At 59.7% G+C, this 114,213-nt stretch carries 107 protein-coding genes and 5 pseudogenes (1 of these 112 only partly in view); 50 read left to right on the forward strand and 62 right to left on the reverse strand.

Annotation, left to right across the window (positions count from 1 at the left end):
- From A6U98_RS10850 to A6U98_RS37590, 4 genes and pseudogenes are all read left to right on the forward strand, one after another.
- Window positions 1–241 (forward strand): tyrosine-type recombinase/integrase (locus A6U98_RS10850; protein ID WP_156667831.1); only part of this gene is annotated, 241 nt, incomplete at its 5' end.
- A 247-nt stretch (window positions 242–488) separates the two neighbouring features.
- Complete coding sequence (locus tag A6U98_RS10855; RefSeq protein ID WP_064649785.1) at window positions 489–1,655, forward strand: ATP-binding protein; 1,167 nt, start codon at window positions 489–491, stop codon at window positions 1,653–1,655.
- Between the two features lie 89 nt (window positions 1,656–1,744).
- Window positions 1,745–2,129, forward strand: a pseudogene (locus A6U98_RS35700) (transposase); the annotation flags it as partial.
- A 296-nt stretch (window positions 2,130–2,425) separates the two neighbouring features.
- A pseudogene (locus A6U98_RS37590) lies at window positions 2,426–2,506 on the forward strand (Fic family protein); the annotation flags it as partial.
- 1,054 nt (window positions 2,507–3,560) lie between these two features.
- Here the strand turns inward: A6U98_RS37590 and repC are convergent.
- The 3 genes from repC to repA form a co-directional block, all read right to left on the reverse strand.
- The gene (repC, locus tag A6U98_RS10860; protein ID WP_064649786.1) at window positions 3,561–4,826 is read right to left on the reverse strand and encodes a plasmid replication protein RepC; all 1,266 of its coding nucleotides are present in this window, start codon (window positions 4,824–4,826) and stop codon (window positions 3,561–3,563) included.
- A gap of 238 nt (window positions 4,827–5,064) precedes the next feature.
- Complete coding sequence (repB, locus tag A6U98_RS10865; RefSeq protein ID WP_064649787.1) at window positions 5,065–6,105, reverse strand: plasmid partitioning protein RepB; 1,041 nt, start codon at window positions 6,103–6,105, stop codon at window positions 5,065–5,067.
- Entirely contained in the window at window positions 6,090–7,307 is a 1,218-nt protein-coding gene (gene repA / locus A6U98_RS10870) for a plasmid partitioning protein RepA (RefSeq protein ID WP_064649788.1), read from the reverse strand. The genes repB and repA overlap by 16 nt, the downstream gene beginning before the upstream one ends.
- Window positions 7,308–7,671: 364 nt before the next feature.
- Between repA and traI the strand changes: the two genes are divergently transcribed.
- The 12 genes from traI to trbI all read left to right on the forward strand — a co-directional run bounded on the left by traI (window position 7,672) and on the right by trbI (window position 17,773).
- Window positions 7,672–8,295: an acyl-homoserine-lactone synthase TraI gene (gene traI, locus A6U98_RS10875; protein WP_064649789.1), complete on the forward strand. Its 624-nt coding sequence runs from the start codon at window positions 7,672–7,674 to the stop codon at window positions 8,293–8,295.
- 13 nt (window positions 8,296–8,308) lie between these two features.
- The gene (gene trbB, locus A6U98_RS10880) at window positions 8,309–9,274 is read left to right on the forward strand and encodes a P-type conjugative transfer ATPase TrbB (RefSeq protein WP_064650051.1); all 966 of its coding nucleotides are present in this window, start codon (window positions 8,309–8,311) and stop codon (window positions 9,272–9,274) included.
- On the forward strand, window positions 9,264–9,644 hold the full coding sequence (locus A6U98_RS10885; RefSeq protein WP_064649790.1) for a TrbC/VirB2 family protein: 381 nt from the start codon (window positions 9,264–9,266) through the stop codon (window positions 9,642–9,644). The genes trbB and A6U98_RS10885 overlap by 11 nt, the downstream gene beginning before the upstream one ends.
- Window positions 9,634–9,933 (forward strand): conjugal transfer protein TrbD, encoded by a 300-nt coding sequence (locus A6U98_RS10890; RefSeq protein WP_064649791.1) that lies wholly within the window; start codon window positions 9,634–9,636, stop codon window positions 9,931–9,933. The genes A6U98_RS10885 and A6U98_RS10890 overlap by 11 nt, the downstream gene beginning before the upstream one ends.
- A 9-nt stretch (window positions 9,934–9,942) precedes the next feature.
- Complete coding sequence (locus tag A6U98_RS10895; RefSeq protein ID WP_064649792.1) at window positions 9,943–12,390, forward strand: conjugal transfer protein TrbE; 2,448 nt, start codon at window positions 9,943–9,945, stop codon at window positions 12,388–12,390.
- The gene (gene trbJ / locus A6U98_RS10900) at window positions 12,362–13,162 is read left to right on the forward strand and encodes a P-type conjugative transfer protein TrbJ (protein WP_064649793.1); all 801 of its coding nucleotides are present in this window, start codon (window positions 12,362–12,364) and stop codon (window positions 13,160–13,162) included. The genes A6U98_RS10895 and trbJ overlap by 29 nt, the downstream gene beginning before the upstream one ends.
- Before the next feature lie 63 nt (window positions 13,163–13,225).
- Window positions 13,226–13,354: a hypothetical protein gene (locus A6U98_RS35705; protein WP_245304502.1), complete on the forward strand. Its 129-nt coding sequence runs from the start codon at window positions 13,226–13,228 to the stop codon at window positions 13,352–13,354.
- Window positions 13,355–13,374: 20 nt separating this feature from the next.
- Complete coding sequence (gene trbL, locus A6U98_RS10905; protein WP_082933873.1) at window positions 13,375–14,529, forward strand: P-type conjugative transfer protein TrbL; 1,155 nt, start codon at window positions 13,375–13,377, stop codon at window positions 14,527–14,529.
- A 19-nt stretch (window positions 14,530–14,548) separates the two neighbouring features.
- A complete protein-coding gene (locus A6U98_RS10910) occupies window positions 14,549–15,211 on the forward strand; it encodes a conjugal transfer protein TrbF (protein WP_012760245.1) in 663 nt (220 codons plus the stop codon).
- 15 nt (window positions 15,212–15,226) lie between these two features.
- The gene (gene trbG / locus A6U98_RS10915; RefSeq protein WP_064649795.1) at window positions 15,227–16,048 is read left to right on the forward strand and encodes a P-type conjugative transfer protein TrbG; all 822 of its coding nucleotides are present in this window, start codon (window positions 15,227–15,229) and stop codon (window positions 16,046–16,048) included.
- Window positions 16,049–16,050: 2 nt separating this feature from the next.
- Entirely contained in the window at window positions 16,051–16,479 is a 429-nt protein-coding gene (gene trbH, locus A6U98_RS10920) for a conjugal transfer protein TrbH (protein ID WP_064649796.1), read from the forward strand.
- Window positions 16,480–16,492: 13 nt separating this feature from the next.
- Complete coding sequence (trbI, locus tag A6U98_RS10925; protein WP_064649797.1) at window positions 16,493–17,773, forward strand: IncP-type conjugal transfer protein TrbI; 1,281 nt, start codon at window positions 16,493–16,495, stop codon at window positions 17,771–17,773.
- A gap of 22 nt (window positions 17,774–17,795) precedes the next feature.
- Here the strand turns inward: trbI and A6U98_RS10930 are convergent, their stop codons facing one another.
- Entirely contained in the window at window positions 17,796–18,479 is a 684-nt protein-coding gene (locus A6U98_RS10930; RefSeq protein WP_245304503.1) for an autoinducer binding domain-containing protein, read from the reverse strand.
- Window positions 18,480–19,402: 923 nt separating this feature from the next.
- Here A6U98_RS10930 and A6U98_RS10940 point away from each other — a divergent pair.
- On the forward strand, window positions 19,403–19,774 hold the full coding sequence (locus tag A6U98_RS10940; RefSeq protein ID WP_245304504.1) for an AAA family ATPase: 372 nt from the start codon (window positions 19,403–19,405) through the stop codon (window positions 19,772–19,774).
- A 49-nt stretch (window positions 19,775–19,823) separates the two neighbouring features.
- On the opposite strand, the gene A6U98_RS10945 is transcribed toward A6U98_RS10940, so the two are convergent.
- The gene (locus A6U98_RS10945; RefSeq protein WP_210320541.1) at window positions 19,824–20,519 is read right to left on the reverse strand and encodes a response regulator transcription factor; all 696 of its coding nucleotides are present in this window, start codon (window positions 20,517–20,519) and stop codon (window positions 19,824–19,826) included.
- 395 nt (window positions 20,520–20,914) lie between these two features.
- Window positions 20,915–21,112, reverse strand: a complete 198-nt coding sequence (locus tag A6U98_RS36735; RefSeq protein WP_156667832.1) for a hypothetical protein — start codon at window positions 21,110–21,112, stop codon at window positions 20,915–20,917.
- A gap of 67 nt (window positions 21,113–21,179) precedes the next feature.
- On the opposite strand from A6U98_RS36735, the gene A6U98_RS10950 reads away from it, so the two are divergent.
- Entirely contained in the window at window positions 21,180–21,890 is a 711-nt protein-coding gene (locus A6U98_RS10950) for a response regulator transcription factor (RefSeq protein ID WP_064649801.1), read from the forward strand.
- Window positions 21,880–23,274, forward strand: coding sequence for an amidohydrolase family protein (locus tag A6U98_RS10955; protein ID WP_064649802.1), 1,395 nt, complete (start codon window positions 21,880–21,882; stop codon window positions 23,272–23,274). The genes A6U98_RS10950 and A6U98_RS10955 overlap by 11 nt, the downstream gene beginning before the upstream one ends.
- A gap of 137 nt (window positions 23,275–23,411) precedes the next feature.
- Here A6U98_RS10955 and A6U98_RS10960 read toward each other — a convergent pair whose 3' ends face one another.
- Window positions 23,412–24,773 (reverse strand): MmgE/PrpD family protein, encoded by a 1,362-nt coding sequence (locus A6U98_RS10960; protein WP_003554527.1) that lies wholly within the window; start codon window positions 24,771–24,773, stop codon window positions 23,412–23,414.
- Window positions 24,774–24,788: 15 nt separating this feature from the next.
- A complete protein-coding gene (locus A6U98_RS10965; protein ID WP_003554529.1) occupies window positions 24,789–25,853 on the reverse strand; it encodes an ornithine cyclodeaminase in 1,065 nt (354 codons plus the stop codon).
- Window positions 25,854–26,035: 182 nt separating this feature from the next.
- Between A6U98_RS10965 and A6U98_RS36740 the strand changes: the two genes are divergently transcribed.
- On the forward strand, window positions 26,036–26,155 hold the full coding sequence (locus tag A6U98_RS36740) for a hypothetical protein (protein ID WP_245304505.1): 120 nt from the start codon (window positions 26,036–26,038) through the stop codon (window positions 26,153–26,155).
- 4 nt (window positions 26,156–26,159) lie between these two features.
- On the opposite strand, the gene A6U98_RS10970 is transcribed toward A6U98_RS36740, so the two are convergent.
- The 7 genes from A6U98_RS10970 to A6U98_RS11000 all read right to left on the reverse strand — a co-directional run bounded on the left by A6U98_RS10970 (window position 26,160) and on the right by A6U98_RS11000 (window position 32,539).
- The gene (locus tag A6U98_RS10970; RefSeq protein ID WP_082933874.1) at window positions 26,160–27,023 is read right to left on the reverse strand and encodes a carbon-nitrogen hydrolase family protein; all 864 of its coding nucleotides are present in this window, start codon (window positions 27,021–27,023) and stop codon (window positions 26,160–26,162) included.
- Window positions 27,020–27,673: a demethylmenaquinone methyltransferase gene (locus A6U98_RS10975; protein WP_003554534.1), complete on the reverse strand. Its 654-nt coding sequence runs from the start codon at window positions 27,671–27,673 to the stop codon at window positions 27,020–27,022. Before A6U98_RS10975 ends, A6U98_RS10970 begins: the two co-directional genes overlap by 4 nt.
- 41 nt (window positions 27,674–27,714) lie before the next feature.
- Window positions 27,715–28,581, reverse strand: a complete 867-nt coding sequence (locus A6U98_RS10980) for a TauD/TfdA family dioxygenase (protein WP_003554536.1) — start codon at window positions 28,579–28,581, stop codon at window positions 27,715–27,717.
- 120 nt (window positions 28,582–28,701) lie between these two features.
- Window positions 28,702–29,790, reverse strand: a complete 1,089-nt coding sequence (locus tag A6U98_RS10985; protein WP_064649804.1) for an ABC transporter ATP-binding protein — start codon at window positions 29,788–29,790, stop codon at window positions 28,702–28,704.
- Window positions 29,787–30,590, reverse strand: a complete 804-nt coding sequence (locus tag A6U98_RS10990) for an ABC transporter permease subunit (RefSeq protein WP_003554540.1) — start codon at window positions 30,588–30,590, stop codon at window positions 29,787–29,789. Before A6U98_RS10990 ends, A6U98_RS10985 begins: the two co-directional genes overlap by 4 nt.
- Window positions 30,587–31,486: an ABC transporter permease gene (locus A6U98_RS10995; RefSeq protein WP_003554542.1), complete on the reverse strand. Its 900-nt coding sequence runs from the start codon at window positions 31,484–31,486 to the stop codon at window positions 30,587–30,589. The genes A6U98_RS10990 and A6U98_RS10995 overlap by 4 nt, the downstream gene beginning before the upstream one ends.
- Before the next feature lie 9 nt (window positions 31,487–31,495).
- Entirely contained in the window at window positions 31,496–32,539 is a 1,044-nt protein-coding gene (locus tag A6U98_RS11000) for an ABC transporter substrate-binding protein (RefSeq protein ID WP_003554544.1), read from the reverse strand.
- 484 nt (window positions 32,540–33,023) lie between these two features.
- Between A6U98_RS11000 and A6U98_RS11005 the strand changes: the two genes are divergently transcribed.
- A complete protein-coding gene (locus A6U98_RS11005) occupies window positions 33,024–33,647 on the forward strand; it encodes a DUF433 domain-containing protein (protein WP_003554546.1) in 624 nt (207 codons plus the stop codon).
- 5 nt (window positions 33,648–33,652) lie between these two features.
- Window positions 33,653–34,030: a DUF5615 family PIN-like protein gene (locus A6U98_RS11010; protein ID WP_003554548.1), complete on the forward strand. Its 378-nt coding sequence runs from the start codon at window positions 33,653–33,655 to the stop codon at window positions 34,028–34,030.
- Window positions 34,031–34,044: 14 nt separating this feature from the next.
- Here the strand turns inward: A6U98_RS11010 and A6U98_RS11015 are convergent, their stop codons facing one another.
- From A6U98_RS11015 to traA, 4 genes are read right to left on the reverse strand one after another with little or no spacing between them, the layout of a single operon-like run.
- The gene (locus A6U98_RS11015; RefSeq protein ID WP_003554549.1) at window positions 34,045–34,656 is read right to left on the reverse strand and encodes a TraH family protein; all 612 of its coding nucleotides are present in this window, start codon (window positions 34,654–34,656) and stop codon (window positions 34,045–34,047) included.
- A gap of 15 nt (window positions 34,657–34,671) precedes the next feature.
- Window positions 34,672–35,826, reverse strand: coding sequence for a conjugal transfer protein TraB (locus A6U98_RS11020; RefSeq protein WP_064649805.1), 1,155 nt, complete (start codon window positions 35,824–35,826; stop codon window positions 34,672–34,674).
- Window positions 35,816–36,382, reverse strand: a complete 567-nt coding sequence (gene traF / locus A6U98_RS11025; protein WP_003554553.1) for a conjugative transfer signal peptidase TraF — start codon at window positions 36,380–36,382, stop codon at window positions 35,816–35,818. Before traF ends, A6U98_RS11020 begins: the two co-directional genes overlap by 11 nt.
- Window positions 36,379–39,702, reverse strand: a complete 3,324-nt coding sequence (gene traA, locus A6U98_RS11030) for a Ti-type conjugative transfer relaxase TraA (RefSeq protein WP_064649806.1) — start codon at window positions 39,700–39,702, stop codon at window positions 36,379–36,381. The genes traF and traA overlap by 4 nt, the downstream gene beginning before the upstream one ends.
- A 255-nt stretch (window positions 39,703–39,957) precedes the next feature.
- On the opposite strand from traA, the gene traC reads away from it, so the two are divergent.
- Genes traC through traG form a run of 3 tightly spaced genes read left to right on the forward strand, consistent with a single transcriptional unit; the run spans window position 39,958 to window position 42,428 of the window.
- Window positions 39,958–40,254 carry a conjugal transfer protein TraC gene (traC, locus tag A6U98_RS11035; RefSeq protein ID WP_064649807.1) on the forward strand — a complete coding sequence of 99 codons (297 nt, stop codon included), beginning with the start codon at window positions 39,958–39,960 and terminating at the stop codon, window positions 40,252–40,254.
- Window positions 40,255–40,258: 4 nt separating this feature from the next.
- On the forward strand, window positions 40,259–40,474 hold the full coding sequence (locus A6U98_RS11040) for a type IV conjugative transfer system coupling protein TraD (protein WP_003554560.1): 216 nt from the start codon (window positions 40,259–40,261) through the stop codon (window positions 40,472–40,474).
- Window positions 40,461–42,428: a Ti-type conjugative transfer system protein TraG gene (gene traG, locus A6U98_RS11045; protein WP_064649808.1), complete on the forward strand. Its 1,968-nt coding sequence runs from the start codon at window positions 40,461–40,463 to the stop codon at window positions 42,426–42,428. The genes A6U98_RS11040 and traG overlap by 14 nt, the downstream gene beginning before the upstream one ends.
- A gap of 372 nt (window positions 42,429–42,800) precedes the next feature.
- Here traG and A6U98_RS11050 read toward each other — a convergent pair whose 3' ends face one another.
- Window positions 42,801–43,118, reverse strand: coding sequence for a hypothetical protein (locus A6U98_RS11050; RefSeq protein ID WP_064649809.1), 318 nt, complete (start codon window positions 43,116–43,118; stop codon window positions 42,801–42,803).
- A 480-nt stretch (window positions 43,119–43,598) separates the two neighbouring features.
- Between A6U98_RS11050 and A6U98_RS11055 the strand changes: the two genes are divergently transcribed.
- On the forward strand, window positions 43,599–43,865 hold the full coding sequence (locus A6U98_RS11055; RefSeq protein WP_179867192.1) for a WGR domain-containing protein: 267 nt from the start codon (window positions 43,599–43,601) through the stop codon (window positions 43,863–43,865).
- Between the two features lie 288 nt (window positions 43,866–44,153).
- Here A6U98_RS11055 and A6U98_RS11060 read toward each other — a convergent pair whose 3' ends face one another.
- From A6U98_RS11060 to A6U98_RS11105, 10 genes and pseudogenes are all read right to left on the reverse strand, one after another.
- Window positions 44,154–44,465: a DUF736 domain-containing protein gene (locus A6U98_RS11060; protein ID WP_003554568.1), complete on the reverse strand. Its 312-nt coding sequence runs from the start codon at window positions 44,463–44,465 to the stop codon at window positions 44,154–44,156.
- Between the two features lie 953 nt (window positions 44,466–45,418).
- Window positions 45,419–46,303: an intradiol ring-cleavage dioxygenase gene (locus A6U98_RS11065; protein ID WP_197496381.1), complete on the reverse strand. Its 885-nt coding sequence runs from the start codon at window positions 46,301–46,303 to the stop codon at window positions 45,419–45,421.
- Window positions 46,299–48,065, reverse strand: a complete 1,767-nt coding sequence (locus tag A6U98_RS11070; protein WP_064649811.1) for an FAD-dependent monooxygenase — start codon at window positions 48,063–48,065, stop codon at window positions 46,299–46,301. Before A6U98_RS11070 ends, A6U98_RS11065 begins: the two co-directional genes overlap by 5 nt.
- On the reverse strand, window positions 48,058–49,143 hold the full coding sequence (locus tag A6U98_RS11075; protein ID WP_064649812.1) for a branched-chain amino acid ABC transporter permease: 1,086 nt from the start codon (window positions 49,141–49,143) through the stop codon (window positions 48,058–48,060). Before A6U98_RS11075 ends, A6U98_RS11070 begins: the two co-directional genes overlap by 8 nt.
- Window positions 49,144–49,152: 9 nt before the next feature.
- A complete protein-coding gene (locus tag A6U98_RS11080; protein WP_064649813.1) occupies window positions 49,153–50,016 on the reverse strand; it encodes a branched-chain amino acid ABC transporter permease in 864 nt (287 codons plus the stop codon).
- The gene (locus A6U98_RS11085) at window positions 50,003–50,722 is read right to left on the reverse strand and encodes an ABC transporter ATP-binding protein (RefSeq protein ID WP_064649814.1); all 720 of its coding nucleotides are present in this window, start codon (window positions 50,720–50,722) and stop codon (window positions 50,003–50,005) included. Before A6U98_RS11085 ends, A6U98_RS11080 begins: the two co-directional genes overlap by 14 nt.
- Window positions 50,722–51,441 carry an ABC transporter ATP-binding protein gene (locus A6U98_RS11090; protein ID WP_064650055.1) on the reverse strand — a complete coding sequence of 240 codons (720 nt, stop codon included), beginning with the start codon at window positions 51,439–51,441 and terminating at the stop codon, window positions 50,722–50,724. The genes A6U98_RS11085 and A6U98_RS11090 overlap by 1 nt, the downstream gene beginning before the upstream one ends.
- Window positions 51,442–51,493: 52 nt before the next feature.
- Window positions 51,494–52,773 (reverse strand): annotated as a pseudogene (locus tag A6U98_RS11095) (ABC transporter substrate-binding protein).
- Between the two features lie 53 nt (window positions 52,774–52,826).
- On the reverse strand, window positions 52,827–53,885 hold the full coding sequence (locus A6U98_RS11100; protein WP_064649815.1) for a maleylacetate reductase: 1,059 nt from the start codon (window positions 53,883–53,885) through the stop codon (window positions 52,827–52,829).
- Complete coding sequence (locus A6U98_RS11105) at window positions 53,882–54,745, reverse strand: dioxygenase (protein WP_064649816.1); 864 nt, start codon at window positions 54,743–54,745, stop codon at window positions 53,882–53,884. The genes A6U98_RS11100 and A6U98_RS11105 overlap by 4 nt, the downstream gene beginning before the upstream one ends.
- A 94-nt stretch (window positions 54,746–54,839) precedes the next feature.
- Here A6U98_RS11105 and A6U98_RS11110 point away from each other — a divergent pair, with 94 nt between their 5' ends.
- Window positions 54,840–55,790 (forward strand): LysR family transcriptional regulator, encoded by a 951-nt coding sequence (locus A6U98_RS11110; RefSeq protein ID WP_064649817.1) that lies wholly within the window; start codon window positions 54,840–54,842, stop codon window positions 55,788–55,790.
- Between the two features lie 181 nt (window positions 55,791–55,971).
- On the opposite strand, the pseudogene A6U98_RS37595 reads toward A6U98_RS11110, so the two are convergent.
- The 4 genes and pseudogenes from A6U98_RS37595 to A6U98_RS11130 form a co-directional block, all read right to left on the reverse strand.
- Window positions 55,972–56,890 (reverse strand): annotated as a pseudogene (locus tag A6U98_RS37595) (zincin-like metallopeptidase domain-containing protein).
- A gap of 697 nt (window positions 56,891–57,587) precedes the next feature.
- Complete coding sequence (locus A6U98_RS11120) at window positions 57,588–58,148, reverse strand: hypothetical protein (protein ID WP_064649818.1); 561 nt, start codon at window positions 58,146–58,148, stop codon at window positions 57,588–57,590.
- Window positions 58,149–58,277: 129 nt separating this feature from the next.
- The gene (locus tag A6U98_RS11125) at window positions 58,278–58,937 is read right to left on the reverse strand and encodes a hypothetical protein (protein ID WP_064649819.1); all 660 of its coding nucleotides are present in this window, start codon (window positions 58,935–58,937) and stop codon (window positions 58,278–58,280) included.
- Window positions 58,938–59,085: 148 nt separating this feature from the next.
- Window positions 59,086–59,850 carry a response regulator gene (locus tag A6U98_RS11130; protein WP_064649820.1) on the reverse strand — a complete coding sequence of 255 codons (765 nt, stop codon included), beginning with the start codon at window positions 59,848–59,850 and terminating at the stop codon, window positions 59,086–59,088.
- Window positions 59,851–60,055: 205 nt separating this feature from the next.
- Between A6U98_RS11130 and A6U98_RS11135 the strand changes: the two genes are divergently transcribed.
- The gene (locus A6U98_RS11135) at window positions 60,056–60,664 is read left to right on the forward strand and encodes an invasion associated locus B family protein (protein WP_197496373.1); all 609 of its coding nucleotides are present in this window, start codon (window positions 60,056–60,058) and stop codon (window positions 60,662–60,664) included.
- 1,057 nt (window positions 60,665–61,721) lie between these two features.
- On the opposite strand, the gene A6U98_RS11145 is transcribed toward A6U98_RS11135, so the two are convergent.
- From A6U98_RS11145 to A6U98_RS35720, 5 genes are all read right to left on the reverse strand, one after another.
- Window positions 61,722–61,949 (reverse strand): hypothetical protein, encoded by a 228-nt coding sequence (locus A6U98_RS11145; RefSeq protein WP_064649822.1) that lies wholly within the window; start codon window positions 61,947–61,949, stop codon window positions 61,722–61,724.
- A gap of 469 nt (window positions 61,950–62,418) precedes the next feature.
- Window positions 62,419–63,303, reverse strand: a complete 885-nt coding sequence (locus tag A6U98_RS11150) for a DUF72 domain-containing protein (protein WP_064649823.1) — start codon at window positions 63,301–63,303, stop codon at window positions 62,419–62,421.
- Window positions 63,304–63,361: 58 nt separating this feature from the next.
- Entirely contained in the window at window positions 63,362–63,490 is a 129-nt protein-coding gene (locus A6U98_RS37995; protein ID WP_280950223.1) for a hypothetical protein, read from the reverse strand.
- A 133-nt stretch (window positions 63,491–63,623) separates the two neighbouring features.
- Window positions 63,624–63,830 carry a hypothetical protein gene (locus tag A6U98_RS11155; RefSeq protein WP_064649824.1) on the reverse strand — a complete coding sequence of 69 codons (207 nt, stop codon included), beginning with the start codon at window positions 63,828–63,830 and terminating at the stop codon, window positions 63,624–63,626.
- A gap of 37 nt (window positions 63,831–63,867) precedes the next feature.
- Window positions 63,868–64,188, reverse strand: a complete 321-nt coding sequence (locus A6U98_RS35720) for a hypothetical protein (RefSeq protein ID WP_245304506.1) — start codon at window positions 64,186–64,188, stop codon at window positions 63,868–63,870.
- Between the two features lie 253 nt (window positions 64,189–64,441).
- On the opposite strand from A6U98_RS35720, the gene A6U98_RS11165 reads away from it, so the two are divergent.
- The gene (locus A6U98_RS11165) at window positions 64,442–64,879 is read left to right on the forward strand and encodes a VOC family protein (RefSeq protein ID WP_064650059.1); all 438 of its coding nucleotides are present in this window, start codon (window positions 64,442–64,444) and stop codon (window positions 64,877–64,879) included.
- Window positions 64,880–65,192: 313 nt separating this feature from the next.
- Here the strand turns inward: A6U98_RS11165 and A6U98_RS11170 are convergent, their stop codons facing one another.
- The 6 genes from A6U98_RS11170 to A6U98_RS11195 all read right to left on the reverse strand — a co-directional run bounded on the left by A6U98_RS11170 (window position 65,193) and on the right by A6U98_RS11195 (window position 70,160).
- Window positions 65,193–66,224, reverse strand: a complete 1,032-nt coding sequence (locus tag A6U98_RS11170) for a PHB depolymerase family esterase (protein ID WP_064649826.1) — start codon at window positions 66,222–66,224, stop codon at window positions 65,193–65,195.
- The gene (locus A6U98_RS11175) at window positions 66,221–66,409 is read right to left on the reverse strand and encodes a hypothetical protein (protein ID WP_064649827.1); all 189 of its coding nucleotides are present in this window, start codon (window positions 66,407–66,409) and stop codon (window positions 66,221–66,223) included. The genes A6U98_RS11170 and A6U98_RS11175 overlap by 4 nt, the downstream gene beginning before the upstream one ends.
- Window positions 66,410–66,486: 77 nt before the next feature.
- The gene (locus A6U98_RS11180; RefSeq protein ID WP_064649828.1) at window positions 66,487–67,287 is read right to left on the reverse strand and encodes an SDR family NAD(P)-dependent oxidoreductase; all 801 of its coding nucleotides are present in this window, start codon (window positions 67,285–67,287) and stop codon (window positions 66,487–66,489) included.
- Window positions 67,288–67,299: 12 nt separating this feature from the next.
- Complete coding sequence (locus tag A6U98_RS11185; RefSeq protein ID WP_064649829.1) at window positions 67,300–68,469, reverse strand: zinc-dependent alcohol dehydrogenase; 1,170 nt, start codon at window positions 68,467–68,469, stop codon at window positions 67,300–67,302.
- A gap of 210 nt (window positions 68,470–68,679) precedes the next feature.
- Window positions 68,680–68,988 carry a DUF982 domain-containing protein gene (locus tag A6U98_RS11190; RefSeq protein WP_064649830.1) on the reverse strand — a complete coding sequence of 103 codons (309 nt, stop codon included), beginning with the start codon at window positions 68,986–68,988 and terminating at the stop codon, window positions 68,680–68,682.
- A gap of 134 nt (window positions 68,989–69,122) precedes the next feature.
- Window positions 69,123–70,160, reverse strand: a complete 1,038-nt coding sequence (locus A6U98_RS11195; RefSeq protein WP_064649831.1) for a PAS domain-containing protein — start codon at window positions 70,158–70,160, stop codon at window positions 69,123–69,125.
- A 178-nt stretch (window positions 70,161–70,338) separates the two neighbouring features.
- On the opposite strand from A6U98_RS11195, the gene A6U98_RS11200 reads away from it, so the two are divergent.
- A complete protein-coding gene (locus A6U98_RS11200) occupies window positions 70,339–71,364 on the forward strand; it encodes an HWE histidine kinase domain-containing protein (protein ID WP_064649832.1) in 1,026 nt (341 codons plus the stop codon).
- A 247-nt stretch (window positions 71,365–71,611) separates the two neighbouring features.
- Here the strand turns inward: A6U98_RS11200 and A6U98_RS11205 are convergent, their stop codons facing one another.
- From A6U98_RS11205 to A6U98_RS11225, 5 genes are all read right to left on the reverse strand, one after another.
- On the reverse strand, window positions 71,612–72,385 hold the full coding sequence (locus A6U98_RS11205) for an SOS response-associated peptidase (protein ID WP_064649833.1): 774 nt from the start codon (window positions 72,383–72,385) through the stop codon (window positions 71,612–71,614).
- 57 nt (window positions 72,386–72,442) lie between these two features.
- Window positions 72,443–72,910: a hypothetical protein gene (locus A6U98_RS11210; protein ID WP_064649834.1), complete on the reverse strand. Its 468-nt coding sequence runs from the start codon at window positions 72,908–72,910 to the stop codon at window positions 72,443–72,445.
- Window positions 72,911–73,121: 211 nt separating this feature from the next.
- A complete protein-coding gene (locus tag A6U98_RS11215) occupies window positions 73,122–76,385 on the reverse strand; it encodes an error-prone DNA polymerase (RefSeq protein WP_064649835.1) in 3,264 nt (1,087 codons plus the stop codon).
- Window positions 76,382–77,893 carry a DNA polymerase Y family protein gene (locus A6U98_RS11220; protein ID WP_064649836.1) on the reverse strand — a complete coding sequence of 504 codons (1,512 nt, stop codon included), beginning with the start codon at window positions 77,891–77,893 and terminating at the stop codon, window positions 76,382–76,384. Before A6U98_RS11220 ends, A6U98_RS11215 begins: the two co-directional genes overlap by 4 nt.
- On the reverse strand, window positions 77,814–78,572 hold the full coding sequence (locus tag A6U98_RS11225; protein WP_064649837.1) for an ImuA family protein: 759 nt from the start codon (window positions 78,570–78,572) through the stop codon (window positions 77,814–77,816). Before A6U98_RS11225 ends, A6U98_RS11220 begins: the two co-directional genes overlap by 80 nt.
- A gap of 173 nt (window positions 78,573–78,745) precedes the next feature.
- On the opposite strand from A6U98_RS11225, the gene A6U98_RS37600 reads away from it, so the two are divergent.
- The 9 genes from A6U98_RS37600 to A6U98_RS11270 all read left to right on the forward strand — a co-directional run bounded on the left by A6U98_RS37600 (window position 78,746) and on the right by A6U98_RS11270 (window position 92,615).
- Window positions 78,746–79,006, forward strand: a complete 261-nt coding sequence (locus tag A6U98_RS37600) for a hypothetical protein (RefSeq protein WP_064649838.1) — start codon at window positions 78,746–78,748, stop codon at window positions 79,004–79,006.
- Window positions 79,007–79,009: 3 nt separating this feature from the next.
- A complete protein-coding gene (dinB, locus tag A6U98_RS11235; protein ID WP_064649839.1) occupies window positions 79,010–80,101 on the forward strand; it encodes a DNA polymerase IV in 1,092 nt (363 codons plus the stop codon).
- Window positions 80,102–80,270: 169 nt separating this feature from the next.
- On the forward strand, window positions 80,271–80,708 hold the full coding sequence (locus tag A6U98_RS11240; RefSeq protein WP_064649840.1) for a DUF2231 domain-containing protein: 438 nt from the start codon (window positions 80,271–80,273) through the stop codon (window positions 80,706–80,708).
- Window positions 80,708–82,288 (forward strand): sorbosone dehydrogenase family protein, encoded by a 1,581-nt coding sequence (locus A6U98_RS11245; RefSeq protein ID WP_064649841.1) that lies wholly within the window; start codon window positions 80,708–80,710, stop codon window positions 82,286–82,288. Before A6U98_RS11240 ends, A6U98_RS11245 begins: the two co-directional genes overlap by 1 nt.
- 238 nt (window positions 82,289–82,526) lie before the next feature.
- Window positions 82,527–83,702 (forward strand): glycosyltransferase, encoded by a 1,176-nt coding sequence (locus A6U98_RS11250; protein WP_064650061.1) that lies wholly within the window; start codon window positions 82,527–82,529, stop codon window positions 83,700–83,702.
- Window positions 83,703–83,759: 57 nt separating this feature from the next.
- Window positions 83,760–86,111, forward strand: coding sequence for a UDP-galactopyranose mutase (gene glf, locus A6U98_RS11255; protein WP_064649842.1), 2,352 nt, complete (start codon window positions 83,760–83,762; stop codon window positions 86,109–86,111).
- The gene (locus A6U98_RS11260) at window positions 86,104–89,343 is read left to right on the forward strand and encodes a glycosyltransferase (RefSeq protein ID WP_064650063.1); all 3,240 of its coding nucleotides are present in this window, start codon (window positions 86,104–86,106) and stop codon (window positions 89,341–89,343) included. The genes glf and A6U98_RS11260 overlap by 8 nt, the downstream gene beginning before the upstream one ends.
- Window positions 89,340–91,631 (forward strand): glycosyltransferase family 4 protein, encoded by a 2,292-nt coding sequence (locus A6U98_RS11265; protein ID WP_064649843.1) that lies wholly within the window; start codon window positions 89,340–89,342, stop codon window positions 91,629–91,631. The genes A6U98_RS11260 and A6U98_RS11265 overlap by 4 nt, the downstream gene beginning before the upstream one ends.
- A 117-nt stretch (window positions 91,632–91,748) precedes the next feature.
- On the forward strand, window positions 91,749–92,615 hold the full coding sequence (locus tag A6U98_RS11270; protein WP_165418603.1) for an SDR family oxidoreductase: 867 nt from the start codon (window positions 91,749–91,751) through the stop codon (window positions 92,613–92,615).
- Between the two features lie 68 nt (window positions 92,616–92,683).
- Here the strand turns inward: A6U98_RS11270 and A6U98_RS11275 are convergent, their stop codons facing one another.
- Window positions 92,684–93,190, reverse strand: a complete 507-nt coding sequence (locus tag A6U98_RS11275) for a ferritin-like domain-containing protein (RefSeq protein ID WP_064649844.1) — start codon at window positions 93,188–93,190, stop codon at window positions 92,684–92,686.
- Window positions 93,191–93,635: 445 nt separating this feature from the next.
- On the opposite strand from A6U98_RS11275, the gene A6U98_RS11280 reads away from it, so the two are divergent.
- Window positions 93,636–94,613 carry a PAS domain-containing protein gene (locus A6U98_RS11280; protein ID WP_064649845.1) on the forward strand — a complete coding sequence of 326 codons (978 nt, stop codon included), beginning with the start codon at window positions 93,636–93,638 and terminating at the stop codon, window positions 94,611–94,613.
- Window positions 94,614–94,846: 233 nt separating this feature from the next.
- Here the strand turns inward: A6U98_RS11280 and A6U98_RS11285 are convergent, their stop codons facing one another.
- The gene (locus tag A6U98_RS11285; protein ID WP_197496374.1) at window positions 94,847–95,218 is read right to left on the reverse strand and encodes a hypothetical protein; all 372 of its coding nucleotides are present in this window, start codon (window positions 95,216–95,218) and stop codon (window positions 94,847–94,849) included.
- A gap of 159 nt (window positions 95,219–95,377) precedes the next feature.
- Between A6U98_RS11285 and A6U98_RS11290 the strand changes: the two are divergent.
- The 3 genes and pseudogenes from A6U98_RS11290 to A6U98_RS11305 all read left to right on the forward strand — a co-directional run bounded on the left by A6U98_RS11290 (window position 95,378) and on the right by A6U98_RS11305 (window position 96,956).
- Window positions 95,378–95,874 (forward strand): annotated as a pseudogene (locus A6U98_RS11290) (DUF4142 domain-containing protein).
- A gap of 161 nt (window positions 95,875–96,035) precedes the next feature.
- Window positions 96,036–96,251, forward strand: coding sequence for a hypothetical protein (locus A6U98_RS36745; RefSeq protein WP_156667833.1), 216 nt, complete (start codon window positions 96,036–96,038; stop codon window positions 96,249–96,251).
- A 297-nt stretch (window positions 96,252–96,548) separates the two neighbouring features.
- Window positions 96,549–96,956, forward strand: a complete 408-nt coding sequence (locus A6U98_RS11305) for a response regulator (RefSeq protein WP_156667844.1) — start codon at window positions 96,549–96,551, stop codon at window positions 96,954–96,956.
- 1 nt (window position 96,957) lies between these two features.
- Here the strand turns inward: A6U98_RS11305 and A6U98_RS11310 are convergent, their stop codons facing one another.
- Both A6U98_RS11310 and A6U98_RS11315 read right to left on the reverse strand, forming a co-directional pair.
- Complete coding sequence (locus A6U98_RS11310; protein ID WP_064649849.1) at window positions 96,958–97,455, reverse strand: sigma-70 family RNA polymerase sigma factor; 498 nt, start codon at window positions 97,453–97,455, stop codon at window positions 96,958–96,960.
- Between the two features lie 203 nt (window positions 97,456–97,658).
- Entirely contained in the window at window positions 97,659–98,276 is a 618-nt protein-coding gene (locus A6U98_RS11315) for an ABATE domain-containing protein (RefSeq protein WP_064649850.1), read from the reverse strand.
- Window positions 98,277–98,366: 90 nt separating this feature from the next.
- Here A6U98_RS11315 and A6U98_RS11320 point away from each other — a divergent pair, with 90 nt between their 5' ends.
- The 4 genes from A6U98_RS11320 to A6U98_RS11335 all read left to right on the forward strand — a co-directional run bounded on the left by A6U98_RS11320 (window position 98,367) and on the right by A6U98_RS11335 (window position 101,495).
- Complete coding sequence (locus A6U98_RS11320; protein WP_064650069.1) at window positions 98,367–99,413, forward strand: EamA family transporter; 1,047 nt, start codon at window positions 98,367–98,369, stop codon at window positions 99,411–99,413.
- Between the two features lie 156 nt (window positions 99,414–99,569).
- A complete protein-coding gene (locus tag A6U98_RS11325) occupies window positions 99,570–100,082 on the forward strand; it encodes a nutrient deprivation-induced protein (RefSeq protein WP_245304517.1) in 513 nt (170 codons plus the stop codon).
- Complete coding sequence (locus tag A6U98_RS11330) at window positions 100,075–100,491, forward strand: phage holin family protein (RefSeq protein WP_064649852.1); 417 nt, start codon at window positions 100,075–100,077, stop codon at window positions 100,489–100,491. Before A6U98_RS11325 ends, A6U98_RS11330 begins: the two co-directional genes overlap by 8 nt.
- A complete protein-coding gene (locus A6U98_RS11335) occupies window positions 100,491–101,495 on the forward strand; it encodes a DUF3618 domain-containing protein (protein ID WP_064649853.1) in 1,005 nt (334 codons plus the stop codon). Before A6U98_RS11330 ends, A6U98_RS11335 begins: the two co-directional genes overlap by 1 nt.
- A 208-nt stretch (window positions 101,496–101,703) precedes the next feature.
- On the opposite strand, the gene A6U98_RS11340 is transcribed toward A6U98_RS11335, so the two are convergent.
- Window positions 101,704–102,279, reverse strand: coding sequence for a TetR/AcrR family transcriptional regulator (locus A6U98_RS11340; RefSeq protein ID WP_064649854.1), 576 nt, complete (start codon window positions 102,277–102,279; stop codon window positions 101,704–101,706).
- Window positions 102,280–102,382: 103 nt separating this feature from the next.
- Between A6U98_RS11340 and A6U98_RS11345 the strand changes: the two genes are divergently transcribed.
- Complete coding sequence (locus A6U98_RS11345) at window positions 102,383–103,069, forward strand: glutathione S-transferase (protein WP_064649855.1); 687 nt, start codon at window positions 102,383–102,385, stop codon at window positions 103,067–103,069.
- Between the two features lie 178 nt (window positions 103,070–103,247).
- Window positions 103,248–103,418, forward strand: a complete 171-nt coding sequence (locus A6U98_RS35725; protein WP_245304507.1) for a hypothetical protein — start codon at window positions 103,248–103,250, stop codon at window positions 103,416–103,418.
- A gap of 52 nt (window positions 103,419–103,470) precedes the next feature.
- Here A6U98_RS35725 and A6U98_RS11350 read toward each other — a convergent pair whose 3' ends face one another.
- Complete coding sequence (locus A6U98_RS11350) at window positions 103,471–105,333, reverse strand: glycoside hydrolase family 15 protein (RefSeq protein ID WP_064649856.1); 1,863 nt, start codon at window positions 105,331–105,333, stop codon at window positions 103,471–103,473.
- Between the two features lie 422 nt (window positions 105,334–105,755).
- On the reverse strand, window positions 105,756–105,944 hold the full coding sequence (locus A6U98_RS38115) for a hypothetical protein (RefSeq protein ID WP_064649857.1): 189 nt from the start codon (window positions 105,942–105,944) through the stop codon (window positions 105,756–105,758).
- Between the two features lie 979 nt (window positions 105,945–106,923).
- Here A6U98_RS38115 and A6U98_RS11360 point away from each other — a divergent pair.
- Window positions 106,924–107,445, forward strand: a complete 522-nt coding sequence (locus tag A6U98_RS11360; RefSeq protein ID WP_064649858.1) for a hypothetical protein — start codon at window positions 106,924–106,926, stop codon at window positions 107,443–107,445.
- 450 nt (window positions 107,446–107,895) lie between these two features.
- On the opposite strand, the gene A6U98_RS11365 is transcribed toward A6U98_RS11360, so the two are convergent.
- From A6U98_RS11365 to A6U98_RS11385, 5 genes are all read right to left on the reverse strand, one after another.
- On the reverse strand, window positions 107,896–110,103 hold the full coding sequence (locus A6U98_RS11365; protein ID WP_064649859.1) for a methyl-accepting chemotaxis protein: 2,208 nt from the start codon (window positions 110,101–110,103) through the stop codon (window positions 107,896–107,898).
- A gap of 266 nt (window positions 110,104–110,369) precedes the next feature.
- The gene (locus A6U98_RS11370; protein ID WP_245304508.1) at window positions 110,370–111,200 is read right to left on the reverse strand and encodes an N-acyl homoserine lactonase family protein; all 831 of its coding nucleotides are present in this window, start codon (window positions 111,198–111,200) and stop codon (window positions 110,370–110,372) included.
- 9 nt (window positions 111,201–111,209) lie between these two features.
- Window positions 111,210–112,205 carry an ABC transporter permease gene (locus A6U98_RS11375; protein ID WP_064649861.1) on the reverse strand — a complete coding sequence of 332 codons (996 nt, stop codon included), beginning with the start codon at window positions 112,203–112,205 and terminating at the stop codon, window positions 111,210–111,212.
- A 1-nt stretch (window position 112,206) separates the two neighbouring features.
- Window positions 112,207–113,754, reverse strand: coding sequence for a sugar ABC transporter ATP-binding protein (locus A6U98_RS11380; RefSeq protein WP_064649862.1), 1,548 nt, complete (start codon window positions 113,752–113,754; stop codon window positions 112,207–112,209).
- A gap of 33 nt (window positions 113,755–113,787) precedes the next feature.
- Window positions 113,788–114,213: the end of a sugar ABC transporter substrate-binding protein gene (locus tag A6U98_RS11385; protein WP_245304509.1), read on the reverse strand. 708 nt of this gene lie beyond the right edge of the window; only the last 426 of its 1,134 coding nucleotides appear in the window; its start codon lies beyond the right edge, outside the window; the stop codon is at window positions 113,788–113,790.

Consider the following 114,213-nt stretch of genomic DNA (forward strand, 5'->3'; position numbering starts at 1 on the left):
ACGGGCGATCGATCCGCAGTCGGTCAACGCGATCATCAAGCAGCGGGTGGAACTGGCTGGATTAGACCGTGGGGAGTTTTCCGCCCACGGGCTACGATCTGGATATCTGACCGAGGCGGCAAACCGTGGCATCCCTCTGCCGGAGGCGATGGAGCAGTCCCGCCACCGCTCGATTCAACAAGCGTCAAGTTACTACAACAGCGCGACACGTCGAAGCGGGCGGGCGGCTCAAATGGTGTGATATATGATGTTCGTATGCGACGCGCGGATGCAGCGCTCTTCTGTCACGGAGGAGAGGCCACTGATCGCCGAGCATCCCATGCCGAGGCGGGGAATTTCGCGGCCGTCCCAGACAGTCGCCAGCGCGACCGGCGCGGCGAGCCGTTAGGCACACACCAATGTGAACGCCGCGCGACGCGCCAACTGACACAGCCCAAACTCAACATATTATCCTTGCAATTACGGAATTACCCACCATAAATGCAAGGATGATTGAACGTCGAATATCTACAAAACTGATTGAGTTGATCGATTCGAGCCCCGCCGTTGCGCTCATTGGCCCGCGTCAGGTCGGCAAGACGACGCTGGCGCTTGCCATAGCCGAACAGCGCCCATCAATCTATCTCGACCTGGAATCGGATGCCGACCGCGCCAAACTCACCGAGCCGGAACTATATCTCAGCCAGCACAGCGACAAGCTCGTTATCCTGGATGAGGTTCACCGGCTACCAAATCTTTTTCAGAACTTGCGTGGGCTTATCGACCGGGGCCGGCGAAATGGAAGAAAGGCTGGCCATTTCCTGCTGCTCGGGTCCGCATCAATCGATCTATTGAAACAGTCAGGTGAGACGCTGGCCGGTCGCATCGCCTACCTTGAAATGAGTCCGATCGACGGCCTGGAAGTGCCAGTTGACGATCTGAATACGCTATGGGTGCGGGGCGGCTTCCCAGATAGTTTCCTAGCAGCGAGTGATCGTGAAAGCCAGCGCTGGCGGCAAGACTTTATACGAACCTATCTGGAACGAGACATTTCCTTGCTTGGTCCTCGCATTCCAGCCGAGACATTGCGGCGCTTCTGGACCATGCTTGCGCATCACCAATCAGGACTGCTAAATGCCGCGGAATTTGCGCGTTCGCTCGGCGTCGATGGCAAGACGGTCGCCTCCTATCTCGATCTCCTGGTTGATCTACTCCTCGTACGACGCCTAGAGCCCTGGCACGCAAACATTGGCAAACGCCTGGTCAAATCACCGCGGGTCTATGTTCGCGATAGCGGCATCACCCACACCCTTTTGGGACTGACCACTCAGGAGGACCTGCTCGGGCACCCGGTCGCCGGAGCAAGCTGGGAAGGGTTCGTGATCGAGACCTTGATTGCAGCAGCGCCGCCCGGAACTCAGTGCAATTTTTATCGGACGTCGGCTGGTGCCGAGATCGACGTTCTTCTAACGCCCCCGGGCGAACGACCTTGGGCTATCGAAATCAAGCGGAGCCTGACACCGAAACTCGAGAAAGGCTTCTATCTTGCATGTGAAGATCTCGACCCGGCACGACGCATCGTCGTTTACCCTGGGCAGGAAACTTTCCCCCTAAAGCACGATGTGGAAGCAATGCCGCTAGCCTCGATAGGCAAAGCTCTGATTAGTCTTACTTAGGGCGTATCCGGATTTAGTTGAATCGGCAGGGATTCCGTTTTGGGTGTTTTGTGATTCAAGATGCTGGCTGGAGTGGAGGCCAGCATCGAATGACGCGACCTCTTTCCAATGATCTTCGTGAGCGTGTTGTTGCTGCAATCGAAGCCCGTGAGAGCTGCCGGTCGGTTGCGGCGCGGTTCGGTATTGCCGTGTCTTCAGCGGTAAAGTGGTGGCAGCGTTATCGTTCGAGCGGTTCTGTCGAGCCTGGGAAGATGGGCGGCCACCGCGCTGCGATCGGCTCACCGCACCCTGTGTCTTCGATGGACCGATCAACGGTGAGTGCTTCGCGCCTATGTCGAGCAGCAACTCGTACCGGTGCTCAAACCCGGCGACATCGTCGTGATGGATAATCTCGGCTCCCACAAGTCGGTCGCCATCCGTCAGATGATCCGCAACGCTGGTGCTCGGCTCTGGTACTTGCGGCCACACTCACCCTCCGAAAAACGTCCACATCCGATCCTTTGCTGACGCATGCTCATATGCTTATTTGTGCTGGTTGTAACGCAGCCGAACGAGGCGCGTTTGATTGCCGACACATGGGTTTGCTGCCCTTTGGATGACGTCGATTCGAACCTTTCAAGGTGCTCTCTGGGTCTCCCCGACCACCTTTGATCCATTACATGAGCGATAGAATTCATTTCTATCACTCATCGCAATACATTATCGTGAGTTATAGAGGGCGCCTATAACTCATGAAGTGGAACTGGACGTAGGAAGGTTGGCCGCATTTCATCTATGTTCATGCGCCGCTTGAACCACTCGAAAGCCGATTCCTTCTGTCCTCGGGGGAAGTGATCGGCGCAATCCGTCACACTTTGAACGTCAGACCGCTCGGCACCTACCGGTAACGTCCGAAGTTCCCCGAAGCCGGGTCGCTTTTGGTGAGTAAGCTTTTTGAGGTAAGAGAAGGGTCGCATCCTTGTATGCACTCAAAAGGTAACAGCTGTTACCTTTTGAGTGCCTCTTATTGAGATCGCGTAGTTCGCCCAACGCGACCAATAAAAAAATTCAGTTGATGTCCCGGCCAAACGGGTGTGTCGACCGGACCCTGCCCGGCCCTCTCCGTCCGTGGATAAGCAGCTTATGTCGGATAGAGGAGGGAAAACGAGGCGACGATCGGCACCCTCACCCGTCCATCTCTCCCGGCCGAGACGGCCCGCAGAACCCACACCCGCAAGCGCCATTGCCGTCCTACCTGGGACCTCTTCTGCTTGGCGGGTGCCGCACACCCCGACTAGAAGTTCGGGACCTCTAGGCATCAATGCACAATTATCTCTAGCGGGGCACAAGCGCGACGAAACAGGTGGCATAGCTTCCTTAATGAACATTCGAAGACCTCCTTCGCCTATGCCCTCCAACACCCATGTTCTTCTGCGAGCCGAGTAACTCCAAGGACGCGCAAAGCTTTTCACCGCCGAAAAGCATGAAGCACGCAGGCAGGGAGCGAGATCGCAACCGCCAGAACCGTCGACGCTGACTCCGTGATCGATACTGAACAATCAACGGCAACACATTCACATCGGAGGGTGTTCAAGATCGGCAGCCAGGCAGGGTCTTTCAGTGGACACGAGGAATGACGCTAATCGGCCACGGCTTTGAGGGAAGATACTTCAGTGCAGTTGCCAGCCCTCGCCGTCTTGCTGCGAAATCCAGATGCAATATGGCTGCATTGACGTTCGGCGCAAACGGATACCCGACGAAGCGACCACTCTTTCTGTATGCACCGCTCCATTGCCGCCCATCCGAGCCAGATGCCAAGGCCACCCCCTGAACTCGATCTCTTCCCGTAGCGGCTATAACGCAAACTCGGCGCGATGGAGCCGTTCCTCAAGCCCAAGGGCGGGGTAACAGCTGTTACTTTTTCGCCTATCTATTCCGCTTGTTCATCTCGCTATCGGCAAGACCGTGAAGGCTTTTTGAGAGGTGAAGACTTCCATCGACCGCCCGGTCGACCATTGCACGGAAATAGCCCCCGGGCTTTGCAATCAGCTCCGGATCACGCAAGGATTTTTCGAGCACGGTCGCTAAGATGGCGGAGGCTGCATAACGGCCGACCCGCCCTACGCCGTCTACCCATGCAGCCTCCGACAGGCCGATCATGCGCCGCATCATTTCGGCCGCCCCGACAACATCGGACCATCCGTCAAACTCCACGCTGACACATTCCTGCGCCGCCCGGCACCCGACCTGCAGCAAGCCAACCGGCACCGTAGCTAGAACGGCACCTTGGATATCACCAACTGTCTTTTCCGCCTCCGGCAACCGGGATTGCATGTCACCCGCCGCCGCTTGAGGCTTATTTTCATAAGCCATTTCGACGGCGGAGCCGTCGTTAGTCGAAATTATGTCTCGCTCGTTAGAGCGGGTCCGTTCATTACTATCAGAAAGGTTTTTAGGGGTTGTATTAATAATAGAGGTGACGCCGATGTCACCCGCGCATGACATATTATGCTCCTGGAAACGTTGTTCAGCGTACTCAAGAACCCCTGCGTGGATTGATTCGAGACCGCTTGCCTGTTCGGCCCTGCCGGCAACGCCGTCGATGATCGCTTGCGCAGCGCTCCTCCAGATATCTGCCTTTTCCGGGAACGCCTCGCAGGCATCGATGATTGCCCTGGAAACCCTCGTGACCGCGCGACGTGCATCCTGGCTGGCCTTGAGTTCCCTTTGATAGTTCTCGACGCTCTCCCTGATCTCGGCGAGCCGTACGCGCGCCGGCGTGAAATCAAGCCCGAAGCCGCTGGCAACCATCCCGTCACTGTCGCGGTACACGAAACGCCGGCCAGTCGGACTGTCACGGTAGGCGGCGATCCCAGCCTCAACGATCCTGCGCAGGCAACGTGTCACTGTGCGCTCGGAGCGCAGCGTATATTCGGCAAGCTTGGCATTCGAGATGGCAACGATCGGTCGCCCGCCGCCTTTCCAGTCTTCAGCGCGCGAGAGGCCAAGGAGAATGTCCAAAACATGATAGGTCGTGCCGTCGATCCCAAGGATCGGCGCTGCCTTTTTCAGCAGGAGAGAGATCTCCGACTTCGAGGTGTCCGGTATGTCGTTGGCCATCGCCATACGCGCGCTTGCGAGAATGGCCGGACTGACGCGCCTGAACGATGCGATTGCCGTTGCTTCTGTCATGGGCTAGCTGCCCGCAACGCCTTGGCGTGCGGCTCCATCGAGATTCTTGTTGATGAAAGCCGGCAGACGGGCACAGTTTTTCATTCCCGGCTGTTACGCAGGGGTTGATTGTGCAAGCGGTCCGTCATAGAATCAGTTTGTAAGAGCTGATGTCGATGGGACGTTTTCGTACTGTCGGCTAGGATTCCAAGGGTTCGCCGATTGCCGTCGGTGAGCCCTTTCCTATTTCTGAATTAGCCTACCCCATCGGCGCCTCTCCCGTTTGTTTTCGGTACTCCTCCACCAGCGCCGGAAGCCTTTCGACGAGCCAAGCCGACAGGCCAGGCACCTTGCTTTCCGGAATCGTGATAAGCGTTGAAGAACGCGAGGATTTCGCAGTGATTACGGCGCCGCCACCGACGTCGACCACTTCGCCCTGAGTTCCTCGGGCCGCCTTGTGTTCGAGCGCGCTCATCAGCGCGGCGAAGCGGTGATCGCTCGTGGCAGCGGCCCATACAGCCGTCGAGGTCACCTTATCAATGATCGCCTGGGCCGCGGCCGGAGCCTTGCCATCCTTGAAATGGGCGGCGAGCTTTTCCCACTTGGGGCGGCCGATCGAAGGAGCCGGACCAATTCTGCCGATCAGTTCGGCGGGGACCTGTTCTGCGATTCCAATCAGCATCGAAACGTAGGTCAGCTTGCCATCCGCCCTGCCGAGCGCGGCGGCGATCGTCTCCCGCCGGAAGCCGCGCGCCTTGAGAGTCGCGGCAAAGAACGCCTGCTCGATGAAGGAGAGATTGGCGCGTTCGGTATTCTCGATACCTTGAGCGACCACCAGTTCATCGTCGGAGAGATCGCGGACGATCGCTTTCACGGGCCGTTCAAGGATCTGACAGGCGCGCAAACGCCTGTGCCCGTACGCGACCTGAAAATAGCCTTGCCTGTCGGGGGAGGGGCGAACGAGGATGGGAAGTCTCTGGCCGTTTTCCCGAATGCCCTCGACGAAACCCTGGAACTGCGGATCTCCCTCAATATCGAGGCGATCCCTGACAAAGGAAGGAACGACAAGGGCGGAGTCAATTTCGACGATGGCCTCAGAACCGCTCAATTGCAGGCGGAGGCGTTCATTCTCCTCTTCGACGGCAACGAAGGCCCGGTCCATCGACTTGACGGCTCCAGATCCGACTTTGACCGCGGGCCCAGCTGAAATTTGCTTGGCAAGCTCCGCGGAATCGACATTCGCAAAAAGACTTTTCATCCGACTGGAGCGTTCTTTGGCATTCGTCATGACCGTCCCCATACCGATTTGAGGTGGTTGAAGATCTCGAGATTGACCGCGTCGACGGAATCCAGGGCACGCGTAAGCGTATCCCGACCAACCGAACCACGCGCCATTTCGTAAAGGCTCTTCTTTTCGAGGCCGGCGCTGGCGATTGCGGTCGTGTCCACCACCGCTGGCGCCAGCACGTCCTCGCCGAACAGAGAGCGCAGGAGCGCGACGACGTTCACCTGCGGGACGTCGTTCGGATTGTGCCTGGTGATGACATATCGAATGAAATCGTGTTCCAGAACACCGCCACGCTCCTCGATGACGTGCATGACATCGCTCATCATCGCCAGGAACTGGTTCATGCTGGCAACGTCGATCATCGCCGGATGAACGGTGATCAGCAGTGAGGTCGCAGCACAAAGCGCGCCCAGGGTCAGATAGCCCAGTTGCGGCGGCGCATCGATTACGACGACATCATAGTCTTCCTCGACGCTGTTTATGACGGCGCCGAGACGTCGAAAGAAGATCCCGTCGCCGCGCCCGCCGCCGCTTGCGATCGCCTGCGGCGTCTCATGCTCGTACTCCATGAGCTCCAGGTTGCCTGGTATGAGATCAATTCCGTCAAAATAGGTATTGCGAATGACGTCGCGCAGCGGCCGGCGGTTGTCGTCGTCATAGCGAATGGCCGCATATATCGTCTCATTGTCGCTGACATCGAACTCCGGCTGGTAGCCGAACATGGCCGACAAGGATGCCTGCGGATCAAGATCGATCGCGAGCACCCGCAAACCCGTCAGAGCGAGATAATGGGCGAGATGAACGGTCGTCGTCGTTTTGGCCGATCCGCCCTTGAAGTTCGCAACCGCGATAACCTGCAGCTTCTCACCGGCACGCCGGCGCGGCAAGAAATCCAAAGCTTCCATGGGCCGCTTCACCGCCAGGTATCGACGGATCTCATTGACCTGGGCGAGCGTGTAGCTCCTGCGGCCATTCTCCAGCCGCTCGGGCATTGCACCTTCACCGTCCAACGACATCTGTCGGAGGGTCGATTCGGCGATCCCAAGCATGGTGGCCACGTCACGCGAGGTAAACGTGCGCAACGATTTCATCGCCTCCGGCGGATACATATGGGTGCGAAGAGACTGCAACTGCGCTGACAACATCTGCGATTGGCGTGTAATCTTCACAGCGGAGGATTCGCTCGTTGGCTTGCGTGTCGTCATCTGATCCATTTTCACCTCGCGACGGTTTTTCACCGATCATCGCGCATTTTCCGTCGCAAAGGTTGCAGTTATCGCGTGAGTCGTCAAACGTTCTTTGGTTAACGAAAACTTAACGAATGACCTGCTGCCTGCAATGTGTTGCAGGCCTTCACCATACTTTTCATATGCTTAAGATGATCAAGCGGCCTTCAGCCCCTGTCGCTATACCCGCAGTTTTGCGAGTGGGACCCAATGTCGGCCGGTCGCCCCGGCGCGCAACGCGGCGTCGCCATCGGCCCTGAACCATGCGCGACTCACAGATTTGCGACTGGAACCAACCCGCCGCTTTCCGCAAACCAGGATCCGCAGACCAGCCTAATTGCGGAGCGGGATCATGAAGCTGATAGCACTCAAGACGACGAAATCGCGCAAGGACGCGGCCCTTCTCGATCAAATGTACAGGCTGCGGTCGCGGGTTTTCGCTGACCGGCTCGCCTGGAACGTTTCCAGGTCCAACGGGCGGGAGCGCGATCAGTTCGACGAATTCGAACCGACCTATGTTCTAGCCTTATCGGATGGCGTGGTGATCGGCTGCGCACGGCTGCTGCCAGCCATCGGTCCGACCATGCTGCAGCAAGTCTTCCCGCAGCTTCTTTCGGCAGGACGGCTCGACGCCGATCCGTCCATGATCGAAAGCTCTCGTTTCTGCGTCGATACCGCGCGGTCCCGTGGGGCCGGGGAAGGGGGCCTGAGCGACGTCACGTTCGGCATGTTCGCAGGCATCCTCGAATGGTGCCTAAATCAGGGTTACCGCGAAATCGCAACAGCCACGGATGTTCGCTTCGAGCGAATCCTGCGGCGCGCCGGCTGGCCGATGCTGCGCCTTGGTCAGCCGATCATGATCAATGAGACGCTGAGCGTGGCCGGCATCCTGCCGGTCAGCTGGGAGAACTTCGAACGGGTCCGACCGCACGCCTATCGTTCCGCATTCGGTGCGCGGCGCCAGCATGCGGCATAAGCAGGCAGCCGCGATGTCGATACCGACCCTGGCGCTGCCGCGCCTCATCCGCAAACTCGAGGACGCTCTTGGCGAGGAGCTTTGCCTTGCCCTCAACGATCCGAGCGTCGTCGAAATCATGCTGAACCCCGACGGAAATCTGTTTGTGGAGCGTCTTGGACGCGGGATCGCCCATGCCGGCCAGATGGAAAAGCGCGCAGCCGAGGTCGCCATCGGCTGCGTTGCCCACGTGTTGAATACCGAGGTGGGCGACCGAAAGCCGATCGTCTCTGGTGAATTGCCCCTTGGCGGCCATCGTTTCGAGGGCCTGCTGCCCCCGATCGTCCCCGCGCCGTGTTTTTCGATCCGCCGGCGAGCGTCGCAGCGCATCCGGCTCGAAGACTATCTGACAAGCAGCGTTATGACGGCCGGCCAAGCCCTCATAATCCGCCAGGCGATAGATAGGAGGTGGAACATGGTCATCTGCGGGGGGACAGGATCGGGCAAGACGACCCTGACCAATGCGGTTGTCGCTGCGATCGCCGAGCAGACTCCGAACGACCGATTGGTCATTCTCGAGGACACGGTCGAGATCCAATGCGTCGCCAGCAACGCGGTCGCATTGCGCACGAGCGATCGTGTCGACATGGCGCAGTTGCTGAAGAGCACCATGAGGTTGCGGCCGGACAGAATCATCGTCGGCGAGGTTCGCGACGGCGCGGCGCTCACACTCCTTAAGGCCTGGAACACGGGCCACCCGGGCGGAGTGGCGACCATTCACTCAAACACCGCGCAATCGGCGCTTCGACGGCTGGAACAACTAACCGCAGAGGTCAGCAGACAACCGATTCAAGCAGTCATAGGCGAGGCAGTTGACCTGATCATCTCGATCGATCGAACCCCAAAAGGCCGCCGCGTCAGCGATATCCTGCGCGTTCACGGATTTATAGGTGGCGAGTATCAGCTCGAGACTTATGGAGACATGCAGCATGCGGCTTGAACGCTCGATAGACCTCGCCGCCGTCGCGCTTGCGTTGGCCTTCATCCTAATTGATCCGGCTTGGGCAAGTTCGGGCGGCGGCCTGCCTTGGGAAGATCCTCTTCAACAAATCCAAGAGTCGATCACCGGTCCGGTTGCCGGGTTCATCGCACTTGCTGCTGTCGCAATCGCAGGCGGCATGTTGATCTTCGGCGGAGAACTCAACGACTTCGCCCGCCGGCTTATGTATGTGGTGCTCGTTGCCGGCATTCTGCTCGGCGCAACCCAGATCGTCGGCCTGTTCGGCGCGACGGGCGCCTCTATCGGCATTGCCGATCACAACCTGAAGACCCGTAATGGCGAAGAGGGGAAGGCAGGTCATGGCGGTTGAGGCGACCACCTTGCAGCGCAATTCCATACATCGCGCGCTTTCTCGCCCCAACCTCCTGATGGGCGCGGACCGGGAACTGGTACTGATCACGGGACTTGCGGCGATCATCCTGATCTTTGTCGTCCTGACGATCTATTCCGCGCTGTTCGGAGCGACGCTGTGGATCGTCATCGTCGCGGCGTTGAGGATGATGGCAAAAGCCGATCCACTGATGAGACGCGTGTATATCCGTCACATGGCCTACAGACCCTCGTACCGGGCCACGTCATCCCCTTGGCGACGCTACTGAGAGGCAAAGATGGTATCCCTTCGCGCTTTCCGTCACACGGCGCCGTCCTTCGCGGATCTCGTCCCCTACGCAGGTCTTGTCGACAACGGCGTCCTTCTGCTCAAGGATGGCTCACTGATGGCCGGCTGGTATTTTGCCGGACCTGACTCCGAAAGCTCCACCGATTTCGAGCGGAACGAGGTGTCGCGCCAGATCAATGCCATATTGTCCCGTCTCGGTTCCGGTTGGATGATCCAGGTAGAGGCGGTCCGGCTCGCGACGGTCGACTATGCCTCGGCTGGAAAATCACATTTCCCCGATCCGGTGACTCTGGCGATCGACGAGGAACGACGAGCCCACTTCGAACGCGAGCAGGGGCATTTCGAAAGCCGCCACGCCATCATTGCGACCTATCGGCCGACCGAGCAGCGTCGATCGAGGCTCAGCAAGTACATCTATTCCGACGAAGACAGTCGAAAGCAATCCTATGCCGACACCGTGCTCTTCATCTTCCGCAATGCGATCCGGGAAGTCGAACAGTATCTCGCCAACATCATTTCCATCAGGCGAATGCTGACGCGGGAGACCGCCGAGCGCGACGGCACGCGCGTTGCTCGCTATGACGAACTGCTGCAGTTCATCCGCTTTTGCGTCACAGGCGACAACCACCCTGTCAGAGTCCCCGACATTCCGATGTACCTCGACTGGATCGTGACCGCCGAGCTTCAGCACGGACTTGCTCCCAAGGTGGAGAACCGTTTTCTCGGCGTGGTGGCAATCGACGGCCTTCCGTCCGAGAGCTGGCCGGGCATCCTGAACAGCCTGGATTCTTTGCCGCTTGGCTATCGATGGTCGTCGCGTTTCATTTTCCTCGACGCCGAGGAGGCGAGGGTGCGTCTCGAGCGCACCCGCAAAAAGTGGCAGCAGAAAGTTCGACCTTTCTTCGACCAACTTTTCCAGACGCAAAGTCGCTCGGTCGACCAAGACGCAATATCGATGGTCGCCGAGACCGAGGATGCAATCGCACAAGCGTCGTCACAGCTCGTCGCTTATGGATATTACACACCAGTCGTCGTGCTGTTCGACAACGATGCCGAACGACTTAACGACAAGACCGAGGCGATCCGGCGTCTCATCCAGGCCGAGGGCTTTGGCGCACGGATCGAGACACTGAATGCGACCGACGCCTATCTGGGCAGTCTGCCTGGAAACTGGTACTGCAACATTCGCGAGCCGCTGATCAACACGCGCAATCTCTCCGATCTCATCCCGCTCAACTCCGTCTGGTCCGGGAATCCGCAGGCACCTTGCCCGTTTTACCCACCCGATTCACCACCGCTGATGCAGGTCGCGACTGGATCCACGCCCTTTCGGCTCAACCTTCACGTCGATGACGTCGGCCATACCCTGGTGTTCGGTCCGACAGGCTCGGGAAAGTCGACGCTCCTTGCGTTGATCGCAGCACAGTTCCGCCGCTACGAGAACGCCCAGATCTTCGCCTTCGACAAAGGCCGTTCAATGCTGCCGCTGACACTTGCTTGCGGCGGCGATCACTACGAGATCGGCGCCGACGAAGACACCGGGCTTTCCTTTTGCCCGCTCTCCGAACTGTCATCGGACGGCGATCGTGCCTGGGCGTCGGAGTGGATCGAAAGCCTGGTTGCGATGCAGGGCATCACGATCACGCCGGATCACCGCAACGCCATCTCCCGCCAGATCGGTCTGATGGACGGGGCTCCCGGTCGTTCGATCTCGGATTTCGTCAGTGGCGTTCAGATGCGCGAGATCAAGGATGCTCTCCATCACTACACCGTCGACGGCCCGATGGGCCAGTTGCTGGACGCCGAGAGCGACGGCCTCGAACTGGGCCTTTTTCAGACGTTTGAAATCGAGCAAGTCATGAACATGGGCGAGCGAAACCTCGTGCCGGTGCTCACCTATCTCTTCCGGCGCATTGAAAAGCGCCTCACCGGCGCACCAAGCCTCATCGTCATCGACGAAGCCTGGCTGATGCTCGGTCATTCGGTATTCCGCGACAAAATCCGGGAATGGCTCAAGGTGCTGCGCAAAGCCAATTGCGCGGTGTTGCTTGCAACCCAGTCGATCTCGGATGCCGAACGCTCTGGCATCATCGATGTCCTGAAAGAGAGCTGCCCAACGAAAATCTGCCTGCCGAACGGTGCAGCCCGCGAGGCCGGAACCCGGGATTTCTACGAACGGATCGGCTTCAACGAACGGCAGATCGAGATCGTAGCGACCGCCATACCGAAGCGGGAATACTACGTCACGTCACCCGAAGGGCGCCGCCTGTTCGACATGGCTCTTGGCCCGCTGACGCTCTCTTTCGTCGGCGCGTCGAGCAAGGACGACTTGAAGCATATTCGTGCGCTTTATTACGAACATGGCCCGGAATGGCCGCTTCACTGGCTCCAAAAGAGAGGGATCAAGGATGCTGCATCGCTTCTCGAAGACGCATAGGCTTCTGCTGGTCGCAGCCGTGTCAAGCGCACTCGTACTGCCTGACCCTGCAAACGCCGGCAGCGCGACGGGCGCGGCAACGGAATGGACACAGCTTGCCAACAATGCCGAGCTGATCAAGCTGCTCGAAAGCTCCGGCGTCCAGGTCGAAAACCAGCTTACCCAGATCAGCCAGCTCGCCGAGCAGATCCAGAACCAGCTGAAAATCTACCAAAACATGCTGCAGAATACAGCGCAGCTTCCCAACCACATCTGGGGCGAAGTCGAGAGTGACCTCAAGCGCCTGCAGAGTGTCGTCTCGCAGGGGCAGGGGATCGCCTTTTCCATGGGCAACGCCGACGATATCCTCAAACAGCGTTTCCCGAGCTATGCGGATCTCAAGACCAACCTGTCGGAGGGGACGAGCTTCTCCTCGACCTATCAGTCCTGGTCCGACACCAACCGTGACACGATCGCGGGCAGTTTGGAGGCCGCAAGCCTGACGGCGGATCAGTTCGAGACCGAAGAATCCACCATGGCTTCGCTCCGCTCGATGTCGCAAAGCGCGGACGGGCAGATGAAGGCCCTGCAGGTCGGCCACCAGATCGCGGCGCAGCAGGTCGCCCAGCTGCAGAAGCTGCGCGGTCTACTTTCCCAGCAAATGACGATGATGGGCACCTGGTTTCAGGCAAACCAGACCGACAGGGACCTGGCGCAGAAGAGAAGAGAGAAGTTTTTCGCTCCCGCGGGAAGAGGAATCCCCGATGGACAAATGATGGAGCCGCGCTGGTGAGCCCTTGCGATCATTGCTTTCCGCGTGGGTACGGTTGGAGTAGCCACCGCAACGATCCTCATCGTGGTCGACACGCATTTCTATCCTCCCTCGACGACCGCGACAGCCGCCGAACAACGCCTGAGGGAATTCTTTAAGCCGTTGACGAAACGGTATCTGAGGCAAGGACAGGAGATGCGGACAAGGTGGTAAGCTCACGACGGACGCTCGGATTGATCATGCTTGCGATCGGCCTTGCGATCGTGGCGGTAGGGCCAGCCTTCGCCCAGCAAGGATCGGCGCTCTCGACCCTGGAAAACCAAGTGGTTAATGCTGCGAAGGATTGGGAGTCGACGGTGTCACGGGCAGCTCAGTCGCTCTTTTGGATCCTGGCCGGGATAGAAATTGGAATAGCAGCCGTATGGCTAGCGCTCCAAGCTGCGTCACTGGATAGTTGGTTCGCGGAACTCGTTCGCCGGATCATGTTCGTCGGTCTCTTTGCCTTTATCCTGGATCGGGGACCAGCCCTCGCCAAAGCGGTGGTGGACAGCCTATATCAGTTAGGCGCGGAAGGTGGCTCCGCTTCTCCGGCCGCGATCTTCGACGCAGGCATAGAGGTCGCGGACAAAATGTCCGAACAGGTTCAGTTCGGCCTCTTTGAGGACAACTCTCTGGCTATTGCCGCCGTCTTCGCCATGGTTGTTGTCGTCATCGCGTTCTCGCTCGTCGCTGCGGTGTTCATCGCTGTCATCGTCGAGATGTATGTGGGCTTGTTGGCCGGCATGATCATGCTTGGATTAGGTGGTTCATCCTTCACCAAGGACTTCGCAGTCAAATATCTCGTCTATGCGTTTTCAGTCGGTATGAAGCTGATGGCACTGGTAATGATCGCGCGCATCGGCTCGGAGGTTCTCATCGGCTTGGCCGAGGCATCAGTCGCGGCGGAGCAGCAACTCATCACCAGCCTGGCGATCGCCGGCCTATCAGTTGTCGTCTTCATCATATCAATCTACGTCCCAAGCATTCTGCAGGGTGTCGTCCAAGGCGTCTCCGTCAGCGGCGGCATGGAGGTGATCCGCCACGGCGGGCAGGCGGCATCATTCGCACTGGGCGCGGGGCTTCTAGCCGGCGGTGGCGCCAGCGCGGGCTTTGCCGCCGCGCGTGCTGCGCGTGCCGAGGGTGCGTCCATGACGGGCGCTGCCTTGCGCGGCATCGGTGCGGGATTGAGCGCGACGGGCGAAGCGGTCGGATCCGCGGTCAAGGAAAAGGCGATCGGCTCACCCGGCGCCCATGCCGGCTCTCTACTTGGACTTGCCAATGCGAAACTCGATCAGGCCGAGGCACGCGGCGGTTTGCGCCCGTCGCCGCCTCGCGACGACAAAAAATAATCACTGCAAGGATCGGTCGATGGCAATGCAACGCGCCCCTGAGAACCCATATCTCGCCGCCAGGCAGGAATGGAACGAACGATATGGTTCCTATGTCAGGGCGGCGGCAGCGTGGCGCGTTGTCGGCATGATCGCACTGGCAATGGCCGTAATCGGCTTCGTCTATGCGCTATATTTGAGCACGCAGGTCAAACTCGTCCCCTATATCGTCGAAGTCGACAAGCTTGGGACCTCGGTCAGCGCGGGCTTTCCCCAGCAGATCGAATATGCCGACCCACGGGTGGTTCGCGCCACGCTCGGTGGGTTCGTCACAAGCTTCCGGTCGGTGACGCCAGACGCCGTCGTTCAGAAGCAATACATCGATCGGACCTATGCGCTGCTGCGGACATCCGACCCGTCCACCGAGAAAATCAATGCCTGGTTCCGCGGCAATTCGCCATTCGAGAAAGCCAAGAACGCGACAGTTGCGATCGAAGTCAGCAACATCGTCGCCCTTTCCAACCAGTCCTACCAAATCGACTGGACGGAATTCGAGCGCGATCGGAAGGGCAAGGAAACCGGAACACGCCGATACCGCGGAATTGCGACCGTTACGCTGACGGCGCCACAGGACGAGGGCGTGATCAGGCTTAATCCGATCGGCCTTTATCTGAAGGACTTCGAGTGGACCGCGCAGCTTTAAGGGCAGGGAACTTCAATGAGAAGAGCAACATATCTCGCGGCCCTTGGCTGCGCTTGGATCGTCGTCCTTACGACGAACGGAGCCACGGCGCAGAGCATGACCGCAAACGAAGCAAAGGGCGCGAACCTTTCGGGAAAGTGGCGCGGGGCCACCGGGCTCGTCACCAAGGGGGCGGATGGAAAGGTTATCTTCTTGTTTGGAGAAACTCAGCCGTCGGTGGTGTGTTCGCCGCTGCAGGTCTGCGACATCGAGCTTCAGGGCGGCGAGGTCGTTCGCGATGTGCTTGTTGGTGACACTGTCCGATGGAAGGTCGAACCGGCAACGTCCGGTGCTGCGGCTGGCCAGGCGATCCATCTCATCGTCAAACCGTCGGAACCGGGCCTCGTCACCTCCATGGTGGTGACGACCTCGCGCCGGACCTATCATATCCAGCTCAAATCACACACAAGCCAGTACATGGCGCGCGTCGGCTTCGACTATCCGGAAGATGTGTCGGGCAAGCTTGCCGATGTCAACGCCCGCCTGGAAGCTGGAAGGACGCCGGGAGCAGGCGTCCCGTCGGAGCAATTGACCTTCGCCTATTCGGTGAGCGGCAAAGCCTCGTGGAAGCCCATGCGCGTCTATTCGGACGGTATGAAGACCTACATCCAGTTTCCCCGCTCGATCGCCGGTCAGGACGCGCCGGTGCTTTTTGTCGTCTCAGGCGGCCAAAATCGGGTCGTCAACTACCGAATGAAGAACGACATGATGGTGGTGGACTATAATATCGACCGCGCGGTTCTCATCTCCGGTGTTGGAAAGCACAAGCAGAAGATCACCATTCGCAGGGGAGGGTGACCATGCGAAGCCTCCTACTTTCTGTCATCGGGTGCCTGCTGTCAGGCTGCACGACCGCCGCGGACGGCCCTTCCGCCAGCTCAGCCTCGCCAGACCTCTCCGACCCTGCCGCCAGCGCGATCGCAGGCGATATGGTCGGTCGGCTTGCAGAACAGGTCGACCCGGGGATCAACAGGGTCAAATGGAATGGGGACGCCACGCCCTTCGGGCAAGCCATGGAAGCTGCCCTGAAGGCATGGGGCTATGAGGTCGTGACGGCGCAGGGGAGCGACGAGAAGCAGCGCATGGTTGCCCTAACCTATGGCGTCGACGATCTTGAAGGGCAGGCGCTTGTTTCGATATCGGCAGGTTCGGTTGAACTCGCGCGGGCTTATGCCACCAGCGCGACCGGCGCATCGCCGGCCAGCCCCGTCTCCGTCAGGCGCAATTAGGGGAGGGGAGGAGGTGGTCCAATCGCTTCAGCTTGGCGGCGCTTCAAACAAGGACAGCAGCAACAAGCGGCTGAACCGCATCCCGATCATCGTCGCCATCGCGCTGATCGTGCTTTTTCTCGGCGTGATCAGCTATGGTCTTTCGTCCCGCGGGTTTTATTTTCAAGGGGCGGATGGCATTGGTCAGGCCTCGAACGCGCCGGCCTCCACTTATGCCGATCAGTTGAAGCGGGGCGTCAAGGATGCCATCATCGGCGATCCCGAGCAGACACAGATCTATCAGCCGGCACCGGTCAGCAACAGGCAAGAAGAGAAGCCGCAACAGACGGTCGAAACCGAAAAAACCGAAAGGGCGCGCAATAAACCCGGTCTCGAGGCGGAAGAAGAATGGCTTGCCCGCCTCGGCCGCGAGCAGCAAGAGCAATTCCTGCGGGAGCGCCATCGCCAGCAAATGGCACGTCTTCAAGCCAAAGCCGCGGCGCTTGATTCACCACTTGCCATCGATGTCAGTCTAAAGGATCTTTCCGGCGCCGATACGTCCCAGGCGAATACCCAAAGCGCAAAAATACCTGCCGGGGCCTCCGACCTGTACGCCGCGGCGATGCAGGCGGGACTTTCAGGGCAAAACGGCGATCCCAACATGCAGTCAGCGAAAGAATCATTCTTCAACCAGGACATCAAGGATATCGGCTATCTGCCGAACAAGGTGGTGCCTCAGCTTTCCCGCTACGAGCTGAAACGCGGTTCGGTCATCCCCGCCACGCTGATGACCGGTATAAGCTCCGATCTTCCGGGGCGGATTACCGCCCAGACAAGCCAGAATGTCTATGACAGCGCCACCGGCCACCAGTTGCTCGTCCCGCAAGGTGCCAAGCTCTTCGGCCGCTACGATCACAAGATCTCTTTCGGTCAGTCGCGTGTGCTGGTCATCTGGACCGATATCATCTTTCCCAACGGCTCGACCCTGCAGCTCGGCGGCATGGCGGGGACCGACGCTGAAGGCTATGGTGGCTTTCGGGACCAAATCGACCGGCATTACCTTCAAACGTTCGGTTCAGCGGTTCTCATCGCTCTTATCGGCACAGGGGTCGATATGGCCATGCCGGAGAGTTCGACGGAGGATACCGCCTCGGACGCTGCCCGGCGGAATTTCGCGGATGTGTTCGGACGGTTAGCCGAACGGAGCGTGGGCAAAAACCTCGACGTCCAGCCGACACTTCAAATCAGGCCCGGCTACAAGTTCAACGTGCTGGTCGACCAGGACGTCGTTTTCCCGGGGGCTTATCGCAACTGATCTATATGCGCCAGCTAGGCCGTCAGATCAGCCCGAACCGGCTTGCGACCGCCACGGCCTGTTTCTGGGTGTAGACGCCAAGCTTGGCCTTTACTCGATCGAGGTCCCAGCGGACGGTGTGATAGGTCAGGCCCGTCACATCGGCGATGGAGTGCATCGGAAGGCCTTCGGCCGCCCATCGCAGGCATAGCGCCTCGCGATCGGAAAAAATGAAGTCGGGTCTTTGGGTGGGCGTAGTTGTGCCTTGGAGCCGGGCATGGATCAGTGCCGCCGCGCCAGCCGCGCCGACCGTGTCGAGATCGTCCGGTCCCGTGGTCTCCAGATGCCTGGCTGAGGCCAGCGTCAAGATGGCAAACTGGCCAAACCCCGTCCAGATGGGAATCGACAGACCTGACCGGATCCCGAATTCAGCCGCGGCATCGTAGAATTCCTTGACGCTGTCGTCCGCGCGCCGGCGTTCAACATCGACCGACCATCTGAAAGCCCGCCGCAGTCGCTTGGCTGCCGTCACCACAGGATCGATGGCCATATACGAACGGGAGAAATAAAGCGATTGCCATTCCTTCTGGTAGGTGGAGACGGCAAAGCTCTTTGCGGTATGGAGATTGAGGTATGCAAAACGCTCAAATCCATGCGCGCGAGCAACGTCGCTCAATGCCGCCTTGAGGGAATGTTCGTTGGCGGCGGCGACCGTCGCGTCGATCAATCGATCGAAAAGAGAACTTCCATGCATGGGATCACTTGCTCCCTGGAAATCTGGCTGGCGACCCGGGCGACGCATCGGCTATGGCCGTTCAGCGATAAGGATCTCCCTTGGTGATTTTTAAACTCAAACTGCACGCGTTTGCGTGGCGTCCGCGCTGATCGGTTTAGATGTGTCACAAATATCCTTCAACCTGTTGGCGCCCCGAGCAACAAAACTTAATATTTGTCAATCTCTCGCGCCCCAAGCAGGCCGCGACGAGCTTGCGGCCCCCGTGGGACATCTTCCGGGCACTCATTCCGGGCGGCGCACTTGACGATCAGGCGCGGGCGCTGCGCTCGGCGACGCAGGGTATTGGCCCCAGGCGTCGCAGACTGAAACGTTCGCGCAAATTCAGCTCGTTCACAGAGCCGCGCTCACACCCCCTCTACGGCTTGGAACGTTTGCAGTTGTAGTTGCACAGCCCGCGGTTGGGGCTTGCTTCGAGGATAGTGTGCCGGGTCGTTGATCAGTTCGCTGATGGCGATCATGTGGAATTCGACCACTAGTATGCGGGCTCAAGTCGTTTGCCAAATCAACCGCATTGCCGATTGCCAGGAGGTGAAATCCGCCGTCGGCCGGTCAGTTCCGGTAACCGCCGCGAAAGCTTCGGCAGCGCCTACGTGGCCGCTCGGCTACATCATGTTGCGATTTTGCATGCTACTCGCTATTGGTTTCCTGTTTCAATCAGCCGCTGTGTGAATTTCAAGTGGTCACACCTTCACTTTCAATTGGTCATAACCCTGGTTTCAAATGGTCATTTTAAAGGCATGAAGCTGTGGCACTTTATCGAAGACTCGTTGAGCAACGCGTTGCCGAGGCCATGTCAGACACACGAGTCGTACTGATCGTCTAGCGCGACAGGATCCAGTGGCTTTGTGAGAGGCATGAATCGCGCCATCATCGATGAAATTCAGCGCGCTCCCGAGCTGTTGTTGGCCATCAAGGAAAGCGTGGATACCGACCAGCGCCCAGGGCGTTTCCTCCTGACCGGTTCAGCCAATCTAATGCGGTTGCCACGCGTGGCAGACTCGCTCGCAGGGCGCATGGAGGTCGTACGATTGCTACCGCTTGCGCAAAGCGAGATCAGGTCAGCCAGCAACAGCTTCCTGCGCGACGCCTTTCAAAACGAAGCCAAGGCCGGAGAACCAATCGTCGGAGACGACCTGATGGCGGCGGTTCTGGCCGGTGGATATCCCGAGGCATTGGGCCGCAAAACCCTGAGCCGCAGCCAGATCAGACAAAAACCTTGCCCTTGATGAAACAACGTGACATCGCCCACGAGCCGCAGAGCATCCGACAAATTCGCTATCCATCGGTTTCAACAACCGCGGCAAAAAAATAGCCGCCCATCCGCACGGTCTTGACGAGGCTTGGGTTGTGGGGATTGTCCTCGATCTTGTGTCGCAATCGGCTGATGTGAACGTCGATGCTCCGTTCAATGGGACCCGCCAGACCTGCGTGAGTAGAGCTAAGCAATTCTTCCCGGCTGAGTATCCTGCCGGGGTTTTGACAAAAGACGACGAGCAAGTCGAACTCGGCCGCCGTCACGTTAACCACGGCCCCATCCGGTCGCCGCAACGTGCGTTGCCATGTGTCGAGGCGCCACCCATTGAATCGGAAAGGCTTTGGCAGGCTGTGCATCGCGCGATCATGCGATGCCCGTCGCAACACGCTGCGGATCCTGGCAATCATTTCCCTCGTCCCGAAGGGACTGGAGACGCAATCATCAGCTCCGCTTTCGAAAGCGGCAAGGATGATGTCCTCACGCCCTTGCGCAACGACCGCGATGATCGGGATCGTGCTGAGGGTACGGATTTGCCGGCACAGATGAAGCGCATCTTCGGGCCGGACGACGGCATCGAGGATCATCAGATCAAACCGGTGCCTGCCGGTGAGGGCACGCGTCCGCGCACCGAAAGTGACAGTCGTAGCCATCATGCCCTCGTGGATGACCGCGTCCGCTAGCGTCTGCCCGACGTCCCCGCCTGCAGCCGCGATCATGATCTCCGTTTTCTTCTCTCGATGCGGCTTCCCGGTGCCCGATCCCACTCCCGCCGTCCACGGTTTGCTGGCGCGCTATCGGCAACGTGCGTTGACGTCGCCGATGCTGAACAAATCGCAGGTTGGCTTCCCGATGCCAACCTGCAATTCTGCGGGCATTGACATGCCTCGTCTCATAGGCCGAGGATGGCAACAGGCGTGTTTCAGACGTCAATGACGCGATCTGACCTCGTCAATCGCCAGCCGAGCCCGCCCGTGACAGTTCCTGCTCTGGGAGTGCGCGCACCGGACAATTCCCCGAAAGACGCCGCCGGCAGGCAACGCAGTCAAGACAGGCAGAGCCGCTGACGCCTGCTCGCGGGGAGGGCGGGCCATTCGACGGTGAAGGAGAAGCATCATCCAAGCTCTTCATGCTGACCGATCGCGCCACACTCATGTTCATCTCCGATTGTCGCTGATGGAAAGAGGATGCGCGCGTTCGCCTGGGCTTTCCAATTCTGCTCGAACGGCATCCATGCGAAATCACGATCAATCGGCGCGAAACAGCGCGGAACGCGGGACATAAATCTTAATACCCAAGGCGCAGACAGCATTTGAATTTCCTCAGACACCGTGGGATCGTACGGCCTCACGCTCCGCACAACCCTCGGTGAAAGCCCAGTGAAGCCGACCATTGTCATCGGTTCAACGGACGCGGATTTCTGCCTGTTTGCCCGCCATATACTTCGGCAGACCGGCTTTGAGACGCTCCTGACGACCAGCGCGAACGAGGCGATCGCCGCGGCAAGGACTGTTGGAGTGCGGGGCGTCGTAATCGATGGCAGGGTGGCGAATTCGGTTTCCGCCTGCGGAAGCTTGAAAGGCGATACGACGACGGCAGGACTGAAGGTCATCGCGCTGGTCGAGGCCAACTCCGCCCGGCAATATGCCGATTTCCTCAATGCCGGCGCCGACGAAAGCTTCGTGCGGCCCATTTCCCCGGACCATCTCCTGCGCGCATTGCACTCGCTTTCATCACAGTCAGGCGCTTCGCAGGACCGATTGTCGTGCGGCGACATCGAAATGCATGTGCTGGCGCGGCGGGTCTGGAGGCACGGCGTCGAGTTGCACCTCCCGCGTCTGGAGTTCGCCATTCTGCTGCATCTGCTCAAGGATCCCGGGCGCATCTATCTGAGGCATGAGCTCGCGTCGGCGGCCTGGCCGGCAGGTGTCTTCGTCGATCCAAAAACCATCAACGTTCACATTGGTCGGCTGCGCGAGACCCTGACGGCGGTCGCGCCCACCGATCCGATCAGGACGGTTCGCGGTGTCGGCTATGGGCTCGTGGCAACCGGCTGGTCGGAAACAGAGGTCCCGTCAAATGCCCCCTGACACTCAAATCGTCATCGTCGGCGGACGAATTGTCACCGGCGATGGAACGACGCTCCACGACCGTGGGGTCGTGCGCATCCGTGGGACAGGAATCATCGACGTCGCTCGGGGTGAGGCTGATGCCGGAAGCGAGGCTATCGTCCTCAACGCCACCGGGTGCACGGTCATTCCCGGTATCGTCAATGCGCATGCTCATGGGTGCATCCACGGTCCGTCCATGCCGAGCGGGTCGGTGCCCGTCCGGCCCACGGATGTCGACTACTTCAGAAACAGACATCTCCTGTCCGGGACAACAACCCTGCTCAACGTCTGCGGCCTGGCGCTGCCGGACGAGATCGATGGCCCCTCGAACCAGCGCCATGCGATGGATATCCATCTGACGACGGCGCATACCACGAGCAATCTGGCTGCGGCGATCGCGATTGATGGAGGTGGATTATCGAAGCGGCACAAGATCGCGCGCATCGATGACATGGTCGACAAAGGTGCAAAGGCACTCGGAGAAGCAGGCGGCGGGCAGACGCTCGGTGGCGGGGCACAGGACTACCGCTTCATACCCGCAGCTATCGAGGCCGCTACCGGAATATCAATCCATCCGAAAGAGGCGCGCGCACTCAAGGAAGCCGTGCTCGGCCGCTATCTCGATCGTGGCTTGCCCGATCTTTCGCGGCTCAATGCTCTTCTGATCGAATGCGGTCTCGCCGCTAAGATTGGTGCGTCCGACCTCATAAAGCTGATCCGCGACACGGTGATGCCGCCCGTGGCGCTCTCACTGAAGGGTTTTGACGAGATCGCGGCAGCGTCTGAACGCCTCGATTTTCCGGCAATCTTTCACAATGCGGCACCCACCGCGGCGACACTGCTCAAGCTTGCGGAGACATATCCAAAGGCCCGCATCATCGCTGGGCATTCGAACCACCCGATGTTCCTTCCCGAAGAGGCAGTGCGTTTCGGGCAGCAACTGAGGGAGCGCGGCGTCACAATCGACGTCTCGACGCTCGATTGCATCGAAACACGCTGGCGCAACGACACCGCAAATATCGATGCTCTGGTCGAAGCGGGGCTCGTCGATACCCTATCGACGGATTTTGCCGGTGGCGACTGGGACAGTATTCTATCGGCCATACAGCGAATGGTGCGAAAGAGCCAGCTTTTGCTGCCGGCCGCAATCGCGCTTGCGACCGGCAACGTCTCGAAAACTTTCCCGGAGCTTGCGGCCGATCGTGGCTTGCTGGAAAAGGGCAAACGCGCCGACGTGGCCATCGTTGAGAACCACAATCTCGGTCGTGTCCGCCATGTCGTGGCAAACGGGCAGCTTGTGGTGTTCAACGGGGCGATGGGGGTTGGGGATTTGCACGCTTACGCCATGGGAGAGCGCCGTTAGCGGGGCGTGGGACGCCGACCTCGGCGGCCTTGACCGCGTGCGCACTATGGTGTCGACCGCCCCGAGGCGATGCCCGTCATTGCGTCAGTTTCATCTGCCGACAAGGATAGTGGTCGGCATCGGCTCGGTACCGTGTCCTACCCTGGAAAGCGCAGAAGCCGTAGAAATGGGTCTAGCTCTCCACCCGCGAGGCCGAGAACGCCATCGATGATCGCCTCTTGCTTGGAAGGCGACAGGGCATGCCGCGTGACGCGCAAAAACTTCTCTTCGATCGCGTGCCAGTCCATCGGACGCTGGGGATCGCCGGAGGGGCCATCCAGTGCCGAGACGTACTTGTGCCGTCGTGTCTCGACAGTCACCTTCGCCAGCGTCTCGGCGGGAAAGAGCGCGTCGATCTCGGGATTGACGGTGATCCTCACCTGGCGCGCGAGTTCAGTGAGGTCCCGCCGGTGAAGAAGGCTCTCGCTGACGGGAGCAAGGGCGCCGCGGCCATCGATCGCTGCAATGGCGACGCAATAGGGAAGACTATATTGAATGTCGACAAGGTTCGCGGGCGAAAGCACGTTGCCGAGCTTGAGCGCCCAGCCAAAGGTCTCTACCTCCACCGAGACGATGTCCGCGGCCCTCAGTTCGTGAACCTTCACAAGATCGAAGAGGCGATCGAGCGCCGGGTGTATATAGCGGCAACAGGCATAAGGCTTGAAATAGGTGCCGCAAATTTCAAAACGCTGCCCCAGTCCTTCCAGTATCCTCTGCCTGTCGTAGTAGCCGGGATGATCGAGCAGATCTTCCGGCCCAGTATAGCCGTTGCGGGCGAGGTCGAGAGCCATGAGACCGGTGGCGGCACTCCAGGGAATCCCTTCCTTGACGTCATTGCCCGTGAGCCGGGAGTAGCCCGAACTTCCATTGGCCTGTTGATTGGGGGCAAGCACGCCTGCGATCGAAAGCGCCTGCGCGATCAATGGCGGCTCGACCTTGAAGAGTGACGCCGCTGCCGCAACCGCGGCCAAAGCGGCCCACCGTCCCGACTGCCGGGTCTGAATTCCTTGGGCATTTTGGGCCGCCGCCACTCTGACGCCGACATCATAACCCGAAACGATTGCCGACAGGACGTCATCGGCCGAGACGCTGGCAAACGGCGCCAACGTCAAGACGGTTGGAACAACGCAGGCGCCCGGATGTCCGCGCGCTGCGCGGTGTCCGTCGTCCAGGTCGAGCGCCGACGCCGCGGTCGCGTTGGCGATCACGGCCGCGATGGGCATCACGGTCCGATCCGTCATCCAAATGGCCGCCTCGCCTTTGCCGAAGAGCGCGGCAGCGCTATCACGGGCCGCACGACTGCACTGAAGCGCAGAACCAGCAACCGCCGCCCCGACAAGATCGAGAATACAGCGCAAGGCAGTGTCACGAGTGCCGACCGCAGGCGGAGCTGAGGAGAACGAATGGACGTGCTCGGCGAGGAGGTGCGTGGTGTACATGGAATTTGTGGGCGTCTTCATCGCTCGGACAGCCCTTCAGGCATTTTCCTGCGTGCGAGCGAGGTATTTCTCATAGGTCGCTTGCACGGCATAAAGGTCGAGCATCGGCAGGCCGACGCAGGTTACGCAAACCGGCGTGTCCGCCTCTCGGACCCAGCCGTTCGGCGCAGAGAGCTCCCGCACGCCAAGCAACGGACCGATCTCCTCCAAAGAAAGCCCTTTTCGGGAGAAGTGGAGGGCAATGCTTTGCGAGTTTCTGCGCGAGACCGTCTGGATGTCGTCACAGACGACGGTCCCGCTTTTCAAGGCTCGCTGCAGATAGGTTTCGGGCACTTCGTCTCCGCCAAGATGAAGCGTCACCGCATCCCTGTTCAACTCCTCGTCCTCAAACAGCGGCTGGCGGGCATTCGTGGCGGTAATCAGCAGGGCGCATTCCTTCAGCCTTTGGTTGTCGGTTACGGCGTGAAGCCGAAAAGATGTCCGATCGGCGAAGTCCGACAGAAGTCTTTCCACGCCTTCAATCGATCGGCTGCGGATGAAGATGTCTCCAATCAAGTCGGAACAGGCGAAGTTCAGGCATTCGACCACACTTCGGGCGACGGGTCCCGATCCGAAAATGAAGCCCGATACAGGTGCCTGGCTGCGAACAAACAGCTGAGCCACCTTCGACGCATAGGTGCCCGTTCTCAGCGCGGAAATCGCCGTCCCGTCGAGTATCGCCAAGGGCCGAAGCGTCCGTTTTTCCAAAAGGACGACAGTCGACGTCGAGCGAGGCAGGCCAAGATGCCGATTGAAGGCGTTTGCGCCGATGATCTTGACGCCGCCATGGGTCGGATTGACGCAATAGAGAGCCGACAGCTTCCAGCCGAGGCGCTCGTCGACGAAGTCGCGCCTGAACGGGGCGACGCTCTCCCGCTGCCAGAACTCCTCCTCTGGAAGCGAGAGGACGGCCTTTCCCCCGAAAGCCAGCCCGCTGTTGATATCCGCCCATGCAGCATCTATGGCTGCATGGATTTCCGCGATCGTGAGCTCCGCGCCAGCCGACTGCAAATCCTGGCGGGTGAGAAAGCGGACATCGCTGTCCGTGCTAGTGTCGAACATTGTTTCCTCCAACGACAAGACGTCGTTCCTCGAGGCAGAACCTAGCACCTGCCTGCGGGCCGCTAGATCAAGCTTTGATGAAGCTTCCGCATTGTCGATAAAGAGAAGGCAAAGTTTCGGCGACGGAGGAGGCACGTCCGCCGGAGCTGGTCGGCCCGCGGCCAGGCTTCAGCCAGCAGTCTTTGAGCGATCTGGAAAGAGGAAAGCGCTATCCAACGATCGTGATGTTCCACGAACTGGCCCGGGCGCTCGAGGTCGGTCACGTCGAATTTGGCCGCATCGACGAGCCGCGGCAGGGATGATATCTCAACGCCTTTGCTTGGTCCCAGGGGACAGGCGAACCTGCCTATCCGCGAGCAAAACGCGGTGCTCGGCCATCGGGATCAGGCGCCGAACCTCAGGCAGTCGAGCGGGGTCGATTTCCGCCACAAGCACGCAGACGTCGTTTTCGGCCCGCGCGACAATCTGCCCCCACGGATCGCACACCATGGAATGACCGAAGGTCCGGCGGAGCTCTCCGTCCGGCATCGCATAGCTTCCGCACTGTCCGCAGGCCGCGAAATAGGCTTGGAATTCGATCGCGCGTGCCCGACACAGCACCTCCCAATGAGCCTGCCCGGTCTGCTGGGTGAAAGCGGCGGGCAGGACGAAGATATCGACCTCTTCCTCCGCGAGGCGATCGAACAGGCGCGAAAAACGAAGGTCGTAGCAGATTGCACAGCCGATCCGATGGCCGTCGAGTTCATAGATGAACAGGTCGCGCCCCGGCGCCACCGCGGCAGACTCGGAATAGGTCTTTCCATCGGGTGCGGTAATGTCGAAGAGGTGGATCTTTCGGTAGAGGCCGACCTGCTCGCCCGTGGCGTTGAACACCACGGTGGTGTTGTAGACACGGTGATCCTGGCCGCGGCGCTCCATCAGGCTACCGGCATGGACCCAGACAGCGTTATCCTTTGCGAACTGCTGAACGAGGTCATATGCTTCGCCACCTGGTACGCGGTCCGCCGCGCGCCTCTTGTCCGCGACCGTCCCGCCAAGCCAGTCGAAATGTTCCGGCAGCACGATCAGGTCGGGTCTGCCGATCATAGCCTCGCGCATCAGTCGCGCGGCTTCGGCAAGATTATGGGCACGATCGGGCTGCGAACTCATTTGAACGAGGGCGATTTTCAAGACCTCGGCTCCTTGTCAAAATCGAAGATCGACCGGCCGGAGGCCAAATGACACCGGACAGCCACCGAGCGCTTCTGGCGCTCCAATGCCGCGTCAGCGAGGATCCGCATGCGGTCGCGATCGGCCACGAACACACCTTCATTGTCGGCAAGCACCCCATAGCCAGGCAGAACCGCGGCCACGCCGCAGGCAATTGGAACATTGAGCGAGCCGCCAATCTGAAACTGGCGGTTCGTGGTTTTGGCGGAGACGCCGCGACACCACACGGGAACGCCGGTGGCGATGATCTCATCGACATCCGTGCACGGACCATCGATGACGATGCCCGCAGCCCCCTTGGCCTTTGCGGCGGCAACAACACCGCCACCGACGCAGGCGATGTCGTCGCGATCGACGCGCGAGATCACCAGGATGTCACCGGGCAACAGGAGATCGATCGCCTTGTAGATGATGACGCCGTCACGGCCGGGAGCGGCGACGGTGAAGGCGGCACCGGCCACGCGGGCAGGAAATAGGGGTCGGATATCACCGCCGACAAATCCCAGGTGCTCGACATGGCCGATGGTCGCCGTATCAACCGATGACAGTCGCTCGATCAGGTCAGCGGGCAGGGGAGGGCTTCTGTCGATCATCTGATAGAACGCTGTCATCGATTGGGCTTTCTCTGTTCGGTCAGTGGTGCCTGATCGGCTCAGACCGGCCGCTCGCCGGAAGTGGTGGTGCGATGCATGATCCGGATCGACGCGGGATCGAAGGAGTCGCGGCGGTGCATGGTGCAACGATTGTCCCACATCATGATGTCGCCCTCATCCCATTGCTGCACGAAGATATGCTTCGTGTTCGTCGTGTGATCCCACAGTTCGGCGAGCAGCGCGTCGCTCTCATCGCGGCTCATGCCAACGATCCAAGCGCCTTCCGTCGTTCCACCGAGGTAAAGTGCCTTGCGGCCGGTCTCACCATGTGTGCGCACCAACGGATGCACGATGCCGCTCCATTCGCGGAAGTCCTGGCTTTTCGGCGTGGACTTGCCAAGTCTGAGTTTGCCCGTCTTGTCGTAGACGTTCTGGAAGAAGATCTGGCGCCCATCGACGGCGTTCTTGAGAGGCGCCGGTAGCGTGTCGTAAGCGATATAGGTCGAGAGGAAATAGGTGTCGCCGCCTGAAGGCGGAACAGCGACGGCACGCAGGATCGCGCCCGCCGGCGGGCGTTCGTAGAACCACGTATCGGTGTGCCACGTCGCCTCGCTATTGCCCATCGCGCCGCTTGGCTTGCCGTCCTTCATCGCATTGCTGATGACCAGGATTTCCGGGTGGGTCGGATGCCCGCCTTCCTGCAGCTGCTTGGGATGGATGACGAACTCGCCGAAGTGATGCGAGAACTGCACCTGCTGGGCGTCGGTGATGCCCGCCTTCTTGAAACGGACGACGCCATATTGCAGCCAGAACTTTCGCACCGCGGCGATGTCGTCGGCGTCATAGTCATTGAAGTCGAAACCCTCGATATCGCCGCAGACATTGCTGGCATGCTGAACGGCGCGAAGCCTGATTTTGGTGAGCATTCCTAAAACTCCTGTTGCTGACCTTCCTCTAAGGTCGCGATGATCGTAGGGCGGGCGAGGGAAGCATCGCCAATATCGATTGGATCGGATTGATAGGCGTGGCGTATCGATCGCCATCGGCTATTCCGGCAGGACCTGGATGTCGTCCGGGTCGATGGAAAGCGCGACGACGTCGCCCATAACCGGAAGTGAGGCCGACAGCGATGAGCGTGTTAGCACCGTCAAGACGACATGCGGATCGATCTCGACCGCGAGCTCCAGCGACGGACCGAGGTTGATGACTCGGCGCACGGTTCCGGACAGACGATTGACGCTGCACCCGCCGGCGTCACCAGTGTTGTTCAGCACCGCGATGTCTTCGGGCCGGATGCAGCAGAAGCGGGCTTGCTGACGGTTCGGCGGGCGCTTTGCCCGCAAGCTGATCGCGCTCCCGGACAGGTGAAGGTCGAGGGTGGTTTCCTGCTCGCTCGTCCCTTCGATGGTGAGGATGTTCGATTTCCCGATGAAATCCGCCACGAATGAGCTCGCCGGATGACGGTAGATCGAAGCGGGCCCGCCCGTTTGGGCAATGACCCCCTGCCACATCACCACGATCCGGTCGGACATCGCCATCGCTTCTTCCTGGTCGTGCGTCACGTAGACGAACGTCATGCCGAGCTGCTGCTGGAGCTCCTTGAGTTCGAGCCGCATGGCCTCTCGAAGCTTCAGATCGAGATTCGAGAGCGGCTCGTCGAGGAGCAGGACGGATGGGCGTGGCGCGATGGCACGCGCCAGTGCCACGCGTTGCTGTTGTCCGCCCGACAATTCCCTCGGATAGCGCGCGCCGTAGTCGTCAAGATGAACACTTCGCAGTGCCGATGCCACGCTCGTCTCGATCTCCGATCTCGCCGTGCCTTTCATCTTGAGGCCGAAGCCGACGTTGTCGGCGACCGTCATGTGCGGAAAGAGCGCGTAGTTCTGAAACACCAAGCCGATATTTCGCCGTTCTGGTGGAATGCGGCCCTGGCTCCTCCCGCGGATCCTGATATCGCCGACCGACGGCTGGTTGAAGCCGGCGATCATGTTGAGCGTTGTCGTCTTCCCGCAGCCGGAAGGTCCGAGAATACTGACGAACTCACCCTGCGGGATCTGCAGGCTAATGTCCTTCACGACGGAGACCGCCCCGAAGGACTTGCTGACGGAGACGAGTTCAATATCGATGCTGCTCATTTGCTGCCACCATGGAGTTTGACGGAAAATCCGCCGATCTTTTCAAAAAGGAAGATCACCGCGAGGATGAAAATCATCGACGCGACATTGACTGCCGCCATCACCGGATCGAGGCTGTATTCGAGGTAATTGATGACGGTGATCGGCAGCGTCGTATCGCCTGGTCGAACCAGGAACACCGACAGCGGAATGTTATTGAAGGAGATGATGAAGGCGAAGGTCATGCCTGACAGCACACCAGGCCTGATCGCTGGCAAAAGAATGTACTGCACCCGCTGACGCTTGTTCGCCCCCAGGATCTGACCCGCCCGATCCAGATTGCGGTCGAAGTTCGCAATAGACGTCGCCACCATTCTCACGACGAAGGGTAGGGCGAGGACGATGTGGGCGGCGATGAGCGCAGGCGTGCCAAGGAAGGACTGCAGCCCGACAAGTGACAGGAATAGGACGATCGCGACGCCTTTGACGATCTGCGGCACCGACAGCGGCGAGAGAAGCGCCGACATCGCCGCCTCACTGCCACGTATCTTTTCATAGAAGACGGCATAGGCTGCCATGACGCCGATGATGCCGCTGACGATAGAGACGATCACCGCAATCTTGACGCTGAGCAGAAAGGGCAGAAGCCAGCGCTCCGAGACAAGGTCGCCGTACCACCGCGCCGTCCACTCCCACGGCCGGAACGTGACTGCGGAGGTCGGGCTGAATGAGGCCGCTATTACGACGGCAAGTGGCAGCGTGATGAAGGTGAGGACGCCGGCTAGCATGAGCCGGAAGAGGACCGAGAGTAGCCAGTTCATGACGTGGCCCCCCCGGCGCCGCTTCGTTTGGTACGGTGCCGCGCTTCAAACCGCACGCCAACGAACGAGATCACCAGCATCAGAAGGAGAAGCGCGTTGGCCATGACGGCGGCAAAGGGCCAGTCGACGTAGAAGAGGACCTGCTCGGAGATCATCGTCGCCAGGACTTTGAAACCGGCGCCGCCAAGGAGTGCGGGTGTCGCGTAGGCGCTCGCGGCCATGGTGAACGAAAGCAGCAGCGAGCTGACAAGTCCCGGAACGGAAAGCGGGAGGATGACGTGGCGGACGACGGAGACGCGCGAGGCACCGAGCATCTGAGCCGCGCGCTCCAGACTTTCGTCGATGCCCTGAATGCTCGTCATCAGCGAGAGAATGCCGAACGGCAACACGACGTGCGTCAGGCCGACCACGACCGCAAAGAGATTCTTCGAAAGCGGAAGCGGCGACGAAATGAGACCGAGGTCAAGGAGAACATCGTTGATGAAGCCGCGGTCTTCCAGAATGATCAGCCATCCGTAGGTCCGCAGCACCACGCCCGCAAGTTCCGGTGCAAGCGCAAGGGCAAAGACGAGAGCGCGCCACCGGCTTCTGGAACGAGCCAGAAAATAGGCGACCGGATACCCCAGCACGGTAACCGCGATCGCGACCAGTCCGGACATGACGGCCGTGCGACAGAATCCTGCAACCGAAAGCCCGTCGGTGAAAAACCGTCGGTAGCTCTCGACGGAAAATCCACCGACCTCCTCTTGTGAAAAGCTGATGCCGATCATCATTCCCATCGGAAGCGCGAAGAAGACGCTCAGGAATAGGGCAGCTGGCGTCAAAGCCATAAAACTGTAGGATCTTCGGATTGGAGAAAGAGACGCCGCCGGAACCGCAACTGTGATGGTGTTCATCGCGATCTCTCAGTCTGCCTGGGGAACGACATCGCGGTCCCACTGCTCGGCCCAGCGCGGCAGGCGCTCGGCGACGAGCGACAGGTCCGGAAGGAGCAGGGTCTCAAGGTCAGCTTCCGAGGTGATCTGCCGCGCGCGAATCGCCTCCGGGACCTCTACGTCGGTTCGCGCGCTCCCGACCTTATAGCCGCCGATCCAGGCTTCCTGACTTGTCTTTTCCAAGAAGAAATCGATGAACTTCATGGCCGATTGCTTGTTTTGCGCACCCACGGGCACGTTGAGCGTGGCGATGAGGGGAATGGTGCCTTCCTTGGGACGGATGTAGTCAACCGGTAAGCCGGCATCGACGAGGAGTTGAGCGCGGCCGTTCCAGAAAGGCATGGCCCAGACCGTGCCGTCCTTGATGTAGCTTTCGAGAATGGCAGATGACTGTTCGAATCCGATGGATTGCCTGGCGACGGCTTCCATCGCCTTGAATCCCGGATCGAGATTGTCGACAAGGTCGCCACCATTGATCACGGACATCATCTCCACGAGGTAGATGGCCATGATGTTTTGAAACGTCGGCAGCACGATCCTCCCCTTCAGCTCGGGGGCGAGGAGCGCCGACCAGGACGACGGCGTGGCAAGCTTGTCCTTCCGGTAGAGGAGCGACATGTACTGCACTTCGTGCACCGCACCGCAGGGACCGGCCGCGGCTGACAATCTCGGCATGAGTTTGGCAAGGTTCGGGATCGCAGCCGCGTCAAGTTTCTCCAGCACGCCGTCACGGCAGCCCTGCAGCGACTGCGAAGCGGTCATGACGACGACATCGAACCCCGGTCGGCCCCCGGTCGCCTTGATTTTCGCATAGTCCTGCGACGCCGAGCCGACTGGATCATAAATGACATCGATACCGAACTTGGCCTCGAACGGTTCGATAATCGCTTTTTCTATGATCTCCTCGTAGGGGCCGCCGTAGCTGTTGACCACGAGCGTTTCTGCTCGCAAAGGGGTGGACAGGATCGCTGTCATGATCGCCGAAAGGAGAATCCGGCTTTGCTTTGTTCCCATGGCTCGTCTCGCTTTTTTGTTGTTGCCGTGGGGATGGTGGACAGCCGGCGGCCGAGGGTCCAATAATGATCGTCGAAGATTATTGCTCCGCAGCTATCAATCGGGGCTATCGCGGTTTTCTCCCGACAGTGGCAGCGATGACGATTTCGCATTCACAGGGTAGTGTCTCGAAGCTTGGCGCCGCATCCTGTTCGGCGTTGTCTTCCCGCGGATCGCTTTCGGTCGAATGAACATGGTCGGCTGACCGCCCAGAGCCCGTGCTCTCGCTGCGCGCGGTGCTATGCCTTCTGTGGGCAAGATGAGGAAGGCCGGGCTTCGGAACGGCGATAGTCGCCGATACCAGAGGCGGAACCGTGCGGCACCATCTCGATGAAGCCCGCAAAACGCTCACGCGCGATGTCGATGCCGCAATTCGTGGCCAGCAACATCATCGCTTTACTGCGACCATCAGCTGCCTTATATATTCTTCTCAAGGAGAATGATTATGGTCACTGTCTCACACGCCTACACGCCTGCCGAGGCCGCCGCTGTCAGCGAGATTGCGATAAAGTCGGTGCACAACGCGATCGACAAGCGGATCGTCGCCAATCGTCCGTCCAGCACCGAGGGCCGAGCCCTCACCGAAGAGGATCTGCTTCGCTTGAAGCTCTGGTACGGCGTTGGATCGATCCTATCTGCCGAGCGCCGTAAACGACTGTTCGATACCATCGATGAGAACCCCGGAGCCGATACCGTAAGGGCCGACGATTACCTTATCATCGACGTCGCGCGGGCAAGAGAGCAATTGGCCGCGCGCGCCGAGGCGCTTCGAGAGGCTGAAAAATTGATCCAGAGCGTCAAAGGGGTTGTCGGCGGCGAACCGGTTTTTAAGGGAACCCGCGTTCCCGTGCGAACAATCGCCGCGATGAAGGCCCAAGGCGCGAGCACCGAGGAAATCGTCGAAGGCTATCCTTCGCTGACGGGCCGAATGGTGGAGCTTGCTGACATCTGGACAGCAGCACATCCCGTTCGGGGACGGCCACGCAAACTTTCGGAGCTGGGCTTGAAGGTGAAGTCGGAAAAGCGTCTTCGGCTCGGAAATGAGCGCCTTCCACAATCGTCGGATTAGTCCTCTTGAAATTTCTGATCGACGAATGCCTCCACACATCACTCGTGGCCGTGGCTCAAGACCACGGCCACGATTGTTTTCATGTCAACTGGTTGGGGTTAAGCGGCGAGACCGACTGGGACCTGATGCCTCGGATCGTCGCGGAAGATTTCACCTTCGTGACGAACAACGCTCGCGACTTTCGCAAGCTCTACGCCAACGAACAGCTACACGCGGGTCTCGTGATTATCGTGCCGCAAGTCCTACCTGCGCTTCAACGGGAACTGTTTATTCTTATTCTGCGGGAACTGGCAGGGGTGCAATATCTCGTCAACGAGGTGCTGGAAGTGACCATCGAAGAGGATACCGCCGTTCTGACGCGCTATCTGCTGCCGGAAACCTAGACGCTTTCCAAAGCTTATTTAGCGCCAATCCGGGACAGATCGATCCGCATTTCCGCTGCTCCGACACCACCGCTATTCTCGCTCTCCTTGAGCTTCGAAAAGGGTGGCGCGCTATCGGTGTGGGGGTCTTGTTCGGCCACGGGTGGGACGGTCAATTTCACAGATAAGCCGGGATCATCGGCCCGAAACACGCTCACGCCCTCGAACTCGCCGGTCTTCCAGGCATAGACGGCATCCTCGAATATTTGCGGAAAGACTTGCCTGTCGGTGGGATTGCCGTACCACTTGGCGACGATCCTCACCACTTTGGCGAACATCCCCGTTCCGAGGCGCAGATTTTCACAAGCCTGTAGAAGATCAGACTTGAGCTCAGAGACATCCTTGACGCCGATGCCAGCCGGGACCTGGGTGATCCCGACGCGGACCACGGCCTGGCCGACATATCTACGGATAAGCTCCATCGCCTCGTCCGGCGTTTTCACCTTCGGGACGAGGATCAGCCGCTCACCGGCTTTGACGGTAACCGCCAACGGGTCCGAGGAGCCAGCCCTCTGGACGAACTGCTCGACAATGGCAGGCGTCAGTGAGGGATCGGCGCATTTTTGTATCATCGCGGTATCGAGCATGACTGCCTCCCGAGTTCAGGTGTTGAATGAAATGACGAGCGGTTTGTCGAAGAGGCGCGCGAAGGCCCCGGCACTGGCCCGCTGGATCGCGACGATCGAGGTATTCGCGGTCCACCAACCATTACCGACGGCGACGATGACATCGGGATCGTGCAACATGGATTGCAGGGCGGGCCAGGCAACGAGCTGTTCGTAGCAGATCAGCGGCGCGACCTTGTAGCCGTTAAGGACGACCACCGGGTTTGCAAAAAAGTCTGCCGGCGCGCCTTTGCTATCGCCCCACCACGGCTGCCACATCGAGCCGGGGACAGGCATGCGCTGACGATAAAGGACGCGGCCGCCTCCGGCCGACACTGCCACCAAAACATTGTCATAGCCATCCGCGCCAATAACGGACGCGCCGGCGATCACCGTCACGGGACTGCCGGCCAGGGCCCTGGTCCATAACCGTTCGACGGTGGGCGTCCAGAAGCCGAGCGCACTTTCCGGCAGGACGATATAGCCAACACCATCGCTCGCCTCCTTTTGCACCGTTGCGATCAGGTCACGCTGTCGCTGAAGTCCGGCCTCGCGTCCGAGCGAAGCGCCCATTTGCCAATCGACGCCGCGCCATGAGTGAGGCACCTCTGGATCGGTCCAGGTTGCGGCGGACCAAGCCCACGCGCCTGCCAAGGCGATCGCGACAGCCGGCCAGATCCGGGTTACGAGGCCGATCAGGCCGGCTGTCGTGGCTGCCAGTCCCCACCACCTCCATCCCGGAAAAAGAACGCCCGCCGCCATGATCGGATGCGCCCACCCGGTTATGCCGAAAGGGGGTAGCCCCATCATGATGCCAGCGGCCACGTACCGATGGGGTCTCTTGGTGCGAACCGATGTCCAAAGCACCGTGTGGACCCCGAAAAAACTGACCGATGCCGCGAGCCAGAGCAGCAGTCCTGGCCAAAGGTCGGACGAATAGAAGGTGGCTACCCCTTGCGGCAGCCCATGTGAGGCCGCGAGGAAATATGCCGCAGAGACCAGCCCCGCCGCCATCCGATTGGGTGCATGTGTCCATAATACAGGAAAGGCGAGGGCGGTTGGCAGGAGAAGCACCTGGCCGCTCCATCCGATCGAGGCGGCCGCGATGGCAAGGCCGATCAGCGCCGCGGTACCCACGTGGTCACGGCGCATAGGTGAGCACCTTTTGCGCCAGGCCGAGGATGCCGGACACGGGCAGTGGACCGAAATAGCGGGAATCGTAGGAGCCCGCGAAACCGGAATGCAGAAAGACGTGTCCCGCTGGCACGGCGCCACTCGCAAAAGCCGAAAGCGGTCGACCTTTTCCATCTGCTTTGGCAACTGCCGAATTTGTCACGGTGATGCCATCGACGAACATGGCTGACCTGATGTCCACCCTTTGACCCTCGGTGGCGATCACCGTTTTGATCAGTGGGGCAAAATCGCCCGGGCACGAACCGGAGCGCAGATAGCCGCGCTGTCGGGCCTCGCGCATCCTGTCGTTTTCCGGCGGGCAGATGAAGACGACATCGCCGACGGCGGGGGGCCGATCGAGTCCCGCGACGCGCCAGAGGCCGAGCGGTTCGCTCGGCGTCAAATTGATGCGGAACCCGCCGACCGTGGCGGCGACGAACAAGCCAAGGGCGAGCAAGGCCGTGGCCAATAATAGCGCCGCGGCGGGGCGTATTTTCTCGTATGTCGGGCGCTGGCGCGTGATTGTCGGAATCATTTCAGCGAAAGTCCCTGGCTCCTGGTCTGCCGCAAGGTCTCGGCCTGCTTCAGCGCTTCGGTCGTTTTCTCATGAGCGGAGAGCTGCTGGATGGTACGCATCGAATTCCAGGCGGTTTGTACCTCCGCCTTTTGCGCGGGGTTCATCCCTGCCGTGACGGACTTGAAAGTTTCTCCGCTCGGATCCTTCGACGCGATGCCGAGGAAGGTGCGTTCGCCGAACCGTTCCGAGACGGCCTTGGCGAACCGATCGAGTTCGGCCTTCACCATTGTGTCGGCAAGTGCATATTCGAGACCGGCGGGAAGATCATTGCGGTCGATCGCATCACGCACGCGCTCGAGCGTTTGCTTTGCGGGCGCAGAGAGCGCGGGGATGTCGACCGAGACTTGCCGGCGAACCGCGCGTTCCTCCGTCTCATGCTTGCGTTCGATCTCGGCACGCTGGCGAAGATAGCGTTCGAGATTACGGGCCAGGGCCGGCACGTTGGCGATCGCCCGTTCGCGGTCCTTCTTGTCGCCCCGGTTGGCAAACACGCCCGTCTTACCCCTCAATGCACCGAAGCGCTCGGGTTCGCCGGCGATCTTCGCCAGCGTGGTTTTGGCGATCGTCGGATCCTTGAGCATCGCGTTGACATTGACCGCCTTGAAGGCGCTTTCCGGCTGGGCGTAGACGAGATGGAACCTGGTGGAGACATCCTCCCATTGTTTTTTGAGACCTGGATCCGCTGCGAGCTTGTCCTCGACGGACTGATCGATGGATTTCGGGAAAGTAGAAATGCCAGATACCATGGGCTTCGACTCCTTGGCGGTCGGTTTGGGTGATGTCTTGGCGCTGGCGGCGCGTCCGAGTTTCACGCCAATCGCCGCCAGGCGGGCGCCGAGATCGGCGAGTTTCTGCTTCTGCCGGACGACCCAGTGGAGGCGATCATGGGCGATCGTGCGGGCGACGTTCATGAGGTGCAGGCCTCGCGCCTCGGCAAAGCGCAAGGCTTGGCCGTACAAAGAGCTCTTCTGGTAGTCGAGCGTCGTCTCCTTGGCGTTGCGGCGCGACAGGATCGGGATAAGGCCACCGGACTTGCCGAAAGAGCGTCGGCCGTAATAGACGGCGAGATCCTCGCGATGGCGCGTCATGGCCACATAGGTGAGATGACGGTCCAACGAGAGGGATGCAAGCACCTTGACGCAGTCGACGGTCGCGCCTTGGCTCTTGTGGATCGTCGTCGCATAGCCGTGATCGAGCTTGTTGTAGAAGCGCTGCTCGATCGTGACCAGACGGCGATGGTCCCCTTCGCCAAGCGCCACCACGAGCCGTCCAGGTGCAGCCTCGATGACCTTGGCCAACATGCCGTTCTTGACGCCAAGGCTACCCTCGTTCTTCAGGAACACCATCTGGTCGCCGGCCGCGAACATGCGGGTTCCGTCATCGGTCTTGAAGGCAAAGCCGACTGCGACGATGCCGCGCTCGACCAGCTTGGCGCGAGCCATATCGTTCAACATCCGAACATCGCGCCGAAGGTGTGCGAGGATCAGGCTGCTCTTCGAAGGATCGTAGTCGCGATCCCAATCGGCGATCAGGCTTTCGATTGCCTGCGCCTTGAGGTCCAATCCCCTGACATGCCCATGGTCACGATAGGCATCGACCGCTTGGCTGACATTGCCGCGCGCCAGATCGCGCGATGCGTCGCGCATCCATTGCTGGCGCTGACGATAGATCGTCTCGAGTTCGGCATAGCCGATCCGGTCGGCGATCGCCCGGAAGGCAGCTCCCGCCTCGATCGGCTGCAGCTGTTCGGGGTCGCCGACCAGAACCAGTTTCGCACCGGCCTCGACGACGGCCTCGACGAAGAGCGCCATCTGTCGGGACGACACCATGCCGGCCTCGTCCAGCACGAAAACGGTTCTCGCGTCGATCCGGTCGCGGCCCCGGTTCCAGCGCAGCTCCCACGACGACAGTGTGCGGGACTGAATGCCGGCTTCCTTCTCCAGGCCCTCGGCTGCTTTGCCGGCAAGCGCACCGCCGACGACACGATAGCCAGCCGCTTCCCAGGCTTCGCGGGCCGCCTTCATCATCGTCGTCTTACCGGCGCCGGCGCGGCCGATGACGGCGGCGATCCGTTCGCGGCCAACCACACGTCCGATCGCCGTCCGCTGTTCATCCGACAGACGGGCATGGCGCGCAAACGTCACCTCCAGCAGCGCCTCGCCTACGCCATGAGAGGCGCGCTCGGACAGCAAGATCGCCCGGTTGACCATCTCGGCTTCAAGCCGGATCATCTCCCGCGTCGTGTACTTGGCTGTTGTCCGGATACCCGTCGCAAAGTCGATCCGGTCACGTTCGAGACGCAGCGCCTCCGGGCTCTGCAGAACCCTCATCATCAGGTGCTGAAACAAAGCGGCATCGTCGATATAGCGGTGCAGGATCTTCGCCACGTCGCGTTCGTCGAAGACGCTCTTCTCCCGCGTGATGAGGTCGAGAACGATTTCCGGACGGCGCTGTATGCGTCGGGCATTTTCCGCGCGGCGGTCTTCCTGCAGTTCAACGCGTTCGAGCTTTGGCGACCATGCCGACGACCTTGCGTCGGCTTGGTCCGCCTTGCGGTCGATCGCCTTGGTGGCGACACCAAGATGGATGGTCGGGGTCAGTTCGATGCACTGCTTCTCGAAGGACCGCCCGTCGACGCGGATGTCGAGACCGGCAAGGGCAAGATGCCTATTCTGACAGGCGAACCAACCATCGCGAACCGCATTAAAATCGTCCGCGCTTCCGGCCCAGAGTTCATAGACGATCTTGCCGGCATCGTTGCGCATCGGGTTACCGTCCGGACTGGTCACCGCGACCTTCTTTGCGCCGAACCCATACTCTGTCAGCGGCCTGAGCGTCGTCATCAGATGGACATGCGGATTGCCCGGTGCGTCATGATAGACCCAGTCGGCGACCATGCCCTTCGACGTGATGTGCCGCTCCACAAAATCCCGGACGAGAGCAACGTTCTGCTCGGCAGAGAGCTCGATCGGAAGGGCAATGGTGACGTCTTTGGCAAGCTGCGCGTCCGATCGCTTTTCGAACGCCTCGACCTTGTTCCAGAAGGCTTCGGACGCTCCTGACACCGACCTGTCGGCGATCATGGCATGCAGCCATGTGGGAGCCCCCGCCGGAATGACGAACTCCTCATGCAGGAGACCACGCTTGCGCGTGTAGTCGATCGTCCGGGCTTCCCGCTCGAAGTCCATCTTCGCGCAGTGCCGGTAGGCCGCCGACAGCACGGCGCTGCGGCCGGAGCCACGGGCGACGATGCTGACGGAGAAATGCGGGACGGCCACGGCGCGATACTTTCCCGGTTGCGAACGAGTTCATCGAAGTTCGTCGAAAGCGGCGGGCCAGATCGGCCTCGAGCAAGGGCGTCGCGTCAGCGACGTATAATTGCGCCCTTGGAAGCCGCTCCTCCGGAACGGCCGGGATCATGACCGGAAGCGCAGGTTGCGCCTACTCGCATTAGTGTCGGTAGATCGGCAAGCCGGTCTGGAGGAACCTCACAAAGGTTCGAAGACGAAACGACAGACACGGGACCATCCGGAATGAAGAAACACTCCTCGAAAATCCGCGACGAAATCGCCAAACTGCAAGAGCAACTTAAAACCGCCGAGACTCTCGAAGCGAAGCGAATCGGGCGGATCGCGCTCAAGGCTGGCCTTGGCGAGATCGAGGTTGACGAAAACGAGCTGCAGGCAGCGTTTGAGCACCTGGCCGAACGGTTTCGCAGGGGCGAAGTCGTTCCGACCGAAGAAAAGGGGGCAAACGAGCATAGTCGCAAAGGGGCACATGCCATACCGGTCGCGTCTGGCACGGCTGCGGGCGGCGATAGCGAGGCTTGAACGGATGGCGAGGACGAGGACATTCGAGGCCCGCAAGAAGGATACACGCGAAAAGATCGAACTTGGCGGGCTGATCGTCAAGGCGGGCCTACGATACGAAAAGCGCGCGCTGCTGCTCGGGGCACTGGTCGAAACAGCACGACGCATCAGGAGCGATGAGGGCGAGCGATCCCGGCTCACGGCGATCGGAGCGGAGGCCTTCGGCAATGACGGCGAATAAGATCGCGCTGGTCAGCGTACCCATAGCACTGATGATGCTGGTCACCATCGGCATGACGGGTTTCGAACAATGGCTTTCCGAATTCGGGAAAACCGAGACAGCTCGACTGATCCTCGGTCGGACTGGAATCGCCTTGCCCTATATCGCGTCAGGCGCCGCCGGCATCATCTTTCTGTTCGCGAGCACCGGCTCAACGAACATCAAGCTTGCCGGATGGGGCGTTGTCGGCGGCAGCAGTGCGACGATCGTGATCGCTGCGCTGCGCGAGACCGTGCGACTTTCCGCAATTTTCGACCACTTTCCGGCAGTTCGATCGGCGCTCTCCTATGCAGACCCGGCAACGATGATCGGGGCTGGGGCGGCGCTGACGTCTGCCGGCTTTGCACTTCGCGTAGCACTTGTCGGCAATGCGGCGTTCGCGCGCTCTGAGCCACGCCGCATTCGAGGAAGGCGCGCACTGCATGGCGAAGCCGAGTGGATGAAATCGGCGGAGGCCGAAAAGCTTTTTCCAGATACCGGCGGCATCGTCATCGGCGAGCGCTACCGCGTCGACAAGGACATTACGGCGAAGCAGTCGTTCCGGGCGGACAGCGTGGAGACGTGGGGTGCTGGCGGCAAGTCGCCGCTTCTCTGCTTCGACGGCTCGTTCGGGTCCTCGCACGGTATCGTCTTTGCCGGTTCAGGCGGTTTCAAGACGACGTCGGTGACGATCCCGACCGCCCTTAAATGGGGCGGTACATTGGTCTTGCTGGATCCGTCAAACGAAGTCGCGCCCATGGTGATCGAGCATCGGACAAATGCAGGACGCGACGTCCGTATCCTCGATCCAAAAACGCCCGACACAGGCTTCAATGCGCTGGACTGGATCGGGCTTCATGGCCGCACGAAGGAAGAGGATATTGCCGCCGTTGCCTCATGGATCATGAGCGACAGCGGCGGCGCTCGCGGCGTGCGCGACGATTTCTTTCGCGCATCGGCGCTGCAGCTGTTGACCGCATTGATCGCCGACGTCTGTCTATCCGGCCGCACCGAAGAGGACGACCAGACACTCCGTCAGGTCCGCAAAAATCTGTCCGAGCCCGAACCCAAGCTGCGCGCGCGATTGCAGTCGATCTACGACAATTCGATATCCGACTTCGTAAAGGAGAACGTCGCCGCCTTCGTCAATATGACCCCAGAAACGTTTAGCGGGGTTTACGCGAATGCGGTGAAGGAGACGCACTGGCTATCCTATCCGAATTATGCGGCGCTTGTCTCGGAGTCGACTTTTTCGACCAAGGACATTTCCGCGGGAAACACGGATGTCTTCATCAACATCGACCTGAAGACGCTGGAGACGCATTCGGGTCTTGCTCGCGTCATCATCGGGTCCTTCCTGAACGCGATCTACAATCGTGATGGAGCGTTGAACGGGAGGGCGCTGTTCCTTTTGGACGAGGTGGCACGCCTGGGCTACATGCGGATTCTGGAGACGGCTCGTGACGCCGGCCGAAAATACGGCATCACGCTGACAATGATCTACCAGTCGATCGGCCAGATGCGAGAAACCTATGGCGGCCGCGACGCGGCGAGCAAATGGTTTGAGAGTGCGAGCTGGATCTCGTTTGCTGCCATCAACGATCCTGAAACGGCCGACTACATCTCGCGGCGTTGCGGCATGACGACGGTCGAGATCGATCAGGTCAGTCGCAGTGTCCAGTCGAAGGGTTCATCGCACACGCGTTCGAAACAACTTGCCGCCAGACCGCTCATCCAGCCGCACGAAGTTCTGCGCATGCGGGCCGACGAGCAGATCGTGTTCACGGCAGGTAATGCGCCGCTTCGATGCGGTCGTGCGATCTGGTTCCGTCGTGACGATATGAGGGCTTGCGTCGGCGAGAACCGGTTTCATTCACCGGTCAGCGGCGACAAGAATGCGATAGATCCTAAAACTCCGATGAAACTACGCCGGTAGCGTCTGCCAGGATTTAGGGGAGTTGTTTGGCGACGAATCGTAACGCCGTTCGGAAAACGGTGGGGTCGTCGTCGGGCCGCTTGCGGCGCAGCATTCCAACACTCGTCGTCTGGGCGGCGGTGATCGGCGTCGCCAATTTGCTGTGCCTCCATCCGACGGGAGAGGAATAGGGGTTTGGGGAAAGGGAGGAGGGAACCGTCCTCTATCCCCATGGGAGAAAGTTTGAAGGAGGGGCTTGCCCTTCCGTCATGGGGTGAGCTTGAGAGGGGCGGCGCAGCCCCCTTTCGCAGCCGAGCCGGTCGGTCGATCCGGCCGAACCGGGTCATAAGGCAAGGCAAAGACCAGAGGCGGCGGCCGCCTCTGGTCTGGGTCTCAACCCGCGGGATCGAAGAACGGCTCTCTATCCTCGACACCGATATGCCAGCGCTTATCGGACCACCGGGACGGAAGGTAAATTTCGTCGCCGCCGAAATATGCGATGATGATCCGGTCGGCCTGATGGAACAAGCCGAAATCCACCTTTTTGTCGATCGCAAAGAGTAACGCTGCCGACAGAAATTCGCGTGGGATATCGGCTGGAAGATGGACTTCCGCATCGAAATTATGACGCAAATTTTCAAGCAAGTCCGACTGTTGAGGCCGCAGCTTGGGGACTTCTCCATCCATTTGATTGATTTCATGCCTTGTCATCAGAGTCTCCTTTTCGTTTTCTGACGAAAGGGGGCCGCATCGTAGCTCGCGAGGGGTCAGGGACTGCGGAACGCGGCCGCCACGCGGCGAGCGGAGGAACCGATTTTCTGTGCCGCCTGCGGTGCGGAAAATTGGAGGGGCCGCGATGTCCTTGACGCCGGAGCGGCGGGTGCACAATGGGCAGTCAGAGAGATAAAACCGCGTCCTGAAAGGACGCGACCGCCTGCCAGCATTGCTGGCCACAATAGACGGTTCGGCAAGCTCGACACGACGATTTCGTGCACAGTCTGCTTTGCGTTGCAAGAGGATCTTGACCGGATCCGGCGAAGACCGCCAGCTGGCCTCGGTCGCGATGCGATGAGAGCCGTGCGCCAATGGCGCCTCGCCCCGGTGCCATCCATCACAAACTTGAATCGGTCGCATGTGATTGATTCAAATGTGTCGTTGGACGTCGCAATACTGTTTGGCGATCATGGCAGCATGCTTGCACAGCCCTACCACCTCTATATCGAACGCGCTGATCCGGCAAAAAACATGGCGCGCTACTACGCCATGGAAATCGGGCAGACAATGTTTGGAGAAGCCTGCCTGATCCGGCGATGGGGACGCATCGGCCAGCATGGCCAGGAGAAACAGCACGTCTTCGAACGGGAGGAGGAAGCGGTTCGCCTGTTCCTCGCCCTGGTGAAGCAAAAACGTGCCCGCGGCTATCAGCCAAGATCAACTCTCCGATATTTGCAGGGATGATCCGATCGCCTCGGTCTTGAAGCATTACCACGACCGCCGAAACGGCCCCTGCTGGCACATCACTGCCGCCGGTTCCAGTAGGTCTCAAGAGTGCCGCGCCGACCTCGCTGAGGAACGATATCGGCCAGTCGCGGTATGGAGTTGGCAAATTGTTGCGTGATGTCTTCCATTTAAGTGCGCTCATCACTGGTATCCGCTCTAAAGGGTCGTGGGCGGCCTCGAGGCCGATTGTCGGCTTTCTCTAAGCGGGCCGCTGGCCCCGCCTCAAGCGGCGGGGCCAGCGGGATCTCAGTCTCGGTTTTGGCGGGACCAGATCAACTGGTAGTCGTCCTCGCCTTCGACCACCGAAAGCGTCGCGTAGATCGGGGCCGGGAAGCTCGGGTCGTCCAGCTTGACCGAGAGGTAGTCGCGGTCGCTCTCGTTGGAACGCTTCTGCCAGGCCGCCCCGAGCTCGACGTTGCCAGCGTAGATACGGAAGTGCGGACCCTTGTCGGATGGATTTTCGACGCGGGCGATGCGGGCCTTGACGTTGAGCGCGAGAGTGCGGATCGAGCCGGTGAAGCCGTTTTCGTTTGCGGTGAAGATGCCGATGGTAGCCATGTTCAAGTTCCTTTCGTGTGTATCGGGCCGCGCCCATCGCGGCCTCGATGGCTGTCGCAAAGACCGGTGACGATCGGACCGCACCTGATAAGGCCAAAATGAAATGGAGGGCGGCAAGACGCAGATTTGTTAGCGGGAGAGGAGGACGTGACGTCCGGGGTAAGAAATCTGCGAATGGCCGTTGCGGTAAGACGATCGAGGCGCAGCCGGTCTCCGGTCAGACATGCCTCATCGAGCCCGCGGAGGAGCGGCCCACGACAGCAATGGGAGGTACTGGACATGGGGCCAGCGTCTCGATATTGCCGTACCGATACACTGCAACGGCAAGCCCGTGCTCTGTCCTCAAGTCATAGAGTCGAACCCGGATGCGACGAGTTCACCCGGCCGGGCAGTTGCCCTTTGTCATCAATGTGGTTTGCCGAGCTGCGGTTCGCCGCCCGGAGATCCATGCGTCGCGCCAAGCCGTCTATCGTCGAAATCAGGCCGCCCCAGAAAGTTGTGGCCACCGATCGGCGAAACCCGGAAGCTTTCGACCGCTGGGGCGATTACCCAAACCAGTCGGTCGCACGCAAAATGGCCGAGGCACGGATGACGGCTCTCGATGCCAGGGGGCTGCCCGTCGCTGCACATATGCCATCGTCGCGTGCAGTTAGTCGAAGGTTGCTCTTCGCCCCGCAGATGCGTGGCGTCATCGTTGTCAAACGACGGGGTACCTGTAGATTAAGGTAGCCGGCTACATATTTTGCGGCGTAATCAACGTTATGGAACTTGTATGGGCATACCATTTGGACGCATGCAACCGCAAAGACCAGCTCAAATGACGCGTTGGCTGGCGCTGATGCTGCTGCGGCTATGACTGACGGAACTCGCGCCGCGTTCCCTTGCGGCGCGATCATCTCCATTGCATTGGCTATTACGGCCTTCTTCGTCAGAACGCCGGCTGGCGAGCAATGCTACTCCTCGGTCCGGGCCAGCACGAAATCGTGCTCTATCTGCCAGAACTTGCCAGAGAAACCGAAGTCTTTAGCGCGCACCGAATTTTCGACGTGCTGGAACTTGGCAAGCAAGCTCTCCTTCACACCAAAGACTGCGTCAGAGTGTATGTACGGGTCGTCCGGATCAAAAATATGCGTCGTCAGTGTCTCGAAGCCGTCGGCCTTGATAATGTAGTGCAGGTGAGCGGGCCTGTAGGGATGACGACCGAGCGCGCCGAGCAGCTTACCAACCGGTCCATCGTCCGGGATCGGGTAATATTTGGGCTTGACCGCTCGAAACCAATAGCGGCCATCCGCGCCGGTGCGGAAGATGCCGCGAAGGTTGAAGTCTGGTTGGATCCCCTTCTGCTGCACGTCGTAGAAGCCTTCGTCGTTAGCCTGCCAGACGTCGATGACAGCGCCGGCAACCGGCTTGCCGTCCGTGCCGAGGATGCGGCCGCCAATCACCATGTCCTCGCCCTTCTGATCGAGGCAGATATTGGTACCCATCGGCAGTTCCGGCGCGTCGGCAACGTGAAACGGGCCAAGAACAGTGCTTTCGGAGGCGCCTGAGGGCTTGCGGTTATTGATGGCGTCGACCAGCATCGATACGCCGAGCACGTCCGACAGCAGGATAAATTCCTGTCGCCATTCGTTGCATGTGTGCCCTGTGCGGGTGAGAAAGAGGATTGCCTCCATCCATTCGTCCTGCATCGGCTCAAGCTCCTTCACCGCCTCGTGCAGCTTGCGTGTCACGACCTCCATCACGCGCTTCAGGCGCTGGTCTTTGGCGGTGGCGTTACGGCTCGTGACCACCTCGACAGAGTTCTCTTCTGTGAAGAAACCCTTTTCATGTGCGTCAATCATTGCCGTGTCTCCCCAAAACCGTGGTCATCACGCGTCGCAGCTCGGCTGACGGATCTTCAACGATCGCTTCACTTCGCCAGGCGACATGATGGTCGGGACGCACGAGGAGGACGCCGCTGTCTCGAATTTCGCGCATATTCGCCCAGTCGCCGGCGAAGTCCTGCCAGGGTTGACGTGGACCGATCAGGTGTGCGGCAATATCGATGCCCAGTTCCTTCCCAAGGGTTCGGGCGGCCTCGATCCAGCCCTGCCCGCCAATGCCGGTGAGCACGGTAAACTTGCCATGTCCGGCAAGGTCCAGCGTCGACAGCTTTTCACCTGTCGCCGAATATACCCAGGCATGCGGCAGCCTTGCCCCTGGCCAGCTCGTCTGCTGGCAGTGCAGTTCCGGATCCCTGGCGAAGGCCGGTTCCGCCTGGCCATCCGTTACGATCGCGCCGGATCGATAGCGCTGGTTCATCTCGACGCCATGGCAATCGAACTCGTAGACCTTGTCGGCAATCGCCTTGCGGATCGCGGCCCGTTGCTCCTCGGCCGCGACAGTGTTGTTGCAGCGGGCATCCATGTTCTGTTGCATCTTCACCGGATCAATCGAATCAAGCAGACCAAGCGCCTTGAAAATCGGCCCGAACTCTTCGATCGACTTGTTGGCGCGGGTGACGATCTGCTTGGCGACAGGCGCTCGCTCATCCTGATAGCTATCGAGAAGCCTCGGGTCAGCGGTGCCCTTGAGGACGAAAGCCAGCTTCCATGCGAGGTTGAATGCATCCTGGATCGAGGTGTTCGAGCCGAGCCCGTTTGACGGCGGATGGCGGTGGGTGGCGTCGCCCATGCAGAAGACGCGGCCATTCGACATTGACGTGGCGTACATATTGTTGACGGTCCAGGTCGAGACCGACTTGATGGTCATCTCGAGATCGGGATCGCCGACCAGGTCGCGCACGACCTTCTTCGCATGCGCTTCATCCACCGAAGGGGGTGGCTGATTGATATCGTAACCCCAGACGATCAGCCATTCGTCCCAGGGCCTGACCATACGCACCAGCCCCATGCCGATGCCGCCGACATCAGCACCCGGCTGCAGCACCCAATAAAGCACCGAGGGACGATGGGCGACCAGTCGCGACAGATCGGCCTTGAACAGAATGTTCATCGAACCGGCAACACCCATCTTGCCTTCGAATGTGAGGCCCGCATGTTCCGCAACCTTGGAATTGCCGCCATCGGCACCGACCAGATACTTTGATCGGACGGTAAATTCCTTGCCGGTCAGCCGGTCGAGACAGGTTGTCATGACCCCGTCTTCGTCCTGCGCATGGCTCAGATATTCCGTCGACATGCGCGATTGGCTGCCACGCGAACAGGCCGTCTTGAACAGCAGCGGCTCCATGAAGGTCTGCGGCAGATCGTTCATATGAGCCGGCGATGACAGCTGGTGCTCGGCGCGCGATAGCGGATGTTTGCCCCAGCTCTTCATCCGGCCAATCTCCTCCCCGGTGAGCGAGGTGCAGAACACGTTCTCGCCCATCAGGTCTTGCTCAGCCGCGAACATATAAGCCTCGTCCTCCACATCGCGACCGAGATCACGCAGCACTTCCATGGTGCGCTGGTTGGTGATGTGGGCGCGCGGCGTGCTGGCGAGCCAGCGGTAGCGGTTGATCACCAGGTTCTCGACCCCGTAGGACGAGAGCAGTGCGGCGGTGGCGGAGCCTGCCGGGCCGGTGCCGATGATGAGTACGTCAGTGGTAATGTCAGCCATGAGGCCCTCCCCTATGCGTGAGATTGAGTGGCCCGCCCTTCAGGACGCGGCGAACCGGAAAAAGCTGGATATCGGTGCGCTCGGAGAACAAACCCCAGAGGCCGCGCGGCGCGAGAAGCATAGTGGCGATGCCGAGAAGGCCGAGCACCAGCAGGTACCAGGAGCCGTAGTCGGCCAACAGGTTCTGTAAGAGAAAGAAGATGATGACGCCGAGGATCGGTCCCTCGATCGTCCCGATACCGCCGATCACGACGATGAAGATGACATAGGCCGTCCAGTCGGTGACCGAGAAGGCTGCGTCCGGCGAGATGCGGGCCTTCTGCACGTAGATCAACGCCCCGGCGATGCCCGTCATGAAGGCGGTGGCGAGATAAACCAACATCTTCATCCGCCGCGCATCGACGCCGACGGCGCGGGCGGCCTGTTCGTTGTCACGGACGGCCGCGAGACCGAGGCCCTGCTTGCTGCGCAGAAGTCCATAGATGAAGCCGATTGTGGCGACAACGAGGATCAGCGCCATCCAGTAAGTCAGCGCATCGCCCGCCTCAGAAGCTTTCATGCCGAAGAGGTCGCGCATCGCGCCGACACCCATCATCTCACGCGTCGCATCGCGCGGCAGCGAGGTGCCGGTGCCGCCGCCGAGCGCCTTCCACTGGGCCAGCAGCAGCCGCACGACCTCGGCCACCACCCAGGTGCCGATGGCAAAATAGGGACCGTAGAGACGGAAGGTGAAGAAGGCCGTGGGAATGGCAAGGGCAACCGAAAACACGCCGGCAATCAGAATGGCCGCGATCGGATCGAAGCCGAACAGGATGACGCAGCCGAACATAGTGTAGGCGCCGAAGCCGACGAAGGCCTGCTGGCCGACCGAGATCAGCCCGGCATAACCGGCAAGCAGGTTCCAGTTCTGCGCCAGCACCAGCATGGTGAGGATGAAGAACAGGTCCTGAATGACGCCGCGCGAGACAATGAAGGGTGCGGCGAAGGCAAGCAGCAAGAGAGCAATCACTGCCACGGCGGACAATGCTGATGCCCTGGTGCGTGTCTCGACGGTGAAGGATGGAATGGCCATGGTCATCGATGCACCTCAATCCACTGCGCGCGGGAAAAGGCCGCGCGGTCTGAACAGGAGAACGGCGAGGAATGCCAGATGACCGGCAAGGATCTGCCACTCCGGATTGATTGCGGCACCCACCGTCTGGGCAACGCCCAGGATGATGCCGCCGGCAAGCGTGCCCCAGAGCGACCCAAGCCCGCCGATGATTACCACTTCGAAGGCGTAGATCAGCCGCGCCGGCCCGGAGGTCGGATCGAAATTGGCGCGCGTCCCGAGATAGAGGGCGGCGATCGTCACCACGACCATGGCAAGCCCCGTCGCCATGGCGAAGATGCGTTGCGGCCGAATTCCCATCAGCCCTGCCGTCACCGGATCGTCCGAGGTCGCCCGGAAGGCGCGGCCAACGGATGTGCGATAGATCAGCTGATTGAGGCAGATGATGACGGCGACGGCCGAAATGAAGGTCATCAGCGGCATGATGCCGGCGGTGACCGGGCCGAGATTGACGGAGGCGCTTTCTAGGCTGCCGGCAAAGACGCGGCGGCTATCGGCGGAAAATCCCTCGAGCAGGGCGTTCTGGATCACGACCGACAGCCCGAAGGTGACGAGCAGCGGAGGCAGGATATCCTTGCCGAGCGTGCGGTTGAGCAGGAAATATTGCAGGCCCCAGCCGATGGCAAACATCAATGGCGCCGCGATTGCGGCAGCCACGAAGGGATTGAGCCCGAGCGTCGTCACCAGGATCAAGATCAAGAAGGCAGCAAGCACGATCAGGTCGCCATGGGCGAGGTTGACCAGCCGCATGATGCCGAAGACGAGGCTCAAGCCGGCCGCAAACAGCGCGTAAAGCCCGCCGAGCAGCACGCCCTGGAGAATGGTATCAAGCCAGTTCATGGTGATCCGTCCCGAAATAGGCCCTGTGGATGTCGTCGCGGCTGAGGTCTGAGGCGCGGCCGGAAAGCGTCACGCGCCCCTCCATCATGCAGTAGACGCGGTCGGCCACCTTCAGCGCCTGAGCAATATCCTGTTCGACGATGACGATCGAAGCGCCGGTCTCGCGGATCCTGGGAAAGGCGGCGTATATATCGCGGACCACGACCGGGGCGAGGCCGAGGCTGATCTCGTCGCAGAGCAGTAGCGCCGGATTGGACATCAGCCCGCGACCGATCGCCACCATTTGCTGTTGCCCGCCGGAAAGTGCCGTTGCCGGATTATTGCGCCGCTCCTTCAGGATCGGGAAAAGCACGAAGATGCTTTCGAGAGTCCACGGGCCGTCGACCTTGCGGCCATAATTGCCGATCAGCAGGTTTTCCTCGACGCTTAACGACGGGAAGAGTTTCCGACCTTCCGGCACCATGGCGACGCCGCGCGCCAGAATGTCCGGTGCCGGCAGTGCGCCGATCGGTTCGTCGCGATAGAGGATCGACGCCGGCGCATTGGTGAGCTCGCCTGAGACAGAGCGCATCAGTGTCGTCTTGCCGGCCCCGTTGGCGCCAATGATGGCGATGGTCTCGCCGGCGCCGACGATGATATCGATGCCAAATAGCGCCTGGAAATCGCCGTAGGAGGCGGTCAAGCCTCTGGTTTCGAGAAGCGCCATCAGATCTCGACCCCCAGATAGATTTCACGCACATCGCGCGACGCCATGATGTCCTCGGGCTTGCCGATGCCGATGACCTTGCCGAAATGCAGCACCAGCAGCCGCTCGACGACGGAATTCAGCGCGTGCAGCACGTGCTCGATCCAGATGACGGCAACGCCGCGCGCGTGAATGGCGCGGATGGTGGCCACCAGCGACCGGCACTCGCCCTCGGTCAGTCCACCGGCGATTTCATCGAGCAACAGCAGCTTCGGTTCCGTCGCCAGCGCCCGGGCCAGTTCCAGCCGCTTGCGTTGCAGCAGCGACAGGCTTCCGGCCAGCACATTCGCCTGATCGATCAGCCCGGTATCCACCAGGATTTCGGCGCAGCGGTCCGACACCTCGGCCTCGCGTCGCCGCGAGCCGAAGGCGCCGGCGACCAGGAGGTTTTCGAAAACCGTCAGCTTTTCGAACGGCTGCGGGATCTGGAAGGTGCGGCCCATTCCCGCAAGGCAGCGCGCCATCGGCGGCGTGCGCGTCACGTCGCTGCCGAGAAAGCGGATGCTGCCGCTGTCGGCGGGGATATTGCCGGTGATCAGATTGAACAGCGTCGACTTGCCGGCGCCGTTCGGCCCGATAATCCCCAGCGCCTCGCCTTCACCGACGGCAAAGGAAATCTGCTCGGCGACGGTCAATGCGCCGAATTTCTTCGAGACCTGATCCAGTTCGAGAATTGCCAAACCCATTCCTCCCAGAAACAGGCGGGGCCTCTAGAGGGCCCCGCGCCCAAAATCAGGCGATTGCTTCCATCTTGCCGCCGACCGGAATGTTCGGCGCCGTCTTGTTGTCAGTGATGACGAGATCGTAGCCGCCGCCGTCTTTGAGCCGCCACTGTCCGCCGACGAGCGGCGTCTTGGCGATGTTCTTGGCGGCAAAGGGAGGCAGACCCCTGCCGTCCCAGGCGATCGGCCCGACCAGCGTATCGAGCTTGGTCGCGGCAATCGCCTGCGCGACGGCATCCCCGTCTGTCGGATCTCCGGCCCGCTTCATCGCATCCACCGCCAGTTCGAACAGCGCATGGGCAAAGCCGATCGGCTGCGTCCAGGGCCTGTTGGTCGCCTTGGTGAAGGCGTCTGCCACCTGTGCTGTACTTTCCCCCGTCAAGGACGACTTGAACGGATGGCTCGGCGTCCACCAGACTTCAGACGACAGATTATGCCCTGCACTGCCGAGCGCCTCGACGGTCTGCGGGAAAAGCAGCGCCTTGCCGATCGAGGCGATCTTCGGTGCGAAACCTGCTGCTTGGCCTGGTTCCAGAAGGTGGTGAAATCAGGCGGAATCACCACGCCGGTGATGATTTCGCACTGGCCCGACTTGAAGGCGTTGATCTGTGCGGAGAAATCATCCGTCATATTCTGGTAGCGGCCGGGGTCGATCAGGCCATAGCCCATCTTTTCCAGCACCGGCGGGAAGCCAACGACCTTGTCTCCCCAGGCATTGCCGTCGCCGTCATTTGGGAAGAGACCGCCAACCTTCTTGTTGGTTTCGATCTGCGCCCACATGTTGGTGAAAACCGAGATGACGTCCTCGAGACCCCAGAAGAAGTGATAGGCGTAGTTGAATGGTTTCCAGGACGTGGGGTCACCGGGATTGCCCTGCTGGCCGATGAACCAAGGTTGCCAGGGCGCGACCGTCGAAATGCAGGGCATTTCCTCGGCCTCGCAGGTGGTCGCCACCGGATTGGTGGTCTCCGGCGTCGACGCGACGAGGATCAGGTCCACCTCATCGGTGACGATCAGTTCCTTGGCGACCTCCGCTGCCCGGTTCGGATTGGATTGGCTGTCCTTGACGACGACCTCATAGTTGAGCCCCTTCGATTTGGTGACTGCCAGAAAACTGTCGATGATGAATTTGTCGGCCTCACCGAAGGCGGCAAGCGGCCCCGTCTGCGGGCTGACATAACCAAGCTTGATCGCAGCATTCTGTGCGATCGCGGGGGCGGCAAGCCCGGATGTCGCCACCAGTGCCCCGGTGGCGGCCGTCGTCTTCAGAAAATCGCGTCTCGTAAACATGTTTCCTCCTCCCATTTTTTCTCCTCCCAGAGAGCGTGATGTCTGCCGTCGACTCATGCCGGCCGTTTGCCCTCCCAGGCATCCTGCAGAAGAGCACGAACGGACTTCCGGTCGATCGGCCTTGGATTCCAGTAGGGATTTTCGGTAGCCATCTCGGCTGCGCGATCGAGATCGGCTTCGCTGAGGCCGAGACCCTTCAGCGCCAGCGGTGAACCGATCTGCCTGGCGAAATCCCAAAGCCCGCCGCCGACCGAGCCGCCGAAGATATCGGCGACCGGCGACAGAAGCTCCGGCACGGCTGCGGCATTGTAGGCGGCGGTGTGCGGCAGCATGATCGCATGCGTGTCGGCATGCGGCGTATCGAAAGCGCCGCCCAGCGTGTGGCAGATCTTGTGGTGCAGTGCCATGCCGACCGTGCCGAGCACGGTGCCGCAGAGCCAGGCGCCGTAGAGCGCATCGGCGCGGACATCGGCAGCCCGCGGCACAGCAACGATGTCAGGCAGGCTGCTCTTGAACGCCCGCAGCCCCTCGGCCGCCATCAGTGTTGAAATTGGATTGCGATCCTGCGCGTAGAGCGCCTCGACCGCATGGGCCATGGCATTCAGCCCCGAGGTGATGCTCATGCTAACAGGCAGGCCAAGCGTCAGCGCCGGGTCGTAGATCACCACCTCGGGCAGGATGCTCGCATGGCGCACGGTGGTCTTTCGCCCGCCCTCCGTTTGGCCGAGGATTGGCGTCACCTCAGATCCGGCATAGGTCGTCGGGATGACGATTTGCGGAAGATCCGTGCGATAGGCGATTGCCTTGCCAAGCCCGGTGGTCGAGCCGCCGCCGAGCGAAACGACGCAATCGGCCTGCGTACGGAGAACCACATCCATCGCCTCTTCGGTGACATCGACTGGAGTGTGCATGACGGCCCCGCCAAAGACGCCGACGGCGAGAGAGCCCAGCCGCGCGGCCAGCGCTTCGGCATCGGCCTTTTGTTGCGGCGTCGAGAGGACGAGCGCCTTGGCGCATCCGAGCTTTTCCACCCACTCGCCGGCGGCAGCGCACTGGCCTTCGCCGAAGACGATATGGGCAGGGCTGCCACTGTAGATGAAAGTCCGGCTCATGTCCCGGCTCCCCTCCTGGCGCGGACCATGATGAAAGTCAGTTTCAACAACCATCCCTTGCCCTGCTGCTCGAAGGTTCGCACCAACTCGGGTTTGACGGCGAAGATCGCGTCTTCGGCCAGATGCGGATCGCTGCCGTCATAGATATGCGTGGTGACCGTCTCGAACTCCGGCGCCTTGATCATGAAATGAAGATGCGCGGGGCGGCACAACGGATAGCCCGCCTGCCGTAGGAGCTTTCCCACGGGACCATCATCGGGCACGCCATAGCCGCATGGCTTGATGGTCCGATAGTGGAAACGTCCGTCCGTATCCGTGCGAAAGCAGCCGCGCAGGTTGAATTCTGGCTGCAGGTCCGGTTGCTGGTTTTCGTAGAACCCTTGCGCATTGGCCTGCCAAGTGATGATCTCGGCATTTGCGATGGGATCACCATCGAGATCCTGCACGCGGCCGAAAACGTCCAGCGTCTCGCCGATGCCATCGAGCGATATATTGCCGCCAAGCGGCAGTTGCGGAACGTCGGCGCGGAAGAAAGGTCCGCGCACGGTGTTGGGTGTGGCCGTCTTCGGACGGCGCGAATTGATCTCCTCGACCAGCGCCGACGCGCCGAGCAAATCCGACAGCAGCACCCACTCCTGGCGCCGCTCGTCGCTGGCATGGCCGACGTCGGTGAGGAATTCGATCACCTTACGCCAGTCCGCCTGGGTCGGCCGCAATTCCCGGATAAGGGCATGAAGATGCGTCACCGCAGCCGCCAGAACTTGCGGCAGGCTGTCGTCCTTCGATTGCGGAAGTCGTTGCGCGAACATGTCGTGCGAGGTGGCCTCGCTGAAATTCAGCGCCGTCGGACCCGGCATCATGCGTCTCCTCCAGAGCATTGGCTGGTAGAGATAAATTAGCGCGATATCACGTTGCCTATGATGATTTTATTCCAATTCTATATATCATATCGTTATGAAGATAGATGAACGACACCTTGTCCAACTGGCCGCGGTTGTCAAAACCGGCGGCGTCACAGAAGGCGCTGCCCTGCTTGGTCTATCCCAACCAGCCGTATCGCGCACGCTTTCCATGCTGGAAGCGCGGATCGGCGAGCCGCTCTTCATCAAGGGCCGCCGTCCGCTGCAGCCGACGCCACTCGGCCGCGCCTTAGCTGACCACGGCCAGACCATGCTGTCGGCATCGCGCAAGGCGTCCGATGTCGTCGAGAGTTTCCGGGTCGGCAAGAGCGGCGTCGTGCGCGTCGGCGGCACGCCCTTTTTCATGGATGCGCTGATCGCGGGCATGATTGCCGAGTTCCAGAACCTGCATCCCGACGTACGCATCGAGCAGACCTATGGTTATTTCCCAGACCTCCGCGCCGCGCTCAATGCCGACCAGATCGACCTTGCCATCTGTCCGATCGATATTCTCGACGAGGGCTCCGGCCTCGAGTTTCAGCAGATCCTGCCCGGCCGCAATGTCATCGCCTGCCGGGTAACCCATCCATTGCTGCTGAAGCGGCGGCCTCAGCCGGCGCACCTGCTCGATTTCCCCTGGGTGGCGCCCCCGCCAGGCAGCCCGCTGCTCACCGACCTGCGCAGCATGCTCCTGTCTTTCGGCGCAACTGAAGTCAAGATCCGCTATTCCGGCGGCTCCCTTATGAGCGTCGTCCACTACATGAAGGCGGCCGATGCGTTGACCATCATGCCGCACAGCGTCGTCTTCGCATTGCGCAACGAAAAATCCATCACCGCCCTGCCCGTCCCCATCTCCCATCCGGAACGCGCGCTCGGTTTGCTAAAGCGTTCGGACGCACCCCGCACGCCCGCCGCCGATCACTTCGCGCGCCACATCCGCGCGGGCTTCGATAACCTCAAGCACCTGATCAAGCGGCATGAGCAGTCAGTGGTCTGGGGCTCATGAGCAATATCCGAGAAACCTGCCGCGGGCCGTTGGCGCCCGTTTCACGTTCGGTCAGACCAAGGATCTCGTCGGCGGTGCGACCGGCTGCGGAGCGTCGCGTTGGTTTCATCGAGGAAGGACTGGAAAACCTGCGGGGCAGCTTGGTCATGCAGGCTTTTCATCAGTTGAAGGAAGAGACGGCTCACGCCGCCTCCACCTCGTCGAGTTCCGGCTGCAGGGAATGCAGGTAGTCGAGTGCGCGCTGGGCATGTGCCGCCGCCGAGAAGATGGCACGCTTGTCGTTGCCCAGAACCTTCAGCCAGCCATCGAGATAGCATGCGTGGTCGGGGCGTGGATCGAGCTCTGGGACAATGCCGAGATCGGCGCAGACAAACGCGCTGCCGAGTTCGGCAATCAGCTCTTCGCGGGCGCGTTCGCTCCTGTCTTTGGCGTAGCGGCTGAGATCGCGATCCAGCCGTCGCGATGCGCCGGTCCAGTGCGTGATCTCGTGGCTGAGGACGGCGACTAGGAAGCATCGTCCCGGAAGGCATCCGGGCATGGCATCTGGATGTAATCACGCTGAGCGGCATAATAGGCAGCCGATCCTCCGTGCCGGATCAGCGCCCCGGTATTGGCAAAAAAGCGGCCGGCATCGCCGATGCGGCTCATCGGATCCTGGCAAGGTGCGCCGTCGTCAAAGCGGCCATCAAGACCGGCGATCTGATCGGTATTGAACACCGTGTAGGCTTTGAGGAATGGAATGTCCTGTTCGATCTCGGTCCCCGTCTCGGTCGTCTCGGTGCGGATGAACGAACTGGCGAAGACCACGGTCGTGCCGGTTTCGCCCTTGCGAACGGCGCCGCCGAGCTCGATTGCCTGGCGAAACGTCATCCACCTCGATGAGGCAAAGCCGCGGGCGATGGCTTCGGACCAGAGGAGCAGGACGTTGATCCCGGAATAGGGTTGGCCGTGTGGCGCAGTGGCCGGCTGACCTCTGCTGTCGCATGCCCCGTCGTCCAGGGTCTGGTCCATGGCCGCACGCCCTGTTTAAGATCGGCGATGATCGTGTTGGTGATGCGGCTGTAGATATCGGATCGTTGATTGGATTGCTGCCTGCTCATGTTGGAACCTCCGTTTCGAGGTCGCGGCCATCGCGACCTGCTACGGCGGTCCGAAAGCCGGGCTGCAAGCGCTGCCTGCACCCGCAGGGCCGCAACGAAGAGGAGGACGGCAAAGCCGTTGCCGGCGGCGCGAGCCTGGCAGGACCAAAAGCCGGGGCAGGACGCGATGGCTGCAATCAAAGGGGGAGGTTTAGGCTGAGGCTGACGTGGCAAACCCCGCGATCCGGCATTATGTCGCTCACGTCGCGGATCAACCACAGGCGATACAACATCACGCGCCAATCAAGATCTTCATCCTGAGCGATGAACATCCAGGCATGGCGCGAGCATGGGCTCGACGGCCGGCTGGCAGCGGTCGATCGCGCTCCTATTCGGCGAGGTTAGAAAAGCCGGGGATATGTCCGCGATTGTCGTTACGCCGCGCAAATGTGCTTGGGACAGTGGTCGAGCAAACTGGCCAAGATGACTTCACCTTACTGCCAACCGTAAGCCGGGCTGATGGTGGAGACGGAGGGAACCGCCTACTTATTTCGGCAAAGGCAGGTGGAAGCGGAGTTGAGCCGTATGAAAGCCCCCGCGGCTAACTCCCTCTCACTCGGGCGGCAGGCCAGCTAACCTTATCCACTTCGCGAGCGACGCAGCTCGTAATTTCAAGAGGCACATTGGTAGCGGTCGGGTACGATCGGAAATGCCAATTTCAGCGCTCGAACCGATCCAGCATCCTCTTCAGTTGTGCGTTTTGCAGTCTAAGCTTCGTCGCCAGTTGATCCCGGAGCAGCCTGATTTCTCCATCGAGGCTCACTGCGTCGTCAGCAACGGCGGTAACGCCTGGAGAAGGTGGAAGAACGACAGTAATCGTTTTCGCTTTCTTGCTCCGCCTGCCGCGCTTTCGCGTAGGACCTTCGCCTACTGGCAACGCCTTTGGTGCGGCGTGCGCGGCTACGTCGGCCTGATTGGATAAGGCCGGATCAACGACTTTCGCGAGCGTTGCGCTTTCGCCATCTTCCATTTCGTGAACACTGCTTGCCGCATCTTCGGCATGATCCGGCTCTGCTGACACCGCCTCGCGTTCTTTGTGAATGACCGGTTTTTCGTTGGCCGCACTGTCTGCGGCGTTCAACCGGCTGTCGGCGGCCGTTTCAGTCGGCTCTGCGATGGCTGACGCGTCCGTCTTCACGTCATCGGTCGAGCCGTGTTCTTGCTTTTGCTGGCGTCGCCGTGACACCAGCCCAGCAAGAAGTTTCCATGGTGACGCCATATTATTCGACCTCGAATTCTACTTAGTATGCAAACTGCGAGCAAAAACGTTGGCGGCAGAACGAACCGCCGCCAAAATCTTTACGTCAATAAGCATGAGAATGCGGCCAGCGCTTGGCCGTTCTGCGGATCAACCGAGGTTGAGTCGCTTTCGCAGATCGGCATTTTCAGCGCGAAGCTTCTCCGCCAGCAGCTTACGCAGTCTCTGGTTTTCCTCTTCGAGCTGCAGAAGATCCGCGATCTCATCAACTGCCGCCACCGACGGTGCAGGCGCTACCGACACAGCCTTCGGAGCACGTTTGACAGGCGCACGCCTCGCACTCGTCGCCGCTTCGTCAGGCTTTGCTTTGCGTCCTCTCGTCTGCTTTGCGGCTTTGGCACCCGAAGCCGCCGCCGGTTGCACAGAAACGGCGGCTGAGGCAGTTTCAGGCACCGCCTTCTTGGTGCGAGGTCTGCGCACCTTCTTCGCTACATCGGGCGCGGCAGCGGCCGGCGTGTCAGCACTGGTCATCGTATTGTTTTCGTCGGCCATCATGGTCTCCTGTAAAGCCGATGCATTTGTCTCCTGCCCGATCGGCGGTGTCAACAACGGCCCGGACTGTTCTCCCGCTAAAAGCATCTCGCTGCTGCTCGTGCGAGGCGCTGCTGAAATAAATGGCATTCCCTCGTCTTGCAGTTCTTGCGCGACGGACTTGAGATCCATGTCTCCCCAGATCGAGTTCGGCTTGGAATTGACTCTTCGCCGATCAGATCTGTATTCGACGGCAAAGCTGCGTTGTACTTTTTTCACTTAAGAAGCCTTCGATGTCAGCAGTGACTTTTCAGCGACGCTTTCAGCATCGCAACATGTGCTGCAAATAACGACTGTTGCGCCGTCGGTCCATACCCCCGGCGACACCTGGGCTATGGGAGATCGGACGATGAAAGTCTTCAGCCGCTCATATGGAGGCAACATTGCGGTTCCCGGTGAGAGCCGCAATGGTAGCTGCCCCGTCAGACATGCCTGCCTTGACCGGAACCGTGAACTGATAACCGCCATTTCGGATCGTCCGAAAAAGGGGGCCGCTTTGAGTTTGACCAAGCTTGCGTCGCAGCCTGCTCATCAAGACGTCTATCGATCGGTCCATAGGCTCGCTTTTGCGCCCCTGCGTCAGATCAAGCAGTCGGTCTCGTGACAACAGTCGGCCCGGTCTCTCAAGAAAGACCACCAAAAGGTCGAACTCGGCCGCGGTCAACTCGATCTCCGGGCCAAGCAACTTACAAACCCGCCGGGTGCTTGTGTCAGCGACGAATTCTGCGAAATTGAAGACCTTGACGTCGCTGTCAGCGTCCTCAGCGTCAGCGGCTCGTCGCAAGACTGCCCTGATCCTTGCCACGAGTTCTCGCGGATTGAATGGCTTGCCAAGATAATCGTCCGCTCCGAATTCCAGGCCGATGATACGATCCACCTCCTCCTTCAATGCGGTCAGCAGAATAACAGGAATTCGAGACCGCCTAGCGCGCAGGTTCCTGCAGATATCGAGGCCTGAACCATCCGGAAGCTGGACGTCGAGCACGATCAGGTCAGGCCTGCTGGAATCGATCCACCTCTCACATTCCTGCCGACTCGCAACAACCGTTACACGAAAACCTTGCTCGACAAGGTAACGCGCCAACAGCCGGCGGATCTCCGGATCGCCATCAACGACTAGTATGTGGTCCATATCGCCAACCTCGGTAATTGATTTCTTCTTCCATTCCGGCTTCCGATTCTTGTTTTCGTCTGTGGGAAATCTCCAGAAACATCCCGACATCGCCGAGAAAATTTAAGCTGCTAGAGCCGCGGCATAGAAAACTCCTACCCAGCATTGCGAGAGGGCGAGGATCGCCCACGATGATGGCGAGCGAACACCGTCGGGAGGTTTGGGGTTGCGGCTGAGACTGGCGAGCGTTTTCGCATTGTTCTTGTCGGGCTTGATTGCGCCAGAAGCGGCCGAACCAAAAACACCCGATGAGCCCTCATGGAAATTGGAACCTGGCTACAACCACGCCGGATCGTTGGTTCCGAGCGCCGCTGCGCCGATCGAACAGCTCCTCGTCGGCGCCGATGGGATAAAGGAGAAATATGATGACTGGGGCGTTGAATGCACGAACGGCGATGTCGGAAAGCAATGTGCCGCAGGTCAGTTTCATGAAGATCCAAAGAGCGGCGTGATTGTGTTCGCAATTCAGGTCTACCCTTCTGAACAGCTGGGTACGAGAGTCCTCATCAGGATGCCGCTCGGACTGAGGTTGTCGGAAGGCGTGCGCCTGGAACTCGATACGCAACCCTCAGAACAACATGCAGATGTTGCGACGTGCCTGCCCGAAGGTTGCGTCGTTCTTCTCATCATGTCCGAGGGAACCATAGACATTATGAAAGCTGCGCAGGTGCTAACCGTCAGCGCCATTTCGTTTGCTTCAGGTGGAAAGCTGACCTTTCGGATCTCCCTGAAGGGGTTTCCTCGTTCCCTCAAACGGCTGGAGGAACTGCAATGATCGCGACGCTCCCATCGCGGTTGCCGTTCTTTTCTCCCAACGATTGACGGACTTCCGGCCGACACCGTTGAGCCGCAGCGCTCGGAGCGCTCAGAATCGAGCATGGCTGGGTTGCGGGGCGAGCAGATCATTGGTTGCAAGATATCGAGGGCTTATCGGCGCAATAGCATTTGTATCTCAAGAAAGGACAAGATCTGACCGCCAATGCGCCGTTCGAACAAGAGCATTCAATCCAATAGTCTTTGGAGCCGTGCTCGGGTCCGCGAAACAACGAGTATCCGGTTCCTGTGTCAGCGATGCTGGACCCGACAGTAAACAGCGACGTGGTGGAGGTCGAGCTGTCGTCGGCAAAGGTGGACGACGACGAACTTGAGGCGACCAGACAAAGCAACGGCGTCCTGAGTGGATGCTCCACGCTGCGGCACGATGGGAGGGGCTTTCGCGATATACCGTCGTTCAGTTCGATGTTCATGACGGGTTCCCGACTACATCGCCAACCTAGGTAGCGGGTCCAATGTAAAGCAGCGTAAAGGCTGGGTAAAATTGTGTAAAAACAGACGAGTGGGACCGCTCTGGACAACGGTCGACAGGTCGTTCCCGCTGGTGCCGCCTCTGACGTCCGGTGCGGGAGCGAGATCAACGGCTTGGAAGAGCGGCGAGCGTCCCGCTTGTCCAGCATACCAACGGGGCTCCTCCTGCCGGCATGCTAAGGGACGGGCCGAAGCAAGCGGGTTGATGAATGACAGGTCGGGAGTTCCGGAAAGCAAAAATCAGCAAGGGTCACTTGCCATGAAGCCCGCGGTCCCGTGATATTGCGTCGTCGGTTCCAAGGTCTATGCCGTTACCGTGGGGCTTGTTGATCAGGTTTAGGAGCCTTTGAGACGCATCATCAGCTGGGCTGAGATTGTCATAAGCGATTTAAATCTTGTGCTGCGACAGGGCGAACTATTCCAGATAACCAATATATTCGGCCGGGAACCGGTAGTGTCAGCAGGAGAACCGTATGCATAATCCGCACGGACCGAGGACTCCTCCAAAGCAGTCGTGCGCGGTGGATCTAATGTTCAATGCCGAATCCTTCGCACTGCTTGCTATGGCGCTGATCGAGCAGCAGCTCCCAACCGAGCGTGGCGACTGCGAGGGCAATGTGCTGTGGGTCCCAGCCGGCGGAGCGTGCCTTTTCGAAAAGCCTGGTAAGTGAAGGCTCGAGTGCGAATTTGCATTCGATTTGATAGGCGCTGTCATTTGTTCGGATCGGAGAAGACGGTATATTGATGTCAGCCACGAGTTAGCGCCTCTGCTGTTGTTAATCGGCGGTGAATCTTCGAAGGACGTCCTGATAGTAATTCACCGGTTCATGGCACGATCATGCTCAGAAAGTTTCCGCGTCTTACGAATTGTTTCCAAACCAACTGCATCGGCTACGCCGCTCTTTGTGCAATGCGCAGCATTTCTGCGGGAGTGGCTGGTCAGTATGGCCGGCAGCCGACCAAGCGGCTGAAGCCGCTGATCTGAGAGATGTGGCCTCGCAGGCAGTCGGTCCAGCCGAGCCGGACACATGAGCACATGTGTCCAGAACTAGGGATCAGGCTAGAAGGACCATAAGGGATCGCCGGAGAGAATTGTTGGAATGTCGAACGATCACGTCTCTTGATGTTACAAATGCCGGAGGCCTGATCGTCGGGGCCTCGAGGCAGCAAGGATCGCCGAAGCGATTTCTGTGCCCGATCACCGCCTTGTCCCGCTCATTGGTCCTACCTGGCTGGCATGTTCATTAGCTCCGACAACCGATTGGCATTCTTGATCGAATGTCCGTCGCGATCGTTGTTGAAGTAGACCCATACCGTCTTCGCTCGGCTTTGCCTAATGCGCTCGACCCACTCGAGCAATTCCGCGTCGCTGTAATCGTGGCGATACCATTGCTTGGTTCCGTGAAACCGAACATAGATGTCATCAGCGGTCCGCACCAGCTCATCCGGTAACCGGGGCCCGCTGCAAGAGCAGAAAATCGCCCCGGCGGCTTTGAAAGCCTCGAAAACCTCCTCATTCCACCAACTCTTGTGGCGAAACTCGACAACGTTCCTGCGGCGGCAATCGAGCTGCGATAAAATAGATTGCAGCATTTGCGGAGTGTAGCGAACGCTCGGCGGCAGCTGGAAGAGAAAGCAGCCCATCTGCGGGCCAAGAAGGTCGGCGATATAGCCGAAATCCTGGATCAGACTTTCCGCGTGCTCGAACCGCTTGATATGGGTGATCAGCTCGCAGACCTTTATGGTGTAGACGAAACCCGGCGCGGCCTGGCGGATCCAGGCCTTCACGGCTCCGATTGTCGGCCACGAATAGAACGGGGCGTTTAGCTCGACCGTCTTGAAGCTGCTCTGATAGATCGAGAAATATTGACTCGACGGAACATCCGCAGGATAGAACTTTCCCTTCCAATGCCAATAGTACCACCCCGAACATCCGATGTGGATGCGACCAGCCAGTCGATCCTCGGTCGATTTGATGGCCTGCGGATCGGCTAGCCGTACCTGACGCATTTTGGCGGCCCGATCGACATTGGCGTCGCGCTGCCTCTGCCGGCGCTCAGCGCGGCGCGCTCGCCGGGCCGCCTTATCTTCAGCCGTGCGGTCCACCAATCGATCCTCCCCGTCCCGGCCTCGACTTAACCTGCAACGTCAGCATACGGTGCCCGGTTTAGCGTTTGACGATCAGCATCTTGACATCGCCAGGATGAGTCCCGATGCGCGGACGCAATCCTGCAAAGCCGATCAAAGACTGATCTTCGACCGAGACGGCGTAGGTCTGGAACCCCTCGGGCTTCATGCGCCCCTATCTTGAGACCAAGCGTCAGTGAACAGTCCTGAGTCCGACGCCTCTCAGCAGCCGATACCTTCGGAGTTTCCTGCGTCGACGGCTTCGAAATCAGCCGGCCACAACGTCGATTGTCATCATCCGACTATACGAGCGCGCCGAGCGCCAGGAACGACTGCAGCTGTTGTTCCGACTGCTCGCCCTCAGCAATCACCCGAAACGCTTTGCCATCAGCTTTGAATTGCCGCGCAGTCTTTAGCGCATCGGGGTAAAGGAGCATCGGCTCATTACAGGTGTCGCTACCCTCCGGGTCGAGCGAGCTGATGGCGATGACTTGGAATGTCGCAGCCATAAAATCTTTTCCTTTTTCACGCCGGGATTACAGGCCGCTAGCCTTCGTTCCCGTCTGATAGGAAACCCTTTGGAACCGCTTCGCGTGCGTCTTGAAGCGCCGTGATCCGATCAAGCCACTTGCTTTTGAGGACATCGTTGATCGCAAAAGCGACGTCCTTGGCGCTCCAATCCGCATCTTCCATTTCCCGAATGAGTGCGGTCAGTTTCTGATCGACAATGTCGCGAAGCTCATCATCATGGTTGGCACGCTCATTTGGCATTTCACACAGCCCTTCAAACTGATCTGAGCAACGGTCAGGCTGCGCATATGTTCCACGGCGAGTTCGAAATCCCTGGAACGGGGCCAAGACAAGCATGGGTGATCCCGGCCGGCGGATTCTAAGTGTGGACCCTGAACCAGAACGACGAAATATTCATGCCGGGCGCCGATCCACGACATGGCGGATGCGACGAGACGGTCGCGCAGGCGCTGCTGGTCTGACCGGGCAGATCAGGAGGTCGGTGCGAGACCATCCGGAAATTTTCCTAAAGATTTCGATAGCGATGTCGGGACCCATGGGCCATCCACGTCCTAGAAGGAAATCGGAACGAAAACGGAGGATGGAGAGCATGGCGCTGAAGGGGATGGACAATATCGGGATCGTCGTCGAAGACCTCGGAGTGGTGATAGACTTCTTTCAGGAGTTGGGCCTCGAACTCGAGGGCCGCGCGACGATCGAGGGCGAATGGGCCGGTCGTGTCACTGGCCTGGGCGACCAGCACGTGGAGATCGCCATGATGCGCACGCCGGACGGACATAGCCGGCTGGAGCTTTCGCGCTTCCTCAGACCGGAAGTCGTCGCTGATCATCGGAACGCTCCGGTGAACTCCCTTGGTTACCTGCGAGCCATGTTCACGGTTGACGACGTCGAAGAAACCGTTGGGAGACTGCGCTCGCGCGGCGGCGCACTTGTCGGCGATGTCGTCCGATATGAGGACGCCTACAAGCTCTGCTACATCCGTGGACCCGAAGGTCTTCTCATCGGCCTTGCCCAGGAACTCGAGTGAAAAGCGAAGAGATGTCGGTCCCGCCTGGCTCATTCTGCGAATATCGTGCTCGTTGACTGGGAGCGCTGGTGGTTGGTCAGGACGTGGACGCCGTTGCTTCCGCTCGAAGTCGAATAGCGAGTCCGTGTTCTTCATGAGGCATCGTCGCATCGACGTTTGAATGCCAAGCGCCAACTAACAAGGATGGAAGTTCTTCAGTTGCCAGGAGTCGTCACCGATCCCGTTTGGAAATCGAGCTTGAGAGAGGTCCGCTGGTCTGTGATCTTGCATTGACGGGATTGAAAAATGCCGGCCTGACCAAAGAATATTCCTGCTATGCCACAGGCCTCTTCAAGCCCCATAGTCGCAACAATTCACCCGGGGCAGAAATATCCGCCCTGATGACGAAAGGGTCACCGGAGCGTCTCGACTTAATTGCGTCCCGCATCTTGATTGGAAGCCCGTGCCCCATGTTTCTGACGGAATAGAGGGCCACCTTCTGGCAGCCGTCTGCCGCCCGCCACGACTGCAGTCTACCCCACGGTTTTTCCTCCGCACGGCCGCTGCTATCGTCGATGCCTTGGACTTTGAGCCACTGTGCTACACACCCGAGCGCGTTGACCGGGTTCACGGTCTTATCACTCATGCCCTGCCAGATCGTTATCGCGGGCCATGCCTTGACCTCGGGGGAGATCTCCGTGACGGGTCGCCCCCACCCGCCCGACGGTGTCGGCGCACCCGACTTCATGGCTCGTAACGCGGACATCGCATCTCGCGCCGATCCGACTGGCATGCCGGCGATGATCGCGACGCCTGCAAATAGCGAGGGATAGTTGGCAACGAGTGCGGCCGTCATCGCCCCGCCCGCAGACAGTCCTGCGACAAAGATCTTCGAGCGATCGATGCGATGCCGTTCGCAAGCATGTTCGATCATCTGCTTGATGGAGAGCAGCTCTCCGCGATCCCTGGCGACGGCGCTTGGACGGAACCAGTTGAAGCATCGTTGGGAGTTGTTGGTGCTTCTCTGCTCAGGATAAACGAGAACGAAGCCGCGTTCTTTTGCGAGTATGGAGAAGCCCGCGGCACTATCCAGACTTTCTGGCGTTTGCCGGCAGCCATGAAGCACGACAACAAGTGCCGGGCTTTTCGGCAGCCGCGCTCTCGGCACAAAGGTTTTCATGATTAGGCGGCCGGGATTGCTTCCAAACGCGTCCGTCTCGACCAGAACAGGTTTGGCGACACGAGGGATCGGCGTTGCGCGTTTCGCCTTGTTTTGCGGAGACTTGAGGGCCTTCGCGATCAGCTTGCTGAATTTCTTCTGGGATTTGAGGACCCGGGCTAGAGTTTTGCTGAAACCGAGCTTCATCGGGTTACGGTCTCGAGCCGCGACAGCAGCATCCGCAGGCCGGGCTGCGCGGCTTCGGGAACCGTATCCTTCAACTGAAACCACTGCGTGTTTCGAAGTCCCATTTCCGGGAACGCTTTAGCAGTCCGGGAGACCGCTACGCGGCTCTCTGTATTGCCTTTCGGAAGTTCCTGGTCGTCAAGCATGGATTGCATCCCAAGGTTCTTGCGAAGCGGTAGGGGATCAACCAGAACACCGTCGCCAAATAGAAAAGGGAACTGACTCAGCTCTTTGCCGTGCCGGGCGCAGCCATTTTCGCATGCTGGGCGGCAAGCACCGATGCTGGCGTAAGGTTGGCGACAGCCGCCTGGAACTTGTTTTTCCAGCCCGCGACCACATCACCCTCGCCATCCATCATCGCGTCGAACCCGACCTTGGCGACGTCAGCCGGGTCGTCCTTTCCCGATTGACCAATGTCGGTGTCCAGCATGTCGGCGCGCTCAAAGAACCGCGTATCCGTCGGTCCCGGCATCAGGCACGTGACCGTCACGCCGGTATCTTGAAGTTCGTTGCGCAAAGCGAACGAGAAGCTGTTAAGGAAAGCTTTGGTGCCATTATAGATGGCCTGATAGCTCCCCGGAATAAACCCGGCGATCGATCCGGTGATCAGGATTCTGCCGGCACCCCTGGTCCGCATCTGGCTTCCGACCTGATGGATGAGATAAACCGTGCCCAAAACGTTCGTCTCGATAACGCGCCGAGCCTCTGCGAATTCCTGGTCGAGGAAACCCTTCCCAAGACCACGACCGGCATTCGCCAGCAGCAGATCGACGGACCGGCCGTCGGCCTCGATGCACTCTGCCAGCCGATCGACGCCCTCCAGAGTGGACAGGTCAGCAACGAGCGCGTCGACATTCGCCCCCATACGGCGAAGCACGGCGGCGGCATCCTTGATCCCCTCCTCGTCAGCAGCGATGATCAAATCGTAACCCTTGGCAGCCGCGATCTTGGCGAGTTCAAAGCCGATACCGCTCGATGCTCCTGTGACAACGGCAAGGCCGATCTTTTTTTCTGCGATTCCCATATCCATGTTCCCTTACGGTTTTAAAACGACCTTGATGCAGCCGTCCTGCTTGTCACGGAAGGTCTTGTAGAGATCAGGTCCCTCTTCGAGCGTGGCGCGATGCGTGATGACGAAGGATGGATCGATCTCCCCGTTTTGAATTCGCTCCATCAGCAGCGGCAGATAATGCTGGACAGGCGTCTGGGCCATGCGGAAGGTCAGGCCGCGATTGATTGCCGAGCCCATCGGAATCTTGTCGAGAAAGCCGCCATACACACCAACGATGGATACGGTGCCGAAATTGCGGCAGCAGTGGATCGCCTGCCGAAGAACATGCGGACGATCCGTGCCCATGAAGGTCGCGACCTTGATGCGGTCGATGCGCGAATCCCAGCTTGCCGAGGGCTCGGCCTCGGTCCCAACGGCGTCGATACAGGCGTCTGCGCCGCGACCGTTGGTCAGCTCCATGATCCGGTCGTAGATGTCCTTGTCCATAAAATCGAGCGTGATCGCCCCAGACTTTTCGGCGAGCGCAAGCCGTTCCGCGATAGTGTCGATCGCGATCACGCGTTCGGCTCCAAGGATGAAGGCCGATTTGATCGCCATTTGTCCGACCGGTCCACAGCCCCAGACGGCGATGGTATCGCCAGGCTGGATATTGCAGAAATCCGCCGCCATATAGCCGGTTGGGAAGATGTCAGAAAGGAACAGAACCTGCTCGTCGGAAAGGTCATCGGGGACCTTGATGGGTCCGACGTCGGCGAAGGGGACGCGCAGGTATTCGGCCTGACCGCCACTGTAGCCGCCGAGCAAGTGTGTGTAGCCGAACAGGCCGGCGGGGGAACTACCCCACAGTTTCTTCGCTTTTGATGGATCGGGATTGCTGCGTTCACAGCCGGAGAAGTATCCCTTTTTACAAAAGAAACATTCGCCGCAGGAGATAGTGAAGGGAACAACGACACGGTCGCCGACTTTGAGTTTCCGGTTGTCCTTTCCGACCTCGGCGACCTCACCCATGGTCTCGTGTCCCATGATGTCACCGCTCCGCATGTCGGGCATTATGCCATTGTACAGATGCAGGTCGGAGCCGCAGATCGCGCAGGCAGTAACCTTGATTATCGCGTCGCGACCATCCTCGATCTGCGGATCAGGCACGCTTTCGCATCTGATATCGTGCTTGCCGTGCCAGGTAAGTGCCTTCATCTCATCCTCCCGATCGAGTGTTTCGACGACGCCTGAGCGCCAGTCTGCGGACGAAAACAATGTTATGCAGAAGTTGTTCCAGAAGCGGGGAATGATCGGATGGCGGCGGCGCCATCGGCAACGCCAAACATCGAGACCAGTTTCGCGCCGGGCCAGGAATTGGCGTCAAAATGCCGAACCTGGCCTCATCGCAGGCGCGGCCTTATGCTTTTATAATAGCGAGACGCGCTGCCGAGCCGGATGGGTGGTCGGCTTTGGCTTCCACGGGGCCCGGACGGACGGCATGCCTGCCTCAAGGCAGGCCGCCACGAACGCCTTGCGCGCGACGATGCCGGGAATGAACCCGTTGAGGACGCTGCGACACGTCTTCACCGCGCGTTCATGGCGCTCTCCGTGACGCAGCGGCCATTCGTTCTCGAGAAAATCCAAGGCGTCGTATGCGCCTGTGAAGGTGCGCTCCAAACCGCACTGCAGCCGGATTCTCACCGGCTGGGTCCACGGAACATCGTTCAGCGGCATTTTTGCCTCCTTTCGTGCCACCAATGGTCCTGATGAAAATGATATTGTAGGGGGTCCCCAATTGTTCAAGGGACGTCAGACAAATCCCCTTGGCGATCACCGGGCCGTTTCCACCTTGTGCCGCCAAGGTGCCTTTAGACGGAGGGAGAAGCGCCAGATGGAACCTCAATGTCGATAAGCAGTCCCTCATCCGACCAGGTTTTCTCGAGACGCCCTTTAAGCTGCTTTTCGACCATGGCGCCGACGATCACCGTGCCAAAACCTCGTTTGGCTGATTTAGGCGGAGCGTCGACGCCCACCTCTTGCCATCGGATGTTAAAGCCCGCCCCGGACGGTCCAGGTTTCCAACTGATTGAAAGCCTGCCTTGCGCGGCGGCAAGCGCACCGTGATGAGCTGCATTGACAGCGAGCTCATGGAGCACGAGCGCAAGGGGCTGGACGACCGGTGCAGGCATTCTTATATCCGGCCCGCTAAAGAAGGTGCGAGTGGCCGCGAACGGCGTTACCTGTTGGCGAATGAGTTCCTCAAGAGAAATGCTCGTCCAGCTTCGTGCAGCCAGCAAGGTATGGGCACGGGCTAGCGCCTGCACGCGATGTTGAATAGCAGCGGCATAAAGGGCGGGATCATCGGCGTTGCTCAGGCGGACGATGCTGTCGACGATCGCCATGACGTTCTTGGATCGGTGGTCGACTTCCATCAGCAGGCGGTGCTCGGAGGCCTCCAGTGCCTCGATGCGCCGGTATTCCGTCATGTCGATTTGAGATCCAAAGAAATACAGGATCCTTCCGTCATCCCCATGGATAGGACTTAGATGCAAGCGGTTCCAGAACTGCTCGCCGCTCTTCTTATGATTGAGGATCTCGACGCTGACCTCGCGCTCGCCGGCGATAGCCGCACGGATTTCGGCGACGGCAATCGGAGACGTCGCTGGACCCTGCAGGAAACGGCAGTTGCGGCCTAGCACTTCTTGGGCCTCGTAACCTGTCAGTTCAAGGAATGCCTTATTTGCAAGAACGATCGGCAGATCGGGCTTACGGGCGTCAGTGACAACCATCGGCATCCTGGTGCGTTCAAATGCGATTGCTTCCAACTCCTTGCGATCGGCTGAAGCTGCTTTTGAAGATGCGGAAGGCAAATCCCCGTGGAGTTTTTCTCTTGAATGGCCGGTCATGCTTCCACGCTCACTGTAAGACGTTGGCTGATAACGTGGCTCGCGTATCTTTGTTTCCGAGAAGGTTTTGATCGCTCCTCCAGGGCTCTCGGCGGCGGATTTGCCAACGCGACGGCGTTCGGTATAAATCAGGATGGCCTTTCAGCCTTGTAGGCCGTGCAAGGATCAGACGCACCAAATGATGATGAAACTCTTTTCCAGTTCCAGCCGCTCCCGAGAGCGCTTTCTCGAAGCGATCCTGCAGAGCGCGATCGAGTATGCGATCATCTCGACAGATCTGGATGGTTTGGTGACCACTTGGAATGAGGGCGCGCGACGGATCCTCGGATGGGACGAGGCTGAGATTATCGGCAAACCCGCCGCCGTAATTTTCACGCAGGAAGACCTGCAGGCGGGGATTGTCCAACGGGAGATGACCGCCGCTTTAGCGGAAGGCCATGGCAATGATGAGCGCTGGCACGTTCGCAAGGACGGATCGTTGTTCTGGGCGTCTGGCCAGATGATGGCGTTGACGTCGGACGAGGGCGAAGTCGAGGGCTTTGTAAAGATTCTGAGAGATCGCACCGAGCAGCGAGAGAATGAGGAGCGACAGCGTGTTCTCATGCATGAACTCTCGCACCGCATGAAGAATACGCTCGCCGTCGTTCAGGCTATCACCAGCCAATCCTTCCGAAATGCTACTTCTATGGAAGATGCGGAGCAGTCGATCTCGGCACGCATCAGTGCTTACTCGAAAGCGCACGACATTTTACTTCAGCAGAACTGGCTGGGCACGAGCATAGCGACCATCGTCGAGGCTACCGCGATTAATCTCGGACTTGAGACGTCAGGGCGTTTCAAAGCGAGCGGTCCTGCAGTTGAATTGGGTCCACAGGCGGCCCTTTGCTTCTCCCTCGTGCTGCACGAGCTTGTCACCAACGCCAGCAAGTATGGTGCTCTTTCGGCAGATACAGGGACGGTCGAAATCGAATGGTCCGTGCGAGACGAGGTGGGCGCCCCGAGCCTGAACTTCACTTGGCAGGAGGTTGGAGGTCCGGCGGTGGAAGCTCCCAGCAAGAAGGGGTTCGGCACACGACTCGTCAGCTCCAGCCTGTCTGCTTTCGGAGCGGTTTCTCTTGATTACGCCCCGACCGGGCTCATCCTGAGGCTGGATGCGCCGCTTCAAAAGCTACAATATAAGAACTATTCCGACGCCGAGGAATAATTTGTTGCAAAGCTAGGAAGGCTGGCGCTCGAGAAATCAGAGACATCGATGATGTCATCGCGAGACGGAAATCCGCGATCTTACCCGTTCCGGCGCGATGAACTTTCTCCTCGATTGGTGAGGCTTGCCGGACAGAATTGGCAACAGGGCACCTGGCTACCGGACGATCGGATGTCGCGGAACTCTGTGTATGGCACGCGCTGACTTCCTTTTAGATGGATAAAATTGAACGCGCAGCCTTCTTCGCTTAGAGCAAGGTTGGCTGTGACACCGGCTCCCCCGACGTGCCCACGATGGTCGAACCGTAGGGCTCCCGTGACGTCACCACGATCTGGTGGCTCGGGCGCGGCCGGGCGAGCGCCTTCGCCTCCTCCCAGGGTGCACGCATCCATACATCCACCTCATCCTGCGTCAGCAAGAGGACCGGCATCGCCTTCTGATGGATCGGCTTGACGATATCGTTGGGATCAGTCGTCAGAAAGGCATAGAGGTCGTCGGTCGTCAATCCATCCTTGACCTTCCGGACGCTCTGCCACTGCCGAAGGTGCAAGCCGGCGAAGAACATCAGGGGCTTGCTTTCGTCACGGGCGAACCACGCGTTCGGCGTGTTGCCACCGTCTTTCTTGCTGGCAGGATCGGGTTCGGCAAAACTGGTCACCGGAACGATGCATCTATTCTCAACGCCGAACCATTTCTTCCAGTGCGGGACGTTGAGATTTCGGATGTTGGTGACGCCCTTGTCCGGTTCCATCCGGATGAGCATGTCCATATCGACCGGCTTATTCTTCTGCCGCAACTTCTCTGCCCGGGCGTCGGCCGCCTGCTTGATCACGAAAAAAGGGGAAGGCAGCCCCCACCTCGCATGTGCAAGCTGTTTCCGGCCGTCCGCCGTATTGCGAACGATTGGGCCAGCTTGGTCGGGGTTCATCTGATAGGCTGGCATCAGGTTGATCAGGCTCTCGGCGTCCTGGGCCCATTTGCTAACCCAGTCCTTGTCCTCCATTCGGTAGAGATTGCACATCGATCGCAACGACCTCCCTTGCGCGTTTCGGACAGCCTATGCCTTTCGCACAGGACGTCAAACTCCCCGCCGAGTGTCCGTGTCGTCACCGCTGGTCTCGTCCTTAGGGAAGAATTGACCTTCATGCGCCCAATCGGCCTCGGCCTCTTCAAACTCTTCCGGTAAAAGGTGGTAGATGACGAGCTTGTCGAGCACATCGTCCACGTCCTGGGCCATTTTGAGCAGGTCCATTGACTTGCCCATATGGCCGCGCTCGTCGAACCTATCAAAGCACATACCAGAGACCATGGTGTGAAGATCGAGAACCTTCTTCGTCGTCTCCGGGTGGAAATAAGGTTCGTTTCCATAATCAAGGGAATTTGACACGGCTTGCACTCGACGGGACAGAACGTCTGATCGAGACCTCGAACCGTCTTCGGCGAAAACGTCGTAGCACCGTCTACCGGCGTGGCTCGCGTAGACCGCAACCTTCATGACATCGTCGGGTGAAATATTATGATCGTCTTTGTACAAGATGGTGGGCATGCCAAATCCTCCAAGCCGGAATGAGTTATCGGATTGCTGCGGGAATGTTCCTACTTTGTTCTTTTTATCGAAAGAGAGTCAATCGCAAATCGTGTCGGCCGTCGCAGACAGAACCTCAGCGCCGGCTTACCGTTCCTAGTGGGCGGCTCCTCCCACTCAAGAGAGCTTGGAAAAGCAGTATCTCACTGACGGGCAGACCTCGCGCGGCGTCTTAATGGAAGTTTCGGCTCTTCACCTTGAGCTGATCAATATGAAGGTCCGGAACGAAGATGTCCCTCGGCTTTGCGGCCGCCACCCTGTCGCGCGAATCCGGAGCTCCTGGCGTGCCGTGCGCGAACTCGTCACCGCGTCCAGTTGGCAGCCGGAACTCTGCGTCGCGGTCGGCCAGCCCGGAGAGATCGCCAGACAGGTCGAAGGCTTGCTGGGCAACGAGGTGAACGACGTCGCCTTCACGCTGAATTCTCCCATTGATCGCGATCATCGATGCGCCGAGGACGACGCGACGGCGTTGCTCGAAGAGCTTGGGCCAGACGACGACGTTGGCCGGCCCGGTCTCGTCCTCGATCGTCATGAAGATGACGCCCTTGGCGCTGCCGGGTCTCTGCCGGACGAGGACCAGGCCAGCGGTCATCAACCAGCGACCATCCCGCGCGTTCATGGCTTCGGCGCAAGTGACGATCCGGCGCTCCGTCAAGGCCGTCCGAAGGAAGGTGACAGGGTGTTCGCGCAGCGTCAGCCCGATATGACTGTAATCCTGGACAACGTTGTGCCCTTCCGTCATCTGACGGAGGGCGACTTCGGGTTCCTGCTGCTCGGCGACCGCCCTCGCCTGGCGTTCGGAAGCAGCGGCAAAGAGCGGAAGGGGTTCGTCACGCAGGGCCTTGATCGCCCACAAGGCGTCGCGCCGCCGAAGTCCCAGCGACTGCAGGAAGGCATCGGCCTCGGCGAGTTCGACCAGAGACGCCGCCGGCACCCCGGACCGTCGCCACATATCGTCAACGCTTTCGAACGGCTGGTCCATGCGGGCAGCGACGATACGCCCGGCGTCGGCGGCAGCGAGGCCGCGCACCAAGCGCATCCCCAGGCGGACAGCGTGGCGATCGGTATCGGCAACGGATTCGAGCGTGCAATCCCACCGGGAATTGTTGACACAGGCCGGCCGAATCTCGACGCCGTGGTTGCGAGCGCAACCGACGATCTGGGCCGGCGCGTAAAATCCCATCGGCTGTGAGTTCAGCAGCGCCGCGCAAAAGACCTCCGGATAGTGGCACTTCACATAGTTGGAGGCATAGGCGATCAAGGCGAACGATGCCGCATGGGATTCCGGGAAGCCATAGCTGCCGAACCCTTCAAGCTGGCTGAAGGTCTTCTCGGCAAATTCGGCCGTGTAGCCGTTCTTGATCATGCCGGACACGAGCTTGTCCTTGAAGCGGGAGACACCGCCGGTGAACTTGAAGGTGGCCATGCTCTTGCGAAGTTGATCGGCCTCGCCGCCGGTGAAGCCGGCGCACACCATCGCGACCTTCATCGCAGACTCCTGGAAGAGCGGGACGCCGAGTGTCTTGCCGAGAACGGCCTCCAGTTCCGGCGTCGGATAGACGACAGCCTCCTTGCCTTCCCGGCGGCGGAGATAGGGATGCACCATGTCGCCCTGGATCGGACCGGGCCGGACGATCGCCACCTGGATCACGAGGTCATAGAAGGTCCGCGGCTTCAGGCGCGGCAACATTGCCATCTGCGCCCTCGACTCGATCTGGAAAGTGCCGAGGGTGTCGGCTTTTCGGATCATCGCGTATGTCGCCTGGTCCTCCTGAGGGATGGTCGCAAGATCAAGGTGCTCATCCTTGTGTTCTCGGATGAGCGCGAAGGCCTTCGCCATGCAGGTCAGCATGCCGAGCGCCAGGACGTCGACTTTCATGAATTTGAGCGCCTCGACGTCGTCCTTGTCCCACTCGATCACCTGCCGGTCGACCATTGCGGCGGGTTCGATCGGGACGAGATCATCGAGGCGGTCGTGCGTCAGGACGAAGCCGCCTGGATGCTGCCCCAGATGCCGAGGAGCGCCCATGAGCTGCTGGGCAAGCTTTAGGGTCAGCGCGAGCCGGCGGTCTTCCGGGTTCAAACCCTGATCACGAAGACTGCGGTCACTGACCAGCTCTTCCGACCACGCCCACATGCCCGAGGACAGGGCTTTGATGAGGTCCTCGGGCAAACCGAGCGCCTTGCCGACGTCGCGGATGGCACCCTTCGCCCGGTAGCGTGTGACTGTTGAGCAGAGTGCGGCCTTGTCCTTTCCGTAGGTCTTGTAGATCCATTGAATGACCTCCTCGCGCCTCTCATGTTCGAAATCGACGTCGATGTCCGGCGGCTCGTCGCGCTCCTGGGAGACGAAGCGCTCGAACAGGAGATCGTTGGTCGAGGGGTCGATGCTGGTGATGCCGAGGATGTAGCAGACGGCCGAGTTCGCCGCCGAGCCCCGCCCCTGGCAGAGGATGCCTTGCGTTCGGGCGAAGCGGACGATCGAGAACACGGTCAGGAAGTATGGGGCGTATTTCATCGTCCGGATGAGATCGAGCTCGTGACGGACGATCTTGAGAACCTCCGGCGGCAGGCCTTCCGGATAGCGGTTGGGCACGCATTCCAAGACATAGTGCTCGAGGGATTCCTGCGGGGTCTTGTCTGGGAGGATCGCCTCCTCGGGATACTGGTAGGTCAGCTCCTCCAGCGAGAACCTGCAGCGGTCGACGATCTCCATCGTCCGAGCCAGCGCTTCCGGGTAGCGTGGAAACAGTCTCTCCATTTCTTCCGGAGGCTTCAAGTATCGATCGGCGTGGCGCTCACGCTCGAAGCCGACGTCGTCGATGGTGGTTTTGTTTCGAATGCAGGTGACGACGTCCTGGAGCTGCCGGCGGCCCGGCTCGTGGAAGAGGACGTCGTTCGTGACGACTGTTCGCACACGGTGCCTCATCGCCATGTTCGACAATTCGTGCAGCCTCAACTGGTCGTTCGGACGACGCCGGAGGCAAAGCGAGACATACGCTCGGTCCCCGAATATCTCGGCCATCTTGCGAAGTTGGACGGCGCAGGTCTCGTCAGGAAGGTCGGGCACCAGGATACCAAGCAGCCCCTCGGAGTAGAGAGCGACGTCGTCGAGGTTCAACATGCAGTTCGCCTTGCCGCCCCTTCCCTTGCCAAGCGTGAGGAGCCGGGTGAGCCGCGCATAGGCGCTGCGGTCGGTAGGATAGACCAGCACTGACATTCCCTCCTGCAGGTCCAGCCGACAACCAACAACGAGACGGACGCCTGTCGCGCGCGACGCCTCGAGCGCCCGGACAATCCCGGCCAGGCTGTTGCGATCGACAATGCCGAGAGCCTCGATGCCGAGTTCCCTGGCGGTAATGAAGAGCTCGTCGGCGGAGGACGCGCCACGAAGGAAGCTGAAATGCGTCGTGACCTGGAGCTCGGCGTATCTCACCCGAATATCCCGTGCATGAACCACTTATGCGAGCCCGTTTCGGGATCGATGCCGTCGCCGGAGCGAAAGATCCAGTATCGTTCGCCGCTCTCGTTTTCGATGACGAAGTAGTCGCGCACCGCCTCGAATTCGCTGTCGCGCTTCCACCATTCGCCGAAGACGCGTTCCGGGCCGTCGGCGCGTTTGACGCGATGACGCTTGCCGCGCCAGGTGATGCTGGCCGGCGGATGATCCGGCAATAGGGCTATCGCCTCGATCCGATCGGGACGCGCAAACAGCCGCACCGGCCGCCGCCAATGGTGGACCCAATCTTCCGTCACGTCCTCGCCGATAGCGGCGACACGTTGGACGCTGCGCTCCGGAACGTCGGACGCGACGGGCGCCACCCGGTAGACGCGCTGGCCTCGGTTACCGAGGACGTCGATCAGCGGTGTGATGTCGGCATCTTCTTCGTCGACAAGCGAGGACGCCTTCTGCTTCTCTTCGAGCGGTTCCGACATCACGGCGACGAGGGTCAGCTTTTCGATCCCGAAACCCGGCTCGATCGTCTGCGTCCGATCGCGGAACAGTTTCGTCAGCCAGGCAACGTCTCGCACGGGCTTGGCGGTTCCCGCTCTGATCGCCTGCCTGGTTGCGTCGACCTTCTCGACGATGAGATCCGTCCGGCGGACGCCAAGACCTTTCCGCTGGAGTTCGGCGACGAGTTGAACAATCAGCCGGCCGACGTACTTGTCGATCGTTTCCGCTGCACCGATCGGCTCGGCGAACGATCGAGCGACCTCGACGAGCTCTGGGCTACGGATCGGATCTATCGGTTCGGAGACGCGACCGAACATCTGGTCGAGACGCCGTCCGATTTCCGGGCCGAAGCGAAGCGCCAGGGGAGCGCGCGCTGTCGTCGACAGCTCGCCGATCGTCCGGAAGCCGAGAATGCGCAGATCGCCCACGATCTTCTCGGATAGCCGCAGCAGGGAGATCGGAAGGCGTTCGACGGCCCGAATGGTCTCGCCACTGGGAACGATGACGGTTTCGCGGTTGGCGGCACGGGCGCATGCATGAGCCGCGCCCCATGTGTCCGCTATGGCGACCCGTGCCGTCAGTCCCTTGGCACGGAACCGATTGGCGATGCTCGTCACCATGCGCTCCTCGCCGCCCTGCAGATGGTCGGCGCCCTCCGTGTCCATGACGATTCCGTCCAGCGCGTCGACGGCGACGATTGGCGAATACTGCGTCAGCGCCCACATGGTGACGCGTTCGAGCGCCGCCGCATCTGCGGCGGGATCGGCGTCGATCATCCGCAGGCCCTGGAGGAGCGCCTGCGCCTTGGCGGCCGGCATGCCGACGTGGATTCCAGCCTTTCTGGCCGCGGCGTCGGCGGCGGAGACCCAGCGCTTGGAGCCGCTCTTCGAAATGACGGCGATCGTCTCCTCAACGGGAATTGCGGGATCGCCCCGTCTGATCCTGTCGGTCGGCAAATCGGGAAAATATATCGATACGACCCTTGCCATCGCAGGCTCCTACTTCGAACTCGGCGCACTCACCCGCTTTCACCCTCATCAGTTCCAGAAACCACCTCGCCCGCCCGACACCTGGAACCGGCAGCTCCTCGCTTGGGATGACGCTCACCCTCCAGCGCGTGGTCGATGCCGTCGGCTGCCCGAAGTCGTTGGCCTCGGTCTGCCGTCGCCACCGCCGCACCGCGAGCGCCATCGTGCCGGTCTTCTCGGATGCGAGTTGCAGCCGCCGCGACGCCGCCATCGGCAGGCGGACGATCTCGCCCACCACCGCGCCGAGCCCGCCGTATGAGAGCCCCTCCTCCATGTTCGCAAGAACGTCCTCCTCCTTGTCGGACTCGACGAAGACGACCCGGTTGGGATGCAAACCCGCCTGCGCCAGGGCCGGGAAGAACAGATCGGGACGTGTCAGGCACCAGACGATCTTGCCTTTCGTTCGCGCGGCAATGCCAGCCACGAACAGGGCGGCCGCAGCGCCATCGACGGTGCCGGCCCCGCCGCCAGCGCATTCATGCAGCGCCCCATGGGCCAATCCGCCGCCCGGAAGCCGCTCGTCGATCTGGGCCACGCCGAAAGGCAAAACGCCTCGCTTGAGCTGACTGGCGCTTTCCAGGTGAGCGATCTGCCCGCGCAGACAGTCGAGGATAGCGTTTGGGGCGACGGCGGGGTTCATGATCTCCTTTAACGGCAACCCGTTTTCGGCTTGAGTAACAACAATATGTTCGGTATTTGTTCTCAAGGCGTAAATGAGTCAATGCGCATATGACCCGCTGAAGTTGAGCACGAGTGCAACGCAGAAAAATCGCCTGTCGATTCAATCGGATGGCGAGGAAGGAATATTTTCGGATGCGCAGAAGGCGGCCTGTGGACGATGGGGTCCCGAGACTGAAGGATCACAAGGTCCCGGTGATCGAACTCATCTGTCGTTTCTGCGATCGCCATTGCGCCCACGAGCGCAGGCTGTTGGTGAAAGCGTTTGGCGCAAGCGTCAGCTTCGCGCAAATCCGCCGACGCATGGCCATGGGCTGCGAACGGATGCAGACGTTCGAGGGTGACAAGTGTGGAGCACATTTCCCATGTTTGGGGAACCTCGTCGATGGAAGCTAGAGGATGACAGGCGAAGAAAGCAGCCTGCGGCCGCGCAAGATCGTGCATGTCGACATGGATGCCTTCTACGCATCGGTCGAGCAGCGTGACAATCCGGAACTGCGTGGCTTGCCGGTAGCTGTCGGTAGTCCTGCTGCACGCGGAGTGGTGGCGGCCGCCAGCTATGAAGCCAGAAAGTTCGGCATTCATTCCGCCATGCCGTCGGTGACCGCCCAGCGGAAATGCCCGGACCTTGTCTTCGTCAGGCCGCGCTTCGATATCTACAAGGCCGTCTCGCTGCAGATAAGGACGATCTTTGCCGAGTACACGCCGATGATCGAGCCATTGTCGCTCGACGAGGCCTATCTCGACGTCACTGAAAATCTCAAAGGCATGGAGATCGCCACCGAGATAGCCGCCGAAATCCGCGCCAAAATCAAAGCAACCACCGGGCTCACCGCCTCGGCCGGCATTTCCTACAACAAGTTCCTGGCAAAGATGGCATCCGACCAGAACAAGCCGGACGGCCAGTTCGTCATCACGCCGAAGAACGGTCCGGCCTTCGTCGAGCGCCTGCCCGTCAAGAAGTTTCATGGCGTCGGGCCGGCGACAGCCGGGAAGATGCATCGGCTCGGGATCGAGACGGGAGCCGACCTGAAGCAGAAAACACTCGACTTCCTCGTCGAACATTTCGGAAAATCGGGGCCGTATTTTTATGGCATCGCCCGCGGCATCGACAATCGCCAGGTCAGACCGAACCGGGTGCGGAAATCCGTCGGTGCGGAAGACACTTTCTCTACGGACATCCATTCTTATGAACCCGTGCGCGAAGGACTTCAGACGCTGATCGAAAAGGTATGGGGCTATTGCGAGGCCAATGAAATTGGCGCCAAGACGGTGACGCTCAAGGTCAAATATGCCGACTTCAGCCAGATCACCCGCAGCAAAACCGTTCCGGCACCTCTGTCCGCGATCACCGATCTTGAGGAGGTGGTCGACCTGCTTCTCGCGCCGATCTTCCCGCCGCGAAAAGGCATTCGGCTGCTTGGCGTGTCGCTGTCTTTGCTGGAACGGAAGAGGTCTGAAACGACGCCGCAGTTGCGGCTGGCGCTTTAGACGCCAAGCATTGGAGGACATCAAGATCACCGACGTCGCCGCATCATCTGGACGTCCGACGGTGTGCACGATGAGGCGGAGCTTGTGCAGCGACGCACCGTAACGGAACCATCTGCTCTCGCCGCGGGTTGGATAGGCATCTCCCAGCTCTCAATCCCACGGAGCATCCATGGTTATGTCTTCCCCGAGTGATCGAGACGCGGCCGCCTATCCAATACAGTCGCTCTTTGTCCCGTTTCCCTTCGTCTGTTTCACGCTCGCGCTAGCGACCGATATGGCTTTCTGGCAGACCGGCAATCTGATGTGGCAGAATTTCTCCGCATGGTTGCTGTTCGCCGGCCTTATGATGGGCTCGCTAGCGATTCCGGCCGGATTGATGGATCTGATGCGTCCCCGCACCCGCCCTTTGCGGCCGCCGCTCCTGTCCGCCCTCCTCTATTTGGTCATACTGGGCCTCGCCTTTGCCAACAACCTTATCCATGCCGGCGATGGATGGACGGCCGTAGTCCCGTACGGACTGATGCTTTCGGCCGTCACCTTTGTCTTGTGTATGGTGGCCGCAACAGTTTCCGCTCGAAAATATGCCAGACTGGCCTGGAGGATATGATGAAGAAGTCCCAGATTCTCGGCACTTCGGTTCTGTTGATTTCTGTCGGCGTCGGTCTTGCGGCTTACGCCCAGAGCGGAGGTTTTGATATTTCTCAACAGGTCGGGCCGAACCCCGTCCTGCCGGATCCAGTCTCCTCCCTGCTGCCTGATCTAAAGGTAGCGGAGGTCGTTGGCTGGAAAGATGGCGAGACGCCCGCCGTTCCGAACGGTTTGATGGTCACTGCCTATGCCAGGGACCTCGCCAATCCTCGGACAGTCCATACCTTGCCAAACGGCGATGTGCTGGTGATCCAGTCTCGCGGCCCGTCAGGCGAACCGACCTCACGCCCCAAGGATTTGATCCGGGGCTGGATCATGTCGGTCGCTCACGGCGGCGGGGGCGGCGAGCAGAAGGAAAGTAATGCCATCACATTGCTACGTGACACGAACCGCGACGGCACGGTGGACGAGAAGCACGATCTTTTGAAGAAGCTGGATTCGCCCTTCGGCGTCGCCTGGATCGACAACACGCTCTATGTCGCCTCGACGTCTGCCATTCTCGCCTACCCCTATGAACTTGGGCAGAATGAAATCACCGCCCAACCGAAAACCCTGACGCCCCTGCCCGGTGGTCCAATCAATCATCATTGGACCAAGGATCTGGCGCTGAGCCCCGATGGGCAGATGCTCTACATCTCGGTGGGCTCGAATTCCAATATCGTCGAGAATGGGCTTGAAGCGGAAAAGGGCCGTGCAGCGATCTGGCAGGTCGACCGGCACACCGGCGCGGCGCGCGTGTTCGCCTCGGGTCTGCGCAATCCGAACGGCCTCACCTTCAACCCGGAGACAGGGACGCTTTGGACGGTCGTCAACGAGCGCGACGAACTCGGTCCGAACCTCGTTCCCGATTACATGACGTCGGTTAAGGAAGGCGGCTTCTACGGCTGGCCCTGGAGCTATTACGGCAACCATGTCGATGCGCGCGTATATCCGCCGCGTCCGGACATGGTCGAAAGGGCAACCCCACCGGATTATGCTCTGTCGAGCCATGTCGCAGCCCTCGGACTGGCCTTCTCGATGAATTCAGCGCTGCCGGCCGCTTACGCCAATGGTGCCTTCATCGGCGAGCACGGCAGCTGGAACCGGGACAGCTTCAACGGCTACAAGGTTGTGTACGTGCCATTCGAGGCCGGCAGGCCAATCGGCAAGGCCCAGGACGTCGTCACGGGCTTTATCCAGGACGACCAGGCGAAGGGACGGCCGGTCGGAGTCGGGATCGACGGGACGGGAGCTCTTCTCGTCGCAGATGACGCCGGCAATACCGTCTGGCGCGTTGCTTCGTCCGACGGCAAGATTACGCCGCAGCCCATCGGCACGGACCAGATTTCGGCAAATCCGCAAGTCTCGACTGGTGCGAAAGCGGGCGGGACCACCGATATGAATCCTAGCATCGGAACCGAAAGGACGGGTTCGACCCCTCAATCCCAGATGCCGGCGGCCCCGGCGGATGAACGCCCGACCGACCAGAAACCCCTTCCCGGACAACCGGATAACTCCCGGCCCGCGCAAATGCAGATCGCCCCTGCAGGTGGGCTATGAAGAGATTTCGTCGGGTTTAAATCATTTCACGTCATGTTTTTCGTGGTGAGACTGGTCGGTATCAAGAAAACCAAACTTCCTGAGGTCACCGTCGGGCGGTGGCCGTGTCCGCGCGCTCTTCTGTCGCCGATCGTTAGCCGCCGCATATTCCACCTGGCGCGAGGGCGCATTTAAGTGCGGGGTTCACGGCAATGAGATGCAAATTTAGATCGGCTTCAAACGCGGGACTTCAATGGAAATGGTTGCGCTGCAAGCACCAAACACACCACGCCGAATAGTCGTCATCAGCGACTTCCAGGACGGCGATTGGCGCGACGCCCAATTCGAGACGATAGCCTGGTTTCGGCAGCAATGGTTGTCGGGCAATCGCGGACCTCGCCCAGAGAGGACCGTCAACCCGAAACAGAACGTCGAGGTCGCGGGGGGCTACATCGAGCGACTCCCTCTTGCAGTCCTCAAAGGGGGCCTTGCCGACCGCGCCGAGATTTGGACCCACAGCCGTGGTGCGTTGCCACAGATGCATCGGCCCGATGGCAGCCCATTCTTGACGCGCCGGTCGTTCCAGATGAATGGGCCTGAAGCGCCATTCGCATCAAATGATATGCTGGGCCATATCGAGGCTTTCGGACCACCGTCGATCTTGTGCGTATGGGGCCTTGGCGTTAGCGAAGACATATTGTTGGCGTGCCCCGACAGTTTCAAAATTTACAATTCGATCGACGCGCCGGCATTGCGCGTGCCATCTGAGGTGAGCCGTCACTTCGACCTTATCCTCACCGGCGCTGCATGGCAGTCGGAAGCAGTGCGCGTCCGACATCCCGCTATGCGCACCGCGATTATGCCGATCGGACCGGAGTTTGCTTCGGAGGTAACATTCCGACCCCTAGGTCTGGAAAAGATCTATGACGTGATCTACGTCGCTGCTGCCCAGGCGTATAAGCGGCATGACATTCTTTTCAACGCGCTTGGCCAACTGCCCCGTTCTCTGCGTGCATTGTGCGTCTGCGGCTATGGCGAGATGATGGAAGCGCTGCGCCGGCACGCAGGAGCACTCGGGATCGACGTCGATTTCGTCGATCCGCCCGGCGTACCATTTGCGGAGGTGAACAGGCTTATGAACCAGGCCCGGATCGGCGTCGTTTGCGGCATCGATGACGGCGCACCGGCCATTTTGACGGAGTATATGCTGGCGGGGATACCGGTGCTTGCAAACAGTGAGCTGAGCTGCGGACTGCAATACATCACGCCGAAGACGGGGTGGGCTGCCTCGGCCGGTGAGTTTCACAGGGGTATCGGCGACATGCTTGGACGGTTGCACAGCTTCGACCCACGTCCGGTCGTCTTGGAAAACTGGACATGGCCTCATAGCCTCCGGACGCTCAAAAGCCTCATGGGGATCACTTCGTCAGTTTGATTGGAACATTCGTCGCAATCGCAGGTTCGAGGGGCCATTGTGATTGCGAGGTGCCTGATGAATCTGCTGAATTCTGTACCGTTGTCCAGCTGCGGTTTGCTGGAAGACGCTCCGCTCATTTGCTTCTCACATCTTCGCTGGGACTTTGTGCTCCAGAGGCCCCAGCATCTGATGCAGCGTTTCTCGCGAGAGCGCCCAGTGTTCTTCTTCGAGGAATTCATTCCGACCGACCATTCTCTTGCCTATCTGGAGATCCATCCTTTCGAGGGGACCAGCGTCAGGGCGGTCCGTCCGCGCATTCCAAATGGGTGGAGCGCGGCCGACCGTGAAGCCGCTCTTGGCAAGCTGCTTGACGAACTCATCACGCTTTACGGCGGAAAACGTCCGATTCTCTGGTTTTACACCCCTTTGATGTTTGCTTTCGCCCGGCATGTCGATGCGGTTGCGGTGGTTTACGACTGCATGGACGAGCTGGCAAACTTCAAGTTCGCGCCGGCCAACCTCAAGGCGTCCGAACAGACGTTGATTGCCGCCGCCGATGTCGTCTTCACCGGTGGCATAAGCCTTTATGAAGCCAAACGGGACCAACACGACAACATCCACCCATTTCCATCCGGTGTCGATAGCCATCACTTTCGCACGGCGCGCAAGGCTTTGCCGGAACCCCGGGACCAAGTCGATATTCCTCATCCTCGCCTTGGCTACTACGGTGTGATCGATGAGCGGCTCGATCTGGACTTGATCCAACGCTCTGCCGCAGCGCGGCCCGGCTATTCCTTCATCTTCGTTGGGCCGATCGTGAAGATTTCACCCGATGATTTGCCGCGAGCAGCCAACATCCATTATCTCGGTCAGAAAGCCTATGGCGATCTGCCGGCCTACCTCTCGGGTTGGGAGGCGACGCTTATGCCATTTGCACTGAATGAGGCCACCCGATTCATTAGTCCGACTAAAACGCCTGAATACCTCGCCGCGGGCCGACCGATCGTCGGAACGAAAATAGTCGATGTGGTCCGCGGGTATGGCGATGTGCCAGGCGTCTTCCTGGCCAATGACCCACAAGCCTTTGCGGAAGCCTGCGATGCTGCCCTTCATATTTCCCGCAATGATGAGACGTGGTTGCAAGCCGTCGATGAAATTTTGGCCCGGTCATCCTGGGAGACAACCTTCCGTAAGATGTCGGCGCTTGTCGAAGAGGCCGCAGCGCAAAAAGTCCTATCCCCTGGCTTGCCCCAAAGATTTTCCGTTCGCACCCAACGGCCCGCGCCGGGAAGCTATGACTATCTGATCGTCGGTGCAGGATTTGCCGGATCGGTGCTGGCGGAACGCCTTGCTTCAGATGGTGGGAGGAAGGTACTTGTTTGCGACAAGCGGCCTCATATTGGCGGAAACGCCTACGATCACTACGATGACGCCGGGATCCTTGTCCATAAATATGGCCCGCACATTTTCCACACCAACAGCGAGGATGTGGTTGCCTACCTCTCGCGTTTCACGGCATGGCGTCCCTACGAGCATCGCGTGCTTGCACAGGTCGGCGCTCTGCGCCTTCCCATCCCTATCAACCGCACGACGCTCAACGCGCTCTATGGCCTCGACCTTGCGGACGAATTAGCGGCCGCACGCTTCCTGGCCAACCGGGCCGAACCCTGCGATCCCGTGATAACGTCGCGAGACGTCGTCATATCTCAAATCGGCTCCGGGCTTTATCGCACTTTCTTCGAAGGCTACACGCGCAAGCAATGGGGCCTTGATGCCTCGAAGCTCGACAAATCAGTCACCGCACGAGTACCTACCCGCACCGACACCGACGATCGATATTTCCTCGACCGCTTCCAGGCCATGCCGCTTGACGGTTACACGCGCATGTTCGAACGCATGCTCGACCATGAAAACATAAAGGTCATGGTCGGCACGGACTTCGCCGATCTGAAGCAGGATGGGCTGGCGAGCCACACGATCTTTACCGGGCCCATAGACGAGTATTTCGGCCATTGTTTGGGCCGGCTGCCTTATCGCAGTCTGGAATTCCACCATGAAACGCACGACGCACGACGGCTGCAGTCGGTAGCCGTTATCAACTATCCATCCGAGGACGTGCATTACACGCGCGTGACTGAATACAAGCATCTGACCGGTCAGGTTCACCCAAAGACGAGCATCAGCTATGAATATGCCCGTGCCGACGGCGATCCCTATTATCCGATCCCCCGCCCTGAGAACCAGGCACTTTATAAACGATATGAGCTTCTCGCCCGCGCGCTGACCAACGTGACATTCGTCGGGCGGCTAGGAACCTACAAATATTACAATATGGATCAAGTCGTCGGCCAGGCACTGGCGACCTACCGGCGCCTGAAGCTCCGGCATGAGGCCGTCAAAGCGTTTGCCGGCGCGCGACATGAGTAGGAGTCCTCATATCCTGCTGGCGACCGACAGTTCTGAACCGTCCGGGATGGGCGAGCACATGCTTGCTCTTGGGCGGGCTTTGAGCGAACGGTGGGATGTCACAATAGCGCTGTTGAGCGAGGACAGGACCGGTTTGTTGCCGCGTGCTGCGCGCCACGGAATTGGCATCAAGCTGAGCCAAGATGCGGGCGCATTCCAGGAGTGGTTGGCGCGATCCAGTATTGATCTTCTGCACGTTCACGCGGGGATCGGATGGGAGGGACACGGCCTAGCCGCCGCCGCAGATGCCCTGGCAATCCCGATCATCCGCACCGACCATCTACCTTATCTTCTCACCGATGCTGATCAGATCGAGCTTTACCGGCGTGAGACCGGGAGGCTGTCGCATCACATCGTGGTTTCCGAGGCCTCGCGTCAAAGCTTCTGCGAGGCAAACCTCGCGCCGAAGCGTTTGACAGTCGTGCGCAACGGCATCTTTCCGCTTTCGCGTGCGCGAGCAACGGCTGAACTAAGGCAAGCGCTCGACCTGGTGGGTAAAACTGTGCTGCTGATGGTCGCCCGCTTCACCGAGCAGAAGGATCACGCGTCGCTTGTCCGCGCCTTGCCGACCATCCTTGAAACTCACCCTCAAGCGGTTTTGCTTTTTGTCGGATCGGGTCCAGAGGAAGATCGTGTCAGCACCCTGGCAGGAGATTTGAAAGTATCCGGTCACGTTCGCTTTCTGGGGCACCGCGCAGATATTGCGGAGATCATGGCGATCGCCGATCTCTTCGTCCTTCCTTCGCGCTTTGAAGGCCTTCCACTTGCGGTTCTCGAGGCAATGTCGCTTGCCGTCCCCGTGGTTGCGACGAGGATCGGCGGAACCGTCGAGGCGCTAGGCGCTGATCATCCCTATTTCGCGGAGCCCGGTAACCCAGCGTCGATCGCCGCTGTCGTCAATCAGGCATTGAGCGACCCCCATCTAAAGGCCACCGGCAGAGCCGGCCACGCGCGTTTCGAGCGCCACTTTTCCGTCTATCGAATGGCTGATGAGACTGGCGCCGTCTACGAGCGGTTCCTCACCCAACATGCAGATCAAAAGCAAAAGGATACCGAGATGCGAAAAACGCGGCTGGGCTTCATCGGCGTGGGCGGCATCGCCCATCGGCACCTGGATATCCTGACCGGCTTCGACGATGTCGAACTCGTCGCCTTTGCCGATCCGGACCTTCCCCGTGCGGATGCAGCCGCAATGCGTTTTGGCGCCCGCTCTTTCAGCCATCACCGCGAAATGCTCGATACGCAACGGCTCGACGCGGTCTACATCTGCATTCCGCCTTTTGCCCATGGCGAGCCGGAACGGGACCTCATTGACCGCAACATTCCGTTCTTTGTCGAAAAGCCAGTGACGCTCGATCTGGCGCTGGCGGAAGAGATCGCAGCCGGCGTGTCGAAGGCCAGCCTGGTCACTGGCGTTGGCTATCACTGGCGATATCTCGATATCGTCGATGAGGCTCGAAGCCTGCTGGCGGATAATCCAGCGCAACTGCTGTCGGGATACTGGCTGGATTCCACACCGCCTCCGCAGTGGTGGTGGAAGAAGGATCAATCCGGCGGCCAGATGGTTGAGCAGGCGACGCATCTCCTTGATCTCGCGCGCTTCCTCGTGGGCGAGGTCACCGACGTATATGGCCGGGCGGGATACGCGGAAAGGGTGGAGTTTCCCGGCCTCGATGTGCCGACGGTCACGACCGCTAGCCTGACCTTTGAAACGGGCGTAGTCGCCAATATCGCCGCGAGCTGCCTTCTCGGTTGGAGCCATCGCGTCGGCCTGCACATTTTCGCCGACCGACTGGCGATCGAATTGACCGATCGCGACATCATGGTGGATGTTGGAAGAGGACGCCCGGTGCGTCGTGCCGATGGCGATCCGGTATGGCGCGAAGACCGCGATTTCATCGACGCCGTCCGTGGTGGTGAAAACCGCATCCGCTGCTCGTATAGTGATGCTCTAGCCACCCACCGGCTTGCCGTGGCCGTCGTATCTTCGGCTCGCAGCGGGGAGCCGATACACCTCGACGCCCCTGTTCTGAAGCGGAGCGAGCTATCGCCCTTGCTGGCACAACCACGTGCCGAAATGTCTCAAGAACCGCGGCCCGGCCACCGCAAAATCCGCTCGCTTGGCATCGAGGCGCCGGGCCGAGCCTACTTCTTCGAATACGAGGAAGGCCCGCCTGCCGAAGGGCATGTGCGGCTCGACACGCTCTATACCGGTCTTTCCGCCGGGACGGAGCTGACATTCTTAAAGAACACCAACCCCTATTTCCGCGCGCGCTTTGATGGCGAACGCGGCGTCTTCATCGAAAACGAGCCGGATCTTAGCTATCCAGTGCCTTTCCTCGGTTACATGGAGGTTGCACGCGTTTCGCAATCCTGCGCACGCGGCTTTGCCGATGGCGAGGTGCTCGCAGCAAGCTACGGGCACAAAACTGGGCACACTGCCGACCCGTTTCACGATCTTCTTGTCAGCATGCCGCCGGATCTCGATCCGCTGCTCGGCGTCTTTGTCGCGCAGATGGGACCGATCGCTGCCAACGGCATCCTCCATGCCGACGCGGAAGCGTTTGGCGCAACCGTGCCCGCACTCGGTGCCGGCGTTTGCGGGCGAACGGTAATCGTCCTCGGTGCAGGTACCGTGGGCTTGATGACGGCGCTTTTTGCCCGTTCGCTCGGCGCATCTGACATTTTGATTACAGATCCCTCCGAATTTCGCCGCGGCAAGGCGGAGGCGATGGGATTGATGGCGATGGACGAGGATCAAGCCTGGCAGCATGCCAAGGCGCGCTGGCACGACGGCGCCATGGGACGCGGCGCGGATGTAGCGTTTCAGACGCGAGCTCATGCAGCTAGTCTGCATACTGCGCTCAAGGCCTTGCGCCCCCAGGGCACCGTGATCGATCTTGCCTTTTACCAGGACGGCGCCAACTCATTGCGGCTGGGGGAAGAATTCCATCACAACGGCCTGAATATCCGCTGCGCGCAAATCAACCGCGTTCCCCGCGGGCTTGCGCCACGGTGGGACCGTCGACGGCTGGCACGCGTGACGCTCGACCTCTTGAAAACGGAGGATGCGACGATCCGCGAGCACATGATCACTCACATCGTGCCTATGGACGAAGCGCCTGATTTCCTCGTCGATCTGATCGAGAACCGGCCGGAATTCCTCCAGGTTATATTCAAGGCCAGCGAATGAAGGTTGAACCAACGCCTCTGCGGATCCTCTTCGTCTTCGCCTGGCTGGTCGTCGGGGGCGAGGAGACGGAGGTCCGGCTGCTTGCCAAGAATCTCGACCGCCGTCGCTATCGCCTCGACGTCGTCGCCTGCTTCCGAAAACCCGGCATGCCGGAGCAAACACACCGGCAGCTTCGAGGGCTGGGGATCGATGTCGATACGACGCCCTACGAATTGTCGTTCGAGGATACGGTCAAATATCTCGCCGGGAAAATCTCAGGTTACGACATTGTCGTTTCCTGCCAGAACGTAGCGGACATCTATCCGGCATTGGAGCGACTGCATCTTCACCCGCCCCTCATTGAACATGGCGGGCTGGTATCAGAGGCTTTGGCCGGCCCCAAACATCTGACGGCACGTTATGTGGGCGTCTGCCGCTCAATCCGTGACGCGGCCGCGTCGCGCATGCCCGGGCGCGACCATCATGCCCTGGAAATCCCCTCGATGACCGATCTTTCGGTCTTCGACCCGGCACACCGCGACCTGGCGCGAGCGGGTCTTGGGATCGCGACAGATGAGGTTCTGATCGGTTGGGTCGGCCGGCTCGATCCCAAAAAGAATGTCGAGGACTTTATTGAGGCCGCTGCATTGGTTCATGCCACCAAGAAAACTGCACGGTTCGTTATTGTCGGCGGGCCGGACGCCTTCCTGCCGGAATATGCTGTGCAGCTCAAAGCCCTGGCCACCCGGCACGGGCTCGATGGTATGCTTCACTTCCTCGGCGACCGGAACGATATCCCGTCCCTGCTTGCCGCATTCGATATATTCGTCTGGCTGTCATCCGGTGAAGGCATGCCGCACGTTATCGCAGAGGCCGGGGCAGCCTCCCTGCCGGTTATTGCGACGCCTGATAACGGTGCTATGCAGCAAATCGATGACGGGCTGTCCGGTGTCTTCGTGCCCCATCGCAGTCCAGACGTCGTTGCGAAAACTATCGTCGCGCTTATCGAGTCCCCTGCGCGCCGTCACGCACTCGGCACTGCCCTGCGACGGAAGGTCGAGAAGGATTACTCCGTCGAGGCAGTGCTGCCGCAGTGGGAGGGGCTTCTGGCAGATGTCCATCGAGAGCGAAAGGCAGCGCGGCCTACAGGTCTGTTCCAATCATTCCTGCAAGGCGGTTTCGAATGTTCGAGCCATCGGCTTCGGCCAAAAAGCGGTGAGACGCAGGGCGATAGACTAGACTTGATCGCCGCGACTGGTCACGATCACCATGCCGAGACCGACTATCGCCAACTTCAAGGCTTTGGCATCAGCACCGTGCGCGATGGCTTCCGATGGCACCTGATTGAAAAGGCTGGCCGGTACGACTGGTCGAGCATTCGTCCGATGCTCCAGGCGGCCGAGTCAACAAAGACCCAAGTTGTCTGGGATCTCCTGCATTATGGCTGGCCCGACGATCTCGACATCTGGTCGCCTCGCTTCGTCGATCGCTTCGCGCGGTTCGCACGTGCATGCGCCGAGTTGGTCCGCGAGGAGAGCGACGGCATTCCGTTTTATTGCCCTGTCAACGAGATCTCGTTTTTCTCATGGGGCGCTGGTGACGTCGGCTATTTGAACCCGTTTGCCAATGGGCGTGGATTCGAACTCAAGGTGCAGATGGCACGCGCTGCCATCGCAGCGATGGATGCCATTATCTCTGTCGATGCCCGGGCCCGCTTCGTCCACTGCGAGCCGGTGATTAATGTCGTCGCGGATCCGTCGCGTCCTCACGATGCGCGTACCGCCGAAGGACATCGCCAATCGCAATTCCAGGCTTGGGACCTGATTGGCGGAAGGATGTGGCCACAGATCGGAGGCAGCGAACGCTATCTTGATATCCTCGGTGTGAATTATTATTCCAACAACCAGTGGATTCACGGCGGTCCACCGATCGACGTTGGTCATCCGCTTTATAAGCCCCTCAGCCGAATTCTGGTCGAGACGTTCGCGCGCTACGGCAAGCCAATGCTTATTGCCGAGACCGGGATTGAGGATGATCGGCGCGCATCCTGGTTTGACTATGTTGCCGACCAGGCTCTGGATGCGATCCGCTCGGGGGTGCCCTTGGAAGGTTTGTGCCTCTATCCGATCGTCAATCATCCTGGTTGGGATGACGATCGGCCTTGCGCAAACGGCCTCCTCTCCGCCGATGTGGCTCCGGGAGGACGGGCGCCATTTGCTCCCCTGGGCGCTGCGATTCGCGAACGAGCAAAAGAGTTTGCAACCTTTGCACCCCATCATATTGGCGGCACGGAAGCTGGCGACGCCTGAGCCGCCTCATTCTGTGACCACGGCACGCCTCGACTGCGGCTCAAAGAAAAGTTGCCTCCGGGAACCCTTACCGCTTCGAGATGTTTGCCTTTCACAACCACCAAGGAGATCACGACGATGACCGACGACACGCGCCGCCCGACGCCGCCCTACCCTGCGCAACAACAGAAACCGCCGGGCCAGACAGCGGCCATGCAGCCTGTGCCCGACCATGGTGAGAAATCCTACAGGGGAAACGGAAAGCTCGAAGGCAAAACTGCTCTTATTACGGGCGCGGATTCGGGCATTGGCAAAGCTGTGGCGATCGCCTTTGCTCGAGAGGGCGCCGATGTGGTCATCTCGTATTTGAGCGAGGACGAGGACGCCAACGACACCGCAAAATGGGTAAAGCAGGCAGGCCGCAAAGCTGTTGTCATCCCCGGCGACATCAAGTCGGAGGATCACTGCAAGATGCTCGTACAGCGGACCGTCGATGAATTGGGCGGTATCGACATTTTGGTAAACAATGCCGCCTTTCAACGCACTTATGCCGACATCGCCGATATCGATGCCGAAGAGTGGGACGAGACCTTTCGCACAAACATCTATGCACCGTTCTTTCTCGCGAAGGCAGCAATCCCACACATGGCGCGCGGCAGTGCCATCATCAACACCACGTCCATCCAGTCGCGCCAGCCGTCACCCCAGCTGCTAGCTTACGCCTCAACGAAAGGCGCTATCTCCAACTTTACGGCGGGACTTGCCGAAATGCTCGGTGAACGAGGCATTCGCGTCAATGCGGTGGCGCCCGGCCCCATCTGGACGCCGCTCATCCCTTCGACGATGCCGGCCAAAAAAGCTGCGAAGTTTGGAGGAAATACCCTGATCGGGCGGGCTGGACAGCCTGCGGAGCTTGCCGGCGCCTACGTGCTTCTCGCTTCGGATCTCGGCAGCTACATGACCGGAGCAATCATCCCGGTGACCGGCGGGGAAATCATGATCTGATCACAGCCGCAGACAATAAGGAAAAGGCCGCCAACGATGACGGCCTTTTCTGCATGATCGTTAGCCGGTTAGGCCGCCCTCTTGCCCTTGGCGTTTGCAGACGCCTGTGCAAGCTGGGTCAACTTCTTGTCGGTTGCGACTTCTTCGGCGAGGTTTGCCTGAAGCAGGGGAACGACATCCTTGAGGCCGAGCTGGTTTGCCCATGCGATGAGAGTGCCGTACCGGGCGATCTCGTAGTGTTCGACGGCCTGAGCCGAAGAGATGAGACCGGCATCAAGTGCCGGCGACCCCTTGAACTCTTCCATGATCTCTTCACCCTCGGCGATGATGCCCTGGATTGCCTCACAGGTCTTGCCGCGTGCCGGCTTGCCTAAAAGCTCGAATACCTGATCCAGGCGTTCGATCTGCGCCTGAGTTTCGTCGCGGTGCAGCAGGAAACCTGCCTTGCCTTCCTCAGACTGGGCGGCGCGGGCCATTTTCGGCAGCGCCTTCAGGATCTGCTTTTCTGCAAAATAGATGTCCTTGAGCGTATCCAGGAAAAGGTCATCAAGGGTTTTCGTAGTGCTAGTCGCCATGGTTATTCCTCCTGTGGCATGGGCTTGCGCGGGGTTGAACGCCGCGTGGTTTTGCTTGTTCCTCGCCGAAATTAACCGGCGCTCCGTTGCCGGAGCGCCGTCTCTTTCCGGCCAAGGAAGAGAGGCCGATCAGCGATACTGCCAGACAGTCCGACTCCAAGAGACGCCGGGCCGATCCGCAGGTGTGTAACCACGCGCGACCATCGTTGTTCCCTCAGACCTTGGCTTTCTCGCCAGCTTTGGACGACATTGGCATTCGGCTCCATCCGGGAGGTCCGCCGAGCCGATAGCAAGGATCACGTCGATGATGGACCCCGGGCACACATTGCCCCCATCGGAGTAACCAAACCCCTTGCACAAAGGGCCCATCACCCTATGTGCCATTTTCGCACTAGCTAAATTAGCATATTGAAATTCACTCCTTGTGCCAAAGGAAAGCGCAGAGATGATTTTGGAAGACCTTTACCGCTTGCTGAGAAGCGGACACGTGCAGGCTCAGGGCGTCGCCGATACGATGACTCAGCCGACGGTCGTTCTGGATCATAGTCTCTGCGTAACGAGCGCCAATGACGCGTTCCTGCGGACTTTCGAGGTCGAACGGGATGACGTCCAGGGGCGAAGCTTTTTTGGTCTCGGCAACGGCCAATGGGAAATAGCCGAGCTCCGGCACCTAATCGCGTCGGTGATCCCAAAAGCAACCACCGTTATCGGCTTTGAAGTAACGCATAATTTTCCCGCAATCGGGCAGCGGACCTTTCTTGTCGATGCGCGTCGTCTCATTCATCCCGACAATAACAGCACAAACATCCTGATCCTCTTCGATGATATTTCGGAGCGCAGGCGCCATGACGCCGAGAGAGATTTCATTATTGCAGAGACGCGGCACCGCCTGAGGAACCTGTTTGCGGTGACACGCGCCATCGCCCTGCAGACGGACACTGAGGATCGGACTGCCGACGAATATCGCGCCGTCTTCCTCGGGCGACTTGAGGTCACGCTTCGTGCGCAGGAAATAGCATCTACCGGCGAGACCACCGATTTTGAAGTGCTGGTGCGGCAATCGATCGGCGAGCCCGGCGTCAAGCGTCTTCATTGCGAGGGCCCGGAGGTGACCCTTGCCAGTTCCAAAGTTCTCGCGGTCGGCATGATATTCCATGAACTCGGCACCAATGCGGTCAAGCATGGTGCCTTGTCCGTTCCCGATGGGCAGATCCATCTCACATGGACAGTCGAGACCGGTCCGAGAAGCCGGACTTATCTAAGCTGCGAGTGGCTGGAAAAAAATGGCCTACCTATCACGTCGCCCAAGCGCCGCGGTTATGGCACCGAGTTGATCGAGGGTACTTGCGCTCATCTCGGCGGAAAGGTCGAACTCAAGTACGATCCGGGAGGCCTTGCAGCCACGATCAGGATCCCGGTGTGAAGATGGATGGACGATTCTGCGGAAGTCGATGTCGAGGCAGGTGATGCGTTGGTAGTAAAGCCACTACGAGGTCGAAGCCATCCCTACGTTCTCGCACCAGAGAGGTGTGGCCACGACGCTGCTCGTTCGTGCGCGCGCGGTTCGTCATTCGGACCATCGCATTTTCTTCCTGGCCCTGTCGGGTCACCGGAGGATACTAGAATCAGCCGACCATGCGTATTGGGGCCTTTGCATTAGCGGATCTTCTCGGTGCCGCTGGGTGTCGTCACCATGGTCGGACCGCCGCCATTGCCTTGAGGCGTAGGATCGCGATCGGTAGCTTCGGGCGGCCGGCTGCCGCCGCCAGCCGGGTTGTTGTCGAACGTTCCGGCGCCATGAGGCTGGGCGTTGCTTTGATCGGGGGCCGTCGATGCCGTGGGTTTCGTATCGTTGTCGATGCTTTCTCCCCAGATCTCGGCCGCCCCCCAGGCAACGATCGCTAGCACGAGACCACTCACAAGTACCGCAAGCACAGGCTTGCCGTATCGCCCCTGTCTCGCGTCTGTCGCGCTCTCCGTCACCTGCTCAGGCTCCTGGCGCTGCGACTGGTGGTTCGAATTCGTCATCATAAAACTCCCTAGGGTGGACCGCACCAAACCGCGGCCCGATGCGGAAGTTCCAAAACTTTTCGTCGAGGGCAGATCCGATTGCGGCTTGGCAAAAATCTCCGGAACATTTGCCGCGCGCTGAGGTTGGAGACGGCAATTCCTCTGATGGAGACCTCGATGAAAACCGTTCTCGCCTCCCTTCTAGTCTGCTTGACTGCATTTTCCACCACGGCGGCAGATGACGCGTCCAAGCAGCACGCCACCGACTTCGCGTCGAAGGCCGCCATGTCGAACTTGTTCGAGATCGAGGCCGCGAAGATCGAGATTGCGAGCGGAAAGGCCGATGACGCCAAACAGTTCGCGCAAGACATGATCAGGGATCACGGCAAGGCCGGGCCTGTTCTGAACGATGCCGCGAAAAAGGACGGCATCGAACTGCCTGCCGCGCTTGACGCAGAGTATACTGCGAAACTGGCCGCCCTCCGGCAAAGCGACGCCGCCAACCTTGATCAGGCCTATCTTTCCACTCAAGGACCGCCCATGAAGAAGCCGTGAATCTCTTCGACAGCTATTCAAAGCAGGGGCCGGATGGGCAGCTCAAACGGACGGCTGCAAAGATCCTGCCGGACCTTCGAATGCATTTGACGCGAATCCGCGGACTGACCTCGAAATGATGGTGGAAGTGATCTAGCCGCCAGGTCTGATCATCATCCGCAAATGTCACAGCAATACTATTGCCGCGGCCATTGCGACCGCTGAAATCAGGCCTGCCGCAGTCAGACAGAGAGTGACGACTTGGGAACCCTTTCCCACTTCCTTATTCTGGAGTTTATTGGTGCCGAGTATCACCGCAACAAGACCCGCTCCAATCCAGCACATGAGCGTCAGCGTTCCTAACGATATCGCCCACTCAGCTCCGCTCATCGTCATTCTCCTGATCTTCAACAACCAACCTCAACGCCCCTCCAATGTTCCGGCCTTCTTTGGATGGGCCGTGAACAATCGCCGCTACGGCATGTCGGTCGGTTCGACCCCGATGAAGGAGACGTAGAATGGACGGCGACCGAGAACGCTCTCCAGCGAGCGCAGGGCAAAGGGGCATTGCGGAAGGACGATGAGCAGCTGGCAGGACGCCGAAGCGAAATCGCAAGCGGACCGGTCAAGGCCTTCAGAGGAGGCCGTATTCAAGGTGGGGTAAAACGGGTAGGGTTCTGAGCAGATCGCGTAGATCGGGCCGGGGACCGGTCCAAACAAGCCAATCGAATGACTGCCTCTGGTTTCTTAATCCCGCGATGACTGGTACCACACTCGCTCGTCTGCGGACAAATCATCTATGTCGGCCCGGCACATGGGTCAGAGGAGCGAGGATTTGGAAAAATTGGCCATCGAGCTCTTTGCAGGTAAGCGCGTGCTGATCGTCGAAGATGAATACTTTCTTGCAGATGAGACACGGCGGAAGCTTGAAAGGGCCGGCGCATTCGTTATCGGTCCGGTTGCTGGTGTAGGCGCCGCTCTGGATCTTGTCGAGAATGAGGAGATCGACGCGGCAATCCTGGATGTTCATCTGGAGGGCGAGTTAGTGTTTCCGGTCGCGGACGAGCTTGAGCGCCGCGATATCCCGTTTGTCTTCGCCACTGCCTTCGACCCGTCGGTAATTCCCGTAAGATTTACAGGCTTCGCGCTTTGCGAGAAGCCAACCGAATTGGGAAAGATCGCGGAAGCGTTGTTCGGCCAGAGTGCCCGCGAATACCACTAGATCACTCGCTGTCGAGCGCCTTCGTCAGATGATGGCGAGCCCGGTTGACCCTGCTCTTGATTGTCCCGATCGGCACGCCGCACTGATTTGCAGCGGCCTCGTAGCTCACACCCTCAACAAATATCAGCATAACGGCGGTTCGATAATTCGTCGGCAAGGTGGAAATCGCGACCTCTAGCTCGCGCCCGCGTAGCTCCCAGATCTGCGATGGCGGCGAAGACGCCCAAGCGGCGGAATCTTTGATTCCGCCGACCTGTTCTCGCTTGGATATTTTGAATTTGCTGCAGAACGTATTGCGCATTATCGTAAACAACCAAGAGCGTAGTTGGGTGCCGTGCTGGTAATTCCCGGAATGCGCGATCGCTTTGGCAAGCGTTTCCTGAACAAGATCATCGATATCGCTCGTCGAACTGTTGAAGCGTTTGGCGAACGATCTGAGAGCCGGCATATTTTCAAGCAGTTCGGCGTCCGTAAAACCTGGACGATCATCAATGGACATTGGGGTTCTCCTCTGATGAGTGAACTTCGCCTCACCTCTTCCGTTCCACTCGGATCGCTGATTCTTGTAGCCGCGCCCCACGTTCCGCCGACGAAGCGGTCTAAGCCCCGAATTCGCGCTCAATTGCTGGTCTGGCCGCGGGGCGTTCCGGCCCCGACGTCGTCCTGAGCCGGCGCCTTGACTAGTTGGTAATGACCCGAACTTCAGTCGCTTTGCACGGCCCGAAACTTGCGCACTCTTGCATTTGATCCGCAGGTTTTGTCCGAGCACCACCGCCTGTGACCGCCGCGAGACTGGTCAAGGAAAAGCCAGCCGCAATTTCGACCCTGGCACGCGCGCACAGGACGGCGTTCGGCTCGCGACGTCAGCAACTGGGCAGCCAACACGGCGATACGGTTGCTGATCGCATCCAAGTCTTTGGCGTCGGCGCGACGCCACTCGATGATGCCTCCAACCTGGCCCAATGTTTGTTGCGATAGGCTACGTCTGACCATGTCGGCAACAAGCTCGAGATCATTCGGACTAATTTGGCTTTCATCAAACTCGGACAGGAACAGTCGGTATAGGGCCTCCCGCAGGTCCTTTGCTTGGCCGAGTTCTTTTTCGGCGTCCGACAAAGATCTGTTAGCCGTGACCAGCAAGGCGTCGCGTTCCTTGTCGTCGATCACATCGAGGCGACAGGCCCAGGCCACGAGGTCATCGTAGCTATTCAGGAAATCCGGCCCCCAACGTCCACCGCGACTATCGACCGTGTTGACGAAGTCGAGTGCCGGATGACCGCCAAGAAGGCTGATGTCATCGATCGTCTTTTGCCTGTCCATGATGTGAATATCGTTCTGCGGAACGATTTCAACAAGAGCGGGTTGTAACGAGATAACTAAATTTTACTCGTTACAATGATCGGAGCCGTCATGCTGGCCGACGTCAACAAAAATCAGCTGCGCTTTCTGATGCTGTGCATGATCTGGGGAAGCACCTGGATCGGAACGAAGGCGGGCATCGAGGCCGTTCCGCCTCTCCTGTTTGCCGGCACCCGTTTCACCGCGGCCGGTATTTTGCTTCTTCTTTATACACTGGCCAAAGAAGAGACTGCGAGCTTCAAGGTGCAAGACGGCTTTCGCTTCGCCGTCGTCAGCATCCTGATGATTACGCTCTGCTACGGTCCGCTGTTCTGGGGCATGCAATATATCGATTCCGGGACTGCCGCCGTTCTGGAAATGTCGCTTACCCCCATCGCGCTATTGGTGTTTGCGCTCCTTCTCAACGAAGAGACGTTGGATGGCCGTCGCATCCTTGCGATCGCTCTGGGGGTCTGTGGACTGGTCGTCCTGTTCTGGCCGGCCGCCGCCAATGGAAGTCTGCCCGCTGCTGAAGCCTTCCCAGGCGCGAGACTATGGGGCGGATTGGCGGTTGCATCAGCAGCTTTCACCTATGGCTACGGATCGGTGCTGGCCCGTCCACTTCTGCGAACCTATCCGGCCTTGCTCGTTTCAGGTGTGACGACCCTAGTCGGAGGCATCGTGCTGCTGATTGCAGCCCTGGCTTTCGAACCGGGGGCAGTCGCCGCCCTCTCAGGCGACTGGGGCACAGTCGCCTGGCTCGGCTGGTTCTTCCTGGTGATCTTTGGCTCGCTGATCGGCTACACGACCTTCATGCGCCTGCTGCGGGACATCGGCGCATCTCGCGCAGGCAGCTATGCCTTCGTGTCACCAGTGATCGCTGTCGCCCTTGGCGCCGCAGTCTTCGGCGAGCAGATCACCGCAATGGATGTGATCGGCATCGTCGTGATGCTGAGTGGCGCCTATCTTGCCATGTCAGGAGTGCCGGCGACGGACGCAACCGTTCTCGAACGTGAACCCGAGCCGAAACGGCCCCACGAGGATCTCGACAACGACCCCAAATGCCGAATCCGCGCCATCATGAAACAAAACCAGCAATGCCGTGGGCGACTGCGATGAGGCTGAAAATTGCTCCGGGAGGCGGAGGTGGGAACAAAGCCAGCCGCTCGAGGTTCGTGGGTGCGGCAGTCGCCGTTCGTTCAGTCATGGGAGGCTTCAGTGTCAAACGAGTTCACAGAAATCGATGGCAGGCCAAGGCCGTCATCCGCGACATCATTGCAATCTGGGGATGCGACGTCGTCGCCCCAACCTTCCGCGACACTCGCGGGATTGAAGGAGAAGTTGGCTGATGACGTGACCGCCGCCAGGGACACCATAAAAGAAGGCGCCGATACCGCCGTCGAGAAGGTCAAAGAGGTGGTTTCCGATCAAGCGAACTTCGCTGCCCGCCAGGTTGGCGGCGTGGCAACGGCGCTTGAAAAGGTTGGCGCTGAACTGGAAGCATCCGACCAACCGGAGGTCGGACGCTATGCCAAGCAGATCGGACGAAGCGTCCAAGGCTTCGCCACGCAGATGAAAGACAAAGACATCGGCGAAATCGCGGCGATGGCTGAAGAATTCGGCCGCAAGCAGCCGCTAGCCTTTCTTGGGATTGCAGCACTTGCGGGATTGACCGCGAGCAGATTTTTGACGGCTTCCGCCAAGCGAGCGCCAACACAGGCAACGAGGCGGACACCTCCGGCTACGCCCAGGGAGCCATCTGCAACGGGAGGCTACACCAATGGCTAAATCTCCCGACAGTGTTCCCCTTTCAGAGCTGATTGGCGGTCTCGTTGCTGATGTCACGGGCCTGTTACGCAAGGAAATAGATCTCGCGAAGACGGAGGTGTCCGAAAAGTTCACGCAAGCGCTCAACGGCATCGAAGTGGTTATTTTCGGGCTTGTCCTTGCGGTGGGCGCTGTGGGCGTCCTGCTGAGCGCCTTGGTTGCCGGGGTTGCGGCCCTTCTGGTTACTCAAGGTTTCACCGAAACAAGCGCCGGTGCGCTCGCCTCCCTTATCGTCGGCGTGGTCATCGCTCTCATCGCGTGGGCGATGGTCTCTCGAGGCCTCACTACACTTCGTAGAAGCAGCATGAAACTGGATCGAACCGCGACCTCGCTTCGCCGCGACGTCGACGTTGTGAAGGAAAAGATCTGATGGAAACCACAACCGAAAAAACATCCGCCGATCTTCAAAGAGAGATCGATCAGGATCGCCAGCGCATCGGAGATCGCATCGACGCCATTCAGGAACGGATGTCGCCAGGCCAACTGGTCGATGAGGTCCTTGCCTACGCAAAAGGCAGCGGCGGGGGAGAGTATGTCAGCAACCTCGGCCAGGCTCTGAAGGCAAATCCACTGCCCGTCGCATTGATGGGTGTGAGCCTTGCGTGGCTCATGGCCAAGGGGACCTCCGCAAGCCCGCCTGCCAGCCCTCAGCCAGAACCTGAATATCCGCTCTATCCGGCCAACGGCGCGGTCCGCCGTCTTGGCCCCCCGGAGACCGAGAACGGATCCCGCTACAGTCACTTCGCAGACAGCTCTGGCAAGAGGCTTAAGGCGCTGACTGATGAAAGCGGACACCGTGCCGGTCACTTCGTCGATGAAGCAGGCAAGACTTATCGGGGGTTTGCGGATGCCACCGGCAGACAGGTCGATCAGATCACCGACGAGACGGGTGCAATGTTCGACGCGGCAACTGGCTGGGCGGCGGAGAAATGGGAGCAGGCAAAAAGCGCCACAAGCGTGATGAGTGCCCGTGCGTCCGCGGCCGCGAGCTCGCTGTCTGCCCAATCGTCTTCAGCGGCGACAAGTCTCCAACAGCAAACCAGCAAGCTCAACGAACTGATCCTCACGCAGTTCCGCGATCAGCCGCTGGTTGGGGGCGCTCTGGCTTTCGCGGTCGGAGCCGCTATCGGCGCAGCGTTGCCGCACACCGACACTGAAGACGAGTTGCTCGGCGAGGCTTCCGATGCCACCACAGACAAGCTCAGCGCTCAAGCGCTGGAGGTTGTAGACCAAGGCAAAGAGGTGGCGACCGAGGTCTACGAAGAGGCCGCTTCGATCGCCTCAGATGCCCACGATGCCGTTAAGGAGCGTGTCGTAACCAAGGTCGATGCACTGAAGGCAGGTCCGCAGGGCAGTGATCGCCAATCGATTTAACAGTGGGGATCGCGAGCGCACGAAAAGGCGACAGTTACAACTCGTCGGCGCATGTGCGCCGACGCTATGCCATTCGGTGGCAAACGGGCTCTAGTCAAGATAAAAGGAACGTGGCATGTCCGCGATGAAAATCATCCTCACCGACCTCATGATCTGGCTCTTGACGACCTAGGCGCGACGTAATGGAACCGCGTGGTGCCGTCAACCGTCAAGGGATGAGACCTGTCGTTCGGTAGGCTCTGATCGACCGGTCATAGACGCCGATGTCCCGGCAGCCGCGCGCCACCAGCTGGGCCCCCTCGATCGCTGCGAAGATCGCCATCGCGTGCTCCTGCAGGTCCTGATCGCTCGCCGAAGGCCTTGCCCGTAAGAGGACCTTGGTCAGCCAGCCGACATTCATCGCAGCGAATTTAGCAACCTCGGTTCGAACCTCCATGGGAAGGTCGTCAAGTTCGGCGCTCATAATGCCGCATAGGCACATGCGATTGTCGTTGGCCAGGGCCGCGCGAAAGATCTCGGTGTATCTGTCCATGCACCAGGTCGCCTCCTCGGAGGTCGCCAGTAACTCCGCCAGAAACGCCGACCCTTCCTCGGTATAGCGACGCGCCAATGCGGCGGCGAGATCGCCCTTGGTCGGAAAGTGGTAGTGCACGCTGGCACTCTTGATGCCCACTTCTTTTGCCAGCTCGCGAAAGCTAAGCGCATTATAACCGTGCGCCTGCACCGTCGCTTTTGCGGCGGACATGACTGCCTCGCGCATATCCGTTTTGGTTTTGGCCATCATCGATCCTTACCTATCACTCGATAGATAGTTGTTGACCCCGGAAAAGGGAAGGAATAAACGACGACTGCAATCTATCTATCGATAGACAGATAAGGAGTCTCCCATGAAAATCTTCGATCGCCCCGGGTTTCCCAATCCGGCCCGCATCCGCATCGTGCTCGCCGAGAAGGGTCTCGAACCGCAGGTGGAGTTCGTCTCCGTCGACCTCATCGGCGCCGAGCACAAACAGCCGGCTTTCCTCCAAAAGAACCCATCGGGCGTGCTGCCGGTGCTCCAGCTCAATGACGGCACCTACATCAGCGAAGCCACAGCCATCACCGAATACCTCGACAACCTCGACGGCGATCCGCGGCTCACCGGAAAGACGCCGAAGGAAAAGGCCGTCATCCACATGATGCAGAAGCGGGCCGAGACCGAGCTGCTCGATGCGGTCGGCAACTACTTCCATCACGCGACGCCGGGCCTCGGCGCCGAGCTGCAGGTGTTCAAGAGCCCGGAATGGACCGGCCGTCAGGACTGGGGCAACCGCCAGCGCGACAAGGCACTCGCCGGCATGACATATTTCGACAGATTGTTGCAGGACCAGTCGTTCGTCGCCGGCGATGTGTTCTCGATGCCCGACATTACAGTGTTTGCCGGGCTGATGTTTGCCGACGCCGCCGGCATTACCATCCCAGAAGATCATTCCGCGCTGAAGTCCTGGCGCGCAAAAGTCTCCGAGCTGCCCAGCGTCAAGAATCGCAGCGGCCAGATGTTCGTCGCGGAGGATCTGCGCAGGCTCGGCTTCTGATCCCTCCGCACGAAAGCGGTGCGACACCGCACCGACGCCAAACCACAGTCGCCAATCGCGCCCCCAAGGCGGCACAATTTTCACGGAGTTTCCTCATGTCTACGATCTCAACACCCGACAGCGCTTCCCGGCGCAACCTGCTAAAAGGGGCTACAATCGCGGCGTCGGACGCGCGCTGGTGGTCCACGGCAGCGACGACCAGATCGTCCCGCCGGAAATCTCCGCAAAACTGACCGCCGGGTCGTTCCAAATGCGAAACTCATTGTCTACGAAGGTGGCTCCCATTGGGCTGCTGCATGTCGACAATTACCGCTTGAACGCCGACCTGCTGGCGTTGCTTCGTGCCTGATGGCGCGCGAAAGGCCGGGGGCTGGCTGTAGCCCAGCCTCCGGCGCCTTGATCTACGGCCGCCATTCCTGGCTGTTTCGATCATCGAGCTCGCGATCTAGGTAGAACGCTGCGCTGATGAGAGCGAGATGAGTAAAGGCTTGCGGGAAATTGCCAGCGAGCTGCGCCTTGGTATCAAACTCCTCGGCATATAACCCCAGATGGTTGGCATAATTCAGAACCGACTCGAAGACCCTGCGAGCCTTCTTGGTGTCCCCCGCTCGTGCGAGACACTCCGCATACCAGAATGAGCAGGCTGAGAAGGCGCCCTCCTCCCCGTCAAGGCCGTCATTACTTCGATATCGGTGCACGACACCGTCGTCCGCTAGTTGGTCGCCGATCGCCGTCAAGGTCGACAACCACCTCGGGTCCGTGGCACTGACAAACCTCACCAGCGGCATGAGTAGCAGCGAGGCGTCAAGCGTGTCGCCGCCCCTTGTCTGCACAAAGTACCCCTTCTCGTCGTTCCAGAAGTTTTTCCAAATGTCTTCGTAAATGTCGTTCCTGACGTTATGCCACTTGGAAAAAGGCGCCGCGAGGGATCGCTTGGTCGCGAGACGTATTCCCCGATCGACCGCCACCCAACACATGAGCCTGGAATGGAGGAACTCCTGTGGCTCGCGGCGCATCTCCCAAATCCCGGCGTCAGGATCCTCCCAATGGTCGCAGACAAACTCCACAACCTTTCGAACCCCCTCCCAGTGATCGTGAGAGATTGCGTGGCCGTATTTGTTGCTCAGATAGATCGAGTCGAGAAGCTCACCGTAGATGTCGAGCTGGAACTGTTCTGCAGCGTTGTTTCCCACCCGGACGGGCGCCGCACCGCCATAGCCGTGCAGGTGCTCGAGGCTGGCCTCGTTAGGCACCTCGCCGCCGTCGATCGCATACATGATCTTCAGTCGTCCGCCGACGTCGCATGCCGACGCCCGCTGGCCGATCCAGTCGTTGAATGCCATCGCCTCGTCGCGATAGCCAAGCCTCATCAATGCATACACTGTGAAGGAGGCGTCGCGTATCCAGGTGGCGCGATAGTCCCAGTTGCGGCTGCCACCGGGGGTTTCCGGCAAGCCAAATGTTGCGGCGGCGACGATCGACCCGTGCTTGCGCGAGGTCATGAGCTTCAATGCCAGCGCAGAGCGATTGACCATTTCGCGCCAGCGTCCGCGATAGGTCGACTGTCTCGCCCAGTTCTGCCAGAAGGCGACTGTCTGTTCTTCCATCTCCTCCGAAGTCGAAGCCGCCGCATTGTCATCACCGTCGTCGAGAATGAAATCGATACACTCTCCAGCTTGGAGGGTAATCTCTGCGACAACGGCGCCATCGATCTCGGCGAGTGGCACATCAGCCAAAAGCCGTAGAACTTCGCCGTTCGCCTGCCGCCAGATTGCAGCGCCCTCTTCCAACTCCGCCGGGAGCTGTCTTCTCGCATATTCGAACCGAGGAGCGCACGACATACGCACCTTTAAACTTCCACGCGTCGCACGAAAGCGCCGTACGACCATGCTCGAGCCGTCGCTACGCTTGTCTTTCACGTACATGAAGTCGGTGAGTTCGCCGCTTACCTTGTCGCCCATCCAACGTGTGAGGAGGACGTTCGTATCGGGAAGGTACTGCTGCGTCACGCGAGCGTCTGCAAGCTCCGGAGCGATCTGAAACTTGCCACCACGTTGCGGGTCGAGCAGCGCGGCAAAAATTGTCGGACTGTCGAAATCGGGCCAGCACAGAAAGTCGATCGTGCCATCGGTAGCGACAAGCGCGATCGTCGCCAAATCGCCGATCACACCATGGTTCTCTATCGCGCGCGGAATGACGACTGCGTCCTCCTGGCTATGGTCTGCGGCGACCTTATTCTCGATGAGCCCGCTGTTTGCATCCATGCTGCGTTCCTCCCTGGCCGCTTCGGATGAATAATCCTGGCGAAGTTGGCCACCTCAGCGATTTGGCGCTTTGGTTTGAAACGACAATGGGGGCCACGGTGGGCCAATCGACTCCCGCTCTCCTTTGAATGATCCAAGCATAGAATCTATTCGGTTGACACGCTGGAACTCATGCGACCGGAAAGGTTGCTACGATCGAGCGCGCTCGTGACGTTACGTGGCTCCGATTGCGAAGTCTGCTCCGACCCACTTCCAGCCTGACCGCTTTTCGCGTCAGTTTCGCCGCGATCAGACGACCGCGGTCGGATCATTTCAAGCGCGGCCGATCAAATTTGACGGTAGGTGCCCCACCTCGGCAAGCCAAATCCGCCATCCTGATCATTGACAGGAAGATTGAAAATGCCCGTGCCACTCGCCGAACCTCAGATTGCGGTTCGCATGAGATAGGGAGATCGCTCGACGGGGACCTGCGCGACGATTTTCAATACGAGCGTGGGAGCCATATCGGGAACTGACCGAACTCGCCCGTCTTTGTAGACCACCCGTAGGTGGCAGGTCTTGCCGTCGTATTCTAGTTCGGCGATCGTCTTTGAATGGACCAGAAATTGCATGTTACGCTGTCTCCCTGCACTGCGACATGACCGAGTTGAACATTCCGACCGCCGCCATCCCGGGGGCAGATTGTTGATCGTCACGTGAACTCCTTGTCACCGCGACGTCTGGCGCTGTCTGTACGCGATCGATTCACAAAGCGTTCTATCAATCGTCCTAGCGAAATCGCGAAGATACTTAGTCAAGGCTTCGAAATCACGTGAAATCAGCGTGACACACGTCTCACGACTATGTGGACACCGCCTACCAGAAAAAGATGTAAGCCGCGAGATGAGCGGTCGGCGCGCTTTGCCGCCCGTGCAGGACGATGCTGTAGACAATCGACGTCGCCCAGCATGTCCTGGGGGACCGCGGGGCGAAGGACCTTCTGTAACCGTGACTACCAGTCTTGTTTCAAAGGTCAACGGAGGAGTTCGGCCGCGACGGACTGCTTCGCTAATCGTGCCGAGGGTTCTGGCGATCCTCGACGTCCAAAAAGGTCGAATCTCGAGGCAGCGCGGTTTGATGGGCCTTGAAACGAACACAGTGCCCGACTATTTAAGCTTAATCGGCGTTGCTGGTGAGTGTTCCACGAGAGCGTTCGCGACTGCCGAAGTCGCTTTTTTACTTTTGACCACGGATGTACTGGCACTGGTGTTGAGAGCGATGTCGGAAAGGTCGGTGCGGTTTCGCCCCGGCCTTTTTTGTTGCGATAAAGGTGGGTGCCCGGCAATGGCTTGACGGATCCCGGCCTCGGCGCCCGATCGACCTCAGCAGGATCGAGATGCGATCATTGGCGGTCTGAAGTTCCACTTTCCTCGACGATCGCGTCGTAGACGTCTAACTGTGCATCCTTGACGAACATCTTGTCTGCGAAGTCTTGGAGCTAAATAAGACGCAAGCCAGCTTTCGGATTGTCGCTCAGATCCTATCCCCGGCTGTCCTCCTCATGGAACATCCAGGAATCGACGTTCGAACACCAAGCCCCAGTTACCGCAAATGATCCACTTCACCGGCGATACGCATTTCGGAGACTCGCGCGTCCTGCGCCTCGACAAACGCCCGTTCGCCAACATGGTCGAACACGACGACGCCCTGATCTGGAACTGGAACCAGACCGTCGGCACTGATGACGAGGTCTGGCATCTGGGAGACTTCATGTCGGCAAGCGCTGGCGAGTGCTCCGAGCTGCTTGCGAGGCTCAACGGTCGAAAGCACCTGATTGTGGGCAACAACGACCCGACGACGACCACAAATTCACCGGGATGGGAGAGCGTGCAGCATTACGCCGAACTCCAGCACGACGGACATCATCTCGTCCTGTGCCATTACGCTTTTCGGACTTGGAACCAGATGAGCAAGAAGTCGATCAACCTGCACGGCCACTCCCATGGCAGATTGAAGCCTCTCCGTCGCCAATACGACGTCGGGGTCGATGGGCAAGAGCTTCGTCCGGTCACACTGGAGGTCCTCTTGAAAAAGAATCGTGTCGTCGCCGGTGGGGAAGATATGAACGAATAGGGAGGGCGTGATTGTGCTAGCTGGTTGAAGGCTTGCGCTCGACGTGAACTTCACCCGTATCTCAGATGTCAGAAGTGCCGTCCGGGGTCGATCTCGCCCATGCCGATGCTGAACGGTTCCCTCGTGGCCAAAGTGTTGTTTTATCAGGGCCAACAAGACCTGAGGGCACTTGATCTTCGCCCGGCACTAAACTCTTCTCGAAACTCGGAGCCATCGTCGAGCGGCTCGAACGCCTGGGCGGGCCGGGGCGTTTGAGGCTGTCGCTGCACTGGCTGAAAGGATGAAAAGGGGGCCCGAGAACAATATCTCAGGCCCAGGTATTGCTTCGACTGCGTAGGGAGGAGAACGCGTCGATCTCTTCATTTTAAGCGCTTATGGTTAATGAAGCGTAACTGCGCGATAGACCCGAAAGGTCAGTATAATCCTTTTCATCGCGCGGCATTCCCCAGTTTAGAACTCCTGCCATTCATCCCTAACGGCATTTGACCCGAACGAGCTCGCAACCCGTTTCATCATCGTGCGCACAGGCGATTGTTGAGGCTTTGTTTCATGCGGATAGACGGGACTCGCGGCGGCTGTGCTAAACGTTTCCGATTTAAAGCGTGATACGAGGCTCCGCAGGTTGCCTGCCTCGTTTGCCAGAGTGCCGCTGGCTGCGTTCGCCTCCTCGACCATGGCCGCGTTTTGCTGGGTAACTTGATCCATCTGGTTGACGGCGGTATTGACCTCCGAAAGGCCAATCGACTGCTCGCGCGCCGACGTTGCGATCGAATCCATGTGCTGATTGATCGTAACGATGAAGGCTTCGATAGCCTTGAGCGCTTCGCCAGTCTGGCTGACCAGCGTTACGCCATTTTCCACTTCCGCGCTGGAATTCCGAATGAGTTCCTTGATTTCCTTTGCAGCCTTTGCAGAACGCTGAGCCAGTTCGCGGACTTCCTGAGCCACGACGGCAAAGCCCTTTCCAGCCTCGCCGGCCCGTGCCGCTTCAACACCGGCATTGAGCGCCAGCAAGTTCGTTTGGAAGGCGATATCGTCGATCACGCCGATGATGTTGGAGATCTGGCCCGACGACTGTTTGATCTTTCCCATAGCGTCTACGGCGGAAGCAACGACAACGCCTGACTGGCGGGCATTCTCATTGGCTTGAATGGCGACGCTTCGCGCCTCGTCGGCGCGCTTGGTCGAATTCGCGACATTGGTGGTGATCTGATCGAGAGCAGCGGCGGTTTCCTCCAACGATGCTGCCTGTTGCTCGGTGCGCTTCGAAAGGTCGTCGGCGCTCGCACTGATTTCGCGCGAGCCGCTGTCAATCGCGGTGGTCGATCGCGCCACCGCGCTCAGTGTCTCGCGAAGCTGTCCGACAGCCTGATTGAAATCGGCGCGCAGCGCCTCGAAATCGGCCGGAAGAGGATTGACGATCTGATAGGTCAAATCCCCGCGCGAGAGCTGCCGAAGACCCTCGGCGAGCGACTGTGTCGCTACAGCCATATCCGCGGCACGCTTGCGATCGAGTTCCGCTGTCTTCTGACGTTGCTCTTCCGTCTGTTGGCGATTTGCGGTTGCCTCGACTTCAAGGCTGCGGGCCTTCTCAGCATTTTCCTTGAACACCTCGACGGCCGAGGCCATAGCGCCGATCTCATCCGATCGATCCTTGCCTTCGATGGTGACGTCGAGATCATTTTCAGCGAGACGCGACATCGTACCGGTCAGATTGCCGATGACTTTGGAAAATGTGCGAGCGAACAGGAGGAAGCCGACCAGAGACAAGAGCGACACGAACACGCTTCCTACAACAGTCGCCCACAGGGCGCTGGAGCTTGCAGCGAGCAGTTCTGTTGCGTCGGCACCGATTTCCAAGACGCCGAGCGGATCGCCGGAAAAGTTTGTGAACGGCACGGCCTGGACCAGGATATCCCGCCCGCCGGAGGAAATCTCATCGAATACTGGTTTGCCGGCGAACGCGGTTTGAATCTGTTCGGCAGTCAGCATCGACTTGCCATCGAGGGTGGAGGCCTGGAGCTGAAGTTTCCCGTCCGCGACCACATTGACCGCGATCTCACCGCCTATACGATCGGCGATCGGCCCGAAGTATGGATTGGACAATTCTGTACCAACGTCGACGACGCCGACGACCCTACCGTCTTGGACGACCGGTGCGGAAGCATACATGCCAATGCTCGCCCGGCCTGGTTCGATCCCCGCAGCCACCTTGCCAGTCGACAGAGCCTTTACCACCATCTTGCGGCGTCCGGTCATGTCGTCGCCGAATTTGTCAGGAGCATGGAGACGTGCGATGGCCGAGCCCTTCACATCGACGAAGGTTACAAACTGCAAACCGCCCTCCTTCGAGATCGCTGGAAGACCAGAACCATACTTGGTCAGTATGGCTTCTCTCTCCTTACCGAGAATGAGTTTTGCGGTATCCGGATCGCTTGCGAGCGCCAACGCGAGAGCGGCGGCCGCCCTCTGGGTCGCGCCCATGTCAGTCTGGATCAGGGAGAGGTCGCTGCGTGCCCTGCTTTGGAGGGCATCGTCGTTCGCGATCGACTGGCGGTACCATGCCTGCCCACCAATGGCGGCGCTCGCGAACAAGACGGCTCCGAACCCGTAACCGGTCATTTTTACCCAAATAGGTCTGCGCACTTTAACGCTCATCTGCCCCTCTCGATAATCGTTCTATAAGGGGAGCGATAAACTGGAAGTTATCAGTTTTTCTTAACAGCAGGCTATCAGGTTTCGCTCGGCGAGGCTTTGCGGGAATAGTCTCTCCGCAACGAGGATTTGCTTGATCTGGGCGCTTGGCAAAATGTCTCCAGGGATCGAACAAGGCTCTTTGACTGATTGATCCTGTTGCCCTGGATTTGGTGTTAGCCGCAGGAGCAATCCTGCGGCGTCGAAGATCTCACCGCTACTCCCGAAGTTCAGGACGCCTTGAGGATCTTGAAGCCCTCGATTTCCCTGACGAGCGGCAAATGCGCCCAGCGATCATTGTCGTGCATCATGATTAATCGCGACATGTCGCCTGCTATCTCCTCGTTGATGCGATCCATGGTCTCCAACTGTTTCCAGATGCTGCCAATACCGTTGTTCAGGGGCGCAAAGACGCCGTCGTGCCGATGTCCGGTCAGGTTGAGCTTCGAATAGATGCAGTCGCCCGCCGCCAGCAATCGTCCGCGCGCGGTTTCGACAATTACGAACTGCTGCCCGAGCGTGTGGCCTTCGCCAAGGCGAACATGGATTCCAGGCAGGATATTGTCCTTGTCACCATCGACCAGCATCAGGCGATGTTCGACGGCCGCGTCAAAAGCCGAGCGCATGTTGTCCGGATTGATGATGGCCGTCAGGAAACCGTATTGTGGCGGTAGTGCTATCGCTTCGTTCCAGGACAGCCATTCGCGCTTCTGGATGAAGATCCGAGCCTTGGGGAATGCCGAAATCGACCCCATATGGTCGAAATGGGCATGGCTGAGCACGATGTCGGTAACATCCTCTGCCTTGACGCCGAGCTCCTCGAGCATGCGCACCGGCGAGATCCATTCGGGAATGCCAAATTTCCTGGAAAACTCCTCGCCACTGCCTTCATTGAGAAAGCCGGTGTCGATCAGCACATTCTTTTCTCCGTTCCGCGCCAGGACGAAACCGAAAGGCAGGTCGAGGACCGTTGACGGCGAGGCACCGTTGACGAGATCGATCAGCGGCTGGTCTTTCGACCGTGCAAATTCGATGACGTGGACCTCCCAATGATTGGACATCATATGCTCCTAACGCTGCGAGAGAATGCGGCCGAGGCTGGAGAGGCCGACGGCGATGATCAGGATGGCGCCTTGAAAAATGTACTGCGAGTAGGTCGGTGCGCCGAAAATATTGAGGCCGTTAAAGCCAAATGCGATGATCATTGCACCGATGAAGGTGCCGAAGACATGGAACTCGCCGTCGCGCAGTGTCGCCGAGCCGAGGAAGACGGCGGCAAACGCGGTCAGCAGATAGGGATCGGCTGCACTTGTCGTGCCGCTGCCAAGCCGTGAAGCAAGCAGGATGCCGGTCAGCGCTGCGCACATGCCCGATATGACGAAACCCAGGATTTTGATGCGGTCCACATTGATCCCGGCGAGCCGCGCAGCCGAAGGATTACCGCCGACCGCCTGGATCTCCTGGCCGAGCGCGGTCCGCTCAACAAGAAGCCAGAGAGCGCCAAGCACAATGACCATGATGACGATATTGTTTGGAATACCGAATAGCCATCGGCCGAGCGAAACCTGCAGAAATGCCTCTGGCACACCGGCGGTGATGGGCACGCCGGCCGAATAAGCGAAAGACAGGCCAGTCAGAATTGTGCCAACCCCGAGCGTGGCAATGACCGAATTGACCTTGACCTTGGTGACGATCAAACCGTTGACGAGGCCGATCAGGCCACCGAGCAGGATGACGATCAGGATCGCCACACCGATCGGCAGTTTGCTGGAGACGATCAGGCCCGTCACCAATACCCCGTGCAGGGATGCAGCAAAACCGATCGAGAGGTCCAGTTCGCCGACGATGACGGCAAGCGTCAGACCGCCGGCGATGATCATCGCCAGCGAGGTCTGGTTCAACACGTTGGTGAAATTGTAGATCGTCGGAAAGGCGCGCGGCGACAAGATCGAAAAGGCTGCGATCATAGCCAGGAGCCCTATGATCGTCGCATAGCGGGCGAAGGCCCCAAGCGCACGTTTCATTGCCGGTGAAAGGCTTCGGGTCGATACGGCCAGGTCGCTCATGTCAGTTCCTTTCGGTGCCTTCGAAAGCATAGCTTGCTTCGACCAGCGCATTGCGGGTTATACCCGCGCCTGTCAGCTCGCGGACGACGCGACCTTCGGCCATGACGAGCACGCGGTCGCAAAGGTCGGGCAACTCGTCGGGCTCCGAAGAGACGACGATGACCGCCATGCCGCCTGCCGCGAGATTCCGGATCAGCCTATGTATGTCGGCTCGGGCGCCGATGTCGACGCCTCGCGTCGGCTCGTCGAGAATAAGGACCTTCGGCTGGCGCAGAAGCCAGCGGCCGATGACCACTTTTTGCTGATTGCCGCCGGACAGAAGGCCGACCGGGGTCTCGATCGAATGCGTCTTGACCGAGAGATCGCGAACGATCCGCGAAGATAGATTTTCGCGGCGGCGATAATCGATCAAAGGCACTGCCGGGCTGCGGACAATATTGGCGAGGTTGGAGAGCTGGAGGTTGAAGGCGACGCTCTTTGTCAGCACCAATCCGTCTGCGCGCCTCTCTTCCGGCACGAGCCCCAGCCCGGCCTTGACCGCGTGGGCCGGCGTCTTCGGCAGGAACGCCCTGCCGTCAAGGATCATCAGCCCGGCATCAGCACGATCGGCGCCGTAGATCAGCCGGATCAGCTCCGTTCGGCCGGCACCGACAAGTCCGCCAATGCCGAGCACTTCGCCGCGATGCAGTTCGAAAGAAACGTCTTTGACTTTCGGCAGCCGTGTCAGTCCTGCGACGGAGAGGATCACATCCTTGCGCGCATCGTCCTTTTCATGGCTCAGATTTTCGACCAGGCCGCCGACGATCGCCTCGACAAGTGCAGCACGCGTGAGATCGGGCTTATCGATGACTGTGATGAAGTTACCGTCACGGAAAACGGAAACGCTGCCACACAGGGTGAGAATTTCGTCGAGCCGGTGCGAGACGTAGAGGATCGTAACGCCGGAATCTCGGAGGTCCTGGATAATCTTGAACAGTTTTTCGCTTTCGGCCGCGGATAGTGAGGCGGTCGGCTCGTCCATGACGATCAGCCGCGCCTTTCGCATCAGCGCTCGGCAGATGTTGATCAGCCAGTTCTCCGCCGTCGAAAGATCTTTCACTTTGGCGTTCAGCGGGGCACTGATGCCGACGCGTCGGGCGACAGGCTCGACATCCCTGGCAATCGCCTTCCAGTCGACGATCCCGAACCATGTTCTTTTCGGCAGGCCCAGCATGATGTTTTCCAAAACCGTCATTCCGGGAACGAAGGCGAGTTCCTGATGGATGAAACTCATGCCGAGATCGGTAGCGACGGCCGGCGTCGCGATGGTGACCGGATTGCCGTCTATCAACACCTCGCCCGCATCGGCATGTGTTAGTCCCGCCAAAACCTTGATGAAGGTTGATTTGCCGGCGCCGTTGGCGCCCACAAGTCCGTGAATTTCGCCGGCGCGAAGCGTCATCGAGACGCCCTTCAATGCCTGGGCGCCGCCATAGGCTTTCCGAACGCCACGGGCAACAAGAAATGGAGGCGTGATCGACGCCTCCTTTTCTGGATTGGACGCAAGCATTTGCTTCTCTTCCGATCTAAGGTTCAAGCCTGCCTACTGGACGGCATCCGGGTGCTGTTTCAGGAAATCCTCCACCGTATCCCTGGTAATCAGGACGGCAGGCACTTCCACAGCCTGAGGCTTCCAGTCCGCACCGGCTTTTTTGATGTCCGCCAATAGCTTAACCATATTGTAACCTTCGGTGTAGCTGTCTTCCCAGGCCGTCGCGGTCATGTGACCGTTCTTTATATTTTCGATCGCCTGGGCGTTTCCGTTGACACCATAGACCATGACGTCATCGCGCGCCTGCGAGCGAAGCGAACCGATCGCACCGATGGCCGGATCGTCCCAGCAGCCCCAGATCGCCAGCTTTTCATCTCCTGGAGGATGCGAGGCGAGCCAGGCATTTGCATATTGCGCGCCGTCCTCAAAATATCCGGGGATTCGCACTTCGTTCTTGGTCACCTTGATGTCCGCGTG

The organism is Rhizobium sp. WYCCWR10014, assembly GCF_001657485.1.
Taxonomy (GTDB): domain Bacteria; phylum Pseudomonadota; class Alphaproteobacteria; order Rhizobiales; family Rhizobiaceae; genus Rhizobium.

What these genes read in the sequence shown, in the direction of transcription:
- A6U98_RS10855 (WP_064649785.1), top strand. Translation starts at nt 489, where the DNA reads ATGATTGAACGTCGAATATCTACAAAACTGATTGAGTTGATCGATTCG.
- repC (WP_064649786.1), bottom strand. Translation starts at nt 4,826, where the DNA reads ATGACAGAAGCAACGGCAATCGCATCGTTCAGGCGCGTCAGTCCGGCC.
- repB (WP_064649787.1), bottom strand. Translation starts at nt 6,105, where the DNA reads ATGGGGACGGTCATGACGAATGCCAAAGAACGCTCCAGTCGGATGAAA.
- repA (WP_064649788.1), bottom strand. Translation starts at nt 7,307, where the DNA reads ATGGATCAGATGACGACACGCAAGCCAACGAGCGAATCCTCCGCTGTG.
- traI (WP_064649789.1), top strand. Translation starts at nt 7,672, where the DNA reads ATGAAGCTGATAGCACTCAAGACGACGAAATCGCGCAAGGACGCGGCC.
- trbB (WP_064650051.1), top strand. Translation starts at nt 8,309, where the DNA reads ATGTCGATACCGACCCTGGCGCTGCCGCGCCTCATCCGCAAACTCGAG.
- A6U98_RS10885 (WP_064649790.1), top strand. Translation starts at nt 9,264, where the DNA reads ATGCGGCTTGAACGCTCGATAGACCTCGCCGCCGTCGCGCTTGCGTTG.
- A6U98_RS10890 (WP_064649791.1), top strand. Translation starts at nt 9,634, where the DNA reads ATGGCGGTTGAGGCGACCACCTTGCAGCGCAATTCCATACATCGCGCG.
- A6U98_RS10895 (WP_064649792.1), top strand. Translation starts at nt 9,943, where the DNA reads ATGGTATCCCTTCGCGCTTTCCGTCACACGGCGCCGTCCTTCGCGGAT.
- trbJ (WP_064649793.1), top strand. Translation starts at nt 12,362, where the DNA reads ATGCTGCATCGCTTCTCGAAGACGCATAGGCTTCTGCTGGTCGCAGCC.
- A6U98_RS10910 (WP_012760245.1), top strand. Translation starts at nt 14,549, where the DNA reads ATGGCAATGCAACGCGCCCCTGAGAACCCATATCTCGCCGCCAGGCAG.
- trbG (WP_064649795.1), top strand. Translation starts at nt 15,227, where the DNA reads ATGAGAAGAGCAACATATCTCGCGGCCCTTGGCTGCGCTTGGATCGTC.
- trbH (WP_064649796.1), top strand. Translation starts at nt 16,051, where the DNA reads ATGCGAAGCCTCCTACTTTCTGTCATCGGGTGCCTGCTGTCAGGCTGC.
- A6U98_RS10940 (WP_245304504.1), top strand. Translation starts at nt 19,403, where the DNA reads ATGAATCGCGCCATCATCGATGAAATTCAGCGCGCTCCCGAGCTGTTG.
- A6U98_RS10945 (WP_210320541.1), bottom strand. Translation starts at nt 20,519, where the DNA reads ATGATCGCGGCTGCAGGCGGGGACGTCGGGCAGACGCTAGCGGACGCG.
- A6U98_RS36735 (WP_156667832.1), bottom strand. Translation starts at nt 21,112, where the DNA reads ATGCTGTCTGCGCCTTGGGTATTAAGATTTATGTCCCGCGTTCCGCGC.
- A6U98_RS10955 (WP_064649802.1), top strand. Translation starts at nt 21,880, where the DNA reads ATGCCCCCTGACACTCAAATCGTCATCGTCGGCGGACGAATTGTCACC.
- A6U98_RS10960 (WP_003554527.1), bottom strand. Translation starts at nt 24,773, where the DNA reads ATGAAGACGCCCACAAATTCCATGTACACCACGCACCTCCTCGCCGAG.
- A6U98_RS10965 (WP_003554529.1), bottom strand. Translation starts at nt 25,853, where the DNA reads ATGTTCGACACTAGCACGGACAGCGATGTCCGCTTTCTCACCCGCCAG.
- A6U98_RS10975 (WP_003554534.1), bottom strand. Translation starts at nt 27,673, where the DNA reads ATGACAGCGTTCTATCAGATGATCGACAGAAGCCCTCCCCTGCCCGCT.
- A6U98_RS10980 (WP_003554536.1), bottom strand. Translation starts at nt 28,581, where the DNA reads ATGCTCACCAAAATCAGGCTTCGCGCCGTTCAGCATGCCAGCAATGTC.
- A6U98_RS10985 (WP_064649804.1), bottom strand. Translation starts at nt 29,790, where the DNA reads ATGAGCAGCATCGATATTGAACTCGTCTCCGTCAGCAAGTCCTTCGGG.
- A6U98_RS10990 (WP_003554540.1), bottom strand. Translation starts at nt 30,590, where the DNA reads ATGAACTGGCTACTCTCGGTCCTCTTCCGGCTCATGCTAGCCGGCGTC.
- A6U98_RS10995 (WP_003554542.1), bottom strand. Translation starts at nt 31,486, where the DNA reads ATGAACACCATCACAGTTGCGGTTCCGGCGGCGTCTCTTTCTCCAATC.
- A6U98_RS11000 (WP_003554544.1), bottom strand. Translation starts at nt 32,539, where the DNA reads ATGGGAACAAAGCAAAGCCGGATTCTCCTTTCGGCGATCATGACAGCG.
- A6U98_RS11005 (WP_003554546.1), top strand. Translation starts at nt 33,024, where the DNA reads ATGGTCACTGTCTCACACGCCTACACGCCTGCCGAGGCCGCCGCTGTC.
- A6U98_RS11015 (WP_003554549.1), bottom strand. Translation starts at nt 34,656, where the DNA reads ATGCTCGATACCGCGATGATACAAAAATGCGCCGATCCCTCACTGACG.
- A6U98_RS11020 (WP_064649805.1), bottom strand. Translation starts at nt 35,826, where the DNA reads ATGCGCCGTGACCACGTGGGTACCGCGGCGCTGATCGGCCTTGCCATC.
- traF (WP_003554553.1), bottom strand. Translation starts at nt 36,382, where the DNA reads ATGATTCCGACAATCACGCGCCAGCGCCCGACATACGAGAAAATACGC.
- traC (WP_064649807.1), top strand. Translation starts at nt 39,958, where the DNA reads ATGAAGAAACACTCCTCGAAAATCCGCGACGAAATCGCCAAACTGCAA.
- A6U98_RS11040 (WP_003554560.1), top strand. Translation starts at nt 40,259, where the DNA reads ATGGCGAGGACGAGGACATTCGAGGCCCGCAAGAAGGATACACGCGAA.
- traG (WP_064649808.1), top strand. Translation starts at nt 40,461, where the DNA reads ATGACGGCGAATAAGATCGCGCTGGTCAGCGTACCCATAGCACTGATG.
- A6U98_RS11050 (WP_064649809.1), bottom strand. Translation starts at nt 43,118, where the DNA reads ATGACAAGGCATGAAATCAATCAAATGGATGGAGAAGTCCCCAAGCTG.
- A6U98_RS11055 (WP_179867192.1), top strand. Translation starts at nt 43,599, where the DNA reads ATGCTTGCACAGCCCTACCACCTCTATATCGAACGCGCTGATCCGGCA.
- A6U98_RS11060 (WP_003554568.1), bottom strand. Translation starts at nt 44,465, where the DNA reads ATGGCTACCATCGGCATCTTCACCGCAAACGAAAACGGCTTCACCGGC.
- A6U98_RS11070 (WP_064649811.1), bottom strand. Translation starts at nt 48,065, where the DNA reads ATGGCTGACATTACCACTGACGTACTCATCATCGGCACCGGCCCGGCA.
- A6U98_RS11075 (WP_064649812.1), bottom strand. Translation starts at nt 49,143, where the DNA reads ATGACCATGGCCATTCCATCCTTCACCGTCGAGACACGCACCAGGGCA.
- A6U98_RS11080 (WP_064649813.1), bottom strand. Translation starts at nt 50,016, where the DNA reads ATGAACTGGCTTGATACCATTCTCCAGGGCGTGCTGCTCGGCGGGCTT.
- A6U98_RS11085 (WP_064649814.1), bottom strand. Translation starts at nt 50,722, where the DNA reads ATGGCGCTTCTCGAAACCAGAGGCTTGACCGCCTCCTACGGCGATTTC.
- A6U98_RS11100 (WP_064649815.1), bottom strand. Translation starts at nt 53,885, where the DNA reads ATGAGCCGGACTTTCATCTACAGTGGCAGCCCTGCCCATATCGTCTTC.
- A6U98_RS11105 (WP_064649816.1), bottom strand. Translation starts at nt 54,745, where the DNA reads ATGATGCCGGGTCCGACGGCGCTGAATTTCAGCGAGGCCACCTCGCAC.
- A6U98_RS11110 (WP_064649817.1), top strand. Translation starts at nt 54,840, where the DNA reads ATGAAGATAGATGAACGACACCTTGTCCAACTGGCCGCGGTTGTCAAA.
- A6U98_RS11120 (WP_064649818.1), bottom strand. Translation starts at nt 58,148, where the DNA reads ATGGCGTCACCATGGAAACTTCTTGCTGGGCTGGTGTCACGGCGACGC.
- A6U98_RS11130 (WP_064649820.1), bottom strand. Translation starts at nt 59,850, where the DNA reads ATGGACCACATACTAGTCGTTGATGGCGATCCGGAGATCCGCCGGCTG.
- A6U98_RS37995 (WP_280950223.1), bottom strand. Translation starts at nt 63,490, where the DNA reads ATGAAGCCCGAGGGGTTCCAGACCTACGCCGTCTCGGTCGAAGATCAG.
- A6U98_RS11155 (WP_064649824.1), bottom strand. Translation starts at nt 63,830, where the DNA reads ATGGCTGCGACATTCCAAGTCATCGCCATCAGCTCGCTCGACCCGGAG.
- A6U98_RS35720 (WP_245304506.1), bottom strand. Translation starts at nt 64,188, where the DNA reads ATGCTTGTCTTGGCCCCGTTCCAGGGATTTCGAACTCGCCGTGGAACA.
- A6U98_RS11165 (WP_064650059.1), top strand. Translation starts at nt 64,442, where the DNA reads ATGGCGCTGAAGGGGATGGACAATATCGGGATCGTCGTCGAAGACCTC.
- A6U98_RS11170 (WP_064649826.1), bottom strand. Translation starts at nt 66,224, where the DNA reads ATGAAGCTCGGTTTCAGCAAAACTCTAGCCCGGGTCCTCAAATCCCAG.
- A6U98_RS11175 (WP_064649827.1), bottom strand. Translation starts at nt 66,409, where the DNA reads ATGCTTGACGACCAGGAACTTCCGAAAGGCAATACAGAGAGCCGCGTA.
- A6U98_RS11180 (WP_064649828.1), bottom strand. Translation starts at nt 67,287, where the DNA reads ATGGGAATCGCAGAAAAAAAGATCGGCCTTGCCGTTGTCACAGGAGCA.
- A6U98_RS11185 (WP_064649829.1), bottom strand. Translation starts at nt 68,469, where the DNA reads ATGAAGGCACTTACCTGGCACGGCAAGCACGATATCAGATGCGAAAGC.
- A6U98_RS11190 (WP_064649830.1), bottom strand. Translation starts at nt 68,988, where the DNA reads ATGCCGCTGAACGATGTTCCGTGGACCCAGCCGGTGAGAATCCGGCTG.
- A6U98_RS11195 (WP_064649831.1), bottom strand. Translation starts at nt 70,160, where the DNA reads ATGACCGGCCATTCAAGAGAAAAACTCCACGGGGATTTGCCTTCCGCA.
- A6U98_RS11200 (WP_064649832.1), top strand. Translation starts at nt 70,339, where the DNA reads ATGATGATGAAACTCTTTTCCAGTTCCAGCCGCTCCCGAGAGCGCTTT.
- A6U98_RS11205 (WP_064649833.1), bottom strand. Translation starts at nt 72,385, where the DNA reads ATGTGCAATCTCTACCGAATGGAGGACAAGGACTGGGTTAGCAAATGG.
- A6U98_RS11210 (WP_064649834.1), bottom strand. Translation starts at nt 72,910, where the DNA reads ATGCCCACCATCTTGTACAAAGACGATCATAATATTTCACCCGACGAT.
- A6U98_RS11220 (WP_064649836.1), bottom strand. Translation starts at nt 77,893, where the DNA reads ATGGCAAGGGTCGTATCGATATATTTTCCCGATTTGCCGACCGACAGG.
- A6U98_RS11225 (WP_064649837.1), bottom strand. Translation starts at nt 78,572, where the DNA reads ATGAACCCCGCCGTCGCCCCAAACGCTATCCTCGACTGTCTGCGCGGG.
- A6U98_RS37600 (WP_064649838.1), top strand. Translation starts at nt 78,746, where the DNA reads ATGCGCAGAAGGCGGCCTGTGGACGATGGGGTCCCGAGACTGAAGGAT.
- dinB (WP_064649839.1), top strand. Translation starts at nt 79,010, where the DNA reads ATGACAGGCGAAGAAAGCAGCCTGCGGCCGCGCAAGATCGTGCATGTC.
- A6U98_RS11240 (WP_064649840.1), top strand. Translation starts at nt 80,271, where the DNA reads ATGGTTATGTCTTCCCCGAGTGATCGAGACGCGGCCGCCTATCCAATA.
- A6U98_RS11245 (WP_064649841.1), top strand. Translation starts at nt 80,708, where the DNA reads ATGAAGAAGTCCCAGATTCTCGGCACTTCGGTTCTGTTGATTTCTGTC.
- A6U98_RS11250 (WP_064650061.1), top strand. Translation starts at nt 82,527, where the DNA reads ATGGTTGCGCTGCAAGCACCAAACACACCACGCCGAATAGTCGTCATC.
- glf (WP_064649842.1), top strand. Translation starts at nt 83,760, where the DNA reads ATGAATCTGCTGAATTCTGTACCGTTGTCCAGCTGCGGTTTGCTGGAA.
- A6U98_RS11260 (WP_064650063.1), top strand. Translation starts at nt 86,104, where the DNA reads ATGAGTAGGAGTCCTCATATCCTGCTGGCGACCGACAGTTCTGAACCG.
- A6U98_RS11265 (WP_064649843.1), top strand. Translation starts at nt 89,340, where the DNA reads ATGAAGGTTGAACCAACGCCTCTGCGGATCCTCTTCGTCTTCGCCTGG.
- A6U98_RS11270 (WP_165418603.1), top strand. Translation starts at nt 91,749, where the DNA reads ATGACCGACGACACGCGCCGCCCGACGCCGCCCTACCCTGCGCAACAA.
- A6U98_RS11275 (WP_064649844.1), bottom strand. Translation starts at nt 93,190, where the DNA reads ATGGCGACTAGCACTACGAAAACCCTTGATGACCTTTTCCTGGATACG.
- A6U98_RS11280 (WP_064649845.1), top strand. Translation starts at nt 93,636, where the DNA reads ATGATTTTGGAAGACCTTTACCGCTTGCTGAGAAGCGGACACGTGCAG.
- A6U98_RS11285 (WP_197496374.1), bottom strand. Translation starts at nt 95,218, where the DNA reads ATGACGAATTCGAACCACCAGTCGCAGCGCCAGGAGCCTGAGCAGGTG.
- A6U98_RS11305 (WP_156667844.1), top strand. Translation starts at nt 96,549, where the DNA reads ATGGGTCAGAGGAGCGAGGATTTGGAAAAATTGGCCATCGAGCTCTTT.
- A6U98_RS11310 (WP_064649849.1), bottom strand. Translation starts at nt 97,455, where the DNA reads ATGTCCATTGATGATCGTCCAGGTTTTACGGACGCCGAACTGCTTGAA.
- A6U98_RS11315 (WP_064649850.1), bottom strand. Translation starts at nt 98,276, where the DNA reads ATGGACAGGCAAAAGACGATCGATGACATCAGCCTTCTTGGCGGTCAT.
- A6U98_RS11320 (WP_064650069.1), top strand. Translation starts at nt 98,367, where the DNA reads ATGCTGGCCGACGTCAACAAAAATCAGCTGCGCTTTCTGATGCTGTGC.
- A6U98_RS11330 (WP_064649852.1), top strand. Translation starts at nt 100,075, where the DNA reads ATGGCTAAATCTCCCGACAGTGTTCCCCTTTCAGAGCTGATTGGCGGT.
- A6U98_RS11335 (WP_064649853.1), top strand. Translation starts at nt 100,491, where the DNA reads ATGGAAACCACAACCGAAAAAACATCCGCCGATCTTCAAAGAGAGATC.
- A6U98_RS11340 (WP_064649854.1), bottom strand. Translation starts at nt 102,279, where the DNA reads ATGATGGCCAAAACCAAAACGGATATGCGCGAGGCAGTCATGTCCGCC.
- A6U98_RS11345 (WP_064649855.1), top strand. Translation starts at nt 102,383, where the DNA reads ATGAAAATCTTCGATCGCCCCGGGTTTCCCAATCCGGCCCGCATCCGC.
- A6U98_RS11350 (WP_064649856.1), bottom strand. Translation starts at nt 105,333, where the DNA reads ATGGATGCAAACAGCGGGCTCATCGAGAATAAGGTCGCCGCAGACCAT.
- A6U98_RS38115 (WP_064649857.1), bottom strand. Translation starts at nt 105,944, where the DNA reads ATGCAATTTCTGGTCCATTCAAAGACGATCGCCGAACTAGAATACGAC.
- A6U98_RS11360 (WP_064649858.1), top strand. Translation starts at nt 106,924, where the DNA reads ATGATCCACTTCACCGGCGATACGCATTTCGGAGACTCGCGCGTCCTG.
- A6U98_RS11365 (WP_064649859.1), bottom strand. Translation starts at nt 110,103, where the DNA reads ATGAGCGTTAAAGTGCGCAGACCTATTTGGGTAAAAATGACCGGTTAC.
- A6U98_RS11370 (WP_245304508.1), bottom strand. Translation starts at nt 111,200, where the DNA reads ATGTCCAATCATTGGGAGGTCCACGTCATCGAATTTGCACGGTCGAAA.
- A6U98_RS11375 (WP_064649861.1), bottom strand. Translation starts at nt 112,205, where the DNA reads ATGAGCGACCTGGCCGTATCGACCCGAAGCCTTTCACCGGCAATGAAA.
- A6U98_RS11380 (WP_064649862.1), bottom strand. Translation starts at nt 113,754, where the DNA reads ATGCTTGCGTCCAATCCAGAAAAGGAGGCGTCGATCACGCCTCCATTT.